The sequence below is a fragment of the Actomonas aquatica genome (genome assembly GCF_019679435.2).
GTDB lineage: Bacteria > Verrucomicrobiota > Verrucomicrobiia > Opitutales > Opitutaceae > Actomonas > Actomonas aquatica.
The window spans coordinates 5,376,570-5,491,912 of record NZ_CP139781.1; the positions used below are offsets into that span (position 1 = coordinate 5,376,570).

General features: G+C 62.9%; 78 protein-coding genes and 3 pseudogenes (1 of these 81 only partly in view). 41 read left to right on the forward strand and 40 right to left on the reverse strand.

The features are described 5' to 3' along the window. The 6 genes from K1X11_RS20580 to rph form a co-directional block, all read right to left on the reverse strand. Positions 1-1,620 carry the 5' portion of a PAS domain-containing sensor histidine kinase gene (locus K1X11_RS20580; protein ID WP_221029371.1) on the reverse strand. The gene continues 702 nt to the left of window position 1, outside the view, so only the first 1,620 of its 2,322 coding nucleotides appear in the window; its start codon is at positions 1,618-1,620; its stop codon lies off the left edge, out of view. Positions 1,621-1,818: 198 nt separating this feature from the next. Continuing rightward, the gene (locus tag K1X11_RS20585; protein ID WP_221029370.1) at positions 1,819-2,781 is read right to left on the reverse strand and encodes a hypothetical protein; all 963 of its coding nucleotides are present in this window, start codon (positions 2,779-2,781) and stop codon (positions 1,819-1,821) included. Beyond that, the gene (locus tag K1X11_RS20590; protein WP_221029369.1) at positions 2,778-4,622 is read right to left on the reverse strand and encodes a FecR family protein; all 1,845 of its coding nucleotides are present in this window, start codon (positions 4,620-4,622) and stop codon (positions 2,778-2,780) included. The genes K1X11_RS20585 and K1X11_RS20590 overlap by 4 nt, the downstream gene beginning before the upstream one ends. A gap of 8 nt (positions 4,623-4,630) precedes the next feature. Next, entirely contained in the window at positions 4,631-6,721 is a 2,091-nt protein-coding gene (locus tag K1X11_RS20595; protein ID WP_221029368.1) for a CHASE2 domain-containing protein, read from the reverse strand. Positions 6,722-6,836: 115 nt separating this feature from the next. Continuing rightward, positions 6,837-8,576, reverse strand: coding sequence for a DUF885 domain-containing protein (locus K1X11_RS20600; protein ID WP_221029367.1), 1,740 nt, complete (start codon positions 8,574-8,576; stop codon positions 6,837-6,839). Between the two features lie 52 nt (positions 8,577-8,628). After that, positions 8,629-9,381, reverse strand: a complete 753-nt coding sequence (gene rph, locus K1X11_RS20605; protein WP_221029366.1) for a ribonuclease PH — start codon at positions 9,379-9,381, stop codon at positions 8,629-8,631. Between the two features lie 299 nt (positions 9,382-9,680). Between rph and K1X11_RS20610 the strand changes: the two genes are divergently transcribed. Further along, the gene (locus K1X11_RS20610) at positions 9,681-13,085 is read left to right on the forward strand and encodes a response regulator (RefSeq protein WP_221029365.1); all 3,405 of its coding nucleotides are present in this window, start codon (positions 9,681-9,683) and stop codon (positions 13,083-13,085) included. Between the two features lie 85 nt (positions 13,086-13,170). On the opposite strand, the gene K1X11_RS20615 is transcribed toward K1X11_RS20610, so the two are convergent. Both K1X11_RS20615 and K1X11_RS20620 read right to left on the reverse strand, forming a co-directional pair. Continuing rightward, on the reverse strand, positions 13,171-14,076 hold the full coding sequence (locus K1X11_RS20615; RefSeq protein ID WP_221029364.1) for a thiamine pyrophosphate-dependent enzyme: 906 nt from the start codon (positions 14,074-14,076) through the stop codon (positions 13,171-13,173). 51 nt (positions 14,077-14,127) lie between these two features. Beyond that, positions 14,128-15,993 carry a 2-oxoacid:acceptor oxidoreductase subunit alpha gene (locus K1X11_RS20620; protein WP_221029363.1) on the reverse strand — a complete coding sequence of 622 codons (1,866 nt, stop codon included), beginning with the start codon at positions 15,991-15,993 and terminating at the stop codon, positions 14,128-14,130. A gap of 360 nt (positions 15,994-16,353) precedes the next feature. Here K1X11_RS20620 and K1X11_RS20625 point away from each other — a divergent pair, with 360 nt between their 5' ends. Continuing rightward, positions 16,354-17,847, forward strand: a complete 1,494-nt coding sequence (locus tag K1X11_RS20625; RefSeq protein WP_221029362.1) for a butyryl-CoA:acetate CoA transferase — start codon at positions 16,354-16,356, stop codon at positions 17,845-17,847. Between the two features lie 314 nt (positions 17,848-18,161). Here K1X11_RS20625 and K1X11_RS20630 read toward each other — a convergent pair whose 3' ends face one another. The 4 genes from K1X11_RS20630 to K1X11_RS20645 form a co-directional block, all read right to left on the reverse strand. Next, positions 18,162-18,746: a thymidine kinase gene (locus tag K1X11_RS20630; protein WP_221029361.1), complete on the reverse strand. Its 585-nt coding sequence runs from the start codon at positions 18,744-18,746 to the stop codon at positions 18,162-18,164. Between the two features lie 107 nt (positions 18,747-18,853). Further along, positions 18,854-20,542: a chloride channel protein gene (locus K1X11_RS20635; RefSeq protein ID WP_221029360.1), complete on the reverse strand. Its 1,689-nt coding sequence runs from the start codon at positions 20,540-20,542 to the stop codon at positions 18,854-18,856. 61 nt (positions 20,543-20,603) lie between these two features. Beyond that, positions 20,604-21,248, reverse strand: a complete 645-nt coding sequence (locus tag K1X11_RS20640) for a class I SAM-dependent methyltransferase (protein ID WP_221029359.1) — start codon at positions 21,246-21,248, stop codon at positions 20,604-20,606. A 26-nt stretch (positions 21,249-21,274) separates the two neighbouring features. Next, a complete protein-coding gene (locus tag K1X11_RS20645; RefSeq protein WP_221029358.1) occupies positions 21,275-21,685 on the reverse strand; it encodes a hypothetical protein in 411 nt (136 codons plus the stop codon). A gap of 297 nt (positions 21,686-21,982) precedes the next feature. Here K1X11_RS20645 and K1X11_RS20650 point away from each other — a divergent pair, with 297 nt between their 5' ends. Beyond that, positions 21,983-23,146, forward strand: coding sequence for a glycoside hydrolase family 26 protein (locus K1X11_RS20650; RefSeq protein WP_221029357.1), 1,164 nt, complete (start codon positions 21,983-21,985; stop codon positions 23,144-23,146). Between the two features lie 177 nt (positions 23,147-23,323). Then, positions 23,324-24,289, forward strand: coding sequence for a YheT family hydrolase (locus K1X11_RS20655; protein ID WP_221029356.1), 966 nt, complete (start codon positions 23,324-23,326; stop codon positions 24,287-24,289). A gap of 287 nt (positions 24,290-24,576) precedes the next feature. Here K1X11_RS20655 and K1X11_RS20660 read toward each other — a convergent pair whose 3' ends face one another. The 3 genes from K1X11_RS20660 to K1X11_RS20670 form a co-directional block, all read right to left on the reverse strand. Then, positions 24,577-26,823, reverse strand: coding sequence for a hybrid sensor histidine kinase/response regulator (locus K1X11_RS20660; RefSeq protein ID WP_221029355.1), 2,247 nt, complete (start codon positions 26,821-26,823; stop codon positions 24,577-24,579). 393 nt (positions 26,824-27,216) lie between these two features. Further along, positions 27,217-28,467 (reverse strand): fasciclin domain-containing protein, encoded by a 1,251-nt coding sequence (locus tag K1X11_RS20665; protein ID WP_221029354.1) that lies wholly within the window; start codon positions 28,465-28,467, stop codon positions 27,217-27,219. A 1,099-nt stretch (positions 28,468-29,566) separates the two neighbouring features. Next, a complete protein-coding gene (locus K1X11_RS20670) occupies positions 29,567-30,763 on the reverse strand; it encodes a hypothetical protein (protein ID WP_221029353.1) in 1,197 nt (398 codons plus the stop codon). 776 nt (positions 30,764-31,539) lie between these two features. Between K1X11_RS20670 and K1X11_RS20675 the strand changes: the two are divergent. From K1X11_RS20675 to K1X11_RS20690, 4 genes and pseudogenes are all read left to right on the forward strand, one after another. Next, positions 31,540-32,231: pseudogene (locus K1X11_RS20675) on the forward strand (AIM24 family protein). Between the two features lie 107 nt (positions 32,232-32,338). Beyond that, complete coding sequence (locus K1X11_RS20680; RefSeq protein ID WP_324726035.1) at positions 32,339-34,666, forward strand: NACHT domain-containing protein; 2,328 nt, start codon at positions 32,339-32,341, stop codon at positions 34,664-34,666. A 237-nt stretch (positions 34,667-34,903) separates the two neighbouring features. Then, a complete protein-coding gene (locus K1X11_RS20685) occupies positions 34,904-35,944 on the forward strand; it encodes a transposase (protein ID WP_221029349.1) in 1,041 nt (346 codons plus the stop codon). Between the two features lie 620 nt (positions 35,945-36,564). Then, positions 36,565-36,864 carry a hypothetical protein gene (locus K1X11_RS20690; RefSeq protein ID WP_221029348.1) on the forward strand — a complete coding sequence of 100 codons (300 nt, stop codon included), beginning with the start codon at positions 36,565-36,567 and terminating at the stop codon, positions 36,862-36,864. Between the two features lie 471 nt (positions 36,865-37,335). Here K1X11_RS20690 and K1X11_RS20695 read toward each other — a convergent pair whose 3' ends face one another. Beyond that, positions 37,336-38,397: a sensor histidine kinase gene (locus tag K1X11_RS20695; protein ID WP_221029347.1), complete on the reverse strand. Its 1,062-nt coding sequence runs from the start codon at positions 38,395-38,397 to the stop codon at positions 37,336-37,338. 767 nt (positions 38,398-39,164) lie between these two features. Beyond that, the gene (locus K1X11_RS20700; protein WP_221029346.1) at positions 39,165-39,563 is read right to left on the reverse strand and encodes a hypothetical protein; all 399 of its coding nucleotides are present in this window, start codon (positions 39,561-39,563) and stop codon (positions 39,165-39,167) included. Positions 39,564-39,826: 263 nt separating this feature from the next. Here K1X11_RS20700 and K1X11_RS20705 point away from each other — a divergent pair, with 263 nt between their 5' ends. Beyond that, the gene (locus tag K1X11_RS20705; protein ID WP_221029345.1) at positions 39,827-40,105 is read left to right on the forward strand and encodes a hypothetical protein; all 279 of its coding nucleotides are present in this window, start codon (positions 39,827-39,829) and stop codon (positions 40,103-40,105) included. A gap of 350 nt (positions 40,106-40,455) precedes the next feature. On the opposite strand, the gene K1X11_RS20710 is transcribed toward K1X11_RS20705, so the two are convergent. Then, positions 40,456-41,517 (reverse strand): sensor histidine kinase, encoded by a 1,062-nt coding sequence (locus tag K1X11_RS20710; protein WP_221029344.1) that lies wholly within the window; start codon positions 41,515-41,517, stop codon positions 40,456-40,458. A gap of 535 nt (positions 41,518-42,052) precedes the next feature. Between K1X11_RS20710 and K1X11_RS20715 the strand changes: the two genes are divergently transcribed. Next, entirely contained in the window at positions 42,053-43,582 is a 1,530-nt protein-coding gene (locus K1X11_RS20715; protein ID WP_221029343.1) for a hypothetical protein, read from the forward strand. 307 nt (positions 43,583-43,889) lie between these two features. Here the strand turns inward: K1X11_RS20715 and putP are convergent, their stop codons facing one another. Further along, the gene (putP, locus tag K1X11_RS20720; protein ID WP_221029342.1) at positions 43,890-45,377 is read right to left on the reverse strand and encodes a sodium/proline symporter PutP; all 1,488 of its coding nucleotides are present in this window, start codon (positions 45,375-45,377) and stop codon (positions 43,890-43,892) included. Positions 45,378-45,922: 545 nt separating this feature from the next. On the opposite strand from putP, the gene K1X11_RS20725 reads away from it, so the two are divergent. The 7 genes from K1X11_RS20725 to K1X11_RS20755 all read left to right on the forward strand — a co-directional run bounded on the left by K1X11_RS20725 (position 45,923) and on the right by K1X11_RS20755 (position 58,406). Next, positions 45,923-46,519, forward strand: a complete 597-nt coding sequence (locus K1X11_RS20725) for a TetR/AcrR family transcriptional regulator (protein ID WP_221029341.1) — start codon at positions 45,923-45,925, stop codon at positions 46,517-46,519. A gap of 134 nt (positions 46,520-46,653) precedes the next feature. Then, complete coding sequence (locus K1X11_RS20730; protein ID WP_221029340.1) at positions 46,654-47,520, forward strand: aldo/keto reductase; 867 nt, start codon at positions 46,654-46,656, stop codon at positions 47,518-47,520. A 130-nt stretch (positions 47,521-47,650) separates the two neighbouring features. Continuing rightward, positions 47,651-49,240, forward strand: a complete 1,590-nt coding sequence (locus tag K1X11_RS20735; protein WP_221029339.1) for a carboxylesterase/lipase family protein — start codon at positions 47,651-47,653, stop codon at positions 49,238-49,240. Positions 49,241-49,290: 50 nt separating this feature from the next. Continuing rightward, a complete protein-coding gene (locus K1X11_RS20740) occupies positions 49,291-50,457 on the forward strand; it encodes an MBL fold metallo-hydrolase (protein WP_221029338.1) in 1,167 nt (388 codons plus the stop codon). 762 nt (positions 50,458-51,219) lie between these two features. Next, positions 51,220-55,896 (forward strand): glutamate synthase large subunit, encoded by a 4,677-nt coding sequence (gene gltB, locus K1X11_RS20745; RefSeq protein WP_221029337.1) that lies wholly within the window; start codon positions 51,220-51,222, stop codon positions 55,894-55,896. Positions 55,897-56,115: 219 nt separating this feature from the next. Then, positions 56,116-57,615 carry a glutamate synthase subunit beta gene (locus tag K1X11_RS20750; RefSeq protein ID WP_221029336.1) on the forward strand — a complete coding sequence of 500 codons (1,500 nt, stop codon included), beginning with the start codon at positions 56,116-56,118 and terminating at the stop codon, positions 57,613-57,615. Positions 57,616-57,875: 260 nt separating this feature from the next. Next, complete coding sequence (locus K1X11_RS20755; RefSeq protein WP_221029335.1) at positions 57,876-58,406, forward strand: hypothetical protein; 531 nt, start codon at positions 57,876-57,878, stop codon at positions 58,404-58,406. 316 nt (positions 58,407-58,722) lie between these two features. Here K1X11_RS20755 and K1X11_RS20760 read toward each other — a convergent pair whose 3' ends face one another. Both K1X11_RS20760 and K1X11_RS20765 read right to left on the reverse strand, forming a co-directional pair. Beyond that, positions 58,723-59,592: a potassium channel family protein gene (locus tag K1X11_RS20760; protein ID WP_221029334.1), complete on the reverse strand. Its 870-nt coding sequence runs from the start codon at positions 59,590-59,592 to the stop codon at positions 58,723-58,725. A 205-nt stretch (positions 59,593-59,797) separates the two neighbouring features. Then, on the reverse strand, positions 59,798-60,736 hold the full coding sequence (locus K1X11_RS20765) for a calcium/sodium antiporter (RefSeq protein ID WP_221029333.1): 939 nt from the start codon (positions 60,734-60,736) through the stop codon (positions 59,798-59,800). Between the two features lie 124 nt (positions 60,737-60,860). On the opposite strand from K1X11_RS20765, the gene K1X11_RS20770 reads away from it, so the two are divergent. Both K1X11_RS20770 and K1X11_RS20775 read left to right on the forward strand, forming a co-directional pair. Continuing rightward, positions 60,861-61,280, forward strand: coding sequence for a DoxX family protein (locus K1X11_RS20770; protein WP_221029332.1), 420 nt, complete (start codon positions 60,861-60,863; stop codon positions 61,278-61,280). A gap of 363 nt (positions 61,281-61,643) precedes the next feature. Further along, on the forward strand, positions 61,644-61,853 hold the full coding sequence (locus K1X11_RS20775) for a hypothetical protein (RefSeq protein ID WP_221029331.1): 210 nt from the start codon (positions 61,644-61,646) through the stop codon (positions 61,851-61,853). A 288-nt stretch (positions 61,854-62,141) separates the two neighbouring features. Here the strand turns inward: K1X11_RS20775 and K1X11_RS20780 are convergent, their stop codons facing one another. Next, on the reverse strand, positions 62,142-63,242 hold the full coding sequence (locus K1X11_RS20780; protein ID WP_221029330.1) for a Gfo/Idh/MocA family protein: 1,101 nt from the start codon (positions 63,240-63,242) through the stop codon (positions 62,142-62,144). Positions 63,243-63,415: 173 nt separating this feature from the next. After that, on the reverse strand, positions 63,416-64,054 hold the full coding sequence (locus K1X11_RS20785) for a ThuA domain-containing protein (protein ID WP_221029329.1): 639 nt from the start codon (positions 64,052-64,054) through the stop codon (positions 63,416-63,418). Positions 64,055-64,672: 618 nt separating this feature from the next. Between K1X11_RS20785 and K1X11_RS20790 the strand changes: the two genes are divergently transcribed. Both K1X11_RS20790 and K1X11_RS20795 read left to right on the forward strand, forming a co-directional pair. Further along, entirely contained in the window at positions 64,673-67,021 is a 2,349-nt protein-coding gene (locus K1X11_RS20790) for a hypothetical protein (protein WP_221029328.1), read from the forward strand. Between the two features lie 310 nt (positions 67,022-67,331). Continuing rightward, on the forward strand, positions 67,332-69,170 hold the full coding sequence (locus K1X11_RS20795; protein WP_221029327.1) for an ATP-binding cassette domain-containing protein: 1,839 nt from the start codon (positions 67,332-67,334) through the stop codon (positions 69,168-69,170). A 177-nt stretch (positions 69,171-69,347) separates the two neighbouring features. Here K1X11_RS20795 and K1X11_RS20800 read toward each other — a convergent pair whose 3' ends face one another. Next, positions 69,348-70,289: a PEP-CTERM sorting domain-containing protein gene (locus K1X11_RS20800; RefSeq protein ID WP_221029326.1), complete on the reverse strand. Its 942-nt coding sequence runs from the start codon at positions 70,287-70,289 to the stop codon at positions 69,348-69,350. Positions 70,290-70,615: 326 nt separating this feature from the next. Here K1X11_RS20800 and K1X11_RS23540 point away from each other — a divergent pair. Both K1X11_RS23540 and K1X11_RS23545 read left to right on the forward strand, forming a co-directional pair. Beyond that, positions 70,616-71,443, forward strand: a pseudogene (locus K1X11_RS23540) (sulfurtransferase); the annotation flags it as partial. Positions 71,444-71,569: 126 nt separating this feature from the next. Continuing rightward, a pseudogene (locus K1X11_RS23545) lies at positions 71,570-72,412 on the forward strand (RluA family pseudouridine synthase); the annotation flags it as partial. Between the two features lie 137 nt (positions 72,413-72,549). Here the strand turns inward: K1X11_RS23545 and K1X11_RS23525 are convergent. Both K1X11_RS23525 and K1X11_RS20810 read right to left on the reverse strand, forming a co-directional pair. After that, positions 72,550-72,846: a type II toxin-antitoxin system RelE/ParE family toxin gene (locus tag K1X11_RS23525; RefSeq protein WP_425503839.1), complete on the reverse strand. Its 297-nt coding sequence runs from the start codon at positions 72,844-72,846 to the stop codon at positions 72,550-72,552. Between the two features lie 14 nt (positions 72,847-72,860). Continuing rightward, complete coding sequence (locus tag K1X11_RS20810) at positions 72,861-73,076, reverse strand: hypothetical protein (protein ID WP_221029323.1); 216 nt, start codon at positions 73,074-73,076, stop codon at positions 72,861-72,863. Positions 73,077-73,904: 828 nt separating this feature from the next. On the opposite strand from K1X11_RS20810, the gene K1X11_RS20815 reads away from it, so the two are divergent. The 4 genes from K1X11_RS20815 to K1X11_RS23465 all read left to right on the forward strand — a co-directional run bounded on the left by K1X11_RS20815 (position 73,905) and on the right by K1X11_RS23465 (position 78,663). Beyond that, a complete protein-coding gene (locus K1X11_RS20815) occupies positions 73,905-75,587 on the forward strand; it encodes an ATP-binding protein (RefSeq protein WP_221029322.1) in 1,683 nt (560 codons plus the stop codon). Positions 75,588-76,028: 441 nt separating this feature from the next. Beyond that, positions 76,029-76,412, forward strand: a complete 384-nt coding sequence (locus K1X11_RS23530) for an HNH endonuclease (protein WP_225919261.1) — start codon at positions 76,029-76,031, stop codon at positions 76,410-76,412. Positions 76,413-76,423: 11 nt separating this feature from the next. Then, a complete protein-coding gene (locus K1X11_RS20825) occupies positions 76,424-78,235 on the forward strand; it encodes a DEAD/DEAH box helicase (RefSeq protein ID WP_221029320.1) in 1,812 nt (603 codons plus the stop codon). Next, positions 78,232-78,663, forward strand: a complete 432-nt coding sequence (locus K1X11_RS23465) for an EcoRII N-terminal effector-binding domain-containing protein (protein ID WP_221029319.1) — start codon at positions 78,232-78,234, stop codon at positions 78,661-78,663. Before K1X11_RS20825 ends, K1X11_RS23465 begins: the two co-directional genes overlap by 4 nt. Here the strand turns inward: K1X11_RS23465 and K1X11_RS23535 are convergent. The 4 genes from K1X11_RS23535 to K1X11_RS20840 form a co-directional block, all read right to left on the reverse strand. Next, positions 78,632-78,982: a very short patch repair endonuclease gene (locus tag K1X11_RS23535; RefSeq protein ID WP_221029631.1), complete on the reverse strand. Its 351-nt coding sequence runs from the start codon at positions 78,980-78,982 to the stop codon at positions 78,632-78,634. The two genes, K1X11_RS23465 and K1X11_RS23535, sit on opposite strands and share 32 nt — an antisense overlap. A gap of 190 nt (positions 78,983-79,172) precedes the next feature. After that, positions 79,173-80,423 (reverse strand): DNA (cytosine-5-)-methyltransferase, encoded by a 1,251-nt coding sequence (dcm, locus tag K1X11_RS20830; RefSeq protein ID WP_221029318.1) that lies wholly within the window; start codon positions 80,421-80,423, stop codon positions 79,173-79,175. A 200-nt stretch (positions 80,424-80,623) separates the two neighbouring features. Continuing rightward, the gene (locus K1X11_RS20835; RefSeq protein WP_221029317.1) at positions 80,624-81,034 is read right to left on the reverse strand and encodes a PIN domain-containing protein; all 411 of its coding nucleotides are present in this window, start codon (positions 81,032-81,034) and stop codon (positions 80,624-80,626) included. Then, complete coding sequence (locus K1X11_RS20840) at positions 81,003-81,302, reverse strand: AbrB/MazE/SpoVT family DNA-binding domain-containing protein (protein WP_221029316.1); 300 nt, start codon at positions 81,300-81,302, stop codon at positions 81,003-81,005. The genes K1X11_RS20835 and K1X11_RS20840 overlap by 32 nt, the downstream gene beginning before the upstream one ends. Positions 81,303-81,728: 426 nt before the next feature. Here K1X11_RS20840 and K1X11_RS20845 point away from each other — a divergent pair, with 426 nt between their 5' ends. The 3 genes from K1X11_RS20845 (at position 81,729) to K1X11_RS20855 (ending at position 85,106) form a co-directional block, all read left to right on the forward strand. Next, complete coding sequence (locus K1X11_RS20845; protein WP_221029315.1) at positions 81,729-82,757, forward strand: aldo/keto reductase; 1,029 nt, start codon at positions 81,729-81,731, stop codon at positions 82,755-82,757. 661 nt (positions 82,758-83,418) lie between these two features. Next, positions 83,419-83,814 (forward strand): helix-turn-helix transcriptional regulator, encoded by a 396-nt coding sequence (locus tag K1X11_RS20850; RefSeq protein WP_221029314.1) that lies wholly within the window; start codon positions 83,419-83,421, stop codon positions 83,812-83,814. Next, on the forward strand, positions 83,811-85,106 hold the full coding sequence (locus tag K1X11_RS20855; protein ID WP_221029313.1) for a type II toxin-antitoxin system HipA family toxin: 1,296 nt from the start codon (positions 83,811-83,813) through the stop codon (positions 85,104-85,106). Before K1X11_RS20850 ends, K1X11_RS20855 begins: the two co-directional genes overlap by 4 nt. A 324-nt stretch (positions 85,107-85,430) precedes the next feature. Here K1X11_RS20855 and K1X11_RS20860 read toward each other — a convergent pair whose 3' ends face one another. Both K1X11_RS20860 and K1X11_RS20865 read right to left on the reverse strand, forming a co-directional pair. Continuing rightward, positions 85,431-88,544: an efflux RND transporter permease subunit gene (locus tag K1X11_RS20860; protein WP_221029312.1), complete on the reverse strand. Its 3,114-nt coding sequence runs from the start codon at positions 88,542-88,544 to the stop codon at positions 85,431-85,433. Between the two features lie 110 nt (positions 88,545-88,654). Further along, positions 88,655-89,923: an efflux RND transporter periplasmic adaptor subunit gene (locus K1X11_RS20865; RefSeq protein WP_221029311.1), complete on the reverse strand. Its 1,269-nt coding sequence runs from the start codon at positions 89,921-89,923 to the stop codon at positions 88,655-88,657. A 157-nt stretch (positions 89,924-90,080) separates the two neighbouring features. Between K1X11_RS20865 and K1X11_RS20870 the strand changes: the two genes are divergently transcribed. After that, a complete protein-coding gene (locus tag K1X11_RS20870) occupies positions 90,081-90,788 on the forward strand; it encodes a YceH family protein (protein WP_225919259.1) in 708 nt (235 codons plus the stop codon). A 481-nt stretch (positions 90,789-91,269) separates the two neighbouring features. Here the strand turns inward: K1X11_RS20870 and K1X11_RS20875 are convergent, their stop codons facing one another. Both K1X11_RS20875 and K1X11_RS20880 read right to left on the reverse strand, forming a co-directional pair. After that, positions 91,270-91,806: a chemotaxis protein CheX gene (locus K1X11_RS20875; RefSeq protein ID WP_221029309.1), complete on the reverse strand. Its 537-nt coding sequence runs from the start codon at positions 91,804-91,806 to the stop codon at positions 91,270-91,272. A gap of 119 nt (positions 91,807-91,925) precedes the next feature. Further along, positions 91,926-92,885, reverse strand: a complete 960-nt coding sequence (locus K1X11_RS20880) for a TlpA family protein disulfide reductase (protein WP_305082536.1) — start codon at positions 92,883-92,885, stop codon at positions 91,926-91,928. A 159-nt stretch (positions 92,886-93,044) separates the two neighbouring features. Here K1X11_RS20880 and K1X11_RS20885 point away from each other — a divergent pair, with 159 nt between their 5' ends. From K1X11_RS20885 to dcuC, 4 genes are all read left to right on the forward strand, one after another. Next, entirely contained in the window at positions 93,045-94,307 is a 1,263-nt protein-coding gene (locus K1X11_RS20885; RefSeq protein WP_221029308.1) for a diaminopimelate decarboxylase, read from the forward strand. A 559-nt stretch (positions 94,308-94,866) separates the two neighbouring features. Beyond that, entirely contained in the window at positions 94,867-96,792 is a 1,926-nt protein-coding gene (locus K1X11_RS20890; protein WP_221029307.1) for a tetratricopeptide repeat protein, read from the forward strand. Beyond that, the gene (locus K1X11_RS20895) at positions 96,789-97,427 is read left to right on the forward strand and encodes a hypothetical protein (RefSeq protein WP_221029306.1); all 639 of its coding nucleotides are present in this window, start codon (positions 96,789-96,791) and stop codon (positions 97,425-97,427) included. Before K1X11_RS20890 ends, K1X11_RS20895 begins: the two co-directional genes overlap by 4 nt. A gap of 72 nt (positions 97,428-97,499) precedes the next feature. Continuing rightward, positions 97,500-98,780: a C4-dicarboxylate transporter DcuC gene (gene dcuC / locus K1X11_RS20900; protein ID WP_221029305.1), complete on the forward strand. Its 1,281-nt coding sequence runs from the start codon at positions 97,500-97,502 to the stop codon at positions 98,778-98,780. 167 nt (positions 98,781-98,947) lie between these two features. On the opposite strand, the gene ppdK is transcribed toward dcuC, so the two are convergent. The 5 genes from ppdK to K1X11_RS20925 form a co-directional block, all read right to left on the reverse strand. Continuing rightward, positions 98,948-101,761 carry a pyruvate, phosphate dikinase gene (gene ppdK, locus K1X11_RS20905; protein WP_221029304.1) on the reverse strand — a complete coding sequence of 938 codons (2,814 nt, stop codon included), beginning with the start codon at positions 101,759-101,761 and terminating at the stop codon, positions 98,948-98,950. Positions 101,762-101,974: 213 nt separating this feature from the next. Then, positions 101,975-103,378 carry an efflux transporter outer membrane subunit gene (locus K1X11_RS20910; protein WP_221029303.1) on the reverse strand — a complete coding sequence of 468 codons (1,404 nt, stop codon included), beginning with the start codon at positions 103,376-103,378 and terminating at the stop codon, positions 101,975-101,977. Continuing rightward, the gene (locus tag K1X11_RS20915; RefSeq protein ID WP_221029302.1) at positions 103,371-106,511 is read right to left on the reverse strand and encodes an efflux RND transporter permease subunit; all 3,141 of its coding nucleotides are present in this window, start codon (positions 106,509-106,511) and stop codon (positions 103,371-103,373) included. The genes K1X11_RS20910 and K1X11_RS20915 overlap by 8 nt, the downstream gene beginning before the upstream one ends. Before the next feature lie 52 nt (positions 106,512-106,563). Further along, positions 106,564-107,721, reverse strand: coding sequence for an efflux RND transporter periplasmic adaptor subunit (locus tag K1X11_RS20920; protein WP_221029301.1), 1,158 nt, complete (start codon positions 107,719-107,721; stop codon positions 106,564-106,566). A gap of 11 nt (positions 107,722-107,732) precedes the next feature. Continuing rightward, the gene (locus K1X11_RS20925; RefSeq protein ID WP_221029300.1) at positions 107,733-108,236 is read right to left on the reverse strand and encodes a MarR family winged helix-turn-helix transcriptional regulator; all 504 of its coding nucleotides are present in this window, start codon (positions 108,234-108,236) and stop codon (positions 107,733-107,735) included. A gap of 83 nt (positions 108,237-108,319) precedes the next feature. Here K1X11_RS20925 and K1X11_RS20930 point away from each other — a divergent pair, with 83 nt between their 5' ends. The 3 genes from K1X11_RS20930 to K1X11_RS20940 all read left to right on the forward strand — a co-directional run bounded on the left by K1X11_RS20930 (position 108,320) and on the right by K1X11_RS20940 (position 111,555). Further along, positions 108,320-109,240 (forward strand): LysR substrate-binding domain-containing protein, encoded by a 921-nt coding sequence (locus tag K1X11_RS20930; protein WP_221029299.1) that lies wholly within the window; start codon positions 108,320-108,322, stop codon positions 109,238-109,240. 36 nt (positions 109,241-109,276) lie between these two features. Beyond that, complete coding sequence (locus K1X11_RS20935) at positions 109,277-110,284, forward strand: Gfo/Idh/MocA family protein (RefSeq protein ID WP_221029298.1); 1,008 nt, start codon at positions 109,277-109,279, stop codon at positions 110,282-110,284. 122 nt (positions 110,285-110,406) lie between these two features. Further along, positions 110,407-111,555 (forward strand): lipid-A-disaccharide synthase, encoded by a 1,149-nt coding sequence (locus tag K1X11_RS20940; protein ID WP_221029297.1) that lies wholly within the window; start codon positions 110,407-110,409, stop codon positions 111,553-111,555. On the opposite strand, the gene K1X11_RS20945 is transcribed toward K1X11_RS20940, so the two are convergent. Continuing rightward, positions 111,521-112,357, reverse strand: coding sequence for an alpha/beta hydrolase (locus K1X11_RS20945; protein WP_221029296.1), 837 nt, complete (start codon positions 112,355-112,357; stop codon positions 111,521-111,523). The two genes, K1X11_RS20940 and K1X11_RS20945, sit on opposite strands and share 35 nt — an antisense overlap. An 80-nt stretch (positions 112,358-112,437) precedes the next feature. Between K1X11_RS20945 and trpS the strand changes: the two genes are divergently transcribed. The 3 genes from trpS (at position 112,438) to K1X11_RS20960 (ending at position 115,303) form a co-directional block, all read left to right on the forward strand. Then, entirely contained in the window at positions 112,438-113,409 is a 972-nt protein-coding gene (gene trpS / locus K1X11_RS20950) for a tryptophan--tRNA ligase (protein ID WP_221029295.1), read from the forward strand. Positions 113,410-113,462: 53 nt separating this feature from the next. Next, on the forward strand, positions 113,463-114,362 hold the full coding sequence (locus K1X11_RS20955) for a hypothetical protein (protein WP_221029294.1): 900 nt from the start codon (positions 113,463-113,465) through the stop codon (positions 114,360-114,362). Positions 114,363-114,523: 161 nt separating this feature from the next. Next, complete coding sequence (locus K1X11_RS20960) at positions 114,524-115,303, forward strand: hypothetical protein (RefSeq protein WP_221029293.1); 780 nt, start codon at positions 114,524-114,526, stop codon at positions 115,301-115,303. Positions 115,304-115,343: the final 40 nt, after the last annotated feature.

The following is a 115,343-nucleotide window of genomic DNA, read 5'->3' on the forward strand; positions in this document are numbered from 1 at the left end:
GGTGAGGCGCAGGGTGAGCAGACCGCCGTGGGCGTTCATGGCGTGGCCGGCGTTGGTGCCCAGGTTCATGATGACCTGGTGCAGTTGGGTGCCATCGCAGAGAATGGGCGGCGCGGTCTCGTCGATCTCGATCTTAAAATCGATGGTGGCCGGCAGGGAGGCGCGCAGCAGGCGCACGGCATCATTGATGATGGGCGATACCTGGCCGAGCGCGCGTTGTTGTTCGCGGCGGCGGCTGAAGGTGAGGATCTGGCTGACGAGGTCGCGGGCGCGTTCGCTGGCCTCGAGGGCTCCGGCCAATTCTTCGCGGATGGGGGAGTCGTCGGGGGTCTCCAACTGCACCAACTGGAGGTAGCCGAAGATGGCGGTGAGGATGTTGTTAAAATCGTGAGCGATGCCGCCGGCGAGGGTGCCGATAGCTTCCATCTTCTGCGCTTGGCGGAGTTGTTGCTCGAGTTGGGCGCGATCAGCATCGGCCTTGAGGGAGGCGGTGATGTCACGGGAGATCACCACGGCGCGGCGGGAGCCGTCCGGCGCGCGGTGCACCTGCACGGCGGAGTCGAGGGTGAGCCAGTGCTCCTTGCGATGGCGGATGCGGAGGCGGAGCTGCGCGCGGTGATCGAGCTGCGAAAGCAGCGCATCAATGTCGTCGATGTCGTCGGGGTGGGCGAGGTCGTGGATACGTTTGCCCTCCATTTCGTCGGGCAGGTAGCCGGTGACCGCCTGGTGATTGGGGCTCACGTAGCACAATACGCCTTGGTCATCCAATTCGCAGATGAGGTCGTGGGAGTTCTCCACCAACAGGCGGTAGCGGGCCTCGCTCTCGCGCACACTTTCTTCGGCGGCTTTGCGATGTGAGATGTCCTGCATCATGACGAGCAGGCGGTTTTTACCTTCAAATTCGAAGGCGGAGAAGGAAACCAGCAGGGTGCAGTTGGGGGCGCCGGGTAAGTCGACCTCTCGCTCGATGGTGTGGCGCGAGCCGCTGAACAGCGCGTCACCGACGAGACGGCGGCGCTGGGGCAGGTCGGACCACGCACCGAAGTCGATGGTGCGTTGGCCGATGATCTCGTCGCGGGTTTTGTTGGCTAGACGCTCGGCGGCGGGGTTGGCGTCGACGATGGCACCGTCCTCGATCTCGGTCACGATGGTGGCGATCGGGCTGGCGTTGAAGAGGGTGGCGAAGCGGCGCTTGCTGGCGGCGACCTGGCGCAGGTCGGCATCGTGCTGTTGGCGATAGCACTCGTAACGAATCGCGCGAAGAATGGCGGAACCCACCTCTTCCGGATCCTCCCCCCGCACCATGACGGCAATGCCAGTGTCGAGAACCTGCTTGGTGGCGGTCGTGGTTACGCGTTCGGCGAGCACAATGATGGGCGGATTACCTTGGCAGGCGGTGCGCAATTGGTCGATGGCCGTGGCGTCCAGTTCGATCAGATCCTGCTCGATCAGGACGGCGCGCCAGATGCCGCGACGGGGCAGGGTTTCGAGCTGCTGCGGGTCTGTCAGATGGTCGAATTCGACCTCACAACCCGCCGCCGACAGCGTCTCCGCGTAGGCGGGAACGTGGGAGGCTTGCGGCGCAAAAATGAGAACACGAAATGGAGTCCAGGCAGACATAAACGAAGCTGATCCGACACCACTGACTAAGGGGTGCCAGAGAGCCTCCAAAGTCTTCCCCCTACGGCAACCGATTTTAACTAAGTAATATTTGTCAGTCCGATTTCTCGCGGTGCGTCGGAATGAACTCCTGTTCGACGGCGCGAGCCAGGTGCGGGTGAGCAGGGCCGTGACGCGGTGCAGGCTCGGGGCTCTGCGTCAGAAACGCCACTGGGCGGATGCGGCAAGTCCGAGATCCCACTTCTGGAAATCCGGCACCAAGGGGTCGCTGCTCTCCCGATGATCGAAGCCGACTATGAGGCGCATTTCGGCGTGTCGGCCGAGGGGGCAGGTGGCCGCGAGGCGCGCGCCGACCTGCTGATCGAAACGGTCGCGTTCGGCGGCAGTGTAGTGGCTCGCGAGGTAGCGGAGGGAAGGGCGCAGGTGCCAGCGGGTGCCGATCGTCTGATCGAGGAGAACGGAGATGCTTTGTTCGATACGGTTGTTCCAGTCGTGCGGTAACAAACCGAAGGAGTCAGTGGCGGAAAACCGCATGGCACCATCGCCGCCCAGCACGAGGGTGCGTCCGGCCCCGAGGGGTTTTTGCCAGAACAGCGCCCACTCGGTGGCGAGCTCCTCGTAGAAGGTGTGATCGGTGGCGTTGGCGCGCAGCGTGGAGGCGCGGGCCGTCACCGCTGCATACCAGGGGCCGCTTTGCCAATCGAGGCGGGCGTGCAGGCCGCCAAGGGCGAAGTTGTTGCGATCGATTTCGACCAGATTGACCTTTTCATTTTCGCCCGCGAGGAAGCCGTAGCGGTAGGCCTGCGCCTGCGCGCCGACCTGCCAGCCGAGCGTGCCGCCCCAATGGGCATGGCGGGCCGAGTCTCGGTTCAGGCCGACCTGGGCCACGGTGAGGGTCGATGTCGCGGGATCGGTCTCGACGAGGGTGACATTGGACGTGGCGGTGATTTCGAGATCAGCCCAGAGCTGCCACCGATGCGGTTTGGGTTGGGCGATCAAAAGGTATTGAGGGCCGACGTCGTCGAGCTCGCCGACGAAGAGCGACGGGACCGTTGCTTGGCCGGATGCGGTCGCGGATTGCGCCCGGGAGGCGGGGACGAGGAGGACCGGAAGAAAGATGGCGACAATGAGACGCCAATTGAGAGGGCTGCGGTGCTTCATCCGTTGCCGGGATTTGGAGTGGTGATCGTGATGGTCGGGGCGGCGCGGCCGGTGCCGCCGGCGGCGGTCGAAACGTGGTCCTGAGCGGGCGCGCCGTCATAGGTGACGTCGCGCACGAAGTTGACGAAGCCCGGCTGCACGGTGGCGTTGGTATTGGGATTGGGAGCGAGCTGGCCGGTCTCGCTGACGAGGCGCACCACGGAGTCGGCGGGGAACGCGACATTCGTCAGGGCGATGGTGCGGGCGCCGAGGTTGATGGTGGCAAAGCCGGCGAAATCGAGCAGGCGCGCCTCGATGAGGTTGACCGCGGTGGTTTGAAACACGGCTTCGGGGGCCACGACCTGCCAAGTCAGCCCGTCGAGCCGGGCGGTGTCGCCGGAGTCGGCCCAGAAATCGCCCTCCAGCAGGAAGTGGGTGTCGCGCAATGCCAGGTCGGCGGCGAGCGCGGCGAAGGTGCCACCCTGCGAGCGTATTTCGCTTCCGGATACATCGAGCAGCCCGTGCGGAGCATCGATGTTGACGGCGCTGGGCACCACGGAGTCGGCGCCGATGAGATCGCCGGCGTGCAGCAACTCGTCGGAGATGATGAGATCACCGCCGTGAGACTGGAGGAGCAGACCGCCGCGGGTGTTGCTCACGGAGCCACCGGCGAGGAGCAGCGTGAGGTCGGTGTCGACGTAGAAGGTAGTGGGGGTGGCTTCGACCGGAAAGTCGGCGATGATGGCGGCCCCGGCCGGCACGATGACCTGCGGCGAAAACAGCCGCAGGTAGTTCACGTCGGCGAGGTCGGTGAAGGTAGTGGATCCGGCGAAGGCGATATACTCCTTGCCGACAAAGTTGAAGGCCGACACTCCGGCGGCGGCGAGGCTGAGCTCCGGCGTGGTGATGTCGACCCGCAGACCGAGCAGGCCGGTAAGCAGGGTGTCGGACTCGAGGTTGAGGAACTCACTTTCGCTCGCGGGAATGAGAAACTCGGAGCGAAAGACGCGGTTGTTGGGCAATGTCGGCGAGTCGAGCACGACGGCGGAATTGAGCGCGAGTCGCTGGTGTTGATTGAAGTCGCCCACGAGGTTGTCGTCGGCGTCGGGTCCGGCGGCTTCGATGCCGTTGACCTGCGTGTCGCTGGTGGCGCTGTAAACGAGGAAGCCGGTGGCGAGGTAGTGGCCCTGACCGACGGCGCGTTGTTGGTCGGCGATGGCGCGATCGATCTTCGGTTGGGACGCGAGTGGACGTTTGAAGCCTTTGACCAACTTTGAGTCCTTTACTTGGCGTTCGAGGTCGAAGTGCAAGGTGGGGCCGGGGGTGCCGGTGCCGAGTCCGCCGGGGCGCACAAAGAGCATTTGGCCGGCGTCGAGTTCGCGCCGGGCGCCGGAGTTGAAATCCACTTGGGCGCGTCCTTCGAGCACCAGCAGTTTGAAACCGCCGTCGGTGGTGGCCGCGGCGATGATGGTGGTGCCGAGAACCGAGGCCGAAGCGGAGGGCGATTTGATGGTGCCTCCGCCGCGGCCGCTAGGGGAGTGGAACAGCACGCTGCCGCGATCGAGCTGCATGGCGCGGGTGGCGCGGTCGAAGGCGAACAAGGTGTTGGAGCCGAGGCGTGTGATGGTGCCGTCGGGGGCCTGCAACTCAGCGCGGGAGGCCCGGCCGGTGCGCAGGCGGTCGGGGGCGTGCAAGTGATCCTGCAAGCGGGCGGGCGCGGCGTGGCCGTCGGGCATCGTGATGAGGGTGACGTCGTTGACGACTTCGATGACTTCGGACTCCTCCAAGGCGCGGGGGGCGGCGATGGTTTGGGTGGCGGCCAGCACCAGGAGGCCGGTAAGGCGGGGCAGCACAGTTTTCATGAGGCGGATCATTTGGCGGTCAGATCGAGCGGGGCGGTCGGTGCGGCGTCGGCGCACAGCTGTTGGCGACGGGTGAAATAAGGGCGGAGGTCATGGGCTCCGGCGGCTGCGGTTGCGGCCTCGGCCCAAGCCACGCCAGCCTCCGCGGTGCGGCCCTCCTGCCAGGCTTGGTGAGCGCGCAGCGCGGCCGGCCACCAGGGCGGCGACGGAGCGGCCAGAGGACCGATTGGAATGAAGAGTTCCAGGGCGGCTCGCTTGCCTTTGAGCCGGGCGGGACCGACGGGCAGAAAGCGGTGGCGGTCGGCGAGGAGTTCAACGATGCGCGGACTCACCAACACATCTGTGTCGAGCGGGCGGTTGGCGGTCTCGAGGCGCGAGGCGGTGTTCACTGCGTCACCCATGACGGTGAACTCCATGCGGCGCGGGTGGCCCACGTTGCCAAGCATGACTGCGCCGTGGTGCAGGCCGATGGCCATGCGCAGTCGCGGGTGGTCGGGTATGGTGGCCCACTCCGCGTTGAGGCGAGCCAACGCCGCCTGCATGGCCAGCGCAGCGGCGACGGCACGGGCACTGTCCTCAACGGGACCTTCGCTGCGCGTGTCACCCCAAACCGCGAGCACGGCATCACCGATGTATTTCTGCAGTGTGCCGCCGTGAGTCAGCACGCAGTCGACGATGGCGGCGAAGTAGGCATTGAGCTGGGCGACGAAGGCTGCGGGTTCGGCGTCTTCGACCCAGGCGGTGAAACCGCGAAGGTCGGCGAAGAGCACAGTCACGTCACGCCGCTCGCCGCGCAAGGAAGCGGAAAAGGCGTCGGGTTGATCGGCGATGAGGGAGGCGATCTCTTCGGAGACGTAGCGTCCCAGCATGCGGCGCAGTCGGCGGCGTTCGCGTTGTTCGCTCACGAGCTGGGCACCGATGCCGAGCGCGGCGCCACCGGTCCAGGCTCCGGCGGGAGCGACGCAGGGCAGGACTAGATTGGTGGCGGCAAAAGCGACGAAGCAGAGCAGCACCCAAAGCAGCAGACCGGCGATTGCCCAGGTGACTTGCAGGCTGGCGCGGCGGGGTCGCAGCGTAACCAGCAGGGCGATGAGGGCGAGGCTGCTCACCAGCGCCACGGTGGTCCAGCGGGGCGGCTCGACGGGGTGGCGGCGATCGAGGAAGGTGGCAAACGCGGCGGCCTGAGCCTGCACGCCGGGCATGCGGCCAAGCGGAGTGAGGTGCACGTCTTTGAAGCGGACTTCGGAAAGCGGGCCGATCCACACGACGCGATCGCGAAATCGATTGTCGTGATCGAGCCACGCGCTGTTCCACCGATCCGGCAGGAAGAGGTCTTCGATGGGCACCACCGGAACGTCGGCTGCGGGATGACGGAAGTCGATTCGGCCGTGGGGCATGGCGGGGGTGCTCGGGTCGAGGGCGCGAGCGGCGGCGAGGGCGAGTGACGGTGCGATGCCGGCGGGATCGGACGGCAGACCGAGCAGGGCGGCGGCGTCCAGGGTGCTTTCGCTGTGGCGCAATACGCCGTCGGGATCGGGCCAGACGTTGGCGAAGCCGTTGAAGGCACCGGCGTCGAGGAGCGGCAATGAAGGTTCGAGGAGCACGGCGGTGCCTTCGCCAGCGAGGGAGTGATCAACCTGCCACAGCGAGGCCAGCACCACCGGGGCACCGGGTTCGGCAAGGGCTTCGGCGAAGTCGGCGTCACCGGGATTGGGGCCGGCGAAAACGATATCGAAAACGATCAGACGCGCACCGGCGGCCCGCAGGCGTCGCACCACGGCGGCGTAAACGCGGCGATTCCATGGCCAGTTTCCTGCCATTTCCCCGAGGATCGGATCCTCCGCCACCGACTCGGGCGCGCGCTCGGCGAGCGTGAAGCTACTGTCGGAGAGGCCGACGACCACCGGGGGTGGGGCCGGTTCGGGCAGCAGTTTTTGGCGCAGGCTGAAACGCTGGTCGATGGCGATGCCTTCGAGCGCTTCGATCCAACTCCAGGTCCCCAGCCAGACACTCGCAAGAATCAGCAGGCCCACGCCCAGTGCGAGGCGGCGCGGGGTGAAGGAACGAGAGCGTGGGGAGCTGGAAGAGACGCCGAACATGACGGCCGGGGAGAACCGGCCGACGATTCAACTCCGCTTACATGAACGTCGCATGAGCGTGGCATGAGAAGTTTTTCATAAAACCCCGCGGGAGAACGGAGTGGGGAGGCTGCCCCTAGGGCTCGCGGTGCGTCGGAATGAACTCCTGTTCGACGGCGCGAGCGAGCAGCGCGGGCGGGATGAGGCCCTGCTGAATGAGGAAGTCATTGAAGGCGAGCCGGTCAAAACGGTCGCCAAGGGCCAGCTCGGTGCGGGTGCGCAGGGCCATGACGCGCAGGTAGCCGTAGAAGTAGGCGGTGGCCTGGCCGGGGCTGCGGAAGGTGTAGCGGTCGAGCTCCTGTTCGGTCATGGCGTCGGACAGGACGACCTCTTCGCGCAGGATGCGGCCGGCCTCCTCGCGGGTGATTTGGCCGAGGTTGAGCATGGGATCGAGGAAAGCACGGCTGGCGCGCAGCAGGCGGAACTGCAGGGCGATCATCTGGCCCTCGAGCGGCTCGTAGGGTTTGAGTTCGGCTTCGGCGTAGAGGGCCCAGCCTTCGACGTTGACGCTGTTGAAGGCGAAGAAGCTGCGAGCGACGGAGACCCCGCGCTCGACCATGGCGGCAAACTGTAGCTCGTGGCCGGGACGGCCTTCGTGGGCGGTGAGCGTCCAGGTGGCGGCGTTGAAGGTGAAATCGTCGAAGGTCACCGCTTCCTCGCCGTCGAGGGGCGGGGTGCCGGTGGTGAGCACAAAGGTGCCGCGCTCTTCGCCGGTGCCGCCGGTGAGGGGCGGGGGCTGCATGTGGGGCGCGGGTTGGGCGGCGTTTTCGGCTTCGGTGGCGAGGCGAATAGCCATGGGACGATCGGGCAGGGTGACGATGCGCTCGCGGCGGATGATGTCCTCGATTTCGGCGATGACGGCTTCATAGGTCGGGATGACATTGTCGGCCGGAATCTGCTCGGCCTTCAGGCGGCGAATGACCTCGGTGTAGTCGGTGGTGTCCCAACCGCGTTCGGCGGCGATGAGGCCGGCGAGGGTGCGCATCTCGTTGCGGATCTCGGCGTAGGCGGTCTGGGCGCGCTCGATGAGTTCGGCGGGCGGGATGTCGAGACCGACGCCGCGGAGGTTTTGAGCGTAAACCGGGGCGGGCAGGCGGGAGTCGGTGCGGGCGGCGGGCAACACGGTTTCGCGCACCCACGCGTCGTGGGCGGTGAGCTCGGTCTCGAGTTGGTCGAGCAGCGGGTTGACGGCCTCGGCGTCGAAGTCGGGCGCGGCAAAGAGGGCGCGGATGCCAGCGATGAAGCGCGGCGTGTTGGCAAGACCCTGTTCCAACTGGGAGCGGAAGGGGTGGGTGAGCTCGGGGTCGCTGGCGGCCTCGGCGTAGCGCGCGCGGACCTGCGCGGGGAGGCTCAGGTAGCGTTCGAGGCGACTGAGGGCGGCGGGGCGATGCTCGGGGGCGGCGTCGGGTTTGAGCAGACCGAAGAGTCCTTGGTAGATCAGTTGGCTCGCGTTGACGTAGGGCACCATGTGCTGCTCTTGGATGAGGCTCGTCTCCACGTTTTCGTCGGCGGCGTCGATGAGGATGGCGAGGTCTTCGCGGACGAAGGGGTTTTCCTCGGCTTCGAGGCGGCGGCGGTAGTGTTCCCGCACGGTCATCACGGCGGAGCGCAGGCGGGCACCGCGGTCGGGGCCGAGATCGATGATCTGATCGTGGTAATCGCCGAGACCGAGAAAGGTGAGCATCTCGGGCTGGAACTGGCCCAGCACCTCGACGAGGGCTTGGGATTCTTCGTTGCTGCGTTCAACCCACGACGGGGTTTGGGCGGAGAGCCAACACGTGGTGGCGACGAGGAGGAGCGAGAGACGGCGGATCATGAGGCAGCGTGGCTCGGACGCCGGAGTCGGGTGGCGGCGACCGGAGGCGGGTTTAGGATTTGGCCAAGAGGTGTTGGGTCAAAAAGGCGTTTTGAGCGGCGGCGAGTTGCTTGAGACCGCTTTGGGCGAGGCCCAGCAGTTCGCTGAACTGGGCGGGGGAGAAGGTGGCTTCCTCGCCGCTGCCCTGGACTTCGACAAATTGGCCGGCGCCGGTCATGACGATGTTGGCGTCGACCTCGGCGTCCCGGTCTTCGATGTAGGGCAGGTCGAGCAGGGCGGTGCCTTTGACGATGCCGACGGAAACGGCGGCGATCGAGTCCTTGAGCGGGTTTTCCTTGAGGCGGCCGGAGTCGAGGAGCTTTTGCACGGCGAGGCGCGCGGCGACGTAGGCCCCGGTGATGGAGGCGGTGCGAGTGCCGCCGTCGGCCTGGAGCACGTCACAATCGATCCACAGCGTGTTGGGTCCAAGTTTCTCCAAATCGACGATGGCGCGCAGGGAGCGACCGATGAGGCGTTGGATCTCGATCGAGCGACCGTCGGCTTTGCCGCGGGAGATGTCGCGGGCTTTGCGATCGTGTGTGCTGTAGGGAAGCATTGAATACTCCGCGGTGATCCAGCCGCCGGAGACATTTTGGGCCCGCATCCAACCGGGCACTTTGGCTTCGATGGTGGCGCCGCAGATCACGCGGGTGTCGCCGAAGGAAACGAGGACGGAGCCGGTGGCGTGGGGGGCGATGTCGGGTTGGAAAGAAATGGAGCGCAACTGGTCGGCGGCGCGGCCGTCGGCGCGGGTGAAATTGGACATGCCGTCACCCCATGGTCCGCGCTGGGGAGTGGCAAGGCGCATTGAGCGGGATTGGCCAGTTGCGGTGCGCAGGGGCGAATAGGGGGCAACGATACGAAAATCAGATTTGGGGGCGATTTTTGCTGATAGGGTTTGGGGCCCATCCTTAGTTTGGTGAAAAATAGTGCGGCAGATCTGGTGGCAGGTTTACTCAAGTCCACCAACATCAAGCCGATAGGTAAACGTTGGCGATGATCCCCAGTCAGTCTGCTTTTTCCCTTTATCCCGGCCGCCGACGTCGGTCTCTGATGCGTTGGGGAGTGCTCCTCCTCTTGGCTTGGGCTGCGGCACGGGGCGTTGGGGCCGAGCCGATCACGCGATTGGACGATATTTGGGCGATGAGTCCGGCGGAGCGGGCGGAGGAGCATCCGCTGCGTATCGAGGGGCGGGTGGGCTACGTGGACCGGCTGTGGGGCAACCTGTGGTTTGAGCAAAATGGGGAGGCGCAATACGGGCGGTTGGCGGGAGATCCGCCGGCGTTTGAGAACGGCATGCTGTTTAGGTTGGAGGGCATGTATGTGCCGGATGAAGGCCTGAGCGCCGCGCGCACGACTTTGACGGTTTTGGGCAAAGCACCGCCGAAGGAAGTGCTGGACGTGAACGGGCGGGTGAACGAGATCGCGCGCTTTGATCGTCGCACGGTGCGTTTGCGAGGCGTGGCGGACACGCAGCAACTGATCGATGATGAACACCTGCGCATCGTGCTCATCGTGGATCAGCGGCCGGTGGTGTGTTGGGTGCCGCCGGATGATCCCACGGATTTGCCGGACTTCAGAGGTCGGGTGCTCGAGGTGACCGGGGTCTATTCGGGACGGGTTGATCCCTCGGGCAACCAGTCGACGATTGAGATTTGGGTGGCGGAGGAATCGCAGTTGGAGGATCGGGGGGCGGTGGCGGAGTCGGCGTGGTTTGACGGCGAGACCCTCACGGTGGGCGAGTTGGCGCAGCGCCCGATCGGCACGCGGGCCGTGGTCACCGGAGTCGCCACGCGACGCGCGGTGGGCGAGGGGCTGTTGTTGCGAGGGGCCGATGGCGACGTGTGGGTGCGCACGATCCAGGAACAGGTTTTTGGGCGGCAGGAACCGGTGGTGGTGGCGGGCACGATTGCCATGGATCAGACCCGGCGGATATTGGACCGGGCGTTGGTGCAGGCCTTGCCGGAGTCGGAGGCGAAGCAGGTGCGGCAGGCGCTGGCGACGGTGCCGGGGCGGGTTGAAAAGATTCGGGAAATGAGCCGGGCACAGGCGGAGGAGGAGCAGCAAGTCGAGTTGCTGGGGACGGTGACGTGGAGCGTGCCGGGTTTTGATTTTTTCTACCTCTCGGATCTGACTGGCGGCACGCGGGTGCGGTTTGATCCGCAGACCTCTCAACCGCCGGCCCTCTACAAATATCTGCGCCTGCGCGGCCATACCATCGCCGGGCCGGCGGGGCCCGAGGTGATGATGCATGCGATGGAGGATCTGGGCGCGCGCGGGCACCCGGTGCCGCTGCCGGTCACGGTGCGTGATGCGTTGGCGGGCGGGGTGGAAGCGCAATGGGTGGAGATGCGAGGCTTCATCCTGGGCACGGAGTCGGAAGGGGATTGGCGACGGCTGCGCATGACCTCGCCGGCCGGCGACTTCACGGTATTGCTCAATTCGCCGGTGGATTTTGTGGCCACGCCCGGATCGTTGCTGCGGGTGCGCGGCGTGCTCGAAACCACGCGGGATGAGCGTGGTTTGATCGAGCAGGTGAAACTGCGGACGCCCTTCTTACACGACATCCGTCTGGAGGAGGAGGCGCCGGCGGATCCGTTCTCACTGCCGCTGGTGCCGCTCACCCATCTCGAGCGTCGCTCTGTATTGGAAGAAATGATACGATTGCGGGTGGCCGGTCGGGTGGTGCACGCACGCCCGAACGGTTCGTTGGTGATCGAAGACCGTCTGGGTGGGGTGCAGGTGTTTTTGCGCGCGCCCGGTGAGCCGGTGGTCGCGCGGGGCGAGGTGGTGGAAGTGGTGGGCATTCTCGGGCGGGACGGCGCCCGTGCCGTATTGCGTGATGGTTTGGTGCGGGCGGCGGACGAGACGTTGGTGCCGGCACCGGTGTCCGCGCACGCGCTCGGGGTCTCTCACCTGTTGGATTCGCGGCATGATGCGCGTTTGGTGCAGCTGGAGGGACGGGTGGTGAGCCGGTCGGAAACCCCGCGGGAGGTGAGGTGGAGGATGGTGACCGATGGGGTCGACTGGGATGCGTGGTGGCCGCGGTCGGCCGGGAAAGCGCCGGAGGGCTTGCGGGTGGGCAGTGTGGTGCGGCTGACCGGCGTGGGGGGGCTCGTTTTTGGCAATACCCTGCGACCGGAGAGCTTCGAGCTGGAGTTGCGTGATGCGGGGGATGTGGAGGTGTTGCGGCGACCCAATTGGCTGACGGTTGAGGGCGCGCTGTATTTGATGGGCGGGTTGGCGGTGCTGGCGTTGCTGGCGGCCGGGGCGGTGCTGGTCCTGCGCCGTCAGGTGCAGCGCCAAACCACGTTGTTGCGCGAACAGTTGGAGCGGCAACGAGAGTTGGAAGGGCAGTTGGAGCGAGATCGTCGCTACCGCGCGGTGGGGGCTTTGGCGGGCGGGCTGGCCCACGATTTTAACAACCATCTCACGACCATCATCGGGAATCTCTCGCTGCTGCAGATGGATCCCGACTTGGGGGAAGAGCAGAATGAAACACTGCAGGATGCGGCGAAGAGCGCGCGCTTGGCCCGCGATCTGACCTCCCAATTAACGACCTTGGCCAAGGGCGGGGCGCCGGTGACCCGACCGATGGTGGTGGCTTACTGGGTGGAGCGGGCGGTGCGTAAAGCGTTGCCAGCGGAATGGCGTTTGGAGGTGTCGCCGAGCGAACCGGAATGGGTGGCGCAATTGGACGAAAATCAGATGGCGCGCACCCTGCAGATTCTGGTGAGTCATCAGGTGCGGCGAGTCGGCGGAGTCGGGACCCTGACGCTGAAAGTCGAACGTGTGCCGGATCGACGTCAGCTGCGCATATGCCTGAGCGATGGGGGGGCGGCGCCGTTGGCCGGGGTGCTGGAAAGTCTGTTCGATCCTTACGGCAAGTCGCTGTATGGCGATGAGCGATTTGACATGGCGTTGGCCTTCTCAGTGGTGCGACGCCACAACGGCGAACTGGTGGCGCGAGCGCATAACGGGTTGGAGTTTGAGATGCGGTTGCCTTTGTGGGAACCGGCTCCGGAAGAGCCCGCTCCGGCAATATTACCGACAGCAGAACCAGCGAAGGCTCCGGTGCAGGAGCCGAAAGCGGCGTTGAATGTGCTGGTGCTCGAAGATGAACCCACCGTGGCCACGGTGGTGGACCGGATGCTGCATCGGCTGGGGCATCAGGTGCGAGTGCTGCCGGAAGGCAGCGCCCTCGTGGAGCTTTATGCGGCAGAGCAGGCGGCCGGTCGTAAGGTGGATGTGGTGATTTTGGATCTCACCGTGCCGGAGGGCATGGGCGGGCTGGAAACCTTGGCGCGCTTGCGCCAATTGGACCCAGCCGTCTGGGCCGTGGCTTCGAGCGGATACTCCCACGACCCGGCGATGTCGCAGCCGCGGGAGCACGGGTTCAGCGATGTGTTGCGCAAACCGTATCAGTTTGCCGACCTGCTGGCGGTGTTGCAGCGGGTGCGTGACGCCTGACCGCGGTCACTGAACCGTCCCAAAAAAAAGACCGCCGGGGTGGCCGGCGGTCGAAGGGTGTAGGGAGATTTAGGATACTCGGACCTCAGCGCATGCGGGCGAAGGTCTGCTTCAGCAGGGTGGCGTCGTCGGAGTTGTCGTGCTTGGCGCGGGCCTTGGTGATGAGGCCGGCTTCGAGCGCGTTTTTGGTGGGACGCTGCACCTCGTAATACACGCCGAACTTGCCCGGCCAAGGTTCGCTGGCGAGGGCCATGGCGGCGGTGACGTCGGTCTTGTCGTGCGCCTCTTCGTCGATGATCTCGAAGCCGCCGCCTTTGCGCGGGTTGGCGGCATCGAAGGCGCCGGGGTGAAACTCGACGCATTCGGAGAGGATTTCGACGACGGCAAAGCCGGGGTGCTCGGCGGCGCGTTTGATCATCTCGACCATGTGCTTCACCTGGGTGGCGTGGGAGCGGGCGACGAAGGTGGCGCCGGAGTTGACCAGCTTGCGCATCGGGTTGATGGGCTGATCGATCGCGCCCCACGGGTCGGTCTTGGAGCGGAAACCCTCGGGGGAGGTGGGCGAGGTCTGCTTCTTGGTGAGACCGTAAACCTGGTTGTCCATGATGACGTAGGTGAGGTTCACGTTCTTGCGGGCCACGTGGTCGAGGTGGTTTCCGCCGATGGAGAAGCCGTCGCCGTCGCCGCCGAAGACGAAGACCTTGAGGTCATCGCGGGACAGGCTGATGCCGGCGGAGAAGGGCACCGAGCGGCCATGGATGAAGTGGCCGCCGTGGGAGTTGACGAAGTAGGGGAAGCGCGAGGAGCAACCGATGCCGGCCATCGTGACGATGGATTCGTGCGGGTAGTTGAGTTGCTCGAGGGCGCGGTAGAAGGAGGCCAGCACGGCGAAGTCGCCGCAGCCGGGGCACCACGTGGGGTGATCGGCGGTGAGGGCCTTCTTGGTCAGCTGGGGTTGCTCGGGGGTGGGAGCTTCAGCGGTAGCGGACATGGTGGTGAATGGAGAATAGTGAATGAAGAAGGGTGAAGGTGCGCCGTGTGCTCACACGTCCGGGTAACCGGAGACGCTGGCGTAGCGGGAGCCGGAGAGCTCGGCGACGCCGTTGAGAATTTCGCGCACCTTGAAGGCGAGGCCGTCGGTCTTGGTGATGGAGCGGATGGCGGGGTTGGCGTAGCGGGCGCGCAGGAGCGTCGCGAGCTGGCCGTAACCGTAGAGGCCCTGGTCGTTCATCTCGACGACGAAGACCTGGCGGAAGCGCGAGAAGATGCGCTCGAGCTCCGGCGGCAGCGGGTTGAGGTGGCGCAGGTGGATGTGGCCGACTTTCTGGCCGTCCTTGCGGGCGCGGTTTACGGCCTCGCGGAGCGGGCCGAAGGTGGAGCCCCAACCGACGAGGAGGACGTCGCCGTCCTGGTCGCCGTGGATTTCCGGGCGGGGCAGGGATTTGCCGAGCTGCTTGATCTTGTTGCGGCGCTTGGCGGTCATCTTCTGGTGCTGCGCCGGGTTGCCGGAGGGGTGGCCGTGCTCGTCGTGTTCGAGACCGGTGACGGTCGGGTAGGGCGCACCCTCGATCTTGGTGCCGGGAGGCGCGTGCCGGGTGAGGGCATCGATCGGGTAGGGTTTGAAGTCGGCGCCCTTGGCGGTGAGGTCGATGTCGGGCGTCACCATGAGGGCGTCCACATCGGGTTCGTCGAAGGCCTCGATGCGCGAGGAGAGCGCCTGGTCGGTGAGGATGATGACCGGGGTGGAATATTCGCCGGCGATGCGGCCGGCTTCGAGGGCGATGTAGAAACAGTCCTCGACGTTTTGCGGCGCGAGCACCACGCGGGGCGAATCACCGTGCGAGCCGTAGATGGCCTGCATGAGGTCGGACTGCTCGACGTTGGTCGGCAGACCGGTGGAGGGGCCGCCGCGTTGCACGTTGATGATGATGAGCGGGAGCTCGGCCATGGTGGCCCAGCCGAGGGCTTCCATCTTGAGGGAGAGGCCGGGGCCGGACGAGCCGGTGATGGAGAGGTGGCCGGCGTAGGCAAATCCGAGCGCGTAGGCGATGGCGCCGAGTTCGTCCTCGGCCTGCACGAAGAGGCCGCCGTATTTCTGCAGCTCGGTGCGCAGGGTCTCCATGATGGTGGACCACGGTGTGATCGGGTAACCGGCGCCGTAGCGCACACCCGCGGTGATGAGGCCGAGGGTCATGGCGGTGTTGCCATCGGTGGTGATCTGCGGGTGGCCGGAGTCGTTATCGTTGGTGGCGAGCTTGTGGTAGATCTCGCGGATGTTTTGGGCGGGCCACGCGTAGCCGGCGTCGAAGGCCAGCATGGTGTTGCGCACGACGTCTTCGCCGAACTTGGCGAAGCGCTCGCGGATGAGGCCGGTGAGCTTGGCGACATCGAGGTCGAAGAGGCGGCAGAGCAGGCCGAGCACGAAGATGTTTTTGCCCTTCTCCTTGGCGGAGCCGCCGACCGCTTCGATGGTGGCGGAGGTGAAGGGCACGCCGACGGCGAGGTAGTCGGGGCTCAGCTCGGGCTCCACGTGGTCGGTATCGTAGATGAGGATACCGCCTTTGCGCAGGTGATCGATGTGGTTCTTGTAGCTGTGGTCGTAGAACGCGACGAGGAAGTCGGCTTCGTCACCGGAGCTGAGGATATCGCCGGTGCCCATGCGCACCTGGAAAATGGAGGGGCCACCGGAGATGGTGGACGGGATGGTCATGTAGGTCATGACCTCCTGGGCGCTGCGGCCAGCGAGGCGGGCGAGGAAGCCGCCGATCGTCTGGATGCCGTCCTGGGAATTGCCAGCGAGGCGAACGACGACGTCGTTAATGGATTTGGGTGCGCCGGAGGCCGAGCCTTCGGGCGTCGCGGGGGAATTGGGACTGACCATGAACTGGTAGGGGTTAGGGTAGGGCATGAAGCGAGCTCGCCCCCCGGTAAGTCAACGCGCGGTTTGCCGAATTGTGACTGTCTGGTTGCCCAATTGTGACGCGAGAAACGGGCCGCCGCGGGCCTATTTGGGGCCAAACGCCCGACATTGGCAGCAGCCAAGATCTGCATGGTCGGGTGCGGACTGTTGATTTGTTGCGGAGGGGCGGGGCAGCTCGATGGGCAGAATATGCACACTGCCGTGGGGCCTGAGAAGGCGGGAAAGGGCAAAAAAAGGGTCAGCCGGTCAAGATGCGCATCGGGTGTGGCAAGGCGTGCGGAGTAGGCAGCGAGGTTATTTGCCAGACTGGCTTTGGCCTCCGGTTGAGCCGGGGCCGACTTTTTCATCATGAACTATCCGTTTCCCACGCTCTCTCCCGAAGAGGCCGCTGCGATGGTCCAGGACAAGCAGACGGTGGGCTTTGGTGGCTTCACGGCCGCCGGCGCCTGCAAAGTTGTCCCGCTCGCCATCGCGGCCAAAGCCAAGGCCGAACATGCCGCCGGCCGGCCGTTCAAGCTCGGTGTCATCACCGGTGCTTCGACCGGCAAATCGCTCGACGGCGCGCTCGCTGAAGCTGAAGCCATCGCCTGGCGCACCCCGTATCAATCGGATCCGACGCTGCGCAAGTCGATCAACGAGGGCCGGACGCAGTTCTTCGATCTGCACCTTTCCGCGGTGCAACCGACCGTGCGCAGCGGCGTGTTTGGCAAGATGGACTTCGCCATCATCGAAGCCAGCCACGTGACCGCGCAGGGTGAGATCGTGCTCACCACCGGTGTGGGCGGCGCCAACACCTTCGCCCGTCTCGCCGACAAGATCATCATCGAGCTCAACGCCCACCACCCGGGCGACCTGATGGGCTTCCACGACCTTTACGAGCCGGCCGATCCGCCCCTGCGCCGCGCCATCCCGATCTACTCGCCGACCGATCGCATCGGCACAACCTTCATCAAGGTCAACCCGAAGAAGATCGCCGGTGTGGTCATGACGAACCTGGCCGATGAGTCCGGTGGCTTCGACGCGCCGGACCCGATCACCACCCAAATCGGTCAAAACGTGGCGGGCTTCCTCGCCAATGAGATCAAGACCGGCCGCATTCCGCCGTCCTTCCTGCCGCTGCAGTCCGGCGTGGGCAACATCGCCAACGCCGTGATCGGCGCGCTCGGTTCCCACCCCGACATCCCGCCCTTCATGATGTATACGGAGGTGCTGCAGGACTCGGTCGTCGATCTGCTCGAGTCCGGCAAGTGCGCTTTCGCCAGCAGCTGCTCGCTCACCCTGAGCCCCGATCGCCTGAAGGCATTCTACGCCAACCTCGAATACTACCGCTCCCGCGTCGTCCTGCGCCCGCAGGAGATTTCCAACAGCCCGGAAATCGTGCGCCGTCTCGGCCTCATCACCATCAACACCGCCATCGAGGTCGACCTCTTCGGCAACGTGAACAGCACGCACGTGATGGGCCGCGATCTCATGAACGGTATCGGTGGTTCCGGTGACTTCACCCGCAACGCCCACGTTTCGATCTACACCTGCCCGTCGGTGGCCAAGAAGGGCGCGATCAGCACGATCGTGCCGTTCGTGACTCACCTTGATCACAGCGAGCACTCGGTGCAGGTGGTCGTGACCGAACACGGTGTGGCCGACCTGCGTGGCAAGTCCCCGCACGAGCGCGCCGAGGTCATGATCAACAACTGCGTGCACCCCGATTATCGCGAATCGCTGCGCGGCTACCTCGCCGCCTCCAACCGCGGTCACGTGCAGCAGACCCTGCACAACGCGTTCGGCATGCACCTCGCGTTCCTCGAAGGCGGCGACATGCGCAACGTGAAGTGGAAGGTCTGACGCCTACCCATTCTTGTTCCTGTTGGTTCGAGGCCGGTCCAAGTGGACCGGCCTCTCTTTTTGGGCCGGACGGCCGAGAGGCATGGCAGTTTTTTTAACCACAGATGAACACGGATGGCTCCGCCTACCGGCTACGCACTGAAGTTGTTATTCCGACTAGACGATGAACCGGTAGGTGAATCGCCATCCGTGTTTATCCGTGTTCATCCGTGGTTAAAAAACAGCCCCCCCAGTCCGCCTTAACTCGCAGAGCGACAGAGGATGTCGCCTTGGTTTCAATCGGCCCACCCACCGGTAGCTGCGTGCCGGCTGCCTCAGTTGGTCAACGCTTCGTGGTAGTGGCGGCGGCACATGGAGACGTAGCGTTCGTTGCCGCCGATCTCGATCTGGTCGCCGTCGCGCAGGCCTTTGCCGTCGGGACCGACGCGCAGGTTCATCGTCGCTTTGCGGCCGCAGTGACAGATGGTCTTCAGCTCGATCATGTCGTCGGCCAGCGCGAGCAGGGCCGCACTGCCTTCAAACAACTGCGCCTGGAAGTCGGTGCGCAGGCCGTAGCAGAGCACCGGGATGTCGAGTTCGTCGGCGACGCGGCAGAGTTGTTCGACCTGTTTGCGCGTGAGGAACTGCGCCTCATCCACCAGCACGCAGGCCAGACCCTTGTCCTCTTCGGCGTGTTTCGATTGCACGCGGCGCAGCAGGTCGTCGGTATTGGTGAACGCGTTGGCCTCGGCGCTCAATCCGATGCGTGAAGCGATCCGCCCGATCCCGGCCCGCTGGTCGATGACCGGGGCAAACAACATCGTGCGCATGCCGCGCTCCTGATAGTTGTAGCTGGACTGAAGAAGCACCGTGCTTTTGCCGGCGTTCATGGCGGAGTAATAAAAGTAGAGCTTGGCCACCGGATGCTATGTCTGAGGTAGGATGTATGAAGTCAGATGTAAAAGAGTGTGAGTGTGGGGGGCCTGCCAATCCACATCTTACTTCTCACATCTTACATCAAACATGGTCAGTCCTTCGTGAACAGGATCTCGGCGCGGAGGATGTCGTGCAGGGTCATGATGCCGATAACGACTTCGTCTTCGCCACCCACGATCACGATCATGTTGGCGGGCGATTCGATGACCTTGCTCTGCACATCACGGATGGTGGCATCGCGGCGGCAGGTCGCCACCGGATCGATGATGGGCGCTTCGTCAAAATCGACGATGCGCTGCAAATGCTCCCGCGTGATCGCGCCCTGGAGCTTGCGATCGATCACCACCGGGAAGCAGTCGTGGTGATGCTCCTCCAATAACTTGACCACCGCGTCGCGCGACAAATCCCGCACCATGACCGGCCTGAAATTGGCCGCCCGACTCACCGCGGTTTCCTGCCACGATCGCAGGTCGCGCGGCGGCATCACGCGCTCCACGCCCTGACCATCCTGCTCGAGGATGACGTCGTAGAAGTTGTGCTTCGTGAAACGTTTCGCGATGGCGAGACTCACCAGTCCGCCGACCATCAGCGCCGGCACCATGGCAAATTCGTGAGTCATCTCGAACACGATGAGCAGACCGGTGACCGGCGCGCGCACCACCGCACCGAGGCAGGCGCACATGCCCACCACCGCGAGCGTCACGTGACCGGCGGTGCTCAGCGGGAAGACGAGGCCGATGAGCCCGGCCAGCGCCGCGCCCGCCATGCCGCCGAAGAAGAGCGTCGGCGCGAAGATGCCACCGGCCGCCCCGAGACCGTAACAGACCGCGGTGGCGACGAGTTTGGCGACGAGCAGAAGGGCGGCGCTTTGCCAATCCATCTGGTCGTTCAGCGCCATGGAAAGATCTTCGTAACCGAGGCCGAACACGCCGGTGTGGTTGGTCCAGAGAAAGACAGTGCTGCCGATGAGCCACACGGCGAGGCCACCGAGCGTGCAACGCAGCCACGGCGGCACGCGGTGTTTCTTTTTGTTCCAGGCGCGCAGTCCCAGCGCGAACTTTTGGAACCACACGCCGGCCAGCGCGGCGATGGCGGCCACGATCGGCGTGGCGAGATACACCTGCCATTCCGGCGACCCGGCACCGCGCAGCGTGAAGGCCGGTTGCTCACCCAAGAGACCGTGAGCCACCAACGCGCCCACCACGGCCGCGAGCAGGATGGAACCGAGCATGCGGCTGTTCAGGTCACCGATGATTTCCTCCAGCACAAAGGTCACCGCGGCGATCGGCGTATTAAAGGCGGCGGCCAGACCGGCAGCGGCACCCGCGGCATTGGCGAGGCGACGTTTGTGTTTGGGGGTGCCCATCACGCCGCTCAGCTGGGAGGACAGGCCGGCGGCGAGCTGCACCGACGGACCTTCGCGACCGAGACTGTTGCCCGCGCCCACCGTGAGCGCACCGGCGATAAACTTCACCCAGACGACGCGAAAGGGGATGTGCCCCATGTCCTTCCAAAAGGCCAACTTGACCTGCGGAATGCCCGAGCCGGCGGCATCCGGACAGAAGGCCGAGAGCAACCAGCCCGAGATCGCGGAAAACACCGCGATGATGATGAAACTCCCCACCAGAAACACCTCCGTGCTCTCGTGGGTCAGGCGCTCGATGCCGTGCGTGTAGATCGAGTGGATGGCGATGTGGAAGGCCACCGCGGCGCCACCCGCGGCGAGACCAAAACAAATGGTCTGCACGATGCCGCGGGTTTTCACGGGCAATCGCGCCATGGCACGGGCGGGTAAATCGAGGATCACAACAAAACGTTCTGCGCGCGACGAGGCGGCGGGTTCAATGGATTTCTTCCGTCCGACGCCAGTGGTCGGCCTGGAGAAGCCCATGGTTGAAGGTGCGGCGCGCGGCGAGGGAGAAGCCGGCGCGCTGCAGGTTGGAGTCTGGAGGAGTGAGCTGGCGCGCCTCCAACCCGGTCACGAGTCGGAAGGTGCCATACATGAGCGCGTGGGCCCCGCGGGCGCGCAGGCGACGCCAGCCGCGCTGCGGCGGCACGGTGAAATCAGTCACCAGCCAATCGGCACGCGGCGCGGCGGCAGCGGCGAGGGTGTTGACCACCCGGTGCAGCGATTCGGGGGCAAAACAATCGAGCACGCAGTGTGTCACCACCGCATCCCAACGCGGCGCGTCGGCGCGGGGCGTCCAGGTGCGCAGGTCGGCCTGCACCAGCGTGGTGCGCGGCGACGGATCGGCGCGGCGCGCCTGCCGCAACATGGCGGCGCTGGCATCGAGCACGGTGAGCTGCGCGTCGGGTCGGCGAGCGCGCAGAGCGCGGAGAAAACGGCCCGGGCCTTCGCCGACCAGCAGGATGTGTTGGGCCTGGTCGAGGACGGCGAGATGGGCCAGTCGCGCGCGCTGCAGGATGGGGCCGGCGATGGCGGCCTCCAGCCAACGGTAGTGCGGCGCGAGCGTGTCGAAGGACATGGGGAACGGCAATCAGCGGTCAGCTATCAGCTATCAGCCTTCAGCTCCGACGGGACGCGGGCGCGGCGCGGTAACGAGCGTCTTTGCCACCAGAGGCCGGCGACGGCGGCGCCGACGGTGTAGGCGACCAGATCGCGCCAATCGCCGGTGGCGTGGGCGGCGATGGAGGGACCGGCGATCTCGCAAATCACCCCCCAGATGGCGAGGTGCAGACCGATCTCGCTCCAGCGCGGGGCCTGGTCATGATCGCGCCAACCCAGTTTGCGTTGCACCCAGAGGATGAGGGGGAGGGCGGCCGGGATGAGCAGCAGATCGTTGAAGTGATCGTGCATAAATCCACCGCCAGTGAGTTGCGGTTTAAGGGCCCAGCGGTTGAGCGCGTAGAGCGCCATCGTGAGCAGGCAGAGAGGGTCGCGGACGTAGCCGAACGACTTCACAACAACGCCAGAATCACGAGGCCCGAGAGGGTCGCGAGGCCGATTTTGCCAATAAGAACGAGCATGGCGCCAACAGCGCCACGTTTGGTCGCCCAGTGCAAGAACTCAGCGCACGGGGCAGGGAATCGCGTTCAACCTGCGAAAAGCCCAGCCCTGCCTCTCAGCTTTGCGTTCTTCGCGCCCTTTGCGTCTTTGCGTTAAAAAAGACCTGCCTCTCGGCTCCGTTCTCCGTGGTTCACCCAACGTTGAACGGGGTGGGGGTTGACTCGCGGGGATGGGCGATTCGCTTTCGGGGCTATGGTGAATCGTCTCTCTCTTCGACGTGGGTTGGGTCTGCTGAGCGCGCTTTGGGCGGTCGGCGCGTTGGCGTCGGCGTGGGCCGCGCCCGAGCCGGTCGACCGCGACGCTACGCCCGAGACGCGGGCGCTGTTGGCCAAGCTGCACTGGATCGGCTGGGAGAGCGGCCAGGTGATGTTTGGGCAGGAGTTCCCCCTCAGCTACGATCGCCGCGAGGTGGGTTACCTCGATGTGGAGCAGTCGGACATCAAGGACGTCGTGGGCGATCATCCGGCGGTGCACGGGTCGGACTTCCACTTCCTCATCGATAAGGATCGCCACGAACGTTTCGCCCACCTGCGGGCCGCGCGCCGCGCCTACGCCGATGGCGCCATGGTCACGCTCGATTACCATTGGCTCGGCCGTTACGGCGCTTCGCACAACTGGGACGAGCGCGACGCCCAGATCCTCCATCACGTCGTGACCGGCGATGACTCCACCGGCGACGTGACCTGGTTCTACGAGCAACTCGATGAGGTCGTGCGTGTCATCAACGAGGAGCTGGGGTTTCCCATCGTGTTTCGCCCGCTGCACGAGATGAACGGCAATTGGTTCTGGTGGGGCAGCCGATTGGAGGGCGGGCCGACCACCTACGCGCAGGCCTACCGAATCCTCGTCGACTACATCCGTGCGCGCACCGACCTCGTGCTCTTCGCCTGGTCGCCCGACAAGTCACTCGCGACCGAATATTATCCGGGCGACGACTACGTGGATGTCATCGGGATCGACGGCTACGGTCCGGGTCGCGAGGGCAATGACCACTTCACCGTCGAAGCCATGGTAGCGGTGCTCGAAGCTGCGACGGACTTCGCCGCCGAGCACGGCAAGGTCGCCGCCTTCACCGAGACGGGTTACCACACCCACGGCGAAATCGCCTACCACACCGAGCAACCCGACTGGTGGACGCGCAGCGTGCTTGAGCCGATTTATGCGTCCGAGAAAGCCCGGCGTATCGCGTGGATCCTTACCTGGATCAACGCCCACTGGTCCGGTCCCTACACCCCGCACGCCGAATCGCCCGCCGCTTCGCAGGACGCCTTCCGCGCCTTCCACGCCGACCCCCGCACCCTCTTCCAACGCGACGTCGCGAAGCTCAAGCTCTACGAACCGCCCGCCGAGCAGTGAGTTTTTTAACCACAGATCCTCCGTCGCTCTTCGAGCTATGGCGGACAAGTGAACACGGATCGGCTCCACTACCGTTCCGCCCAACAGAATTTTTATTTTCGTGATTCACGGTTCAGTGCGTAGCCGGTAGGCGAAGCTATCCGTGTCCATCCGTGGTTAAAAAAGAACCCGTCCTGCATGCCTTTGATTGAATCGAGTTATCGGCCGCCGTGGTGGTTGCGGAGTGGGCATGGGTTGTCGATCGTGCCGGCGGTGTGGCGTCGGGTGCCGGAGCTGAACGCGGTGCGGGAACGCATCGCGACGCCGGATGCGGATTTTCTCGATCTGGATATCGTCCGCCAAGGTGCGCCGCGGGTCGCGATCCTGTCGCATGGCCTGGAGGGCAGTTCGCAGTCGGTCTACATCCGGGGTATGGCGCGGGCGCTGGGACGCGCGGGCTGGGATGTGATCGCGTGGAACTGCCGCGGCTGCAGCGGTGAACTCAATCGCCAACTCCGTTTTTATCACAGCGGCGCGAGTGAGGATCTGGCGGTGGTGGTGGACCACGCGCTGGCTCAGTCGACCTGGCAGGAGGTGGCGCTGGTGGGGTTCAGTCTCGGCGGCAACATGACGCTCAAATACCTCGGCGAGCGCGGCGCGGCGGTCGACCCGCGTATCCGCACGGCGGTGACGTTTTCGGTGCCTTGTGATCTGACGGCGAGCTCGGAGCGATTGGCCCACTGGAGCAACCGGCTCTACATGGAGCGGTTCATGCGCACGCTGCGGGCCAAGGTGCGGGAAAAGGCGCCGCGCTTTCCGGGGCAGCTGGCGACGGCCGGCTTGGAGGCGATGCGCACCTTTGCCGACTTCGACGAGCACTACACCGCGCCGCTGCACGGTTTCGCCGGAGCCCGCGATTATTGGGCGCGGTGCGGCAGTATCCGTTTTCTGGATGCGATCCGCGTGCGCACGCTGCTGGTCAATGCGCGCGATGATCCGTTCCTGGCCGGCCGCTGCTGGCCGGAGGACGTAGCCCGCGACCACGCCTGGCTGCACCTGGAGACCCCAAAGCACGGCGGCCACGTCGGCTTCGTCGGCCGCGGCGGAGGAAGCGACGATGAATACTGGTCCGAAACCCGCGCCGTGACCTTCCTGAATCGGTGAGGCAGAGCGTTTTAACGCAAAGGCAGCAAAGGGCGCAGAGATCGCAAAGCCACTCCACCGCAGTTTTTTTTACCACAGATGGCTCCGTCCCGCAGGCGCGGGACTACGCACTGAAGAGGTTATTCATCCGAGACGATGAACCGGTAGGTGAATCGCCATCTGTGTTTATCCGTGTTCATCCGTGGTTAAAAAACAGCGCCCTACCGGCCTCTGGAGGGTCTGTGGTTAAGGATCTCGATGCCTCTCGGCATCTGCGCTGATCTGCGTGATCTGCGGTTGAGATCCGGTCAGCCCCACGGGGTGCGGGAGAATTCCATTTCCTGGCGGCCGGAGAGAACGTGGCGCAGGACGCGCACGAGGTCGCGTTGGGCGAAGGGTTTTTGCAGCACGGCGGCGACGCCGAGCTCCCGCAACTCCTCCACCTCCTCCTTGTTCATGTAACCACTGGCGATGATGAACTGCGCGCGCTGCGCGAGGTCGCGGGCGTGGCTGATCAACGTCGCGCCCCCCATTTCCGGCATGTCGCGATCGGTGATGATGAGGTCGATCGCATTGCCTTGGTCCTGCAGGATTTTGAGCGCTTCGTTACCGTTGGCGGCGGCGATGACCCGGAAGCCGAGACCGCTGATCACGTTGCGGCCGACTTCGCGGATCGAAGCCTGATCGTCGACCAGCAGGACGAGGCGGCCGTCGCCCTTCATCAACGGTTCGGCAAAGGGCGAGCGGGTTTCGTCGGTCGCGAGCGATTCGAGCGTGGGCACGAAGAGCGTGAAGGTGGTGCCTTCGCCGACGGTGGAATCGAGCAACAACTCGCCGTTGTGGTCGCGCACGATACTCATGGCGGTGGCGAGACCGAGGCCCGTGCCCTTGCCCGTCTCCTTGGTGCTGAAAAACGGTTCGAAAACGTAGGGCAGGATGTCCGGCGAAATGCCGGTGCCGGTGTCGCGCACCTCGACGCGCACGTAGTCGCCGGGATCGAGTCGGGCGCCGACCGGCACGGTCTCGGCGGTGAGGCTCACGTTGCGCATCTTCAGCACGAGTTCGCCGCCGTCGGGCATGGCGTCGCGCGCATTCACGCAGAGATTGAGCAGCACCTGATGCAACTGGGTGGGATCGCCGTGCACGGGCGCGAGGTCGGGCGGGTAGTCGAAGGTGACGGCGATGTTTTTGGGGAAGGTATTGCCGACCAGTTTGTGGATCTCGTTGGCAAGGTGGCGCAGCTTGACGGTGACGTGCTTGGCGCTGGCGCCCTTGGCGAAGCTGAGGAGCTGTTTGACCATGTCGGCGCCGCGGTTGCTGCTCACTTCCATGGCTTCGATGATGGAGCTCGATTCCGGGTAGCGGGACTTGAGCAACTCGATCGCCATGAGCACGGGCGCGAGGGCGTTGTTGAGGTCGTGGGCGATGCCGCCGGCGAGCATGCCGATGCTCTCCATACGTTGCGCGCGCAGGGAAGTGGCTTCGGCCTGTTTGCGCTCGGTGATATCGTGCAACACCACGACGGCGCCGAGCTTGTTGCCGTCGGCATCCAACAACGGATCACCCGCGGCGAGCAGGAAACGGGGGGCGCGGCCCGGCACGACGATGGTCATCTCGGCGGCGCGCACGCGCTCACCGCGTAGGGCGCGCAGCAAGGGCACACGGTCGGCGGGCAGGCGGGTGCTGCCGTCGCTCTCGTAGAGATCGTAGGTGGAGCCCCACTCCGTTGGTTCGGTCGGGGCGATATCCTGGCCGTGCCACTCGCGGGCCACCTTGTTGAAGAAGGTCAACCGTCCCTCGGCGTCGCAGGCGACCACGCCCTCGGCGAGGTTTTCGAGGATGGTTTCGAGCAGGCCCTGTTGATGGTCGAGCGCCTGCTTCGCCTCCTGCTCCTGACTCAGGTCGCGGATGACCATGACGAAGCCCTGCAACTGGCCCTGCTCGTCGTGCAGCGGGTTGAGGACGACGTGGGCAGGGTAAATGGTGCCGTCGCCGCGGCGGCGCGGGGAACGCGTCTCGAGGCGACCGGTGCGCACGGCCTCGCGCAGGTCGATCGCGGGGCAGCCGTTGGCGGCGTCGGCGGGCGGGTAAAAACAGTCGAGCGATTTGCCGACAACCTCCTGCGCGCTGAAGCGTTTGGCGCGGGCCGCGACGTCGTTCCAGCTCATCACGCGACCCTCGGGATCGAGCATGATGAGGCAGTAATCGCGCAGGCCGTCGACCAGCATGCGGAATTGGGATTCGCTCTCGTGCTGGGCGCGGGCGCCCTCGCCAAGGCGGCGTTCGAGGTCGGTGTTGAGTTGCTCCAGTTCGGCCACGCGGCGCGTGAGGGTGGCGGCGGCGGCGGACTGGGCGTCGAGGTCGGTCTGGAGGCGTTGCTCGTGCTGGCGTGAGCGGCGGGCGCGGGTCCACATCAGCGCACAGCCTGCGAGACCGGCCACCGCGACGCCGCCCAACAGCAGCGCGGGCATCGCGTCGGCGGACAGCAGGGCCAGCCCTGGTGTGGTCACACCAAGGTCGCCAAAGCTCGCGAGAGGATGGAAAGGGGAGGACATGCCGAAACGAACCGAAGGAACCCAGAGGGCAGGGAATACTCCCCGGTGATCACCCCATCGATCCTCAAATCATGCAAACGGTTCGTTTCGGTCCGGCTTTAGGAATTGGTCCTAGGATAAATGCGCTCGGCAGGAGCGCTGCCATGAAGGAAGACCTGCCTCACAGCTTTGGTATCTCCTCTGTCCGCCATAGCTCGTAGAGCGAAGGAGGATGCGGTCTCGGTGTAAAAAAAATTTCGCCCTGTCCGCCATAGCTCGCAGCGCGACGGCGGATGCCTCGCGGCATCTTCGACCCGCCCGCAAACAAAACGGCTCCCCGGTGGTGGACCGGGGAGCCGCGGCAAACGGAGGACGTCGTCGCGACGTCGCTCATGCTAAATCGCTTCGCCGTTATTACGGCATCAGCACGGAGTCGATGCTGTGGATGACGCCGTTGGAGGTCTGGATGTCGACCTCGGTGATCGCGGCGGCATTCACCATCGGACCGCTGGCCGGCAGCGTGATGGTCACGTCGCTGCCCTGCAGGGTCGAGACAGAGAGGTTGTCGCTCAGGTCACCCGCCATCACCGAGCCCGAGAGCACGTGGTAGAGCAGGAGGGACTGCAGGTCGGCCACGTTGGCCGGGAGGAGCAGGTTGTCGAGGGTGCCCGCCGGCAACGCGGCAAAGGCAGCGTCGGTCGGCGCGAAGACCGTGAACGGACCCGGGCCCATGAGCACGCCGTCGAGACCGGCGGCTTCGATCGCGGCGACCAGCGTGTCGTGTTGGCCGGTGGCGGAGAGCACGGCGACGAGGTCGTCCATGCCGAGCACATACACCTCGAGCACGGCGACACCGGCGCCCTTGGAGGAGTCCACCTGAGTGGTGTAGGAGCCGGCCGGGAGGGTGGCCACGATGGCGGCATCACTGTCGACGAGCGGCGCAAAGCCGGTGCTCTGCACGTTGGCCGACTGGGTCAGCTTCCAATCATCGTTGCTGGCGATCAAAACTTCGCCGCTGTTGTAGAGCTCGATGGCGGCGTCGGGCAGGGCATTGTTGATGCCGAAGTCCTGCAGGCTCTCGCCCATGGCGCGGATGAGGACCTTGGTTTCGGTGCCGAGCACAAAACCACCGATGATGGTGCCCACGCGGCCATTGCCGGGATTGATGAGGCCGCGGGCGGAGTAATTGAGCGCGGTGATGCGACCGTCGATCTGGCGGTTGAGCTGACCGCGAAGTTCACCACCGGGATTTATCGCGGTGTGGATGTTCACGTAGGCCTCACCGGCGAGCAGGGCCTCCAGGTCGCCATCGTAGTCACCGCTGAAGGTGCCGGCGTAGAAACCACCGGCGGCGGCGGTATAGGACGAGAAGTCACCGAGACCGATGGCCACGGCGCCGTTGGAGCCGGCGGCGGCCTCATGAATGTGGGAACCGGTGATGGCTCCGCTGAGGCCCGTCGTGGTGACGGACAAGGTGTAGGTGTTGGTCTCCGGGTAGAGCCACAGCTCGGCCGTGCCGGTAGCGTCGGTCGAGACGGCTGGCACCTCGTTGTCGCCGCTCAGTTCCGCGACGAAGCGGATGGGCGTATAGTGGGCGGCAAAGGCGGTGCTTGCGGCAAGTAGGCAGCCAAGTCCCAGGCCAAGGATCAGTTTGTTCAGTTTCATAAGGGTGTCTTTGCAGGGGTTGAGCAGCCTGTCGTGAAGGGCGCGGAACGTCCGCTCGTGCCTCGGCAGGCTGAGGGCGTCACCGTCGTCGCGGCGGCCCAAGGTTGGTGTTTACTCCCTGTTCCAACATGACCGCGGCGGGATGGTTCATGAATAAAACCACAATTTGTGCAATTGCCCCCATACGGGCCTAGTGCGAGGTAGGGTCAGGTGTCCGTGGTGGTGCAATCTGCACCAAATCAGCAGGTTAAATCAGAAAAATGCACGATGCGTGGAGCCGAGAAGCCGGCGCGGCGTGGGCCCACGAAACGGACCAAAGGCACGAAAGAGGAATACCCGTCCAACGTGGGTTTTGCACGGAGGCAACGGAGGAGGGGAGGGAAAGAACGGAGACCGAGAGGCAGGTGGGGGATGGGACCACGAAACACACGAAAGACACGAAAATGGAATACCCGTCCGAAGTGGTATTTTAACGCACGGATCCTCCTTCGCTCTTCGAGCTATGGCGGACAAGTGGACACAGATCCTCCGTCGCTCTACGAGCTATGGCGGACAGGTGGCGATTCACCTACCGGCTCATCGTTTTGTCGGATTGGCTGGTCTCTATGAGTAGACAGGAAACGACCTGTGCGCCGAGATCAGGCGAAGGAGTAATCCATCCGTAGTTTACAAGCAGCCCCTTCGTCCGCTCGCCATCGCCCGACGCGCTAGCGCGGACTGGAGGGGCCCCAAACCCAGGTAGCTACGAGCGTGAGCGAGTGGATGGGATGCAGTGTTGTTGAGTGGCAACCCCACGTGGGCGGAGCGGACTGGCTGAAATTCAAGAATATAAGATTGACCCCTTCGGATTGTAGGAACGGGCAGAATTTGGAACCGCAGCGGACGCAGATCATCGCGGAGCCTCGCCAGTGGGTCCGTTTTTACGCATGCCTCGTTGATCGAGGAGCCATGGTGCACTGCGAGGGGAGCAACGCCACGTGGCTACGAGCGTGAGTGAGTGGATGGGGCGGTGGCTCGGAAGCGGTGTGGCACGGTGGTCACCACAGGTCGAGCGGAGAGGTCTGGCCGATATTCAAGAATATAAGATTGACCCCTTAGGCTAGAGCTTGCGGATGACGATGCGGTCGCTGGTGTTCTGACCGTCTTTGTATTCGGACTTGAGCGTGAGGACTTTGCCGTCCTCCAGTAGGGCGAATTTTTCCATGGCGGGGAGGGTGTTTTTATCGTCCTTCGCGGCGGGCAGGGTGCAGCGACCTTCGGACTCCATCACGCCCAGGATCGTCTCGCCATAGTCGATTTGGACTGCGAGGCGTTGGTCGCCCTGACAAAACCGGAGCTTCTTGATGCTGCGGCAAGCAAAGGTTTCCCGCAGGTCGAGCTCCTGAATGATCGTCGGATCGGGCAGGGAGATCAGGTAGAGCATACCGATGGCTGTGCCGACCGCCGCGATGTCACCACTATCCGCGATGGCGACCGATTCGATCTGATTGGTGGGGGCCGGCCGATTGTAATTATCCTGGTGAACGCGGGGCAGTTGCAGGGCACCCACTTGCGTCATGGCCGCGATGTCGTAGACCAGCAAGCAGCCGTTGCGGGAGCCGCAGACGAAGCGGTTGCGCCGGGAATTCATGGCGCTGGCGTGCTCCAGATATTCGTCGAAACCATCGCGTCCGCCCCCCCGCTGCTGGGCCACGGCTTGATCCAGTTTGATGCCGACCGGACCGGAGATGATTTGGTTGTCGCAGAGCCAGCGGTCGAGCTGCGATCCGGTGTAGGCGCGGGCGTCCCACTGGTCGAACAGTGCGATGTTGTTGCCCCCTCCGGCCACATGAACCGTGCCCCCGTGGCAGTGTTCACCGTGCATGAAAAAGAGCCGCGACGGGGACCCGAAATCCAGCAGGTAGATTTTGCTGCCCCAAGCGAGCGAGATCAGGGTGCGGTGACCCACCCGGTGGGCGCGAAAGTAACTGGAGACCCCGTCGAACAGCTTGCCGTCACGCGGCGAGAGGTGGCGCAGCGGAGTCAGATTACTCTGCTCGTAGAACCGGATGGCCGCGCCGGTCATGGTGAAACTCCGGGACTCGGCATCGCGGGTCATCTTGTATTCCCGGGTGATGATCAGTCCGTCGGCGGTCTGCGCCAGAATGTCGATACTGTGGGCACCGGGGGCGCGCTCAAATTCGCGCTGAGCCCAGTCCGATTCATCAAAGTGCTCCTGCCACTGTTTGATCGGGTCGTGGGTGAGGGTGATGGTTTTATTACCACCACCGATCAGATTCAGGAGCGATTTGAGCATCGCCGCACCTCACGGTGATGCGACGGAGGCGGCAATTTCAAAAGCCTGGCAACTGCCGACGGCCGACGTGGTATTACCGAAGGATAACCTAGGCCGGAATCGAACAAACGAAACTACTCCTCCGCGGCCCTTCCGACTGGGCTTAAGCACCCGGAAAACAAAGAAGGCCCAGCCGGATGGTTTCGAGCGTGAGCAAGTGGATGGGGCAACGCGTCCGCCGTGATGTGGCGCGGTGGCAACCACACGTCCACCAAGCGGGCTGGCGGATTCAAGAATATAAGATTGACCCCTTTGGCTTGGGAATTCGGGCTGAAAGCATCTGCCCTTATTGGCCTGATCTGCGGACTGAAATCCCTTCGCCTGTTTCGTGTCGTTGGTGTGTTTAGTGGGCGTTCCAACGCTGCCCCATAGCATCTGTGTTTTTCTGTGTCCATCTGTGGTTAAATACGCCGTGCCTGTCGGCTTGGCGGCCTTTGCTGCCTTGGTGTTTAAACTCGCCGCGGTGGTTTTGGCTGGCATTGGACGGGGGGATATAGATGGTTTCCCCCATTCGCCGCGCTGGCCTGGCCTCTGGTGTCGTCGGATTTTACCCCCCTGTCTTCGCTACGCTTCCTCCCGGTATGATTACCCTTTCGGCCAGATCCGTCTATCAGCCTGCCTGCGCGCGGGCAGGGCACGGGCAGTGGCGTGATTTCATGAGGACGCACCAGACCCGACTTGGCGCGGTGTGCTTCTAGCCCCACGAAACGATTACCCCCGATCCCCCCCCCATCCCTATGAGCCAAACGACCCTCGCCGAATTTGTAGACCGCACCAAGAACCGCGACCGGGGCCAGGGGCTCTTCGAATTGGAGAGCGATCGATTCCTCGAGGTGAACCTGAACGGGGAGATCTGGATGAAGATGGGGGCGATGGTCGCCTATAATGGTCAGGTGAAGTTTACCCGGGAGAACCTGCTGTCGCAGGGGTTCGGGAACCTCCTCAAAAAGGCGGTGAGTGGGGAAGGGGCGAAGCTGACGAAGGCGGAAGGGCAGGGGGCCGTGTATCTGGCCGATGCGGGCAAGAAGATCACGGTGCTGAAGCTGGAGAACGAAGCCATCGTGGTGAACGGCAACGACGTGCTGGCCTTTGAGCCGCAGATCAAATGCGACATCAAGATGATGAAAAAGGTGGCGGCGATGTTGTCGGGCGGCCTCTTCAACGTGCGTTTGGAAGGCACGGGTTTGGTGGCGATCACCACGACTACGACCCGATCACCTTGCCGGTGGATCCGGGATTCCCGGTGACGACGGACCCCAATGCCACGGTGGCGTGGTCAGGTAACCTGGAGCCCGCCTTTAAGAAGGACGTCTCCTTCAAAACCTTCCTCGGTCGCGGCAGCGGCGAAAGCATCCAAATGGAGTTCAGCGGCACCGGCTTCGTCGTCGTCCAACCTTATGAGGAAGTCTATATGCAATCGGGGGGATGACTTTACCTAGAATTGAGGTGTTTGGCGCGTGTGTATAGAGATGTTGAGGGAATCGGTTGATGAAAGGATGAAGTTTTATGATTGGAGATGAGCAAAAAGATCAACGGATGAGTAAGATTCGCGATGAGGTTCGGGAACTGCATCCGCTCTTGAATAAGTTATTCTCTAAAATGCAGACTCTTTTGCGTTTTGAGTATACGCATGGGGCAGATGAAAAGGGGGCGGATTTTATCATTGAGAAGGAAGATGTTACGCTAAGGCAGAGCACGTATGTTGGAGTTATTGCTAAAGTCGGCAATATTGGGATTCCTGAGCTTGCTAAAATCTACATGCAGCTTGATCAGTGTATGGTTGAAAGGCCATTTAGGAATGGAAAGGTTAATATTGTTATCAATGAGCATTGGGTGGTTACGAATGGTAAGATTAGCGAAAAGGCAAAGGAGTCGATCGAGGCGAAATACCGGGGGAAAAGTGTATTCTTTTTATCGCGTCAGAACTTGGTTCGCTTGATTGATGATAACCTTCCTTCCTATTGGACCGATTTGGATTTAGACGTAGGGGATTATCTTGAATCGGAGTTGCGATATGTTGAGGAGTTGGATAGGTCCCTGGCGATTGTTCCGGATATAGATTGTAGGTTCTATGTAGAGCAGAACGTTCATAGGTTGAAGGAGATATCAGATTTTCAAGCGGGTATCCGGAAAAGGTATCCTGATCGAGTTGATTGCCGAGATGAAATTCTTGAAAACAGGTTAGTCTATTTGGAAGGGGATGCAGGTTCAGGTAAATCTAAACTGGTGAGGCAAATTGTTAGGGATTGTTCCGATCCCAAACGCTACCAAGATTCTCCGTGTGTTCCTGTCGTGGTTTCTGCCAAGGATTTACTTAAGCGATGGAGCGTAGACCTGGAGACGTTGCTTCACGAGCGCCTAAAGAAGCAAGGTGCGATTCTGTTGGATAGTAATATCAACTTTATTTTTTTGGTAGATGGGCTTGATGAGGTTCGTTTAAGTCAAGAGGCGGTTAAGGATTTCATGGAGGGCTTGCGAAAGCAGGTTATAGGAAATGAGCGCTACAGGATTCTCGTTACATCGCGATCAAACCGTTCGAATATGACGGAAAACTATGGTTTGCATAGTTGGCGGCAGCTTGAGTTGTATCCTCTTACGACTGCGCAAATTTTTAAGTTCATTCAGCATTTGTGTAAAAATGTTACAAAGGATGGTCGGCTTTTTGAAGACATTAAAGATTCAAAAATCTTTCGTGAGATGCCGAAGAATCCTATCGCGGCTATTCTCTTGGCGGAGGTTTTGCGGCAGAAGGTTGATGAGCTACCTTCTTCATTGCCCGAGCTCTATTCCAAATATTTCGAAGTCGTGCTCGGCCGTTGGGAGGTCTCGAAAGGGCTGCAGTCGGTAAAGGAGTATGAGGCATTGGATTCAATTCTGATGCGAATTGCGACCTATATGCTCAATAATCAGCTAGATGAAATGAGCCTAGATGAAGCTGAGGGATATTTTAAAGAATATCTGGAGGAGAGGAATCTCGGTGTTAGTGCCCAGAGATTGTTGGATAATTTGTCGGAAAGGTTTGAAATTGCTCATGTTGATCGGGACTCTAACCGATTTCTTTTTAAGCATAAAACATTTACGGAGTTTTTGCACGCAAAGGGGTTGGTTGTTAATGGTGGTTTTGCGGTGGATGTGAGGGCATTTGATATATACTGGGTGAACTCCTATTATTTTTACATTGGTCTGCGTAGGGATTGCCCGAGGGTTTTGGAGGAAATAAGTGCCTTGGCTCCTGAAAGTGAGATGGCCAGGTGGGTAAAGATTGATGCATTGGCAACCTATATGCTCGCTGGTTATGCTACGCCATATAGCACGATAAAGAAGGCATTGCGATCAGCGCTCTCTGAGGCTGCTGACGTTTTGTATGATGCGATAGTTTTGCGTAAGGGACGGATGCTCATGTCTTGGTCGGAAATGCATTTGCTTTGGCTTTTTCAATATATCTTTAAAAATAATTATGGTTATCATTTTTTTAAGGATGCGATTGAGGACATCGCATTGGATATATCCAGTGAAATAATGGAGGATGAAAAGAAGGCCTTTTCGCTTTTTCTTCTGAATGTGACATATTTTAGAATAACGGGTGTTGAAAATTTAGATTACATTATGAATTCAGAGCTTGATAGTATTCCGCTCTGTATCCAGTTCGGAATTCGTCATGAGAGTGGAGTGTTTAAAACTAAAAATGTTCAAATTAAGAAGCTGGATAAGCGCATAAAGAAAATGCTCGTTAGTGGGGATAGACTAATACGCAAGGACGGTGGGAGACTAAAAGGGCCGTCCAAAATGCAGCGATTATTGAATTTGATGTATGAAACCCCGTTGTCGGAGAGAAAAGATCAATTCAAGAAGGGGGCCGACTGAAGGCGTTAGGTCTTGCGGGCCAAACGGAGCCAAACGGGCAGGCGTAAGGGCAGGCGTAAGGGGTGGCAGGCGTAAGGGGTCAGGCTTTGTAGTTTGTAGTCGACCCGTAGGACGTGAGGTCGCTGCTCTCGAGTGGGGCACGCTGAAGACGTCAGGTCTTGAGGGGCTGTTGCCCAAATCCAACTAATTGGTGCTCAATGCGATAGAGGCATCGAACCTGCTGCGTAGAGCGCCCATATGATGGGCCATCACGAAGGACAGAAGGAGTTGTTCGCGTATCAGGTCGACATGGACAAGCGGGTGCATTGCGACCATCCACTCCGGCGGGTGCTCGCGCACGTGGATTTTGGTTTTGTGCGCACGGCGGTTGCACACACCTACGGTTCGAACGGGCACGTCTCGGCCGATCCGGTGGTGCTGGTAAAGCTGATGTTTTTGCTCTTCTGCGAGAACGTGCGCAGTGAGCGTGAACTGATGCGGCGGGTGCCCGAGCGGCTCGATTGGTTGTGGTTCCTGGGGTTTGGTTTGGAGGACTCGGTGCCCAATCATAGCGTGTTGTCCAAGGCGCGTGCACGCTGGGGCGCAGAGTTGTTCGAGATGCTTTTCGTGCAGACCGTGCGTCAGTGCGTGGAAGCCGGGTTGGTGGACGGAGCCAAGGTGCACATGGACGGCAGTCTGATCGACGCCGACGCTTCGCGCGACAGTGTCATCAAAGCGGATACCCAGACCATCGCTCGTATCCGCGAAGCCTACGGCGCGCAGGAACGAAAGCTCGACGAAGGCAAACCACCCTCGGCGCGCTGCACCACCAACCTGACTATGCTGAGCCGCACTGACCCGGATGCGCCCTGCGTCTCAAAAGGACCACGTAGCGGCACCGCGCGCCCGCGATACAAGCATCACCGAGTGGTGGACGATCGTCACGGCGTGATCACCGCAGTGGAAACCACCGCTGGTGACGTAGCCGAGAACGAACAGGTGCTACCGTTGGTCGAGCAACACGAGCGCAACACCGGGAAGCAAACCACCGCCGTAGTCGCAGACCGGGGCTACGGCACCGTAGGAACCTACTGCGCTTTGGTAGAACAAGGCGTGCGTCCGCACATCAGTGCGATGCACGACACCGCCAAGAAAGACACCGGCAAGTTTACCAAGGAACAGTTCCGCTACGATAGCTCCGAAGACGCCTACGTTTGCCCGGTCGGACACCGCCTTAAACCGAAACGAAAACACGCTCGACGACAGATGACCGACTATGTCGCGGACAAAAGGGTCTGAGTCGGTCGGGGTCATGTCGTCACATTGTCAGCATTTGGGGTCCAGTCGGGCGGGGTCATGTCGTTACATTGTCAGCATTTGGGGGTAAGTGGGCTGATGGGGGCGTGTCGTCATATTGTTGGGCAGGCGATGGAGTGGCTTCCTTGCCGTCGGGGGAGAGCCTGTCGGATGGGTCTTCGCGGTCGCGGCGCGGTTCGGTCATCGCGGAACGATCCCGTGGCCGCGGGATCGAGTCCTACAAAATGGGTTGGTTGGCCGGGAGGGGATCGAGGATGCAGGTTGCGGTCGGACTGACGCGGCTGCGATTACGCCGTCCGGGGGCAGTCGGAAGGGGTCGTGTCGTTACGTGTCTACAATTTCACCGGGCATTGAGATTGAGAGCGCGGAGTTGGGTTGGTTGGGGGGGGGGCTGGATTGGGTCTTTGCGTTGGAAGAGGCCCGGGAGTCGGCAGGTCCGGTCTTAGGCTGGCTAGGGCGGAAAATCGAAAATTGGCAGAAAGTTGTCACCTGGGTCCGGCGGAGTGGCACCTATAGGTGTAACGCAGGCCGAACCGGTGATCTTGCCGGGTCGGATCTGCTCCAGACCCAAACCCACCGCAGACCACCAACCCATTTCCAGAATGACTTCCTCCTCCGATCTTCCCGTTTCCGCTTCCATCGCCGCCTCTGACAAGCCCCGCGACGCTGAGGCGAGTGCCAATGCCGGTGCTGCGGCTGCGTCCCATCGGGGCGTGCAGAATCCTTTTCAGGCGCTGGTGGCGATCACCGCGCTGTGTGCGGTGGCCTCGGTGAGCATCGTGGCGCTGGCCTTTTGCCTGACCCAAACGATCTCTGCGACCGGCCTCTGGGCGGTCGCCGCCATGTCCGCCGCTCCCGCCGCGATGGGCTTTGGCATCGCCTACCTGCTGATGAAGCGATGAGCGGAATCCGCCGTCGCTCTTCGAGCTATGGCGAGACCGGGGGAATTTAACGCAAAGACGCGAAGGGCGCAGAGCGGTGAGGCAGTGCTTTTTTTTGCACCAAGGCAGCGTCCTCCGTCGCTCTACGAGCTTTGGCGGACAAGAAGAGAGCAAAGCCGAGAGGCATCGCGTGTTGGCCAGCGGAATACGCGGAAGCGGGGAGGCACCCGCGCTATGGCGAGATCGGGGAGTTTTACCCGCAGCCCCTCCAGCGGCGTGCAGGTGACACATCGCGCGGCTGCGGAACAGGGATAGGCACAGATGTCTTCAGTCTGGAGGGCGGTTGGAAGGCTTTGCGTTCTCTGCGTGCTTTGCGTTCTTTACGTTAAAATTTCGCGGGGAAGGGGGCGTTCCCTGTCCGCCATAGCTCGTCAGCGACGGCGGATGCGGTCTTGGTGTTGAATCTGCCTCGCACGCGCGGCGGTGGGCGGGTCAGGGGGAGCTGGGGAGTTCGAACCAGAACTCGGCGCCTTCGCCGGGGGCGCTTTCGACGCCGACCTGGCCGTGATGCTTGGCGATGATGCGGCGCACGATGCTCAGGCCGAGGCCGTGGCCTTTGGCGTGACGCATGGCGACATCGGTGAAGGCCGAGAACGCGGTGGCCTGCGCGACGGCGTCCATGCCCGGGCCGTGGTCGCGGACGGCGAAGCGGGTGTGGGTGCCGTTGGGCAGGGCGGCGGCTTTGATTTCGATGCGCGGGTCGGGTCCGCCGTATTTGGCGGCGTTGCTCAGGAGGTTGGTCCAGACGTGCACCAGCCAGGGGGCGAAACCGACGACCGCGGGCCAGCGGTCGGGCAGGGAGACGGTGGCATTGGCTGGGCGCAGGACGTGTTCGACGCGCAGGAGGGCTTCGTTGACGAGCTCGGCGGAATCGATGGCTTCCGTGGTGATGCTTTCGCGGCGCAGGCCGGCGAGGAGCAGCATCTCATCGACGATGTTGACGAGGCGTTTGGCGGAGTCCTGCAGGGAGTTGAGGTTGTGGGCGACCTTCTCGTAATCCTGCTTCTGCATCATCATCTGCGCGAGTTCGATGCGGCCGGTGATCATGCCGAGGGGCGAGCGCAGGTCGTGCGCGACGGTGTGGGCAAAGGCGTCGAGTTCATCCAGCAGCGCCTTTCGTTCGAGGCGGGCGTGGATGGAGTGCAGCAGCTCTTCGTTGGTGAAGGGTTTGGTGATGAAGTCATCGGCGCCGAGGTCCATGCCGTGGCGCATGTTTTCACGTTCGGCGCGGGCGGTGACGACGATGACCGGGACGAGCTTCAATTCGTCGTGGGCGCGCAACCGCTCGATGACGTCGAACCCGCTCATGCCGGGCATGGCGAGGTCGGTGATGATGAGGTCGGGCCTGAGGGTTTCCAGTCGCGCAAACGCATCTTCACCGGACGTGGCGGTGATCACGACGTAGCCGTGTCTCTCGAGGATGGTGGCGGTGGAGCGTAGCACCGTGGTCTCGTCGTCGATGAGCAGAATTTGGGGGCGCTCGATTACATTCATAGGGCGTGGGTCTGCCGGGTCGGCAGGCGATGGGCTGCATGCGGCCAGCTGCAGGCAAGGCGAAGGGCAAGGCGAAGGGCAAGGCGGCGAGTCGAGGTCCGGGGACCTTACAGCAGGTGGCCGTGCAATACAACCGGGGGATATTGCTAGACCCGGTGTAGGGGGATGGCCGGGGTGGGGGAGGAAGATCGGTTCCGAAATGCCTACGCCGTCGCTCGATGAGCTATGGGGAGACCGGGGGAATTTAACGCAAAGACGCGAAGGACGCAGAGCGGTGGGGCAGTGCTTTTTTAACACCAAGGCAGCGTCCTCCGTCGCTCTACGAGCTTTGGCGGACAAGAAGACAGGAAAGCCGAGAGGCATCGTGTGTTGGCCCGCGGAACACGCGGAATGACACGGAAGTGGAGTGGCACCCGCCGTCGCTCTACGAGCTTTGGCGAGACCGGGGAGTTTTACCCGCAGACCCTCCAGCGGCGTGCAGGTGACACATCGCGCGGTTCCGGGACAGGGATGGGCGCTGATGCGGAGAGGCAGGTCTTTTTTTTACCACAGAATCCACAGGGATCCCCAGAAGACGTCAGGTCTTGACTCTTGACGGGCGGTGCGGAGGCACCCTGAAGACGTCAGGTCTTGACTCTTGACAGAGGGGGAGACGAGGCGGGTTCGGAAAGTGCTTTCCTGAGGTCCGGGCCCGCAGCTACTGAGTAGGTAACAGGTCCGCTGGGTGAGTGAACGAACTTGGGGTTCTTCGTGGTTGAAGCGTCTGTTCAAAAACCTGCTCGGTAATTCACCACCACCAACTGGTCTATGCCGAGGTCGGTGTCCCAACGCCATGTCACTTTGAGGATAAGGGGATACGGTTGGTCCTTCAGTGACACCTCATAAACGAAATCCCCATTCCGCTGCCCTTGGAATTCCCCTGAAAGATACCGGCCACGTTCGCTTCTTTCCGGGATCAGCCGAGTTGCAACTACGGTCCAAGATTCGGTAGGGGCGATGTGGGCGGTGATGATTTCGGTGATCGCGCGATTCTCGTCAGACTCCTCCATGCGATCGCGGAAGAACACGCCTCCCACAAGAGCCGACAAAATCCCGATGCCTAGCCCGAGGGAGATCACCTTAACGAGCAGGGGAGATGCTTTCTTTTTCGATTTTAGTTCGAACACAGCGATTAAATCTAGGCCCGGTCGGAGGCTTCATTGATTCTCATCGTAAGCTGAAGAGAGAGGCAAGGGCTCCGGCCGACGTTGGGTCGTGATCCCGAAGTCGGGTGGTGGGCTCGCGCGGTCGATTAAGAAAAGCGGCAGAAAGTTGTCACCTGGGTCCTGCGGAGTGGCACCTATAGGTGTAACGCAGGCCGCACCGGTGATCTTGCCGGGGTGGATCTGCCTCAACCGAACCCACCGCTGACAACCCACCCATTCCCAAAATGACTTCCTCTTCCGATCTTTCCGCTTCCGCCTCTCATGCTGCCACCGACACGGACACGCGTGCCGATACGGGCGCAGTTGCCCGCCAAGGCGTGCAGAATCCTTTCCAGGCAATGGTGGCGATCACCGCGCTGTGCGCCGTGGCTTCCGTGAGCATCGTGGCCCTGGCCTTTTGCCTGACCCAAACGATCTCCGCCTCCGGCCTCTGGGCCGTCGCCGCCATGGCCGCCGCCCCCATCGCCATGGGACTCGGCATGGCCTTTCTGCTGCAGCGATGAGCGGAATCCGCCGTCGCTCTACGAGCTATGGCGAGACCGGGGGAATTTAACGCAAAGACGCGAAGGGCGCAGAGCAGTGAGGCAGTGCTTTTTTAAACACCAAGGCAGCGTCCTCCGTCGCTCTACGAGCTTTGGCGGACAAGAAGACAGCAAAGCCGGGAGGCATCCGCCGTCGCTCTTTGAGCTATGGCGAGACAATGAGCCGGTAGGCGAATCGCTATCCGTGTTTATCTGTGTGCATCCGTGGTTAAAAACTACGGTGGAGTGGCTTCCCTGTCCGCCATAGCTCGTAGAGCGACGGAGGATGTGGCCTTGGTGTTTAACCTACGTCGGACCGCTGTGGGATAGGGTCAGGGGGAGCAGGGGAGTTCGAACCAGAACTCGGCGCCTTTGCCGGGGGCACTTTCGACGCCGACCTGTCCGTGGTGCTTGGCGATGATGCGGCGCACGATGCTCAGGCCGAGGCCGTGGCCTTTGGCGTGACGCATGGCGACATCGGTGAAGGCCGAGAACGCGGTGGCCTGCGCGGCGGCATCCATGCCCGGGCCGTGGTCGTGGACGGCGAAGCGGGCGTGGGTGCCGTTGGGCAGGGCGGCGGCTTTGATTTCGATGCGCGGGTCGGGCCCGCCGTATTTGGCGGCGTTGCTCAGGAGGTTGGTCCAGACGTGCACCAGCCAGGGAGCGAAACCGACGACCGCGGGCCAGCGGTCGGGCAGGGAGACGGTGGCGTTGGCCGGGCGCAGGACGTGTTCGACGCGCAGGAGGGCTTCGTTGACGAGTTCGGCGGAATCGATGGCTTCCGTGGTGATGCTTTCGCGGCGCAGGCCGGCGAGGAGCAGCATCTCATCGACGATGTTGACGAGGCGTTTGGCGGAGTCCTGCAGGGAGGTGAGGTTGTGGGCGACCTTCTCGTAATCCTGCTTCTGCATCATCATCTGCGCGAGTTCGATGCGGCCGGTGATCATGCCGAGAGGCGAACGCAGGTCGTGAGCGACGGTGTGGGCAAAGGCGTCGAGTTCATCCAGCAGCGCTTTTCTTTCGAGGCGGGCGTGGATGGAGTGCAGCAGTTCTTCGTTGGTGAAGGGTTTGGTGATGAAGTCGTCGGCGCCGAGGTCCATGCCGTGGCGCATGTTTTCACGCTCGGCGCGGGCGGTGACGACGATGACCGGGACGAGCTTCAACTCGTCGTGGGCGCGCAACCGCTCGATGACGTCGAACCCGCTCATGCCGGGCATGGCGAGGTCGGTGATGATGAGGTCCGGCTTGAGGGTTTCCAGACGTGCAAAGCCGTCTTCACCGGACGTGGCGGTGATCACGACGTAGCCGTGTCTTTCGAGGATGGCGGCGGTGGAGCGTAGCACCGTGGTCTCGTCGTCGATGAGCAGAATTTGGGGGCGCTCGATTACATTCATAGGGCGTGGGTCTGCCGGGTCGGCAGGCGATGGGCTGCATGCGGCCAGCTGCAGGCAAGGCGGAGGGCAAGGCGGCGAGTCGAGGTCCGGAGACCTTACGGCAGATGGCCGTTCAATACAACCGGGGGATATTGCTAGACCCGGTATAGGGAGATGGCCGGGGTGGATGGAGATTGGTTCCGAGATGCCTACTCCGTCGCTCGATGAGCTATGGCGGACAGGGAAGCCACTCCACCGCAGTTTTTAACCACGGATGGACACGGATGGCTCCGCCTACCGGCTACGCACTGAAGTATTTATTCACCCAAGACGATGAGCCGGTAGGCGATTCGCCATCCGTGTTTATCCGTGTCCATCCGTGGTTAAAAACAGTTCTGCCACTCGCTCACGCTCGTAGCTACGGGTGGGGTTGCGGAGTGGGGGGCGGTGCGCTAGGGCTGTGAGCTCACCCCGCTTTGTCGCCTCCTCAACCCCGTCTGCTGCCATGTCGTTTGCTTTCCTGTCTCCCGTTTTTTGTCGGCCCGTTGTGCTGGGCTTGTCTCTGCTGAACCTGGCCGGCGGCTCGCGGGCGGCGGAGGTCGACGTCGTGACTTACGAGCAGTTTGGGGCGGTGGGGGATGGGCTGACGGATGACCTGCCGGCGATCGTGGCGGCGCATGCCGAAGCCAACGCGACCGGGTTGCCGGTGCGGTCGGATCCGGAGGCGACTTACCATCTGGGGCGGCAGGCTCTGACGGCGGTCATCGAAACCGATACCGACTGGAGCACGTCGCGGTTCATCATCGACGACAGCCAGGGCGTCGAGGACCACAAGCGGCCGCTCTTCGAAGTGCGGTCGTCGCTCGCGCCGGTGCCGTTGGCGATCGAGCGGTTGCGCGCGGGGCAGGAACGATTGGAGACGCCGGTGCCGCCGGAGTTCGATCTGTTGGTGTTTGTGGAGAATGCGGAGCAACGCCGCTATCTGCGCAAAGGCCTCAACGTCAATGCCGGCACCCCGCAGAACGAGGTCTTCATTCTGCGACGGGACGGCTCCATCGAGGGCGCGATCGAATGGGACTACGATGTCATCACCCAAGTGGAGGCGCGGCCGATGGATCCGGAAACCCTGACGCTAAAGGGCGGCTATTTTGTCCATGTGGCCAATCGGATGAAGCAACCCGAAGGCTACAATTATTGGGCGCGTGGCATTCGTATTCAGCGTTCCAATACGGTGGTGGAGGGCGTTTCCTATGAGGTCGTGGGGGAGACGGACTTCGGGCATCCCTACATGGGTTTTCTGGAAGCCCAGAAGGTGGCGAACATCACCTTGCGCGACTGCCGCATCGAACCGCACAAGTTTTACTGGACCATCGGTTCGGCCGGGAAGCCGGTGCCGATGGGCACCTACGGTTACCGGGCGGACCGGGTGGTGAACTACGCCCTGAGTGGCTGCCGCATGGGCGACATCCATGACCGTTCACGCTGGGGCGTGGCGGCGACGAACTTCATGAAGAATGTGTTGGTGGAGGACTGCGTGCTCTCGCGCATGGATGTGCACATGGGCGTCTCGGGGTATTACATCATCCGCAACTCCACGCTGGGTCACATGGGCATCAACGCGATCGGCCGTGGTCGCTTGGTGGTGGAGGGATCCACGGTGCACAGTGAGCGGCTGCTCAACTTTCGCCCGGATTACGGTGCGACGTGGGATGGTGATGTGGTGGTGCGCAACTCCCGCTGGGTGCCGCCGGCGTCGGAGCAGGGCGGTGGGGCGGTGGCCGTCTTCGGCGTGCGCAACGACGGCACGCACGATTTCGGTTATCAGAGCAGTATGCCGAGTGAGATCGTGATCGATGGGCTGACCATCGAGGACGCCGCGCTGCGGGAGCAGGGCACGGCGGTCTATCTCTTCGACGACCCGAGTGGTGCGCTCGACCCGTCGCTGCCGCATCCGTATCGGCCGACGGAGCGGGTGGAGATCCACAAACTGGATACGACGAGCGGCCAGCCGGTGGAGGTGAGTGCTGACCCGCGAGTGGAAACAGCGGTTGGAATTGAGAATGGTGAATCCGCCGTCGCTCAATGAGCTATGGCGGACAGGGGAGTTTTTTAACCACAGATGAACACGGATAGACACAGATGGCGATTCACCTACCGGTTCTTCGTCTTGGCCAAATAACCCCTTCAGTGCGTAGCCGGTAGGCGAAGCTATCCGTGTTCATCCGTGGTTAAAAACAGTCCTGCCTCTCGGTCTCGGTTACCTTCGTGGCCTCTGTGTGAACCTACGTCGGAGGGAGAGGTCGGCCCGGCGGTCCGACCCTACCTTGTTACCTGGCTTTGCGCTCTTTGCTGACTTGGTGTTTGAACTCCGTTGGCCGGGGATCTGGCGCGGGTTAGGGCAGGGGGCGGAATTCGTTTTCGCTGGGGACGAGGCGGCTCACGATCATGATCGCGGCCCAGGCGAGGATGAAGCCGGGGACGATTTCGTAGATGCCCGGTCCGCCGAGGAAGGAGCTGTTCCAGTCCATCGCGATCCACACAATCACAGTCGCCGCACCGGTGAGCATACCCGCGACGGCACCGGAGCCGGACATCTTATCCCACGTGAGCGAGAGGATGATGAGCGGACCAAAGGCGGCACCGAAGCCGGCCCAGGCGTTGGAGACGAGGCCGAGCACTTTGGCGTTGGGGTCACCGGCCATGAGGGCGGCGGTGATACCGACGGCGAGCACGGCTACGCGACCCACAGTGACGAGCTGTTTCTCGCTGGCGTTTTTGTTCAGGAAGAGCCGGTAAAAATCTTCGGTGAGCGAGGAGGACGACACCAACAATTGACTGGAGATGGTCGACATGATCGCGGCCAGCAGCGCCGCGTAGAGGAAGCCAGTGACGAGCGGATGGAAGAGCAGGTCGGCCAGGATGATGAAGATGGTTTCGGCGTCCTCGACGACGAGGCCGTTGCGGGCGGCGTAGGCGCGGCCGAAGATGCCGAGGCCGACGGCGCCGAGCAGCGAGACGACCATCCAGCTCATGCCGACGTTGCGGGCTTTGCTGACCTCGCCGACGGTGCGAATGGCCATGAAGCGCACGATGATGTGCGGTTGACCGAAGTAGCCGAGGCCCCAGGTGACGGCGGAGAGGAAACCGAAAAAGGTGAGGCCGTGGAAGAGACTGAGGAAGGTGGGATCGAGGTTGGTGAGACGCTCGTTGGCGGCGCCGACGCCGTCGCCTTGGCCAGTGGTGAGCACCACGATGGGCATGATGATGAGGGCGAGCATCATGATGCAGCCCTGCACGAAGTCGGTGAGGCTCACCGCGAGGAAGCCACCCACAACGGTGTAGGTGAGCACGATGATGAGGGTGAACCAGACGCCGAAAGCGTAGTCGCTCATGCTGTCGAGGTTGATGAGGTCACCGAAGGCGCTGGCGAAGAGTTTGCCGCCGGCGACGAGGCCGGACGCGGTGTAAACCACGAAGAAGATGACCACGATGAGCGCGGAGACCATGCGCAGCGACAGGGCGCGCGAAGGGAAACGTTTGGCCAGAAAGTCAGGCACGGTGAGCGCGTTGTCGTAGCGCTCGGTTTGCTCGCGCAGGCGCGGCGCGACCACCACCCAATTGACCCAGGCACCGACCAGCAGGCCGATGCCGATCCAGGCTTCCACGAGGCCGGATAGGAAGAGCGCGCCCGGCAAACCGAGCAGCAGCCAACCCGACATGTCGGAGGCGCCGGCGGAGAGCGCGGCGACGGCGGGCGACAGCTTGCGGCCGCCCAACATATATTCCTCGGAGGTCGCGGTGGACTTCTTCGCGGCGTAGAAGCCGATCGCGATCATGAGGCCAAAATAGAGAAAGAGACTGATCCAAATACCAATGGGCATGCTTAAATAATACGGGTCGGGAATTGCGTGAAAGGGGCCACCCTACACGAAGCGCACGCCGAGGGCAAAGGTTCAGGGGAAGCGGCGCCGAGAGGCATCCGCCGTCGCTCTTCGAGCTATGGCGAGACTGGGGGGGTAAACACCAAGGCAGCGAAGATCGCAAAGCTGTGAGGCAGGGCTGTTTTTTAACCACAGATGAACACGGATGGCTCCGCCTACCGGCTACGCACCGAAGTGGTTCCCTGGCCGGGACGATGAGCCGGAAGGTGAATCGCCATCTGTGTCTATCTATGTTCATCTGTGGTTAATAAAACTGCCGCGGGCGGGTCGTCTCATTCACCCGCTCGCGCTCGTGGTTGCGGGGCTTGGGGGAACTCCTGGGCGGGGGCTAAGTAACTTTACGAAATTGACAAAAACGTAAAGTGTGTAAAGGTATGAGGCATGAAACCAAACCCGCCAACTACTCCGCTGATCGTCCGCGGTTCCTGCTTTGAGGGAGTGGCGACGCGTGCGGCAGTTGAGGTCCTGTCCGAGGAGGTGGGCGCATGAAATCCGAGTCGTCCGCTCCTGTGAATGCCCGCCGCCTCGAGATCATCGATGGCTGCATCCAGACCTTCATGCGCTATGGCTACAAAAAGACGTCGATGGATGATCTGGCCCGTTCCATCGGACTGTCGCGTCAGGCGCTGTATTTAAATTTCTCCGACAAGGCCACGCTGTTCAAAGCCACCGTCGGCCGCGTGATCGAACGGTTGCGCGAGGCCGGTCAGGAGGCATTGGGCAACGAAGCCGAGCCGATCGAAGCACGGCTGGGCCGGGCCTTCGACGAAGTGCATGGCCACTCGGTTGGATACGATACACTCGACGAAATCCTCGAAACCTCGGTGCAGATGGTAGGCCCGGTTTTCGATGAGTTCGAAGTGACGTTCCAAGCCGACCTGGCCAAAGCACTGCAGGTGGCGGGCGTAGCCCGACGTTGGAAATCTCCCCGCGTCACCGCGGAGCTGTTGGCCGCGCAACTCTACGCCGCGTCCAAGGGCCACAAGCACCTCTCGTCCTCGGCGGAGGTTTATCGCGAGCGCATGCGCGGTGCCATCCACCTCGTTTGCCGCAGTCCCGAGCAATTACCGTCGACGGCCTGAACCGTTCACGGTGCCAGCCGGTCGTTCTCTTTTCTCACCCGAACCCAATCACCCATCGGCGCCGCCCAACCAGTGGCCTGATCGCTCAATCAGCCTCGGGCCGCCCGATGGAAAATTTACGAAAGCACACCACCATGATTCGCAACGAAACCTACACGCTCCCCAACGGAGTTGAAATTCCCAAACTCGGCCTCGGCACCTGGTTCATCAAGGACGAGGACGCCGCCCAATCCGTGCGCGACGCGGTGGGTCTCGGCTACCGCCACATCGACACCGCTCAGGCCTACGGCAACGAGCGGGGCGTCGGCGAAGGCATCCGCACCAGCGGCGTGCGTCGCGATGAGCTCTTCGTCACCACCAAGCTCGCCGCCGAGATCAAGTCCTACGAGGAAGCCAAGCAGTCCATCGAGCAGTCGCTGCAGACGCTCGGCCTCGACCACATCGATCTCATGATCATCCACAGCCCGCAGCCGTGGATGGAGTTTGGCGAAGCCGACCGCTACGCCGAGGGCAACCTCGCCGCCTGGAAGGCGCTCGAGGAGGCCTACACCGCGGGCAAACTCCGCGCGATCGGCGTGTCCAACTTCGAGATCGGTGACCTGCAGAACCTCATCGATAACGGTTCCATCCGCCCGATGGTGAATCAGATCCTCACCCACATCGGCAAAACGCCGATGGAGCTCATCACGTTTGCGCAGGAGCAAAACATCCTCGTCGAGGCCTATTCGCCCGTCGCCCACGGTGAGTTGTTGAAACATGAAACCGTGAAGGAAATGGCGGTGAAATATGGGGTGAGTGTGCCCCAGCTTTCCATCCGCTACGTCCTCCAGCTCGGCCTGCTGCCGCTGCCCAAGACGGCCAACCCGGACCACATGGCCAACAACGCCGACGTGGACTTCGAGATCTCGGCCGAAGACATGGCCGCGCTGCAAAACATCGAGCCGCTCAAGGACTACGGCCAGGCCAGCGTCTTCCCGGTCTACGGCGGCAAGATGCGCTGAGCGCGTCGCCACGCCAATCGCAGGGCCGGATCATCCTCCGGCCCTGCCGTTTCCCGACCCTCGTTTCCCATGTAGGGAGACACCGGATACAGTCCGGTCGTCTCCCGCCCACCCGTAGTGGCCAGTTCCCATGAAAACCCATCTCTGTTCCCGGATTGCATCCAAACTCGCGCCCCTGACGCTCGCCCTGACGACGACGCTCGCTTCGGCCGCCATTCCCGTCACCGGCGGGTTGGTCGAGGGCGTGTCACAGGACCACCTCACCGTCTACAAAGGCATCCCTTACGCCGCGCCGCCCGTGGGTGAGCTGCGCTGGAAAGCCCCGCAACCCGTCGTGCCCTGGGAGGGCGTGCTGGAGGCCGACGACTTCGGCCCGTCCGCTCCGCAGATCCCGTTTCCCAGCACCTCCAGCATGAACAACGACGTCGGTCGCATGGCCGAGGACTGCCTCTACCTCAACGTCTGGACGCCGGCTGAAACCGCCGACGCCAAGCTGCCGGTGATGGTCTGGATTCACGGCGGCGGTTTCGCCATCGGCGCGCCCAACCTGCCGAGCTATGATGGCACCCGCCTCGCCAACAAAGGTGTCGTCGTGGTGAGCATGGCTTACCGCATCGGTCCCCTCGGTTTCCTGGCGCTGCCGGAACTGAGCGCGGAAAACCCCGACGGCGTGTCGGGCAACTACGGTCTGCTCGATCAGATTGCGGCCCTGCGATGGGTGCAGGACAACATCGCGGCCTTTGGCGGTGACCCCGACAACGTCACCATCTTCGGCGAGTCCGCCGGCGGCATCTCCGTGAGCATGCTGTGCGCTTCACCACTGACGAAGGGCCTCTTCCAGCGCGCCATCAGCGAGAGCGGCGGTTCCTTTTCGCCGGTGACTGACCAGCACGCCATGGGTGGTGTGCAGACCCTGCGCGGAGCCGAAGCTTTCGGTGTCGCCTACGGCGAGCGCCTCGGCGCGACCTCCTTGGCCGAGCTGCGGGCGCTCTCGCCGGAAGCGTTGCTCAAGGACAACCAAACCATGGCGATGGGCGGCTTCTGGCCCATCTGCGACGGCCAGGTCATCGTGGGCGATCAGTATGAGTTGTATCAGAATGGTGACTACAATGACGTCGACGTGCTCATCGGCACCAACTCCGACGAAGGCGCGCTCTTCGTGCGCGGCGTCGGCGTGAAGGAACACGTGGGCATGGTCCGCGCCCGCTGGGGCGACCTCGCCGACGAGGCCCTCGAGGTGTATCCGGCGACGGATGACGCCACCGCGCTGCAGTCCGTCCGCAACGTGTTTCGCGACACCGCCTTTGCCTGGCCGACCTGGGCCTGGGCCCGCCTCCAGCAGCAGACCGGCCTGTCCAACGTCTACGTCTACTTCTTCGACCAACCGCAACCCGCACGCAAAGTGGGTAAGTCCCTGCCGGGCGCGGCGCACGCCGACGAGATCAACTACGTCTTCGGCTGGGTCGATGAGAACTTCAACTTCGACTACACCGACTCCGATCGGGCGCTGTCCGACCTCATGATGGACTACTGGGTGAACTTCGCCCGCACCGGCAATCCCAACGCCGAGGGCCTGCCGCAGTGGGACACCTTCACGCCCGACAGCGCGACGTCCGTCATGCACCTGCGCGGCACCGAATCGGCCCGCGGCCCGGTCATGAACCTGCCGCAGCTGCAATTCGTTGAGCGCGCCAACGCCGTGCTGCGCGACGCGCAGTAACGCCACCGCATTCGCCACCACCACCGTCTCTGTCTCCTCATCTGATTCCCATGGCCCGCTCACGTTCTCCTCGCCGCCGTTTCTTCTATCGTCTGTTGCGCGTGAGCGGAGCCGTGGGGCTCCTCGGCATCGTTGTCCTCCTTGTGCTTATGTTCTTCAGTGGATTTCCCCGCAATCTGGGCAAGGGGGCCCAAGGTGAACGGCTGGCCCGCATCCAGCAGTCACCGCAGTATCAGGACGGCGTGTTTCGGAACGAGGAGCCCACGAGTCTGTTCACCGGCGACAAAGGTCGGATGGCCGTGATGTGGGAGTTCATGTTTGGCCCCAAGACGCAGCGCAAACCCGGCACGCCGCTGCCGGTGGTGGCGACCGACCTGCAGGGCTTGCCCGCCGATCGCGACACCTTGGTGTGGCTGGGCCACTCGTCCTTTTATTTTCAATTCCAGGGGCACCGCATCCTGATCGATCCGGTGCTGGGCGACTACGCCGCGCCGCTGTCGCCATTTAACCGCGCGTTTAAAGGGCCGTATCCGTTTCCGCCCGAATCGATTCCGGCGGTGGATTTCCTGCTCATCACGCACGACCACTACGATCACCTCGATTACCAGACCCTGCGCGCGATTCGCGAGCGGGTGGGGCGGGTGATTGTGCCGCTGGGCGTAGGCGCGCACCTGGAGCATTGGGGCTTCGACCCCGCGCAGATTCGGGAGGTGGACTGGCACGACACGGTATCGCTCGCGGCCGATCTCACGCTGCACGCGTTGCCGGCGCGCCACTTCTCGGGACGCGGACTGGGCAGCAACAAAACGCTCTGGGTGTCCTACCTCTTCGAAGGCGCGGCGCGGAAGGTCTACTTCAGCGGCGACAGCGGTTACGACGGACACTTCAAGAAGATCGGCGAACGTTTTGGAGGGGTCGATCTGGCCATCATGGAAGACGGCCAATACGACCCGAGTTGGGCGCAGATTCACATGCTGCCGCGCGAAGTCGCGCAGGCGTCTGTCGATCTGCAGGCGGCGGCGGTGATCCCGTGCCATGCCGGCCGCTTCACGCTGTCCAACCACAGTTGGGACGCGCCGTATCGCGACCTCGCGAAAGCGAGCGAAGCACTCGGCGTGAACCTGCTCACTCCGCGTATGGGTGAGGTCTATCACCTCGACGATCCCACGCCCGGCTTCGAGCCCTGGTGGGAATACGTTGGCGAAGGCGCGCGGTAAGGTTTTTTTACACCAAGGCAGCATCCGCCGTCGCTCGGTGAGCTCTGGCGGACCGGGGAGCTTTTTTTAACACCAAGGCAGCGAAGAGAGCAAAGCCCGTAGGTTACCGACACTTCGTCGGGCTGTAGCCGGGCTCGTTGAGCCCGGTCGATTGCCTCTCCGCCGCCCTCCCGGGGTCACCGACCCCGGCTACAGCAACTGCTCTGTGTAGAAGCATATTGGACGGGCTATCCCTCCACTCGCTCACGCTCGTAGCTACAGGCTTCGTGCTCTTTGCGTCTCTGCGTTTAGATCTCGTCGGACCGGGGGGGGGCGGTCGGCGTGGACGCTTGCGATCCTTGGGCTGGGTCCGCCCCTGTCTGGTTTCCAACTTTGCTACCTTTGTTGCCTTGGTGTTTAAAGACGGCTGGACGGAGCGGTGGAGAGGCTTCGTTTCCTTCGGGTAAAACCACGTCGGGCGGGGGGCTCGTGGTTTATCGGCTTGGTGGTCAGGATCCTGCTCGGACACTCCCTAGCTCGATATTGCCAAATTCTCATCACTTTTCATCGCTGCCTTGAGCTGCTTGAACGGGTTCGCTGTTTTGAGGCAATTCGTCGTTTTACGGCCTGGTGACTCGACCCTCCTTGGCCTCCTAAACGGTGTCTGCTCTTTCCCTCGAACTCGCGCCTTCGGGCCGGGTTTTTCCTTCCGTTTCTTTCGGTCGCGCGGCCCGACGCCGCGCTCCCGGAATCCCTGAGTTCCACCCTCAAACTCATTCCCTGATGCCCGAGAACCCCCCCTCCCGCCAGCCGGTCCAACCCCCCAAGCAAGGTCTTTACGATCCGGCTCTTGAGCACGATTCGTGCGGTGTCGGATTTTTGGTGAATATGAAGGGCATCCCGTCACGCGAGATCGTGCAGGGCGCCCTTGAGATCTGCACCAAGCTCGATCACCGCGGTGGCTGCGGCTGCGACCTCAACACCGGTGACGGCGCCGGTATGCTCATGCAGATCCCGCATAAGTTCTTCGGCACGGTCGCCCAGGAACTCGGTTTTGAGCTGCCCCAACCCGGACACTACGCGGTGGGTGTCGTGTTCCTCTCGCCCGATGCCGAATCGGCCGCCGAAGAGCAACGCGTGCTCAATGAGGCGATTGTTGAAAACGGCCAGACCCTCCTCGGGTGGCGCGACCTGCCGGTCGACAACCACGATCTGGGGCAGGCCTCAGCCGACAGCGAACCGGCCATGAAGCAGGTCTTTATTGGTCGCTCCGCCGACCTCGAGGACGACGCCGCCTTTGAGCGCAAACTCTACCTCATCCGCCGCGTGTCGACCTACCGGCTCGGTTACCTGCAGGGCGAGGCGCCGCACTACTTCTACATCCTCACGCTCTCCAGCCGCGTGATCGGCTACAAGGGTATGCTGACCACCGACCAGCTGCTGCACTATTTCCCCGATTTCCATCACCCGGATTTCGAGACCTCGATGGCGCTGGTGCACTCGCGCTTCAGCACCAACACCTTCCCCAGCTGGCCGCGCGCGCAGCCGTTCCGCTTCATGTGCCACAACGGTGAAATCAACACCGTGCTCGGCAACGAGAACTGGATGCGGTCCCGCCAGGAGCAGTTTGAGAGCGCGCTCTTCGGCAAGGACCTGAAAAAGCTCAAACCCGTCATCGCCGGCGGTGGCTCCGACTCTCAGCACTTCGACAACTGCCTCGAGTTTCTGATGATGGCCGGCCGCTCGCTGCCGCACGCCGTCATGATGATGATCCCCGAGCCGTGGGAGAAACATCAGTCGATGTCGGAGGCCAAACGCGCCTTCTACGAATACCACGCCTGCATGATGGAGCCGTGGGACGGTCCGGCTTCGATCGCGTTCATGGACGGCACCCAGATCGGCGCCATCCTCGACCGCAACGGCCTGCGCCCGTCGCGCTTCTACGTGACCAGCGACGACCTCGTGATCATGGCCTCGGAGGTGGGCGTTTTGCCCGACATCGATCCGGCCACCGTGGTCAAGAAGGGCCGCCTCGAACCCGGTCGTATGTTCCTGGTGGATACACGCGAGGGGCGCATCGTCGACGACAGCGAGCTGAAGGAAAAGATCGCGGCCGAGAATCCCTACGCGGAGTGGCTGGCGCAGAACCTCATCAACGAGGATTCCCTGCCGGCGCCGACCAACCCGGTGAAGATGCTCAATGTCGAGCGCCTCAAGTTGCGCCAGAAGGCCTTTGGTTACACCCACGAGGACCTGCGTTTCCTCATCAAGCCGAGCGTCGAAACCGGCAACCAACCCCTCGGCGCGATGGGCAACGACGCGCCGCTGGCGGTGCTGTCGGATCGCCCGCAGCCGCTCTACAACTACTTCAAGCAGCTCTTCGCCCAGGTGACCAATCCGGCCATCGATCCGATCCGCGAGGAGTTGATCACCTCCAGCGTCACCTTCCTCGGTTCCGAGGGCAACATGCTGCATCCGGGTCCGGAAAACTGCCGCATGATCAAGCTCGAGTGCCCGATCATCGACAACGAGAAGCTGGCTCGCATCCGCGACTTCCGCGCGCCCGGCTTCAAGTCCGCCACGCTGCCCATCCTCTTCGATCCGACGACCGACCGCGAGGGGCTCAGCACGAGTCACCAACCGATCGACGAACCGCGCGCGGTGCGTCGCGGTAAGGGGCTCGACGAGGCGATGGAGCAACTCTTCGAGATGGCCGACAACGCCATCCGCGATGACGTGAACCTCATCATCCTTTCCGACCGCGGCATCGCGCCGCACCGGGCCGGCATCCCGGCGCTGCTGGCGGTGTCGGGGCTACATCACCACCTCATTCGTGAGGGCGTGCGCGGCAAGGTCTCGCTCATCCTCGAGTCGGGCGAGCCGCGTGAGGTGCAGCACTTCGCGCTGTTGCTCGGTTACGGTTGCGACGCGATCAACCCCTTCCTCGCGCTCGAGACGGTGGAGCAGCTCGTGCTCGCCGGGGAGATCGACATCGATCCGGCCAAGGCTCGGGCCAACTTCATCAAGGCCAACATCAAGGGCGTGATCAAAACCATGGCCAAGATGGGCATCTCGACCGTGGCGAGTTATCGCGGCGCGCAGATCTTTGAGTCGATCGGTCTCAACGAGTCGGTCATCGACCACTACTTCACCAACACGCCGTCACGCGTCGACGGCATCGGCATCGATGCGATTTCGGCCGAGGTTTACCAGCGGCACGTGAGCGCGTTCGGCCAGTGGGCCGACAAGCAGGACGATGCGCTCGATTCCGGCGGCGTGTATCAATGGCGCGCCGACGGCGAGAAGCACCTGTTCAGCCCGCTCGCCATCCACCAGTTGCAGCGCGCGACGTGGAATTCGAACTACGACTTCTTCAAAGAGTATTCGCAGACGATCAACGACCAGAGCCGCGACATGTTCACGTTGCGCGGGTTGATGAAGTTTAAGATCGATCCGGCGCGCTCGATCCCGCTCGACGAAGTGGAGCCGGTTGAGGCCATCGTGAAGCGTTTCAAAACCGGCGCGATGTCGTATGGCTCGATCAGCAAGGAGGCGCACGAAGCGCTCGCCATCGCCATGAACCGCCTGGGCGGCAAGTCCAACACCGGTGAAGGCGGCGAAGATCCGGATCGCTTCACGCGCGATGCCAACGGCGACCTGCGTCGCTCCGCCATCAAGCAGGTGGCGTCGGGCCGCTTCGGCGTCACCAGCCATTACCTGGTCAACGCCGACGAGCTGCAGATCAAGATCGTGCAGGGCGCCAAGCCGGGCGAGGGTGGTGAGTTGCCCGGCCACAAGGTGTTGCCCGCCATCGCCAAGACGCGCGGCACGACCCCTGGCGTGGGCCTCATCTCTCCGCCGCCGCACCACGACATCTACTCCATCGAGGATCTGCAGCAACTGATCCACGACTTGAAGAACGCCAACGTGCACGCGCGCATCAACGTGAAGTTGGTGTCCGAAGTGGGCGTGGGCACGATCGCGGCCGGCGTGGCCAAAGCCAAAGCCGATGTGATTCTGATCTCCGGTTATGACGGCGGCACCGGCGCCTCACCGCGCTCGAGTATTCAGCACGCGGGCGCGCCGTGGGAACTCGGTATCGCCGAGACCAATCAGACGCTCCTGCTCAATGATCTGCGCAGTCGCGTGGTGCTCGAAGTCGACGGTCAGTTGAAGACCGGCCGCGACGTCGCCATCGCCTGTCTGCTCGGTGGTGAGGAGTTTGGTTTTGCGACCGCGCCGCTGGTCACGCTCGGCTGTCTCATGATGCGGGTGTGCCACAAAAACACCTGTCCGGTCGGCATCGCCACGCAGGACCCGCGCCTGCGCGAGAAGTTTGCCGGTGGCGCGCAGGCGGTGGTCAACTTCATGACCTACGTCGCCCAGGAGCTGCGCGAGATCATGGCCCAGCTAGGTTATCGCACCATCAACGACATGGTGGGCAAAGCGCACCGTCTGGAGATGCGCGAAGCAATCGATCACTGGAAGGCGCGCGGACTCAACTACGCCAAGATTCTGCACCGTCCGGCGGTCGGTCCCGAGGTCGGCACCTATTGCTCGCAAAAGCAGGATCACCGCCTCGAGCGCGCGCTCGACAACACCCACCTGCTCGAAGCCTGCCGCCCGGCGATCGAACGCGGCGAGCCGGTCAAGGCGGAGTTCCCCATTATCAACACCGATCGCGTGGCTGGCACCATCGTGGGCTCGGAGATCTCGCGCCGTTACGGTGGCGAAGGTCTGCCGCCCGGGACCGTGCAACTGAAGTTCACCGGCTCGGCCGGGCAGAGCCTCGGCGCGTTCTGCCCGCGCGGCATGATGCTCACGGTCGAAGGTGACACCAACGACTACTGCGGCAAGGGCCTCTCCGGCGGCACCATTGTGGTGTATCCGCCGAAAACGGCGCCGTTCGTCGCTCACGAAAACATCATCACCGGCAACACCGCGTTTTATGGCGCGACCGCCGGTGAAGCCTTCCTCGCCGGCATGGCGGGGGAACGCTTCTGTGTGCGCAACAGCGGCGTGAAGGCCGTCATCGAAGGCGTGGGTGACCACGGCTGCGAATACATGACGGGCGGCGAGGTGATCTGCATCGGCAAGACCGGCCGCAACTTCGCCGCCGGTATGTCGGGCGGCACCGCCTACGTGTTGGATGAAATCGGCGACTTCGTGAGCAAGCGGCTCAATACTGCGATGGTCCGCGTCTACCAACTCATCGAGTGTGGCGACGAAGAGATCGCCGCGGTGAAGGCCCGCCTCGAGCGCCACGCCGAACTCACCGGCAGCGTGCGCGCGAAGACGATCCTCGACGCGTGGGACGACTGGTTGCCGCGCTTCGTGAAGGTGTTGCCCGCCGACTACGAACGCGTGTTGCACGCCATCGCCCGCGCCGAAAGCAAGGGCTTGGAAGGCGACGCCGCCATTCAAGCCGCCTTCGAAGAAAACGTGAAAGCCGGCCACTGAGCCGACCGCCGCCGACACGAGTTTTTTGGAAACCACGAAACACACGAAATACACGAAAATGACTTTAACCTCGAATGCCTCCCGATCCTCGCGCGGTGCCTTGGGTTTCAGTGCCTCGGCGTCAGTCCCGGCTTTCGTGTCGTTCGTGTGTTTCGTGGTTAACTCCCTCTGAACCCTCTCTCCTGCGCCCTTCCAACCCACCCCTAACTTCTTCTTATCATGGGCAAGCCCACCGGATTTCTTGAATACCAACGCCAACCGATCCCGAACCGTCCGCCGCTCGAACGGCTGCAGGACTGGCTGGAGGTGCACGCCGATCGCGTCGATGCCGATGTATCCACGCAGGCAGCACGCTGCATGGATTGCGGCACGCCGTATTGCCACACCGGCATGATGCTGGCGGGCGTGGCGAGTGGTTGTCCGATCAACAACCTCATCCCCGAGTTCAACGACCTGGTTTACAAGGGCCGTTGGCAGGAGGCGCTGGCGCGCCTGCGCAAGACGAACAACTTCCCGGAGTTCACCGGCCGCGTGTGCCCGGCGCCCTGCGAGGGCTCGTGTGTGCTCGGCGTGATCGAGCCGCAGGTGACGATCAAAAACATCGAGTGCTCCATCATCGATCGTGGCTGGGAGGAGGGCTGGATGCGTCCGTCGCCGCCCGCGATGCGCACCGGCAAAACCGTCGCGGTGATCGGCTCCGGTCCGGCGGGTTTGTCCTGTGCGGATCAGCTCAATCAGGCCGGCCACAACGTGACCGTGTTTGAGCGCGATGACCGCATCGGCGGCCTGCTCATGTATGGCATTCCCAACATGAAGTTGGACAAGCGCGAGGTGGTGGAGCGGCGCGTGAACCTCATGCGCATGGAAGGGGTGAGTTTTGAGACCAACGCCCACATCGGCGTGACCCACGACATCGCGGAGATTCGCAAAAAGTTTGATGCGGTGGTCTTGTGCTGCGGTGCGACCAAACCGCGCGACCTGCCCATCGAGGGCCGCGACCTGAGCGGGGTGCACTTCGCCATGGAGTATCTCACCGCGAATACGCGCGCCTTGCTCGATCACGATTACGACGCCGGGCAATCGACGATTCACGCCAAGGACAAACACGTCGTGGTGATCGGCGGCGGCGACACCGGCACCGACTGTGTGGGCACGGCGCTGCGCCAGGGCTGCGCCAATGTGGTGCAGCTCGAGATCATGCCGCAGCCGCCGATGGAGCGCACCGCCAGCAACCCGTGGCCGGAATGGCCGCGCACCTTCAAGGTCGATTATGGCCAGGAAGAAGCGGCGGCGCGTCAGGGTGAAGATCCGCGCGAGTATTTGGTCTCGGCCAAGAAGTTGATCGGCAACAGCAACGGCGACGTGTGTGAGCTGGAGTTGGTGCGCATCGAATGGGTGCAGGACGAAGCCACGCAGCGCATGATGCCGCGGGAGGTGGAAGGATCGCGCCGCACGATCAAAGCCGACCTCGTGTTGCTCGCCATGGGCTTCCTCGGACCGGAGCAGACGCTGGTGGAAAAGCTCGGTTTGAAGACGGACGCGCGTTCCAACGTGGCCGCCGCGCACGGTGAGTATACGACGAATGTCGACGGCGTCTTCGCCGCCGGCGACATGCGACGTGGTCAGAGTCTCGTGGTGTGGGCGATCAACGAAGGCCGCGGCGCCGCCAAAGCCTGCGACCGCTACCTCCGCTTACTCGGCCGCGGCCAGGATTGGTAAGCCGTGCAGAGAGGCATCCGCCGTCGCTCTACGAGCTATGGCGGACAGGTGGCGATTCACCTACCGGTTCATCGTCTAGTCTGAATTTCCGTTTCAGTGCGTAGCCGGTAGGCGTAGCCATCCGTGTCCATCCGTGGTTAAAAAACAGCGGTGGAGTGGGGCGGCGGGTTTGCTGGTCTAACCTTTGTCGACGCGAAACACGTTGACGGTGCTGGGGTCTCAAGGGGGCGCTGGCCGCTCACGTTTAATACCCCTGTCTTATGAAAACGGTTGTTGTTGGTGTGTTGTTCGCCGCCGCGCTCGCGGCGGGTAGCGGGTGTGCCCATTCGGTCGCCCCGGCGTTCTCTCCGGCCACGCGCGATCAGGCGCTGCAGCCGATTCCGGAGGTCTCCATCGATATCGCCTTTGCCGGATTGACAGTCGAGGCCCAGCAGGAAGGCCCTCCGCAACGGCCGTATCGGCTGCGCGCGGGCGAAGAGTTTGCGGCGGTGTTCGTCGGGCGTCCCGGCACCGACTATGCGCTGGAGTTGGTCGAGTGTGAGGTGTTCCGGCGACCGGGCCACGCGGATGCGCCGAGCAGTCCTTCGCGTTACGAATGTCGCGTCACCACGCGGTTAAAAACGATCGAAGGGCTGGAGCGGGTCTTGTCGGCGCGGGGCATCTCGCGGTCCGATCCTCAACTGTCTCCGGAAGCCAGCATGCGCGACGCCGTGCGCACCGCGGTCGCCGAACTGGCGGAAAAGGTGCGCTACCACATCGCCCCCGTGGACGTCGCGGCGAAGGCGACGTGACGCAGTATTGTAACCACGGATACTCCGTCGTTCTGCGAGCTTAGGCGGGCAAGGAATCTTTTTACCGCAGAGAACGCAGAGGCCAAGAGGCACGGAGTTTTTTAACCACAGACCCTCCAGAGGCGGGCAAGTGGACACAGATAAACACGGATGGCGATTCACCTTCCGGTTCATCGTCTCGGAAAAATAACTACTTCAGTGCGTAGGCGGTAGCAGGCCTGTGCGCCGAAGCCTTGGCGAAGGTGTAAGCTATCCGTGTCCACTTGTCCGCCATAGCTCGAAGAGCGACGGAGGATCCGTGGTTAAAAAAAAAACGTTAGCTCGGCGGTGGAGGGGCGTCGTTGCCTGCCGGGGAGGTGCCTTTGGATATCGGGCCGTCGCGGTCGCGGCGGAGGGCGTTGAGCTCGGTTTGCATCGCTTCGAGGCGGGCGAGGATTTGTTGCTGGGCTTCGCCGGAGGCGGGTTCGTTTTTGTCGCCGCCGAGGAAGATGCCGGCCGCCACACCGCTGAGCGTGCCGAACATGCCGATGCCCGCGACCATGAGGAAGGTGGCGATGATGCGACCGGCGGCAGTGACCGGATACTTGTCGCCGTAACCGACGGTGGTGGTCGTGGTGACGCTCCACCACAGGGCGTCGTTGGCGGTGAGGATGTTGGCGTTGGGCGCGTCGTGCTCCGCAAACAAGACGCCGATGGAGCCGAAGGAAATGACGAGGAAGGTGAGCACGAGCACACCGGTCAGACCGGCGCTGGTTTTGCTTTCGAGGAGGATGCGGTAGAGGCGGCGGAAGGAGCGGATGACGATGAGCAGGCGCACCACCCGCACGACGCGGAGAATACGAAAGGCTTCGATCGCCGGCACGGCCGCGAGCAGGTCGAACCAACCCCATTTCATGAAGCGCAGCTTCGACTCGGCGTGGGCAAAGCGGATGGCAAAATCGATGAACAGCAGGCCGCAGATGATGGTATCGATGTAGAAGATCAGGCGCTGGATCTCTTCGGGAACCGGCAGCACGAGTTCGGCGCCGAGTCCGGCCAGCAGGACGAGCGACAAGACCAGCACGCCAAATTGGAAGGGACCCAGATCCTCGGGATTTTCAGTGGGCGGAAGCACCTGCATGGCGTCCGTTATGAGCAAATCCGATGCCGCTAGGCGAGCGTCGGCGGACAAGGTTTTTTTAACCACGGATGGACACGGATAAACACGGATCCTCCGTCGCTCTACGAGCTATGGCGGACAGGTGGCGATTCACCTACCGGTTCATCGTCTCGGATGAATAACGCACTTCAGTGCGTAGCCGGTAGGCGAAGCCATCCGTGTCCATCCGTGGTTAAAAAACAGCGGTGGAGCGACGGAGGATGCGCCTAAACCATGCCGGGACTCGGGAGGCCTAGGCGACTTTGTGGACGACGAGCCAGGCAGAGTAGGCGGCGTAGGACAGGAGGAGGAAGGCGCCTTCGGCGCGGTTGATGCGGCCGCCGGTTTTGACGAGCGGGAAGATGGCGGCGGTGATGAGCACGAGGGCGCCTAAGTCAACGTAGTCGAGGTGGGCCATGGTGCCGCCGGAGGCGAGTCCGGTCGCACCGAGAATGCCGAGCAGGTTGAAGAGCGAGGAGCCCACGAGGTTGCCGATGGCGACGTCGTTTTCGCCTTTCAGCACCGCAACGAGCGAGATGGCGAGTTCGGGCAAGCTGGTGCCGATGGCGACGATGGTGAGGCCGATGAGCGTCTCACTCCAACCCCACTGGCGGGCGAGCGTGACAGCGCCGTCGACGAAGAGATCGGAGCCCCAGAGCAGGAGGCCGAGTCCGCCGAGGGAGAGCACGGTGGCGAGCGGGAGGTTCACCGGCGCCGGCACCTCTTCGCCCAGCGATTGATCGGGATCCTGTTTGGCCTGGCGCAAGGTGAGCCACGTGTAGGCGATGAGGCAGAGGAAGAGGATGCCGGATTCCCACGCGGCGAGGTGGTCATTGAGCAGCAGCAGCGCGCTGACCACGGTGGCGATGATGAGCAGCGGGACCTCACGGCGGATGACGGCGTGGTTGGCCGTGAGCGGGCGGCAGAGGGCGCACAGGCCCATGATCAGGGCGAGGTTGCAGAGATTGGACCCGATCACGTTGCCCACGGCGATGGCGGCGGCGTCGCGCTGGGCGGCTTGCAGGGAAACGACCAACTCGGGGGCGCTGGTGCCAAAGGCGACGACGGTGAGACCCACCACCAAGGGAGTGAGACCGAGCCGCAAGGCGAGGGCGGACGCCCCGCGGACGAGGAGTTCGGCGCCGAAGGTCAGGATGGCGAGGCCGATGATGAGGAGCAGAAAAGGCGGCATGGGGTCAGTTGATTGCCACACGGGTGCCAAGAAGAGGTCGAGCGTCAACCGGTTCCAAAGGTGAACCCGTTTTCTTGTCGCTCACGGAGTTGCGCGGTCGGAAAGCTGCTGCAGCGTGTGCGCGATGATGAAGAAATTCCTCTTTCTCGATTTTGCGCCGACCTCGCGGGACGCGGCGCTGTTGCTGTGGCGGGTGGCGATCGGCGGGATGATGTTCGCTCTGCATGGGCTGCCCAAGCTGCTCAAGGTGGGCTCCATGCCCGGCGGTTTTCCGGATCCGCTGGGGATCGGAAATGCGCTGAGTTATTGGGCGACGATCGGCAACGAAGTGGTGGCGGCGCTGTTTCTGGTGGCGGGCCTGTGCACGCGTTGGGCGGCACTGTGGCTGACCTTCACGATGGCGATCGCGTTCTTCGTCGTGCACGAGGCCAAGGTCGACGAAGCCGAGATGGCGCTGCTCTACATGGTGATCACGCTGCCGCTCATCGTCGCGGGTGGCGGCCGCTACTCGCTGGACGCCAAGTGGGGCGCGAATCGGGTCTGAGGATTTTCGATTTTTGATTCTCGATTTTGGATCGGCCCCGGCGGAATGCGGGGGCCGAGGGACATCCGCCGTCGCTCGGTGTGCTATGGCGGACAGTTTTTTTAACCACGGATCCGCTGGATACCGAGAGGCAGAATTTTTTTAACCACGGATGGACACAGATAAACACAGATGGCGATTCACCTACCGGTTCATCGTCTGGTCGAAATAACGACTTCAGTGCGTAGCCGGTAGGCGGAGCCATCCGTGTCCATCCGTGGTTAAAAAAACCGGCGGTGGAGGGGGCGTGGGTAATTTTACTGCGGATGAGTGGCTTTAATGGATGGGCGGGTGAGCCGATAGAGTAGGCGTCCCCTGTTCCCCATGTGTGCTGAGCAAATCATCGTTCTCCATGAACTCCCCGCGATTGAGAAAATCGTGCGCGATGAGACGTGGTTGGAGGGCGAGCGCCGCGGCTGCTGGGTGGATCCACACGATCCCGTGGTCAGCGAAAACGTCTGCGCCATCATCATGCGCCTGGGCGCGATGATGCGCGAACAGGTGCAACGCGAACACCCGGAACTGGCGGCGTAGGCTAACCCGTCGACCGGGCTGAGAGGCACCGAGTTTTGAACCACGGATGGACACGGATAAACACGGATGGCGATTCACCTACCGGTTCATCGTCGTATTTCTAAAATAAACCGTTCCAGTGCGTAGACCCGCGCCTGCGGGACGAAGCCATCCGTGTCTCCCGCGGCCGCGGGATGGTTAAAAAACCGACCTGCCTCCCAGCTTTGCGATCTCTGCGTCCTTTGCGTTCTTTGCGTTAAAACCACGCTTGGACGGGCGCGGTCAGCCCGGCGGTCTGACCCTACCTTTCTACGCTTCGAATTCGCTGCTGGGCAGCTCGGTGGGGAGCGCAGCGGGGCGGGGGCAGGTGGATTCGATGACGATGTGTTTGCCTTCGGTGCCGGAGCGGGTGGCGGCTTCCATGAGCTCCACAACATGGTGGGCGAGTTGGCCGTTGGCGCGGTGAGGGCGGCCACTGCGGAGCGCGGTGGCGAGGTCGGCGACACCGCTGCCGCGGGCGCGGCCGGTGGCGTGGGTCATGGTGACCGGGGCAAAGTCGGTGCTGCCAGCCGGTGCGAGGAAACAGGGATCGTCGAAGCGGTTGGGGTCGCAGACGCGCAGGGTGCCGGCGGTGCCATGAATGATGATGTGGGGCAGGTCGGTTTTGGGCACGTCGAAGCTCATCACCAGCGTGCCGATAGGACCGTTGGCGAACTCAAGCGTGGAGGAGAAGTGGGTGGGCACCTCAACGGCCACCTTCTCGCCGGCGCGGGGCTGGCTGGTGATGGTGCGCTCGGCGAAGGTTTGGCGGGCGGTGCCGCTCACGCGGGCGACGGGACCGAGGAGGTGTACGAGGGCGGTCAGGTAGTAGGGACCCATGTCAAACATGGGGCCGCCGCCAAACTTGTAGTAGAAATCTGGTGACGGATGCCAGGACTCGTGGCCGGGGCACAGCATGAACCCGGTGGCAGCGACGGGCGTGCCGATGGCGCCGGCGTCGATTAGTTGGCGGGCGGTCTGCAGGCCGGCGCCGAGAAAGGTGTCGGGGGCACTGCCGACGCGCAGGCCGGCGGCGGCGGCTTCGGCGACGACGGCGGCGGTATCGGCGGCGGTGAGGGCGAAGGGCTTCTCGCAATAGACGTGTTTGCCGGCGGCGAGGGCGCGGCGGTTCACCTCGGCGTGGGCGGCGGGGATGGTGAGGTTGACGACGATCTCGATGTCGTCGCGGGCGAGCAGCTCGTCGACGGAGCCGCCGAAGGTGAGTCCGCGTTCGGCGGCGACCTTTTGCGCGTGGGCGACGTTGAGGTCGGCGACGGCACAGAGGTCGAGAATGGGGTAGTGGGCGCAGCCCTCGAAGTAGGCCTTGGAGATGTTACCGCAGCCGATGAGCGCAATCTTGGTGGGGGGCATTTTTTTAGTAGCGGGTAGCGAGTAGTGAGTAGCGAGTAGGGGGAGCGAGTAGCGGAGGTAAGTAGCGAGTGAGTCGGAGATGCGAGTAGTGGGGCAGTGCGGTGGAACTGTGTAGTTGAATGCGTTGGATCGGATGCTCGCTACCCGCTACTCACTACTCGCTACTTCCGGGATCAAAGATCCCGCGCGGCCCAGCGGAGGCCGCGGACGTTGAGGTCGAAGGCGTGGGGGGAGGTTTCAAACTCTTTGGGTTCGTGGCCGAGGGCGCCGTAGAAGACGCGGCCCTGGCCCCAGTGTTTGATCCAGGCGATGGGCATGGGGACAGACTGGCCTTCCCAGACGTAGGTGGTCTCGGCCAGCACGTGCACGCCCGGGTCGATGAGCATGTAGTATTGCTCGGATGAATACGTGAAGTCAGGAGGGATGCCCTGGGTGATGACGTGTTCGGGGTCGGTGACATGCACGTCGTAGTCGCCGATGTGCGGGTGGGCGACGAACGTGCCGCCGACCATCCACTTGAATTCCACATCGGCGCGGAAGGCGTCACCGAGGCCGCCATGGAAACCGCCGAGGTTGACGCCGCCGTGGATGGCATCGCGCAGGGCCTTGGATTCGTCGGCGGTCCATTCGCCCATCGTCCAGTTGGGCACGATGAGGTCGAAGGTGGTGAGATCGAGGCGAGTGAGGCAGGCGGTCTCGTTCTCGAGTTGGCATTCGAAGCCGTGCGCAGTGAGCGCGTCGGCGTAGAGTTGGGTAAAGGTCTCGGGGACGTGGCCGGGCCAGCCACCGCTGAAAAAGAGGGCGCGTTTCATGGGGGATTTTTGTGGGGAGTAGGACAGCACGGTGGGGGGGGAGCGGGCAAGGGCGCGGCGGCGGTGCCGTGGTGTTCGTTCAGTGACCGGTGGAGAGGCCGCAACGGGGAGGGGAACCGCTAAGGGCGCGAAGAGACGCGAAGCGGAGAGGCATCCGCCGTCGCTCTGTGAGCTATGGCGGACAGGGCGGGTTTTTAACGCAAAGGCGCAAAGGTCGCAAAGGTCGCGAAGCCGAGAGGCATCCTCCGTTGCTCTGCGATACATGGAGGACTGGGAAGGTATTTCACCACAGATTGGCGAAGAAGGCTTCAGGCTGATTTCTGATGTGGCGGTTGGATGGCTTCCTCGTCCGCCATAGCCCGTAGAGCGACGGAGGATGCGATCTCTGCGACCTTTGCGGTCTTTGCGTTGAAACTCGTTGGGACGGGGGGCGGTCGGCCCGGCGGTCCGACCCTACCTTTCAAGGAGAGTCAGGGACTCACTACGTGGAATAGACCGTTTCATTCACTCGCTCACGCTCGTCTCTACAGGGCTTTGCGACCTTTGCTGTCTTCGTGTTTAATCTGGTCGGATGGGGCTGGCGTTGACGGGGGCGGTGGGGGTGGCAACGTCGCGGCGATGGTGTTGCCTGATTCCTGGCTGCGTGGTTTGGCACGGGGGCTGCCGCTGCTGGCGGTGGCGGTGTTGGCGTGGGCGGGGTGGTTGGCGCGCTTGGATCGGATCGATGCCCGCAGTCCCAATTTTCTGATGGTGCCGTTGCAGGTGGAACAGGTGTCGCTGGCGGAGGTGTATTTTGACGTGGGTCAGGGGCTGTGGGCGGGGGACGTTTCCCAACAAAACGTGGTGCCGCGGCAGGAGCCGATGGTGCGGTTTGCGCTGCCGCGGGAGCCGATCGCGGCGCTGCGACTGGATCCGATGATGGGGCCGGGAGGGTTTGCGGTCGGGGCGCCGTGGTTGGAGTCGGCGACCGGGCGGGTGATTGCGCGGTTTCCGTCGTCGGCCGTGACGCCGCGGCTGGAGTTGGCGACGTGGGAAGCACGTGGCGACTGGTATGAAGCAACGGCGGTGGTTGGCGCGACGGATCCGCAGGTGTGGTTTGGGCTGGGCACGCCGTTGCGGCATGCGCGAGGGCGACCTTGGGGTTGGTGGTTGTTGGGCGCGCTGGCGCTGATCGGGCTGCGGACAGCGCTGGGCCGGACGGAGGCCGTGCGCACGCGGGTGCGTTGGCATCGGGTGGTGCCGCGTTGGCTGGGCGGGACCGTGCGGACGGGGGCGCGTTGGGTGTGGCGAGCGCTGGTGGGCTTCTCGGTGGGCGCGACGCGCGTGACCACGGGGCGGGTGCTGGTGGGCGCGGTGGTTGTGGTGGCGGCGCAGGCTTGGCAGTTGCGGGGGATCGGTGAGGGCATCGATTGGCCGATGTGGGACGAGGCGAATTTTGCGGGGCGGGGGGCGGATTGGGCGGCGGGACGCGGGGTGTTGGGCGAGTTACACACCGGGCCGGGTTTTGCGCTGCAATACGGCGTGTTGTCGTGGTGGGGCGAGGCCGGTCAAACGGTGATCTGGCAACACGGGGTGGTGAAGCTGGCGGTGGCGCTGATGCTGTATCTGGCGCTGGTGCGGCTGTGGCGGAATCCCGGGGCGGCGGCGGCGGCGACGGTGGCGTGGGCGGCGACGTGGTTTCAGCTGCAGTATCCGACCTTGTTGTATCAGGCGGCGTGGGTGTGGTTTTTGGCGGCGGTAGCGGTGATCGATCGTTGGCCGCTGGTGGGCACGCTGCTGCTGGCGTGGGCGGTGGCGTATCGGCAGGATTACCAGTTCGCGCTGGTGGCGGTGGTCGGCTGGCTGGGCTGGATGTGGTGGCGCGATCGGAAGGCGGGCGGACGTGGTGTGGCGGATTTCTGGATACGGGGTCAGGCGCGACGGGGAGAGTCGGTGGTGGTGGCGCTGGCGGTGCTCACGCTGTTGCTCGGGTTGGGCGCGCTGCTAAAAGGCGGCGTCACGTGGGGTGGGGTGGGGCATCGCGGGTGGTTTGCCTTTCAACAACACTACGCGGTGCAGACGGCGATGGTGCGGGGGCTGAGCGACTTTAACCCCTACGCGCAGTATCCGGAATTGATCGCCCAAGATTTTCCGGGCGCGACCTCGTTGCGCGAGGCATGGGCGGTGAATCCGGGCGCGATGCTGCGGCATGTGCAGTGGAATCTGGCGAATGCGGCGGGCGAGGTGGTGGAGTATTGGCGGCCCGCCTGGGGCTTGGCGTGGGTGGTCGGTTTGGGTGGAGCGTTGGCGGTGTTGTGGTTGGTGGCGGGCGGAGCGCAGACGCGGAGGGGCGCGGGCGGCTCGACCAAGGTCGAGCCCTACATCAAGGCATCGAGCGGGGCCGTGGTGCTCTTGCTGGGCGGGTTGCTGGTGGTGGGGCCGGGGTTGGTGGTGTTGGCCAAGGAATCGTATCTGTTGCCGGCGCTGGCGCTCACGTTGGGCGGAGCGGGATTGGCCCTGACCGCGTTGGCGCGGTGGTGGCCGGAGCGGGGGCGGCTGGTGCTGGCCGGCTTGGGTGGGGTGGTGGCGTTGAGCGTGGTTGGCGTGGTGGTGGCGACGCCGGCGGTCTTTGTGGCGCATGCGCAGTCGCAGCCGGTGGCGACGACGGCCAAAGCCTTGGCGGCGGTATGGCCGGCGGAGGGACGTTATGTGTTGGTGGGCTACGGCGCATCGACCTACGAAACGTATTTGGGGCGGGATCGGGCGCGCGGGGTGGAGCCAGTCAACGCGGTGTCGGGCAACTCCGGACCCAATCGGACGATGGCCCAGTTGTTGGAAGAGGAGCGCCCGTGGGCCGTGTTGGTCACCGACGCGTGGCGGCAGGCCGCGGATGTCGATGACAACCTGCTGCGCGAGCGCGTGGCGACGGGCCGCTGGGCCGTGCGCCCCGTGCCGGGAGGCGAGCTGTATTACCGGCTGGCGAGGTAGGCCTGCGGCCGAGAGGCAGACCAGTTTTTAACCACGGATGGACACGGATGGCTTCGCCTACCGGCTACGCACTGAAGTGGTTATTCATCCGAGACGATGAGCCGGTAGGTGAATCGCTATCCGTGTTTATCCGTGTCCATCAGTGGTTAAAAAACTGCGGCAGGAGGGGCTTTCTGGTCCGCCATAGCTTGTAGAGAGACGGAGGATCCGTGGTTAAAAAATCTGCGATGAAGGATGTTTTCTTTGGGATAAATCGGTCTGGCGTCGGGGTGGGGGGCGCTGGCAACGTGGGCGGCCTGTTTTTCCATTTATGCCACTGCTGACGATCAATGACCTGACCCATGCCTTTGGTGGACCGCCTGTGCTCGAGGAGGTGAACCTCCAAGTGGATGCCGGCGAGCGGGTGTGTCTGGTGGGGCGCAACGGCAGCGGTAAGTCGACCTTCATGAAGCTGCTGGCGGGCGACATGGCGCCGGACCGGGGCACGATCGTAAAAGCCCCCGGCGTGCGGGTGGCGCGACTGCCGCAGGACATTCCGGCGGGGCTGACCGGCACGGTGCACGATGTGGTCGCCGCCGGGCTGGTGCCGCTCAACGACCACGAGGAGGATTGGGAGCAGGAGGTGCGGCTGGAGAACCTGCTCGAGCGCATGTCGCTGACCCCCACGGCGGACTTCCCGTCGCTGTCCGGCGGATTGAAGCGCCGGGTGTTGCTGGCGCAGGCTCTGGCCAGTGGGCCGGACCTGCTGCTGTTGGACGAGCCGACCAACCATCTCGATATCGAGAGTATCCAGTGGATGGAGACGTTTTTGCTGGAGAGCGGTTTGTCGCTCTTCTTCGTGAGCCACGACCGGGCGTTTTTGAAGAAGCTGGCGACGCGCATCGTAGAACTCGATCGCGGCGTGCTGACCAACTGGGACTGCCCGTATGAAACCTTCCTCGTGCGTCGGGCGGAGCGCCTGGAAGTGCAGGAGCGGGAGTGGGCGCAGAAGGACAAGTTTCTGGCGCAGGAGGAGGCGTGGATCCGCCGTGGTATCAAGGCGCGGCGCACGCGTGACCAGGGTCGGGTGACGCGGCTGAAACAGTTGCGCGCCGAGCGACGTTCGCGGCGGGAGTTGCAGGGCAACGCCACCATGCGCGTGAGTGAGGCCGACCGCAGTGGTCAGCGCGTGGTCGAGGCCATCGGAGTGGACTTCGCGTATCCGGGAGCTGGTGACACGCCGCTGGTCAAAGGTCTCGAACTCATGGTGGGGCGCGGCGACAAGATCGGTCTGCTGGGGCCGAATGGCGCGGGCAAGACGACTTTGGTGAAGCTGTTGTTGGGGGAGCTGCAACCCACGGCCGGTGAGCTGAAGTTCGGCACGCGGTTGGAGGTGGTGTATCTCGACCAGTTGCGCGCCCAAATCGATGGCGACAAGACCATGATGGAGAATGTCGCCGAGGGGAACGACCACGTGACGGTCGACGGCAAGCGCAAGCACGTCATCAGCTACCTGGAGGATTTCCTGTTCGAGCCCGACCGCGCGCGCACGCCGGCCCGGGTGTTGAGTGGTGGGGAGCGCAACCGGCTGCTGTTGGCGCGACTCTTTACGAAGCCGGCCAATGTGCTGGTGCTCGACGAGCCGACGAACGACTTGGATTCCGAGACCCTCGAGTTGTTGGAAAGCCTGCTGGTGGACTTCGGCGGCACGCTGCTGGTGGTGAGCCATGACCGTGACTTTTTGGACAATGTGGTGACGTCGACGCTGGTGGCGGAGGGCGACGGAGTCTGGCGCGAGTATGTCGGCGGCTACAGTGACTACGCGGCGGAGCGAGCGCGGAACCAGCCGGCAAAGGCACCGGGGTCAACGACCCCGGCTACAGGGGAGCCGGAGAAGGCGAAGCCGGTATGGAAGAAGCAGCCGAAGCCGCGGAAGTTGAACGGCAAGGAGAAGGCCGAGTTGGAGGCTTTGCCGGCGAAGATCGAAGCCTTGGAAGCCGAGCAGGCAGAGCTCACCGGCAAGCTGGCCGATCCGGCCTTTTACGCCGAGAAAGCGGCCGAAGTGCCGGCAATCAAAGCGCGGCTCGATGCGATCGAAGAGGAGACGCTGGAGGTCTTCGCCCGCTGGGAAGAACTCGAGGCGATCAAAACCGCCAGCGAGCAGGCGTAGGTTTTTTCAACCACGGATGCGTCGGCCGAGAGGCATCCTCCGTCGCTCTGCGAGCTATGGCGGACAGGGGGATGTTTTTTAACCACGGATGGACACCGATGGCTTCGCCTACCGGCTACGCACCGCAGGCTTTTAGAGAGGCGAAACGTTAGTGGAGCCATCCGTGTTAATCCGTGGTTAAGAACCTGCGGTGGAGTGGCGTTTGCGGCGGCGGCGGAGGGTGGCGTAGCCCAGGGTGACGAGGGCGAGGAGGGCGGTGGTGGTGGCGGGTTCGGGGACGGCGCTGAGGGTGTAGCCGATGTCGGCGAGGGCGGCGACGTCGAGGTCGGTGAGGTATTTGCGTTCGCCTTCGTAGATGGTGGGATCCATGGCAGTTTCGTGACTCACGGTGGTGCCCGCGACGTAGTCCATGGTGCCTTCGGCCCAGTGCTGTTGCAGGTCGTCAAGCGGCACGGCGCCGCCGAATTCGGCCATCGCGTTGGCACCGAGGAAGAGACCGTTGGCGCTGTCGACCAGACCGGTCCAAGTCTCGGTGGTGCCGAAGCCGATCAAGTGGCTGAGCTCGTGGATGGCTTCGGAGAAGAAGTCGAGCGAGGTGCCCATGTCTTCCACGGTGCTGATATCGTCATCGAAATACCACGCCCAGTCGGTGGTGAAGGTGATCGATCCGATGGGGGGCATGCGGTAGCCGACGTGGCCGCGATAGAGCAGGGTGGAGATCCATTCCATGCTGGATCCGTCGGGCACGCTGCCGGCGCCGGGACCGCCGTAAGCGACGGTGGTGGGAGACTCAAAACTCGTCCCGCCCGCGTAGACCACGATGGTGTCGGCGGCGACCGAGATGTTGCCCAGCGCAATGGTCTGCGTGTAGTCGGCCGGGTCGAAGATGACGGGGGCCCAGGAGTTGGTGGCGTCGGGCGTGATCGCCGTCACGGACGTGGCGTCGACGAAGCTGGTCAGGTAGGCGCCGGCGGCTTCGAGGTAGGCGCGGCGGTAGCTGTTTTCGCCGGAGAAAAAGCCGGCGCTGTCGTAGCTGTAGTCGAAGGCGAAACTGAGTTGAGCGCGGGCGGGCAGGGCGGCGCAGCCCAGCGCGAAAAGGAGGCGAAGGAGGTAACGCATGACGTGGGACGCAGACTGTGCCGTAAGGCCGAGTTGCGGGCTGAGCGTCACTTGCGAAGGAGTGGGCGAAAACTGGTTTAGGGCCGAGCCGCGTGATGGCACGTAACGGCCGAGAGGCAGGTTTTTCTTTAACCACGGATGAACACGGATAGCTCCGGCTACCGCCTACGCACTGCAGGCTCTTAGAAAGGCGAAACGTTAGTGGAGCCATCCGTGTTCATCTGTGGTTAAAAAACTGCGGTGGAGTGGGGAGCACTGTCTCAGTTCATCCGTGGTTGAAAATTGGGTTGGAGTGGAGCGGGGCGATGCGGTGAGAGTTCGTCCCGATGTTCGCCAATATTTCCTGTTACAAGTTTGCCCGGCTCGACGGCCTCAAGGCGCTGCGTGAGCGCTTGCTGGCTTTTGCCAAGGCGCGGGGGCTCAAGGGCACGATCCTATTGGCGACGGAGGGCATCAACCTGTTCATCGCCGGGCCGCGCGCCGACGTGGATGCCTTGGTGGCGGAGATCCGGGCGGTGCCGGGTCTGGAAGACCTCGCGCCGAAATACAGCGATAGTGAACACCAGCCTTTCAACCGCATGCTGGTGCGCATCAAAAAGGAGATCATCGCGTTTGGCGTGGAGGGCATCGACCCGGCGGCGCGCACGTCCCCGAAACTCAAGGCGGCCGAACTCAAACGCTGGCTCGATGAAGGGCGGCCGGTGACGCTGCTCGACACGCGCAACGACTACGAGGTGAAGCAGGGCACCTTTAAAGGCGCGGTGCCGGCGGGCATCGATCACTTTCGCGATTTTCCGGACGCGGTGGCGAAGCTGCCGGAGGACCTGAAGGCGCAGCCGGTGGTGATGTTCTGCACCGGCGGCATTCGCTGCGAAAAGGCGGGGCCGTTCATGGAGCGCGAGGGGTTTCGCGAGATCTACCAACTCGATGGCGGCATCCTGAAGTATTTTGAGGAAGTCGGCGGCGATCATTACGACGGCGAGTGCTTTGTTTTCGATCAACGCGTGGGCGTGGACCCGGCGCTGGCGGAGACCGACTCGAGTCAGTGTTTCCATTGTCAGAGTCCGCTCACCGCGGCGGAGCAGGCGCATCCGCATTACCAGCCGCCGTATAGTTGTCCGCATTGTTACGTGCCGCCGGCGGCGCGGGCGGCGGAGCGTCTGGCCGAGCGGCAGGCGGCGCTCGCGGCGGTGGCCGATCCGCTGCCGGGCAGCGTGCCGTATGACAATCAGCGGCCCTTCAACGTGCCGGGGGATTTTGATCGCGCGACCTTGGGTGAAGCGCTGGCGGCGGCGTTTCCGCATCTGCCATCCGAGCATTGGGCGACGATCGTGGCGGAAGGTCGGCTGGTGGATGGCAACGGGGCGCCGGTGGGCTTGGATCGCGCGGTGCGCGCCGGGGAGTTTTTTGCTCAACTGCAGCCCGCGACGGTGGAGCCGCCGGTGAATGCGAACATCCGGCTGTTGTTTGAGGATGAGGCTATCGTGGTGCTGCACAAACCGGCACCGTTGCCGATGCATCCGGCGGGGCGTTTTAACCGCAACACGCTCGACTACATCTTGGCGCAGGCCTTCCGGCCATATCGCTTGCGCGCGGCGCATCGCCTGGATGCGAACACCAGCGGCTTGGTGGTGCTGGCGCGCACGCGGAAACACGCGGGCCAGTTGCAGCCGCAGTTCGCGCGGGGCGAGGTCGAGAAAGTCTACCTGGCGCGAGTGCACGGCAAACCGGAGTGGGAGACGCAGCTGTGCAAACTGCCGATTGGCGACGCGGTCGGTCCGGCGGGCAATCGCAGCGTAAGCGAGGGCGACGGTGCCAGCCGCGACGCGCGCACGCTCTTCTCAGTCGTGGCGTATCGAGAAAGTGATGACACGACCTTGATCGAAGCGCGGCCGATCTCGGGGCGCACGAATCAGATTCGTCTGCATCTGCAAAGTCTGGGGCACCCGATTGTCGGTGACCCGACCTATGGCCGGGAGGCGATCACGACCGAGACCGCCCAGACCCTCGCGCCGGATGCGGCGCCGATGTGTCTGCACTGCCAGTGGCTGGAGTTCACGCATCCGACGACGGGCGAACGCGTGAGCTTTGAAGACCACGCGCCGGCGTGGGCGGCGGAGTAGGGCCGTCAGCATGCCGTGTTTTAACCACGAAACACACGAAACACACGAAAAGGCCGGTCAGCATGCAGTAATAACGTAAGCCTCCGCGGGTCGGTGAGCTTTGGCGGACAGGGAGGGCGCGAAGGTGGAGGCCGACGTCAGTCGCTGATTCGTTTAGTCCACGGGGAGTCGGCGCGAGCGGCGTGCATTACGGCCAGAATGACCACTTCCATCCGGCGCTCATCGATCTCGTAGGCGACGCGAAAGGGAAAGTGAGTAGGGAACAGCCAGCGAATATTCCGCAGAGGATGTCGACGCGCGCTGACGTGGGGATTTTCGGCCAAGCGATCCCAGACCTGAAACACCTCTTCACAGAAGCGGAGCCCCAAACCGGGTTGCCGCTCATTATACCAATCGGCCGCCTTTCCCATGTCGTGTTCGACCTCGGGTCGAATGACGACCTGTCAGTTCATTGCTCCAGTCGCTGACGGAGGCGGTTCTTCATTTCCGCTGCCGGGATGGCGGACTCGGGGGCGGCGGCGTGCACGTTGCGGCGCCGTTCGATTTCCTGCTCCTGAACAGGGGAAAAAGGAAGCTCATCGAGTTCGATCGCGTGGCGAATCAAGGTCTGGCGTTCCTCGAATGAAAGCGAAGGAAGTTCGGCCATGACCTCGTTGAAACTCATGGGGGGAACCCTAAGCGGGAATCGATTCCGATCAAGAGTCCAATCTGGGATGCGCGACAGAGCTGTCCGGCGGAGGCATTAACGCAATTCATCGCGGCTCGGTGAGCTTTGGCGGACAGGGAAGGCGTGAAGAGGTTGACGGGCTGAGAGGCCGGCGCGGGTTTCGTCACAGAGGTCTCTGAGGGGGCACGGAGAGCATGGAGGGGGTGGGAGTTTGTGACGGAGATGGGGTAGCGGGGTGGACCGTGGCCTCCGGACGCGGTCGGCGGTGGACGGGTGGCTATTGTTCAGGACGCTGCAGGAGGACCCCATTCCGAAACCAAACCGATTGGCCCACGAAACACACGAACGACACGAAAAGCTTCGCGTTCGGAGCCGAGGATTTAGTCTGCGCCCGGCAGCTGTCCGATGCGGCGGAAGCGGTAGAGCAGGCGCTTCCGGTTTTTGAGCTTCAGCTCGTGTGGTGATCGCGGTCGCCCGTTGGGCACCCGTGCCCGAAATGCCGATGGCAAATAATCAAATGGCTTTGGCTTCTTCGAATAGAGCGGCGGGCATGGGGTGTTCGAGTTCCCACACCATTGAAATGGGACGGTCACCTTCGGCGGAGACAAGGGACTTGGCTGGTCCGAGGAAGACAAAGGGCGCAGTCTCGGTTTCGATCCGCTTCTCGAGGCGAGCGAAAAAGAGAATGGTGTAGTCGCGCTCCTGAGAGTGTCGGGCGAAAGCGAAATAGGTTTCCGAAATAAGATGTTGGGTCTGAATAATATGGGATTGGCATTCTGTTGAATGCTATTCAGCTCAGAGAGCTATCCTTTTCTCATTACACGCATGCACGAATCGAATCCTCCAAGCCTCCAACATGAAACGTCGGGTGATTCCAAGGTGGATCTCTTGAACATGCCGGATCCCTCAAGGTTGATCCATGGTCTTCGAGACACCGGTTATGATCTATACACTGCGTGTGCGGACGTTATCGACAATTCGATCGCTGCAAACGCGAAAGAGGTGAACATCCGAATCGAGTTGGCCCCTGACGGCCGCAAGTTCGTCTTTTTTGGGGATAATGGGGATGGGATGGATAAGGATGGATTGCAGAACGCTCTTCGATATGGGGCCGATCAAAGACAAATACTCAAGTCCCTCGGAAAGTTCGGCTTGGGGCTGAAGACCGCTTCGAGTTCCGTCTGTCTCAAGTTTGGCATTATCTCACGGATGACGCCCGATGCTCCGCTTGCCAAATTGGCGTGGGACTTGGAGCACGTTGAGGCGGTCAATCGTTGGGAGATGGTCAAGGAGCCCATTACCGCAGACGAAGAAGAGCTGTTTGAGGAGCTGTGTGGAGAGAAGGGGACGTTGGTGGTTTGGGAAAAATGCGATCGCCTCCTCAGCAAGGGTTACGAAGTTCCCGGGGGGACCAAAGAACAGCAGGCGGTCAACTATCGCATCAAGAAGTTGAAGGAGCATTGCGCTTTAATCTTTCACAAATACCTCAATCCTTCCGAAACAGCATTCTCTGACGTGCGGATCACGGTAAACGGAGAGGAGGTCGAGTATTGGAATCCATTTTATCCCGAGAAGTCAGAGCAGGTTTTGCCCGAAGCTCAGACGAATGTGCCGATACAGCTCGAGGACGGAACGGTTCAGACTGCAAAAGTGAAGGCTTGGATTCTGCCTCACTCCAAGGACATGACGGAGGAGGAGAACCGGAAGTATGCCAAGATCTCAAACCGAGGGCAGGGGTTCTATATCCATCGTGAAGGGCGTGTAATCCACTATGGAGGGTATTTGGGGTTGTGGCGGTCTGACGATCCGCACTGGTCGCTTTTTCGCATTGAGTTCGATTTTGGAGCCGAACTTGACGAGGCGTTTGCTGTCGACGTTAAGAAGTCGAGGATCCTGCTCGATCCAGGCCTTGAGGATGGGCTCAAGAAACTCCTCGCCGGAGCCTACCGAGAGGCGGATCTTCGATACAGGCGAAAACAGAAGGTAGCTGTGACCGGAGGTGTCAGCCACAAGGATGCGAATAAGACGATTGGCGAAACTGGGAACAAAAAGACCAGCAGTGTTGAGGGTGTCGATTCGGACGCCGGCGAGGCCACTGTCACCAACAATCGAGGTCATTCTGTCAAAATCGTTACGCCGGTTCAGAGCAACGTGGATCCAGCCCAACTCTACGTCCAGGCTGTCGAAGATATTACGACAGGATACCTTTGGGAGCCTCACCTGACGAGTGCTACAAGTGTCAATCACGCGACTGGTGTCCGCCTGAACAAGAACCATGATTTCTACACTAAGATCTATTCGCAGGCTCGGTCTGGGGTCTCTGTTGAGGGAATGGATCTCTTGCTGTGGGCGCTCGCTGCGGCGGAGCAGAACAATACTGATTCTGAGCTTCAACCGATCTGGGAAGATATTCGCGAGGAGGTTTCCAGTAACCTGAGAAAGCTGCTTCGCCTGACTCCTCTCCCGCAGTCTGGAGCAGATGCCGATGACTCAGAAGACTCAGAGTAGTCTTACTTGGCCATGCTAGGGAGCAAATCCGAGCTTCTCAAATTTGTAATCCGGCAGGAGACTGGAGCAGATGTGAATGTCGAGTTGGATGAGTCCGGCCTCCGCAGCGGTTTGAGGGTTCATTTTTCGGGGTGGACGCGTCAGGAAGGGCCCGTTTTTGGACTTCGGCCGAGCGGCCTGAACCGCCACATTGTTGACTTCCATTTCGGAAACTACGCGAAACCCTGCGTCCGACACATCACAGAGTCGCTAACTGAGGAGCGATGTGCCGTAGCATGGGCTTTGATTCAGCAGCTCGCTCAAAGGTTTGATGTTGAGGTATCCCCGCTTGACGAAAATGGGAGGTGGCAGATTTCCTCCGATCTGCGGATACGAGTAACAATAAAGGGCGTTGAATCGCTGCACAGTGACGGGGCGGTTGAGCGGAGTGCGTCGATTGCGATGGTCCCGCTTGTTGGGGCTGTTGCGGAACTCCTCGGGGTGGATGACGCCATTCCAGAATCCACTGCCGAGTGGGAAGGCGGAATCAAGGAATCAGTTGTTCGGAAAAGGGAGCGCAGTCGTCGAAATCGGCTCCTCTGCATTTCCATTCATGGCCGCATCTGCAAAGTCTGTGGGTTCGATCCCGTCACAGTTTACGGTCCAGATGGCTCGCAGATTATCGAAGTTCATCACATCGAGCCGCTTTCCGAATCATCGGCTCCGAGGCCCTATGATCCTGCCTCAGATCTGATTCCACTTTGCCCGAATTGTCACCGCGCGATCCACTGCCGGGTCCCTGCGTTCTCTCCCGATGAATTGCGGTCTCTGATGGGGATCTCCTGACTTCAAGCGATATGGATTTGGATCCGGACTTTCGAAAAATCAGGGATGTGCCGGAGGGCTTGCGATTGTCGGCGCGCATTCAAGATCCGTTGCTCGTGATTGATCGAGTCTCTTCCCGAATCACGTTGAGGCTTTGTGCCAAACTGATGTCTGGTGGGCAGTCTCGAATTGTCGAGGCTCCTTCGCTTGGCCACAACTGGGTATTGGACCGGTCTATAATAAGGCCCCTTCCCGTTGATATTTCGGAGGTCATTGAACCTGTTGTATGTGGCTTGGACGTGGACGGACTTACGCTTCCCCAGGTTTTGCGGGTTCAGAGAGCGAGCATGGGCATCATCTCGATTGAAATCCGTGATCCGGTGTTTCAAACCGCGAACGAAGGCGCGAAGCAGTCTGGAGAAATCGCCGAGATCCCAAATCTCAAAGCAACGCTTTATTCGTATCAGAAAGAAGGCGTCTCGTGGATGAGGAAGACCCTCCTCCACACTTCCGGAGTGATCTTGGCGGACGAGATGGGATTGGGGAAGACGATACAGGTTATTTCGCTGTTCCTCTTGGATCCGCCCCGGAACGATTTTCCGGCTCTCATTGTTTGTCCTACGACTTTGATCGCGAACTGGCATCGCGAACTCGGAAAATTCGCGCCATCGCTTTCAATATTGATCCACCGCGGTTCGGATAGAACCGGAGTCTATCGAGGGTTGATGAGAGCCCAAGTTGTTATCGCAACATACGATACCGTCGTTAACGACATCGCGATTTTCTCTGCTTTTCAATGGTCGTTCGTTGTTTGTGATGAGGCTCAGGCGATCAAGAACCCGTCATCGAAGAGGCGTCAGGCACTGGCAGCTATTCCTCGTGCGAGATCCATTCCTGTCACCGGGACTCCGGTGGAAAATAGCCTTACGGATCTTTGGTCACTTTGTGATTTTGCGATCCCCGGATTGTTGGGAACTCAGGTCGAGTTTGAGTCGGCCTATTCTGATCAGATCAGCGATGCGCAGGCAGTCTCTCGCATTACCAATCCCATTGTATTGAAGCGGCGCGTTGCTGACGTTGCAGGTGACCTCCCCAGTCGAATCGATGTCGATATGCCTTTGGAGCTTTCCCCGCATCTTGCTCAGCAATACGAGAAGATTCGGACCGAAACCATCGCAAAATACCCCACCGCGGGTGCGTTGGTAGCGACGGGGCAGCTGGCTCTCTTTTGTGCCCACCCGTTGTTGCAATCTGAGGATTTCGAGAGTCCTGATTGGGAGGAACGGGTGTCGCTCATCGGTGGGTGTAGCGACGATCTTGTTACGCCGAAGATTGAACAGGCGGTAAGCCTGGTTCGCGAAGCCTTCTCTCTGGGGCGAAAGGTCTTGGTGTTTTCCAACTACAACGCCTGCGGTCCAATTCTCCGTGAGGCAATTGACTATCCTGCGCAGTTTTATTGGGATGCGATCAACGGTTCTACGCCGCAGCGCGACAGGCAGGCTATTGTCGACGAGTTTTCGAACTATGAGGGGCCGGGGGCTCTTGTTCTCAATCCGAAGGCGGCTGGTGCTGGACTGAATATCACCGCCGCGACCGTCGTGATTCATTTCACGCAATGCTGGAATCCCGCGTTGGAGATGCAGGCCAGTGCCCGTGCGCATCGGCGAGGGCAAACGGAACCTGTGACAATCTACCGGCTCTTCTACGAAAACACCGTTGAAGAAGTTATGGTAGCGCGGTCCCAATGGAAGAGAGCGCTGTCTGACAACTCCGTTCCCATTAGCTCGAGGGATGGCGAGGACTTCGCACATGCTCTTTCCTTTTCTCCAATAGGTAAATTATGACAACGAGTTACAGAAAACGGCTCACTGCGAATGACACGGGCGAGACTGGTGGCCACCAAGCAGGAATTTGTGTTCCTCGAGACGACGATGCTCTGCTGTCATTCTTTCCGACGCTGGATCCTGCAGTTTTCAATCCAGATGCTTGGCTTCTTTGTGAGGATGATTCCGGGGTGGAATGGAGGATGAGATACATTTATTATAATGGGAGGTTGCACGGCAGGAATACTCGAAATGAGTATAGGATTACCCATATGACTAAGTATTTAAGAAGGTGGGGTGCTAAAGTTGGCGACTCGATCGTATTTACAAATAAGTCAACCCCATTTCACTATGGCATTCGGTTGGAGCGTGAAGCCGACAGCATGAGTGCCGAAGAGGATCCACTTCCGGGATTGATTATTTTACGAGGCTGGAAGCGGGTGTTTTAGAGGCTTCAATTTGAGCGCGAAGTTCGCGCAGCTTCCTATTTACTCTTTTAACCTCAGAAAGTGGATAATCTCTTAATTTACATTCCCAGATGCGTATGACAGCCCATCCGTCGGCGCGCAGCGTTCGAGAGACTATTCTGTCTCTTTGAATATTCCGACCGATTTTTGTTTCCCAAAATTCTGCCCGAGTCGTGGGTTTCTTGTGGTGACTTGGGCATCCGTGCCAGAAGCATCCATCTACGAATATGGCTAGTTTCTCTTTTTTAAAGATGAAATCAGGTTTGCCATAGATCTTTGGGTCGCGTCGCCAGCCTGTTATTCTGTGTTATTCGGAATAAACCCAAAAGCGCGATTTCTGTGCTCAGATTTCCTTGGCTTCGTATCTTTGACATGACCTCTGAGCGCTTCTTTGGCGTGAAAACGTCAGGCATGGCTAGAAAAGTTGATTCGTATCATGTAGCCGGTTGAGCGAGTTTGTTTGAGGTGTCCAAAATCTGGGCTAGGTCGCTTTAGTCCCGAGGACTTGAATAAGAGGGAGATATCTTTCCATTAAGGCACTTCGCCATCGCGTTTGCGATTCGCTCGATGACTGGGACCACTACACTATTACCGAACTGGCGATACGCCTGTGTGTCACTAACAGGAATTGAAAATGAATCGGGAAAGCCCATGAGCCTTGCGCATTCTCTAGGTGTCAGTCTCCGTGGATTGCGATCGTGGTTTTTGATCAGAATTTCACTTCCGTCCTTATGATAGCGTGCCGATAGGGTTCGTGAGACGTCAGTGGATCCTACTACGCTGCAGCCAAAACCGTTGCCTGCTTTTCGATGCTTCTCTGCGTATTTTTGTAGGTAGTCCCAAAGGTGGTCGGACAAAGTGTATTTTTCGGCGACTCGAGTTATGCCACAGCAGTCTTCGGTGTAGGGCGGTTCTGCGGGCTCATTGGACTTGTGTAGAATTTCTTCAAGGAGCGGGCCGTTGCTTTCTGGAGGGAATTCGACATTGTCCCAATTGAATCCGAGGTCCTCGCGAAACCCGACTAGATAAATCCTCTCGCGGTGTTGAGGCACGAGGCATCTCGCATCTATTATTTTTTCATGAACAGTATATCCAAGTTCGTCCCGCAGGACTTTCATTATGACTTTGAAGGTGTTTCCACGATCGTGGCTTCGAAGGTTTTTTACGTTCTCAAGGAGAAATGCTCGGGGTCTGTGTTTTTCGAGTATTTTCTGGATCTCGAAGAATAGTGTTCCTTGGGTTTCGCATTTAAATCCGTGACTCCGTCCTAGGCTATTCTTTTTACTTACGCCAGCCAAACTGAACGGCTGACATGGGAATCCGCCCACAAGAATATCATGACTTGGTATTTGGTCCTGCACCTCGGCAAAGGTTATGTCGCCTTCAATCTTGTGAAGATCCGTATGATTTGCCCGATACGTTTGAGCGGCGTATTTATCCCACTCAGAAGTGAAGACACAGAGCCCTCCTGCGGCTTCGAATCCAAGTCGTGTTCCGCCTATACCAGCGAAAAGATCAATAAACGTGAAATCGCGTTTTGTCCCAAAGATATCCTTGTTTTCGTTTGGTTCGATCGGTCCCGTGAGCATTTTTTTAAGAGATTCGCCCGCCATCGCCGGAATTGGCTGATCTCCGTTTTCCCAACGACTTATTGTGCGAACGGTTCTTTGCAGCTTACTAGCGATTTGTTCTTGGGAGTATACCTCTCGCGCTCGCGTAAATAGTGATTGGGGGGAGTCCATGACGCCAAAATGTCGGGTTTGATTCCCCAGTAAAGGATGGTTTTTCATTTGTATCCTTAACGTCCAAGGCAAATCAGTCTAAGTAGAAGAATCTTAGAGGGATAAGAAAATGGAAGGCAATATGACGGACCATTACTAGATTACCACGCACTCCCAAAATAGGACCGCGGGGAAATTGGACAGATTTGATGGCAGCCTTGCTACTTCAGCCAGTCGATGGAGAGGGTGTCGCTCAGTGCTTTGAACTCGGGGTCGGCGGTGATGAGGGTGGCGGGGAGTTCTTGGGCCAAGGCAGCGGCGAAGGCGTCGGCGAGGCTGAGTTTGTTGTAGGCTTTGATCGCGGCTGCCGCATCGGCGAGGGACCGGTCGGCAGATACGAAGCGGATCGGTAGGGTGGCGATGGCGGCAGCACTGGCCTGCCACGTGGCGAGACCCTCCTTGCGCTCGAGGATGTAGCGCACTTCGGCGTAATTGACTTCGGTCATCCACAATCGGCACCGGTCGGCCGCGGCATCCTGCAGAATTTGCTCGATGGTGTCTGCTCCGGTCTCGTCCCGCAGAAACGCGATGAGTGCGAAACTATCGAGAACGACGTTGGGTGAGGCGGGCATACTTGGCGTCTTCTAGGGCTCGTTCTGCCGCCTTCAACTTGGCGCGTTCCGCCGGGGTGATGGGCTTGGAGGTCGCTCCACGACCGATGCCTCGCGCCTGCCGGATCGACTTGGCGGTGATCGGCCGCAGCAGAATACCGTCGGCCGTTTCCTCCACGATGGCTTCGGTGCCGCTCTCGATTTGGAAATACTCACGCAGTCGGGCCGGAATCACGACCTGACCTTTGGTCGTGAAGCGGACGGTGTGTTGGCGGGGCGGCTCGGACATGACGGGAGTGCGTCACGATTTCAGGAGTAAGACAAACGGGAAAAGTAAGACGGTGGGCGCGCGGATCGCGCGTCGAAATGCTGAAAGCTGAAAAGCGGGAATGCTGAAATTGGGGGCGAGGTCCCGGGGTGGGGGGCGGAGAGGCATCCTCCGTCGCTCTTCGAGCTATGGCGGACCGGGTGGGCGGCGCGTCGCAAGCGACGGCCCGACATTTGAGGCGGACGAGACGCGGACCGGAGGTCCGCGTTCACCTGGGTGAGCAAGGTGATTCAACGCTTAGTGTTTCGGCGGAGTGGCTCTGTTTTGTTTCTCGACGGCCCGATGGGCTCCCCGTCGTGAAATCGCCCGTTAACGGGCGACGCCTCCATTCAGTCGGCGCCATCTCCGCGCTGGCGCGCTGCGTCCTCGTTGCCTTGAGTTGGCGTCATGGAATATCGTGAGTTGGGTCGGTCGGGGTTGAAGGTGCCGGTGCTTTGTTTGGGGACCGGGACGTTTGGGTCGGAGGAGACGACCGGCGGGTGGGGCGCGGTCGATGTCGCGGGGGCGTCGCGCTTCGTGGATGTCTGCCTGGAGCACGGGATGAACTTCTTCGACTCGGCCAATGTGTATGGCGGGGGCGTGGCGGAGGAGGTGCTCGGTCAGGCGATCAAGGGACGACGCGATGAGGTGATCATTTCAACCAAGGGCACGTTTCGGTGGACCGAGGGACCCGACGGGATCGGCTCGTCGCGCGCGGCCATCACGGCGGCGGTGGAGGGGAGTTTGCGGCGGCTGGGGATCGACTGCATCGATCTGTATCAGCTGCATGCCTTCGACGCGTTGACGCCGGTCGAGGAGACGTTGCAGGCGCTCGATGACTTGGTGCAGGCGGGCAAGCTGCGGCACATTGGCTGTTCCAATTTCTCGGGCTGGCACTTGATGAAGTCGCTGGCGACGAGCGACCGCTTGGGGCTGGCGCGGTATGTGGCGCATCAGGCGTATTATTCGCTGCTGGGGCGCGAGTTTGAATGGGAACTCATGCCGCTCGCGCTCGATCAGGGCGTGGGGACCGTGGTGTGGAGTCCGCTGGGCATGGGACGGCTGGGGGGCGCGGTGCGGCGGGGTCAGGCGCGACCCAAGGTGAGTCGGCTCAACGACGAACGGGGGCGGGCTTATCTGCCGCCGGCGGAGGAGGCGTTTGTGTATGATGTGGTCGACGCGCTCGATGCCGTGGCTGCCGAGGTGAACAAGTCGGTCGCGCAGGTGGCGCTGCGGTGGGTGCTGCAGCGGCCGAGCGTGGCGAGTGTCATCATGGGTGCGCGCTCGGAGCAGCAGTTGCGCGACAACCTGTCGGTGGTCGACTGGTCGCTGAGCGACGCGCAGATGGAGACGCTCAATGCGGCGAGCTCGAAACAGAAGACGTATCCGTATTGGCACCAGGAGTTCTTCGCGGAGCGGAATCCGCCGCCGGTGTGATCCGCCGTCGCTCTTCGAGCTATGGCGGACAAGGGGGCCACTCCTCCGCAGTTTTTTAACCACGGATGGACACGGATGGCTTCGCCTACCGGCTACGCACCGCTGTCGGTCTAGGCTCTGGACGTGAGGTTGGAATCTGAGACTCAGGGAAATGGGGGCCACTCCTCCGCAGTTTTTTAACCACGGATGGACACGGATAAACACGGATGGCGATTCACCTACCGGTTCATCGTCTCTTCGGGAGAGTTGATTCTGCATCTGGAACCGTGAAAGGCGCGGAGATAGGTGGTCCGGAGGGGCAGTAGTCCGACAGGGGCCGACGCCGCCCGGAGGTCGGCGTCCACCTCGGAGGTTCAGGTGGTCGCGGGCGTCCTCGACCGCGTGGCGGTGGACTGGCTCTGTTGTCTCCGTCTTCTCCTCCGTTGACTATGTGTAAAACGTCGGCGGGCGGGTTGATCCATCCACTCGCTCACGCTCGTAGCCACGGAGCTTTTCGGTTTTAGCGTAAGAACTCGGTGACGTAGGATTCTTGTAAGACGCCAAAAACGGCAAGTAAGCTCGTTTTGAGGGTAAATGATGCCAGAAGTGGCAGGTTTGAGGGCTTGCCAGAAGTGGCTTATTATGACCGTATTGCAGGGAAATAAGCCAGAAAGGGCGTTTTATGAAGATTGAAGCACGGTTGACGGATGAGGTGATTTTGCGCGAGTTGGGGGCGCGGGTGGCGGCGTTGCGGTTGGAGCGGAACCTGACTCAGGCGGAGCTGGCGCGGGAGGCGGGGGTGTCGGCGCGGACGGTCGCGCGGCTCGAGTCGGGGGAGGTGGCGGTGCAGTTGTCGGCGTTGCTGCGGGTGAGCCGGGTGTTGGGTTTGCTGGAGCGGCTCGATGTCTGGTTGCCCGAGGTGAAGCCGGGGCCGATGCAGCAGTTGTTGGCGCAGGCCAAGGACGGGCGGCGTCGGCGGGCGAGCGGCAAGCGGGCGCGAGCCAAATCGAGCGAGCGGGGAACCGGGCGCGTGGAAGAGGAGGCGCCGGGCGCTTGGTCGTGGGGGGATGAGGCGTGAACGCGGAGGTGCGGTTGTGGGGCACCACGATCGGCGCCGTGGCGCTGGAGCCGGGCGACGAGGTGGCGGCGTTTCAGTATGCGCCGGCGTTTTTGCGCAGCGGGATTGAGGTGGCGCCGTTGATGATGCCGCTGCGGGAGCGGCCGTATGTTTTTCCGGAGTTGTCGAGGCAGAGTTTCCACGGCCTGCCGGGGCTGCTGGCCGATGCGCTGCCGGACAAGTTTGGCAACGCGTTGATCGATGCCTGGCTGGCGACGCAGGGGCGGAGTCCGGCGAGTTTCAACGCGGTGGAGCGGCTGTGTTACACGGGGGCGCGGGGCATGGGGGCGCTGGAATTTTATCCGCGCATCGGGCCGCGTCCGCGCAAGGCGGTGCAGATCGAGCTCGATGCCTTGGTGGCGTTGGCGAGTGAGGTGTTGCGCGCGCGGGGCGGACTGCAGGGCAGTTTGGCGGGCAAGGGGCGCAGCAAGGCGCTCAACGACATTTTGCGGGTGGGCACGTCGGCCGGCGGAGCGCGGGCCAAGGCGGTGATCGCGTGGAATCCGACGACGCAGGAGGTGCGGTCGGGTCAGGTGGATGCCGGGGCGGGCTTTGAGTATTGGCTGCTGAAGTTCGATGGCGTGAGTGCCAACCGCGACAAGGAGTTGGACGATCCGCAGGGGTATGGAGCGATTGAATACGCCTACCACCTGATGGCGCGGGCGGCGGGCATCACGATGAGTGACTGTCGGTTGCTGGAGGAGAACGGGCGGCGGCATTTTATGACGCGGCGTTTTGATCGCACGGCGAGCGGCGACAAGCTGCACATGCAGTCGCTGGGCGGGTTGGCGCATCTGGATTTTAATGCGGCCGGGGCGAGCAGTTACGAGCAGGCGCTGCAGGTGATCCGTCAGCTCGGATTGCCGATGGCGGCGGTGGAGGAGCAGTTCCGGCGCATGGTGTTTAATGTGGTGGCGCGCAATCAGGACGATCACGTGAAGAACATCGCGTTCCTGATGGACCGGCGTGGGCGCTGGTCACTGGCTCCGGCCTACGACGTGATGTATGCCTACAATCCGGGCGGGCCGTGGACGGCGACGCACCAGATGACCGTAAATGGGAAGCGGGATGGGTTCACGGTCGCGGATTTTGAGGCGTGCGCGAAGGTGGGCCTGATGCAGCGCGGTCGCACGCGGGCGATCCTGCAAGAGGTGGTGACGGCGGTGCGGCGCTGGCCGGAGTTTGGCGAACAGGCCGGCGTAAGTGAAACGTGGATACGCCAGGTGGCCGCGGCGCATCGGTTGCGGTGGTGAGGAGCGGGAGGCCGGGGGGGCTGAGAGGCAGGGCTGTTTTTTAACCACGGATGGACACGGATGGCTTCGCCTACCGGCTACGCACTGCTGTTGGTCTAGGCTCCGGATGTGAGGTTGGAATCTGGAACTCACGGAGTCGGGGAGGGCCGAGGGGCAGCGATTTTTAACCGCAGATTTCGCAGAAAACGCAGATATTGAGAGCCGAGAGGCGGGGCATTTTTGACCACAGAATTCACAGAGAGCACAGACGAGTGATGCAAGGAGCTCAGGTTTGGATCAGCGTTTTCTGCGAAATCTGCGGTTAAGAAAAATATTCGGATGCTGTCAGCTGCGTTGGGGGGCGGGGACGGGGGCGTTCGACGGCTCGCTGAAGCGGGCCTGGACTTTGTCCTTCAATTGGTGCGACCAGGAGTAGAGGACCGGGATGAAGACCAGCGTGACCAGGGTCGAGGCGACGAGGCCGCCGAGCACAGTGCGGGCGAGGGCCGCTTGGATTTCGGCGCCGGGGCCGATGCCGAGGGCGAGCGGGAGCAGGCCGAGCACCGTCGTGAGTGTCGTCATGAGGATGGGACGCAGGCGGCGGGAGCCGGCTTTGCGCACGGCTTCGGCCATGGAGAGGCCTTCTTCGCGGATGAGCAGGTTGATGTAGTCGACGAGCACGATGGCGTTGTTGACCACGATGCCGATGAGCATGACCAGGCCCATGAGGCTCTGCATGTTGATGGTGGTGCCGGTGAGCAGGAGCGTGGGCACGACGCCGATGACGGCCAAGGGGATGGCGCAGAGCACGACGAGCGGATCGAGGAAGCGCTCGAACTGCGCGGCCATCACCATGTAGGTGAGTAGAATGGCAATGATGAGCGAGAGGCGGAAGTCGGCGGCGGACTTGGCCTGTTCTTCGTAAGCGCCGCCAAAGTAGAGGGAGAGGCCGGGCGGGATATCCACATCCTGGAGACGCGTGCGGATGGCGTCGACGGCGTCACCGAGGGCTACACCCTTGGCGAGGTTGGCGGTGATGGTGGTGATGCGTTGGCCGTCGATGCGCTGGATCTCGGGCGGGCCGCGGCTGGCTTCCTTGTCGATGACGGCGGAGAGCGGGATGGTTTCGCCGCTGGGCAGGCGCACGGGGATGTTGTCGAGCGATTGGGTGCTCTGGCGGTCCTGGGCGCGGAGGCGCACCATGATGTCGAATTCGTCGCCGCCGATGCGATAACCGCCAGCGCGGCTGCCGCCGACGTTGGTCTGCAGGGTGGAGGCGACGTCGCGGATGTTGAGGCCGAGTTCGGCGATCTTCTCGCGGTTAAACACGAGGTTCTGTTCGGGGCGGCCCTCGCTGCGGCCGATGCGCACGCCTTCGATGCCGGGCAGGTCCTCGACGGCTTGTTGAATCTGGCGGCCGACGCGCTGGGCGAGTTCGAGGTCGTGACCGCGCAGTTGGAGGGAAACGTCTTCGCTGCCGCCGTTGCCGAAGACCATGCGGAGAATCCAGAGACCGTTTTGCGCGCTCACGCGGATGTCGGCGCCGGGGATGCGTCCATCGGTGACGGCGCGGAGGCGGTCGGCGAGTTCGAGGGTCGACACGGAAGCGTCGGGCGACATGGCGATCTCCACTTCGGCGCGGCCATCGCGGATCTCGGTGGTGAGGTGATCGATGTCGGTTTCGTTGACCTGGCTGGCGACGATGCGTTCGAGGTCGCCGAGGTAGCGGTCGAGCACGGCGATGTTGGTGCCGTCGGCCATGCGGATATCCACGTCGATCTGGTCGGCTTCGGTCTGCGGCGCGAGTTCGACCGGGATGAGCGGGAAGGCGGCCATGGTCACGCCCACCAGGGCGGCGGCGCCGATGAGCACGCGGGCTTTGTGGTGGAGGGCCCAGCCGAGGAGGTTGCCGTAGTGGTTTTCGATGGCGGCGAAGCGGCCGGCTTTGGCGGGCTTGGCCGGTTTGGCGGTCTTGGAGCGGGCAGGCCAGCGGTCGAGCAGTTTGCTGGCGAGCATGGGCACGAGGGTGAGGGCGACCAGCAGGGAGCAGATGAGGGCGAAGACGACGACGAGGGCGAGCTGTTGGAAGATGACGCCGGAGACGGTCTTCATGAAGACCACGGGGAGGAAGATGACCGTGGTGGTGAGGGTGGAGGCGACGACGGCGCCGGCGACTTCCTTGGTGCCGACGAGAGCGGCGCGGCGGCGGTCGTGACCCTCTTCGCGCAATCGGGTGATGTTTTCCAAGACGACGACGGCGTTATCGACGACCATGCCGATGCCGAGGGCGAGTCCGCCGAAGCTCATTTGGTTGAGCGTGAGGCCGTTGAAGTAGAGCAGGCCGAAGGTGGCGATGATGGAGATGGGGATGGCGGCCGCGATGATGAAGGTGGAGGAGCCCTTGCGCAGGAAGGCGTAGAGCACGGCGACGGCGAATAGGGCGCCCCAACCGGCGGAGTTGGCGACGTTGGAGATGGAGCCCTTGATGAAGGTGGACTGGTCGGAGGCGATCAGCATGCGCAGGTCGGCGCGCTCGGCGTTGATGCGATCGACCTCGGCGCGGACGGCATCGGCGACGGCGACGGTATTGGCGCCGGTCTGCTTGCGGATGGCGAAGCGGAGCATGGGGCGACCATCGATGCGCACGAGGCGATCGAGGTCTTCGTAGCCGAAGGAGACGTCGGCCACGTCACCGACGCGGATGGGTTTGCCGTCGACGCGGGTGATGACGGTGTTGCGGATCTGATCGATGGAATTGTATTCGCCGAGGGTGCGCACGTAGAGCTGTTGCACGCCCGAAACGACGTTGCCGCCGGGGAGGTTGATGTTGCCGGAGGCGAGGGCGTTGCGGACGTCGGCCGAGGAAAGTTGCGAGGCGTTGAGGCGGTCGCGTTTCAGGTCGACGCGGACCTGGCGATGGACGCCGCCCCAGACATCGACGCGACCGACGCCGGGGATCTGTTCGAAGCGTTTGGAGATCTCGCGTTCGAGGATGAGGGTAAGCTCCTGCAGGTCGCGGGTGGGGGAAGAAACGCCGACCATGACGATGGGGGCGTTGTTGGGATCGAACTTCCAGATGCGGGGCGGATCGACCTCATCGGGGAAACTGTTGCGCATGGGCTCGATGGCGGCGCGCAGGTCGTTGGCGGCTTCGTCGAGGTTGGTGCCGCGGGCGAAGTCGAGGGTGACGCGGGACTGGCCTTCGGAGGAGCTGGAGCGCACGCGCTCGATGCCCGGCACGCCGGCGACGGCGTTTTCGACCGGGCGGGTGATGATCTCCTCGATTTCCTGCGGGCCGACGTTGGGATACTCCACGGCGACGGTGAGCGAAGGAAACTCGATCGGCGGGAGCAGGTCGATCGGGAGGTGGCGCAGGCCCGAGATCCCGAGAGTGATGATGATGAGGAACACCATCGCGGTCGCGACGGGGCGTTTAACGGAGGTCTCGGTCAACGGCATGGCGGGAAGGGTCGGAAGGTCTGAAAGTCTAAAGGTCGGAAGGTCTGAAGGTCAGACAGCGGCAGGCGGGCCTGCGCTCGACTTGAGATCGGGGGCGTGACGAGTCCGGCTCAGGAGTCGGTGGCGGTGGTTTCGTCGAGGACCTCGTTGAGGAGGTCTTCGCGGTTGAGGCTTTGCAGCTCGAGGACGTGGTCCCAGGTGACGGGGCGCACGCGGGCGGCGGAGCGGCCGTTGGAGGAGAGCAGGTCCTGGCCGAGGGTCACGATCCAGTCGGCGGAATCGAGGTTGGCGACGGCGACCTCGTTGGCGCCGCGGGCGACGATGTTGAGATTGCGGAAGGTGACGGCGACGGGCGAGGAGAGGGAGTCGGTTTGCTCGCGGGCGGCGGCGGGATCGAACGGCGTTTCGGGGGTGAGCACGAAGACCCCCTCGCGGCCGGTGTTGGGATCGGTGAAGAGGCTGCTGGTGGGCACGAGGGTGGCCTGGCGGCTCTCGCCGTAGTGGATGTCGACCGCGAGGAACATGCCGGGCAGCAGGCGTGTATCCGTTTGGTTGATATGGATCTCGGCCTCGGTGCTGCGGGTGATCTCGTTGAGGAAGGGCGAAATGCGGGTGACGCTGCCGTTGAGCGGCTCAGTGCCCTGGAGCAAATCGGATACGACGAGTTTGGCGGGCTGGCCGATCTTGATGTAGCCGATCATGGCGTCGGTGAGGTTCACGCGCACGTGCAGCGAGGAGAGGTCACCGATGGTGAAGAGGGCGGTGGAGGTGGAGACCTGCATGCCGATCTCGGCGCGGCGGGCACCGACGAGGCCGGAGACGGGGGCGCGCACGAGGGTGCGGGCGAGCAGGTCGCGGCGTTCGGCGAGGTTGGCGGAGGCCTGCTCCAGCTCGGCCTCGGCGAGTTCGACGTCGGCGGCGGCGGAGTCGCGTTGGGCGGCGAGGGTTTCGTATTCGAGGTCGGAGACGAGGTTGCGCTCGTTGAGGGCCTGGGAGCGGTTGGCCTGGGCGGCGGCTTCGGCGAGGCGGGCGCGGGCTTGGCGGAGGCGGGCGGCGGAGATGCGGTGACCGGCCTCGGCCTGGCGGACCTGTTCGCGCACCTGGTCGTCGTTGATGCGCACGAGGATGTCGCCGACGTTCACGTGGTCACCGTCGTCGACGAGGACCTCGTCGATACGGCCGGAGACCTCGGGATAGAGCACGACCTGGTTGTCGGCACGGATGGTGCCGGAGAGGCGCTCCACCAGCGGGAGGGAACCGCGGCGGGCCTGGGTGGCTTCGACGGGCGGAGCGGAGGCCATGCCCCGCGCCGCTTTGGGCTGGTCGGAGCAGGCACTGAGCAGCAAGAGGGCGGAGGCGCAGATCGCGAATTGGGTCAAACGACGGGCGCGGGAAAGGCGTGAAAGCGGGTGGAGCACGGGCGCAACGTGGCACAGTGCTTCGGATGCGCAACCGGTGGCGGTTATAGCGAAGTCTATATTCGGTGAGTGTTTACCGGCGTTGCGTGCCGGGTATGAATGAGTTCGATTGGCAGCCATGGAGTCCACCGAAACGACGTCTGCGCCGTCCGAACCGTTACTAAGTTTTTTGGAAGCCCGAGTGTTAGGGTGCCTAATGGAGAAGGAGGCGACGACGCCGGATATTTACCCACTGTCGCTCAACGCCTTGGTGAATGCCTGCAATCAGAAGAGCAATCGGTCGCCAGTGATCGCGGTGGGCGAGGAGGAGGTGGAGGCGGCGTTGGCGCTGTTGCGGGAGAAGCATCTGGTGACGCTCTTTTCGGGCGCCGGAGCGCGAGCGGTGAAATACCGGCATAAATTTTCCGAAGCCTGGCCGGTGGAGCCGACGGCGTGTGCCTTGATGTGTGAATTGCTGCTGCGCGGACCGCAGACGGCGGCGGGGTTGCGCAGCAACTGCGAGCGGCTGGCGGCGATCCCGCCGTTGAACGAAGTGGAGGCCGTGCTGAGCGATCTCGCGGTGCGCGGCATGGTTGGGCGACAGGAGCGGCGGGCGGGTCAGAAAGAGGCGCGCTGGACAGCGTTGATCGTGGAGGGCGCGGAGGTGACGACGGCCGGTGACGAGTCGGGCGACGCAGGGGCGGATGTCGGCGGTCGGCCGACGATGGCGGTCGCGATGACGATGAAACTACCGGCAGAGGCCGAGGCGCGGATCGCGGCGCTGGAGGAACAGGTGTCGGCGCTGCGGGCGGAACTGGCCGAACTTAAGGCGCAGCTGGGGGAGTAGCGGTGAGGGAATGGGGAATGGTGAAGAGTGAATGGTGAAAAGGGGGCGCGTGGATCGACACCGAGGCAGAGGAGGGGGCATAGCGGTGAGGCAGGGCCTCTTAACGCAAAGACGGCAAAGGACGCATCCTCCGTCGCTCTACGAGCTATGGCGGACAAGGAAGATCGCAAAGCTGGGTGGCAGGGGTGATTTTTAACCATACCGCGGCCGCGGGAGACATGGATAAACACAGGTGGCGATTCACCTACCGGTTCATCGTCTCTTCGGGAGAGTTGGTTCTGAGTCTGGAACCGTGAAGGGCGCGGAGATAGGTGGTCTGGAGGGGCAGTAGTCCGACAGGGGCCGACGCCGCCCGGAGGTCGGCGTCCACCTCGGAGGTTGAGGTGGTCGCGGGCGTCCTCGACCGCGTGGCGTTGGAGTGGCTTCGTTGCCTCTGTGTAATAACGTCGGCGGTCGGCCCGGGGGGCCGACCCTACCTGGCTTAGCCGGCGTCGGCGCGGATTTGGAGGTCGGCGGCGAGGAAGTGACCGGCGCATTCGTAACGATAGACGACGCGGTCGATTTTGGAGGAGGAGCCGGTGGAAAGTTTTTGCGCCCGGATGATGGTGGGCAGGGTGAGCATGCAGGGGTGACCGGCGTCGCAGAGCACGTTCTTGAAGTTGCCCACCGTCATGTTGGTGAGTTCGCCGACGGTGTCTTTGATGAGCTCAAACCCTTCGAGAAGGATTTCGGCGCGGTCCATGCCGAGCGCCTTTTGGGTGGCGAAGAGGGCGAAGTCTTCGTCGAAGCACAGGTAGACGATGCCGTTGATGTCGCCGACAAAACCCACCGAACCGATCACGTAGGCGCCGTTACCGTCGGCGGCCGGGATCGGTTGGTTGGAGGCACCCTTCATCTCGACCGTCTCCCGCAGCATGATGTTGCACACCGTATCGACCGCACGGTTGATCGCGTTCTTCACGATATCGGGGGCGATGGCGTTGGGGGCGGTGGTGGTGGCAGGGTCGACTTGAGACATAAGAACACTTCACCATCGACCATGCGGTCCTGATATTTAGGCAAAAAAAGACCCCGTTGCGCAGCAAATGGATGCTGCCCAACGGGGATAGGTAAAAACGGGTGGGTTGCGGTAAGGAATTACTCGGAGGTCGGGACCGGGAGCCCAAACTCCTCGAGGATGGCGTCGATCATGGCGGTCTTTTCGTCGTGGGGCATGGCCGGGTGCAGGCCGCTGTGACGCACGGTGCCGTCGGGGGCGATGATGGCCATGTGGGGGATACCGGTGACGCCGTAGTCGTCGTTGAAGACTTCCTGTTCGCTGAAGACGATGGTCCAGGTGATGTCCTTGGCGGCAATGAAGTCGTTCATGAGCTCGTGTTCGCGCTCGGGATCGCCGGCCGTGTCGATCGGGGTCGGTTGCAGGCCGTGCACTTTGCCTTGGAGGCTGGTGACGCCGACGACTTCCACCGGGCTGCCGGCGTAGTGGGCGGTGAGCTCGGCGACCTGCGGGAAGGAGCGGATGCAGGGGCCGCACCAGGTGGCCCAGAAGTCGAGCACGACGACCTTGCCCTTGAGGTCGGAAAGTTTCGTGAGGCCGTCGTGGGTGGACCACGTGAAGTCGATCTCAGGGGCCGGGCTGCCGACGAGCTTCGCGGCGGCGGCTTCCTTGGCTTGAGCGGCGGCGGCGCGTTGCAGCATCTGGCCGGCCATGGCGGCGGCCTGGGTGCCCGGGTAGGTGGTGGTGACCGATTCGAGCTGCGCCACGACGGTGTCGAGGTCGGCACCGAGCTGGGCTTTGACCATGGCAACGGTCATGGCGATGCGGGCGATATCCTCGTCCACCTGGCCTTCGTAGGAAGCGAGCAACTCTTCCAAAGCGGCGACTTCGGGGGCGAAATCTTCGGCGGAGGTGGCTTCACCGGAGGAGGCTTTGGCCTGCAGCTGCTCCATGATCGCATTCAGTTTTTGAATGGGTTCGGAGGCTTCCGGGGCGAGCATCGGCGAGGGGGCCGCGGCGCTTTGGGCGAAGGCGGACCCGGCAAAAGCCGGGATGAGGGCCAGAGAAAGGGTCAACAAGACGCGTCGAAAACGATACATAAGCGCAAGTTCTTCGCAGAGGCGGAGGGGCGCAAATGGCAAATCGGGTTTTGTGGGCAGTGGTGGCGCGCGGGCGGGGCGCGGGTGGGGCGAAATGCGTTCCGGCGTTGACAGGGCTTGCGGGCTGGCTGCGCTGGGACGTTCCACTTACCGCTGACTATGACCGACAAGAGCCTGCCCTTTGACCGAGACCAACTGGAAGCGATCGCCGCTCAGGTGCCGACGCCGTTCCATATCTACGACGAAGGTGCGATGCGCGCCAACGCGCGGGCCTTTTACGAGGCCTTTTCGTGGGTGCCGGGTGGCTTCAAGAATTTCTTCGCGGTCAAGGCGCTGCCGAATCCGTTCGTGATGGAAGCGCTCAAGGAAGAGGGACTCGGCGGTGACTGCTCCTCGATGGGTGAACTCGTGCTCTGCGAGGCGGTGGGCATCAAGGGTGAGGACATCGTCTTCACGTCCAACGACACACCGGCCTACGAATACCGCAAGGCGGCCGAGCTGGGGGCGATCATCAACCTCGATGACATCCGTCACATCACCTACCTCGAGGAGGCGCTCGGCGGCACCTTGCCGGAGTTGCTCAGCTTCCGCTACAACCCGGGGCCGCTGAAGGCGGGCAACGCCATCATCGGCAAGCCGGAGGAGGCCAAGTATGGTTTCACCCGCGAGCAGCTCTTCGAAGGCTATCGCATGGCGCAGGCGAAGGGCGTGAAGCGTTTTGGGCTGCACACCATGGTGGCGTCCAACGAGCTCAACCCCGACTACTTCGTCGAGACGGCGCAGATGCTCTTCGACCTCGTGGTCGAGTTGAACCGCGAGCTCGGCATCACCTTTGAGATGCTCAACCTCGGTGGCGGCATCGGCATCCCGTATCGCCCGGAGGACACGGCGGTGGACCTGAAGTTGGTCGGTGAAAAAATCCGCGAAGCCTACGAGGCGACGATCGTCGCGAACGGGCTCGGTCCGATCAAGATCACCATGGAATGTGGCCGCATGATCACGGGGCCGTATGGCTACCTCGTGGGCCGCGTGTTGCACCGCAAGTCGACCTACAAGGAATACATCGGTCTGGACGCGTGCATGGCCAATCTGATGCGTCCGGGCATGTATGGCTCCTACCACCACGTGAGTGTGCCGGGCCGCGAGGACGCGCCGAAGCTGGTGTGCGACGTGACCGGCTCGCTGTGTGAAAACAACGACAAGTTTGCCATCGACCGTGAAATCCCGACGCCCGAGGTCGGCGACCTGGTGGTGATCCACGACAGTGGCGCACACGGCCACTCGATGGGCTTCAACTACAACGCCAAGCTGCGTTCGGCTGAAGTGCTGTGGCAGGGCGGCGACCAGTGGAAGGTGATCCGCCGCGCCGAAACGCTGGCCGATCATTTCGCGACCTTGGATTATCCGGGACTCAGCGGCTGAGGCACCCGCCGTCGCGGGACAAGGCGCGGTGAGGCACGGTCTGTTTTTAACCACGAATGGACACGAATAGCTTCGGCTACCGCCTACGCACTGAAACGGGGTTTCGGGGATAGACGATGAACCGGAAGGTGAATCGCTATTCGTGTAGATTCGTGTCCATGTCACAGCGATTCGCTATCGCTCGTAGACGTGTTTAAGAAACGGCGTCGGATGGGGCCATCGCCTGCGCAAGTGTGCGTATGGGCGGGGACTCGGGAGCGGTCTATGATGGGGCATCTTGAGTGATGCCGATGACATTCTTGCCCCGTGTGGAACTGCCGCAGTGCCGGCGTGTGCCCGTGGTGGGCCCCGCGCTGGCTGCGCCGCAATCTGGAGCAGCGGTTCGAGCTGGAAGAACCGCTGACCGGCGTGCTGCCAGCGATCTAATTTACCTATGAAATCGTATTTGAAAATGTGGTGGGTCGGGCTGGCGTTGCTGGCATTCGGAAGTGGAAGCGCCGTGGCGCAAACGGACGCGGGGAGCGCGGCCCAGCCGTTCCGTTACGTGAACTTTAAGGGCGTGGCCCAACCGATAAGTCCCGTGGTCTATGCCGACGGACGCTATGCCTTGGTCGACGGAGCGGGGACGTTGTATTTTTCGAGCGACCTGAAGGCGTGGGAGAAGCTCACCTTCGAGCCCGGCACCAAGCTGCGCTGGGTGAGGCATGACGGTGAGCAATGGGTGCTGGCCTCCAGCGAGCGCAAGCTGGCGCTTTCCGCCGATCTCAAGACGTGGACGCCGTGGTTTACCAGCGATGCGGCCAACGAAACCGCGGTGTTGTGGCGCGGTCGCTACTGGCGGTCCGCTTACACGGTCCTTGGTATCACGCAGTTCATGCACGAGCTGGGGCGTTATGACCAGGAGCGTGACGAGAAGCTGAAGGAATGGGATGCGCAGGTCAGAGACCCCAACATGCCCGCCGTCTACTGGCGTCAGGGTGATCGCCTGCGGGTGATCCGCCGCGACGGGTTGCACTACGTGACGGAAAACGGGGAGTATTGGAGCATCACGGGCGGCCACAGCGTGAACGATGCGCGCGAGGTCTTGGCGGCGGAGGGCAATGGTCGGGCGGTGGTCTCGGTGGTGGGCAAAGACAACCAAGGTGCGGGGCCGCTGATCACCGTGCAGGAAGGCACGGCGTTTCCTGACAGAGTGGAGACGCCGTTCACTCAGGTGCTGGGTCTGGCCTACGGCGCCGGGCGTTTTGTGATGCTCGCCACGACGGCGGATGACCCGCGTTCAGGTCTTTTCGAATCGGCCGACGGTCGCACGTGGACTCCGGTGGGGGAGCGTCAGCCGTATGCGAAGGGACTCGTGCATGGTCCGGCCGGATTTGCCACGCAGACGAAGGAAGCGTTGGTGGTGTATGCGCCCGAGCCGTGGCCGGAACAGTCCGCGATGGCATGGGAGCCGGTCGAGATGCCCGTCTTCCGGCTGACCGATTACGGCACGAACTTTGTCGGTGTGGGCAAGAAGCGTCGGGAGATCCCGAAGACGCCGGAGCAAATCCGAAGCGATGAGCTGCGCCCGACCTTGGTTGCGGCGCAGAAGGGCGACGTCGCCGCGGGGGTCCAGATGGGGCTCCTGATGTTGGAGGGAAAATACGTCGACTCGAATCCGTGGCGGGCGGAGGTCGCCTTTCAGGCGGGTATCGCCGCGGGGATCGCGGAAGCCCCCCGCGGTTACGCGGAGTTGCTGTCGCGGTGGAAGCCCGGCACGCCGCGACTCGAATTGTTGCGGCTTTACCGGCAGAGTGCGGAGCTGGGTGATGTGCCGGCGATGGTCTGGCTGGCGCTGAATCTCGAACCCGACTCCGACAGCGCCCGGTCTGAGATCGCGCGGTGGCGCGATGGAGCGCTGGCGGCCGATCCGTTGTTTGCGGCGCGCTGGGCCAAGCGGGAGACATTCGCGGCCAACATCGCCGCGGCCCAATCGGGGGATGTTGACGCGATGGCGAAAGTGCTGCCGATCGCGCTCGACGGGGATATCATGCCTGCCGACTGGAGCCTGGCCATTGCGCTGGCCGACCGCGCCGCCGAGGGCGGCAACCACGATGTCGCGGGGTATCTGCTGCAGCGTTACCAGGCGAATCGACAGGGTTACAGTCATGTGTCTCCGTATCCGGAAGCCGAATACAAGCGGCTGCTGGAGCGCGGTGTTGCGGCGAACCACAAACTGAGTCTGGCGCTGTATCTGGAAAGTCTCATGACGGGACGTTTTGGTTATGAGCGCGACGAGGAACAGGCGCTGGCCCGGGCGCGACAACTCGCCGACCAAGGCGATGCGGACGGGATGTTCTTTGTGGCGATGATTCTGCAGAATCGGCAGGACGCGCCCAAGGACCCGGTGGCGGCGGCCGAATGGATGCAGAAGGCGGCCGACGCCGGGCATGTGCAGGCCGCGGCTTGGTTGAAGACGCAGCAACTCAAGGCCTCGCCGCAATGAGTGATGGTGATGGGGCCACGCCTGCCGGCGCACTGCCGCCGCCGTTGCCGGCGGCGGCGGCAGGAGTAGACCGCGCCCAGTATGCGACGCGCAACGACGGGCTCTCGCCGGCGTGCGTGTGGGTGATCGCCGCCGGGGCGCTGCAGCAGATCGTCGATGGGCAGGTGAAGCGGGTGGTGGCGCTCAGCGAGGTGACGGAGGTGCGGCTGGACTACGCGCCGACCCGTGTGGAGGCGAATCGCTACCGTTGCCAACTGCGGCTGCGTAGTGGCGTGGGCATTACGTTCTTCAACCGACGCTTCGAGAGCTTCGGCCGGTTCGCGGACACGAGCCCGGCGTATCGGGATTTTTTGGACACCTTGCTGGCGGCGTTGCGGGACGTCGCACCGCAGTGCCGGTTTGTGACCGGAGTGGGCTCCGCGCTTTATTTCGTCAATGTGTTGGCGTTTGCGGTGGGGGTGCTGGCGGTGGTGGGGGTGCTGATCTTTTCGCTGGTGGTGGGGCTGTGGGCTCTGGTGATCCTGAAGGCCTTGCTCATCGCGTTCTACGTGCCGCGGGCTTGGCGGTGGTTGCGGCGCAATCGGGAGCGCGACTTCGACCCGCGCGACGTGCCGACGGCGGTCGTGCCGGTGTGAACATAGCTTGGGCGTAGCATGCAAGTTGCTGGGGCCGGCGCGTCGACGAGCGGAATGCGCCGTCGATGAGTTATGACGATCGCCGCGCTCCTCATCATCGCCACCACCCTTTACTTCATCTTCAAGCAGGCCGACGTCCGCATGGTGCTCTTCGCCGGCGGTCTCGCGCTGGCGACGCTGGCGTTGCAACCGCTGGTGGTCTTCGAGGCCTTCATGCGCGAGATCGGCAACGGCAAGACGATCGGTCCGATATGTTCGGCGATGGGGTATTCCTTCGTGTTGCGGGCAACGGGGTGTGACCGCGCCATGATCAGTCGGCTGCTGCATCCGTTGCGGCGGGCGGGCTGGCTGTTGTTGCCGGGGGGATGCGCAGTGGCGTTTTTGACCAACATCGCGATCAACAGTCAGACCGCGGCCGCGGCGGCGGTGGGGCCCATTCTGCTGCCCTTGCTGCGGGCGGCCGGGTTTCCGGCCATCGTGGCGGCGAGTTGTCTGCTGCTCGGGACCTCCTGTGGCAACCTGTGCAATCCGGGCGAGGCCGATCTGGTGGCGTTGCATGATGCCAGCGGGGCGGGCATGGCGCAGATTCTCGGCGTGATGTTGCCGGCGGTGCTGGCGGGTTTTGCGGTGATGGTGGCGACCTTCACCTGGCAGGAGCGCAACTCGCTGCAGCGCGCGGTGACTGCGACGGAGACAGACGAGTTCGCGGCCATCGATACGCCGCGGTGGAAGGCCTTCATGCCGCCGCTGCCGGTGGTGATGATCTTCGTCCTGCTGCCGGGTTTTCTCTTCGACCATCTGCCGCCGCCGTTTGAGAAGGGCTTGCCGGTGCCCTACGCCATGTTGATCGCGCTCATCGTGCTGCTGGTGCTGAGTCGCAGGGATCTTTCGGCGGTGGTGAAGACCTTTTTTGAAGGCATGGGCAGCGGCTTTGCGCAGGTGATTTCGCTGATCGTGACGGCGAGCTGTTTCATCGCGGGCATCACGGCGGCGGGGCTGACGGACAAGCTGGTGGCCTTTGCGGCCGAGAGCGGCGCGTGGGGGCGGGTGGCCGCGGCGGTCTTTCCGGGCGCGCTGGCGGTCGTGACCGGGTCGGGCACCGGACCGAGTGTGGCCTTTACCAAAGCGATCGTGCCGGCGCTGAGCGCGACGGATCTCCACCTGAGCCTTGATCTTGGCGCGCTGGGCGCGATCGCGGCCAATTACGGACGCACGGTTTCGCCGGTGGCCGCAGTGGTGTTGTTTGTGACTTCGCTGGCAGGCGTGGAGATCGCGCCGACATTTCGGCGGCTGGCGCTGCCGTTGCTGGCGGGCTTCGTGGTGGCGTTTGGCGTGGTGTGGATGGTCGAGTGACCGCGTGAGGCAGGCACAAAAAAGCCCCGCCGGAAGTGGCGGGACTTTGGAAGAGGGAAGGAAGCGAAGTGGCTTACTTGGCGTCCGCGACGGCGGCCTGGGCGGCGGCGAGGCGGGCGACCGGCACCCGCCTTCGCATGAAGCTCCGGCGGGCAGGCGCGGTTTGTTTATTTGCTGTCGGCAACCGCCGCTTGCGCGGCAGCCAAACGCGCCACGGGGACGCGATACGGGCTGCAGGACACGTAGGCGAGGCCGAGCTTGTGGCAGAACTTCACGGAGTCCGGATCACCACCGTGCTCACCGCAGATGCCGAGCTTGATGCCCGGGCGGGTCGCACGGCCCTTCTCGATCGCGACCTGCATGAGCTGGCCGACACCGTTCTGGTCGATCGAAGCGAAGGGGTTGCGCGGGAGGATTTCCGCCTCGGCGTAAGGCGCGAGGAAGGAACCGGAGTCGTCACGCGACATACCGAGGGTGGTCTGGGTGAGGTCGTTGGTGCCGAAGGAGAAGAACTCCGCGGTCTTGGCGACTTCGTCGGCGGTGAGGGCGCCGCGGGGAACTTCGATCATGGTGCCGACGGAGTAGGCGACCTTGGTCTTCTGTTCCTTCATGACGGCCTTGGCCTCGGCGTGCACCGTGGCGACCTGGATCTCGAGCTCTTTGCCGAAGCCGATGAGCGGGATCATGATCTCGGGCTTGGTCTTGATGCCCTTCTTCTTGGCCTGGATGGCGGCCTCGATGACAGCGCGGGTCTGCATGCGGGTGATCTCCGGGTAGCAGATACCGAGACGGCAGCCACGGAATCCGAGCATCGGGTTGAACTCATGGAGCTCAGCCACGCGGGACATGATGTCCTCGACGGGGATGTTCAGCTTGTGGGCGAGATCGAGCTGCTGCTCCTTGGTGTGGGGCAGGAATTCGTGCAGAGGCGGATCGAGGAAGCGGATGGTCGCCGGGAAGCCCTTGAGGGCCTTGAAGATGCCGAAGAAGTCCTTGCGCTGGAAGGGCAGGAGCTTCGCGAGGGCGGCTTCGCGGGCCTCGGTGTTGCGGGCGAGGATCATCTCGCGCATGGCGTCGATGCGGTCACCCTCGAAGAACATGTGTTCGGTGCGGGTGAGGCCGATGCCGACGGCGCCGAAGGCGATGGCCTGCTCGGTCTGCTCGGGAGTGTCGGCATTGGTGCGAACCTGGAGCTTGGTGACCTTTTTGCACCAGTCCATGAGCTGCACGAAGTTCTTATAGGTGCCGCTCTTCTGGGCCTTCTTGTTGCCCTTGATGAGGCCTTGGATGACCTCGGACGGAGCGGTCGGAACCTCGCCGGAGAACACGGCGCCGGAGGTGCCGTCGATGGAGAGGAAGTCGCCTTCCTTCCACTGGGCCTTGCCGACGGAGAGGGTGCGGGCGTCGTAGTCGACCTGCAGGGCGGCGGCGCCGCAGACGCAGACCTTACCCATCTGACGGGCGACGAGCGCGGCGTGGGAGGACACACCACCGCGGGCGGTGAGGATACCCTCGGCAGCGATCATACCGCGAAGGTCTTCCGGAGAGGTCTCGACGCGGACGAGGAGCACCTTCTGGCCCTTGGCGGCGGCTTCGGCGGCGCGGTCGGCGTTGAAGTAGATCTTGCCGGAGGCGGCACCCGGGCCGGCGGGCAGACCGACGGCGATCTGCTTGGCGGCCTTGGCGGCCTTGGCGTCGAAGATCGGGGCGAGGACCTGCTCGAGCTGGTCGGCCGGCACGCGGTTCACGGCGGTCTTCCAGTCGATGAGCTTCTCTTTCACCATTTCGCAAGCGATGCGGACGGCGGCGACGCCGGTGCGCTTACCGTTGCGGGTCTGGAGCATGTAGACCTTGCCTTCCTGGATGGTGAACTCGAAGTCCTGCATGTCCTTGAAGTGGGACTCGAGGACCTTGCGGATGCGCTCCAGCTCCTTGAGGGAGGAGGGCTGCTTCTTGGCGAGGAGGGCGACGGGGTCCGGGGTGCGGACACCGGCGACGACGTCTTCGCCCTGGGCGTTCATGAGGAACTCGCCGTAGAACACCTTCTCACCGGTGGCGGGGTCGCGGGTGAAGGCGACGCCGGAGCCGGACTCTTCGCCGGTGTTGCCGAAGACCATGGCCTGCACGTTGACGGCCGTGCCCCACTCGGCGGGGATGTTGTATTTGCGGCGGTAGACGATGGCGCGGTCGTTCATCCAGGAGCCGAACACGGCACCGATGGCGCCTTGGAGCTGCTCCCACGGGCTGGTCGGGAAATCCTTACCGGTGCGCTCCTTCACCAGCTTCTTGAAGCGGGCGATAACTTCCTGGAGCTGCTCGGCGCTGAAGGCGGTGTCTTCGGCATCGGCGTCGCCGAGGAGCTCGGCCTTGGCGTGCTCGATGACCATCTCGAACGGCTCGTGGTCTTCATTCGGGCGCTTCTGCACGCCGAGCACCACGTCGCCATACATCTGAATGAAGCGGCGGTAGCAGTCCCACGCGAAGCGCGGGTTGTTGGTGGCCTTCTCGAGGGCGACGACGGTCTCGTCGTTGAGGCCGAGGTTGAGAATGGTGTCCATCATGCCCGGCATGGAATCGCGGGCGCCGGAGCGCACGGCGACGAGCAGCGGGAAGCCGGAGGCGTCACCGAACTTGGTGCCCATGCTCTTCTCCATCTTGGCGATGCCCTCTTCGATCTGGGCCTGGAGCTCCTTCGGGTATTTACGACCGTTGTCGTAGAAGTAGGTGCAGACCTCGGTGGTGACCGTGAAGCCAGCCGGGACCGGGAGGCCGATGCGGCTCATCTCGGCGAGGTTAGCGCCCTTGCCGCCGAGGAGGTTCTTCATCGTGGAATTACCGTCGGCTTTGCCATCGCCCCACGAGTAAACGTATTTGGGGGCCTTGGCGGCGGACTTCTTCGTAGCCGGGGCCTTCTTCACGGCCTTGGCGGTTTTCTTAACCGCTTTTTTGGCGGTCTTTTTGGCTTGGGTTTTAGCTGCCATGTTTGGATCAGGTATTGAGAGAAAACGGAGACGTCCTCCAGAGACACAAAGGTTCAGCGAATAGGGGAGGAAGGCGGACTGTCAACGCCTGCTTGGTGCCAGAAGCAGGCGTAATGCGGCCGAAGAGCTCAGGGTGTAGCGGGGCACGGGCCGAAAACAAACGCGCCGACCACAGGGTGATCGGCGCGGTTAACGGGATGAACAATCGGGGCCTCAGGCGCCGCCACCGAGGGCGGCGTAGAGGGCGGCGAGGTTGCTGGCCGAGGTGAGGCGCGCTTGGATGAGCGCCTGCTGGGCGGCGAAGTGTTCCTGTTGCGCGAGGAGCACGTTGAGGTAGGGATCCACGCCGGCGTCGAAGCGAGATTGTGACAATTCGAGACGTTTGGCGGCGGCTTTCACGCGGGCGCTTTGGGCATCGATCTGCACGCCGATGGAGCGGCGCACGGCGAGCGCATCGGCGACTTCCCGGAAGGCGGTTTGGATGGCGCTCTGGTAGTTCACGATCTCGATGCGCTTTTCGACGTTGGCGATGTTCAGGCGGGCGCGGTTGGCGCCGGCGGCGAAGATCGGCACGGTGATCGAGGGCGTGAAGGCCCAGGTCTTGGAGCCGGAGGAGAACAGGCCGTCGAGATCCGCGCTGGCGGTGCCGGCGTTGGCGGTGAGGCGGATCGACGGGAAGAAGGCCGCGCGGGCGATGCCGATGTTGGCATTGGCGGCGATCAGGGTCTGTTCGGCGGCGAGGATGTCGGGCCGGCGGGTGAGCAGCTCGGCGGGCAGGCCGGCGGGCGGATCGCCGACGGGCGTGGCGGACGCGAGGGAGGTCGCGGCCGGTAGGTCGTCGGGGAGCGGGGTGCCCACGAGCAGGGTGAGGGCGTTGTGGGCCTGGTCACGCTGTTGCTCGAGTTCGGCGAGGGTGGCCCGAACGGATTCGCGTTGGGCTTCGGCGGTGCGCAGGTCGAGCTCGGAGGCGACGCCGGCATCGAAGGACTGTTGATTGAGCTCAAAGGTCTCGTTGGCGGCGGTGAGCGTCTGCTGGGCGAGCTCCACCTGTTCGTCGAGCGCGAGGACGGTGTAGGCCTGGCGGGCGACGGACGAGATGAGGATGAGGCGCGCGCTGCGAGCGGCTTCTTCGGTGGCGAAGAACTGGGCGCGGGCCTGATCGCGCAGGCTCGCGACGCGGCCGAAGAAATCGACCTCGTAGGAGGGGATCTCGGCGACGACGGCGTAGGTCGACGACGTGCGCGGAGCGCCGGTGCCGTTGACGTCACCGGGCGTGCGCTGGCGGGAGCCGCTGCCATCGACGTTGAGCGTCGGAATGAGGGCGGTGCGCTGGATGTTGTAGAGGGCGCGGACGCGCTCGACGTTGAGAGTCGCGACCTGGAGGTCGGTGTTGTGCTCGAGGGCGAGGTCGATGATCGCGTTGATCCGGGCGTCGCCGAAAAACTCGGTCCGATTGCCCCATGCGGCGGCTGGGTCGGTTTGAGTCTCTACAGCGGTGGCGACGCCCGGGTAAGTCGCGGCGATGTCGGCGACGGGTCGCTCGTATTTGGGGGCGAGCGAGCAGCCGGCGAGCAGTCCCAGGGAAGTGGCGAGAGGAAGGAAAAGGCGTTTAGTCATTGTTGGTGTCCTCCTGAGCCTGAAGGTTGTTGGGCTTCACGCGGAAGGTGCGCAGGACGAGGTCGAAGAAGAGCGGCACGAGCAGGATGCCGAGCGCGGTGGCGGTGAGGGTGCCGCCGACGACGCCGGTGCCGATGGCGTTGCGGCCGCCGGAGCCAGCGCCGGTGGACAGCGCGAGCGGCAGGGTGCCGAAGCCGAAGGCGAGCGACGTCATGAGGATGGGTCGCAGGCGCAGGCGGGCGGCCTGCATGGCGGCGTCGTAGAGGTTCATGCCGCGGTCGAAGGCGTCCTTGGCGAACTCCACGATGAGAATGGCGTTCTTGGCCGAGAGACCGACGATCGTGAGCAAACCGACTTGGAAATACACGTCGTTGGGCAGGCCGCGGAAGAGGGCGGCGAGCATGGTGCCGATGACGCCCAGCGGGACGACAAGCAGCACGGCGGCGGGCACGGCCCAACTTTCGTAGAGAGCGGCCAGACAGAGGAAGACGACGAGGATGGAGATGGCGTAGAGGGCGGGGCCCTGCGCGCCGGCGGCGCGTTCCTCGTAGGAGAGACCGACCCACTCGAGGCCGATGCCCGGGGGCAACTGGTCCATGAGCGAGGTGATCACGTCCATCGCTTCACCGGTGCTGATGCCGGGGGCGGGCGTGGCGGCGACAGCCATGGAAGGCACGCCGTCGAAACGTTCGAGTTTGGGCGAGCCGAGTTTCCAGTGGCCGGTGGCGAAGCTGGAGAACGGCACCATCTCGCCCTGGTTGTTGCGCACGTGCCACTGGTCGATGTCGTCAGGCATCATGCGGGACTCGGGAATACCCTGCACGTAGACGCGTTTGACGCGGCCGCGGTCGACGAAGTCGTTGACGTAGGCACTGCCCCAGGCGGTCTGCAGCGTGGCGTTGATGTCGGGCAGGGCGATACCGAGCGCGGCGGCCTTTTCCTGGTCGATTTCGATCTGGAATTGCGGCGAGTCATCGAGGCCGTTGGGGCGCACGTTGGCAAAGTGCGGATCCTGGGCGGCGAGGCCGATGAGCTGGTTGCGGGCGTTCATGAGCGCCTCGTGGCCGAGGGAGGCGTTGTCGGTGATACGCAAGTCGAGACCGTTGGCGGTGCCGAGCTCCATGACGGCCGGCGGGGCGAAGGCCACGATGATGGCTTCGGGGCTGGGCAGGAACTTGCCGAGGAAGCGGCCTTGGATGGCGGTGACGCTTTGGTCGGGCCGGGTGCGCTCGTCCCAGTCCTTGAGGCGGACGAAGGCGAAGGCCTGATTCTGACCGAAGCCCGAGAAGCTGAAGCCGGCGACGCCGAACATGCCCTGCACGTTCTCGGCCTCTTCGACGAGGAAGTGGTGCTCGATCTTGGCGAGGACTTCCTCGGTCTGGGCCTGGGTGGCGCCGGGCGGCAGCTGGGCCTGGGCGAAGAGCACGCCCTGGTCTTCCTCCGGCAGGAAGCCGGTCGGGATGCGGTTGAAGAGGTAGCCGAGGGAGAGGACGATCAGCAGGTAGATGACAACGAACAGGCCCTTGCGGCGGAGGATGCCACCGACGGTGCGGCTGTAGTTGTTGGTGCCGCGATCAAAGACGCGGTTGAACCAGCCGAAGAAGCCGCGGTGCTCGTGCTGGGCGCCTTTCTTCATCGGCTTGAGAATGGTGGCGCACAAGGCGGGCGTGAGCACGATAGCGACGACCACGGAGAGCGCCATGGCCGACACGATGGTGATGGAGAACTGGCGATAGATCACGCCGGTCGAGCCGCCGAAGAAGGCCATCGGCACAAACACGGCCGAGATGACGAGACCGATGCCGACGAGGGCGCCGGTGATCTGGTCCATCGACTTGCGGGTGGCTTCGAGCGGGGAGAGGCCCTCCTCGCTCATGATGCGTTCCACGTTCTCGACGACCACGATGGCGTCGTCGACGAGCAGACCGATGGCCAGAACCACACCAAACATCGTGAGGGTGTTGATGGAGAAGCCAAACGCGGCCATGACGCCGAAGGTGCCCAGCAACACGACCGGCACAGCGATCGACGGGATGAGGGTCGCGCGGAAGTTCTGCAGGAACAGATACATCACGAGGAAGACCAGGATGAAGGCCTCCACGAGGGTGTGCATGACCTCCTCGATCGACAGGCGCACGAAGGGCGTCGTGTCCATCGGGAACACGACCTCAAGGCCGGGCGGGAAGAAGGGCTTCAACTCATCGAGCTTGGCGCGAATGGCATCGACCGTGGCGAGCGCGTTGGCGCCGGTGGCGGGACGGATGGCCATACCGGAGGAGGGCAGGCCGTTGAAGTGACCGAGGCGGTCGTAGGACTCGGCGCCGAGTTCGACCTTGGCGACATCCTTCAGGCGCACCTGAGACCCATCGGCGTTCACGCGGAGGAGGATGTTGCCAAACTCCTCGGGCGTCTCGAGACGGGACTGGGCGCTCACGGTGGCGTTGAGCATCTGGCCCTCGAGGGCGGGCGTGCCGCCGAGCTGACCGGCCGAGACCTGCACGTTTTGCGCGCGGATGGCGGCGGTGATGTCGCCGGGCATGAGGCTGAAGTCGTGCAGCTTGGCCGGGTCGAGCCAGATGCGCATGGCGTAAGGCGAACCGAAGCTCTGGATGTCACCCACGCCGGGCACGCGACTAATCTGGTCCTGCACGCGGCTGACAATGAAGTCGCCGATGTCGGTGGAGTTCATGCTGCCGTCGGTCGAGATGAAGCCGACGACCATGAGGAAGTTGCGCACCGATTTGGTGACGCGCACGCCGGTCTGCTGGACCTCCTGGGGGAGGAGCGGGGTGGCGAGCGCGAGTTTGTTCTGCACCTGCACCTGCGCGATGTCGGGATCGGCTTCGGCGTTGAAGGTGAGGGTGATGCTGACGTTGCCGGCCGAGTCACTGGTGGACTCGATGTAGCGCAGGTGGTCGAGACCGTTCATGCGCTGCTCGATCACCTGGGTGACGGAGTCTTCGAGCGTCTCGGCGGAGGCACCCGGGTAGCTGGCGGCAATGGCAATCTGAGGCGGCGCGATCGACGGATACTGCGCGATAGGCAGCTCGACGATCGAAGTGGCGCCAGCGATCATGATGACGATGGCGATGACCCACGCGAAGACGGGTCGGTCGATGAAAAAACGGGCCATGAGTTAAGGCTTTCGAAAAGGCGGCGGGCGCAGGGCGGACGCGGGCCGAAAATCAGGATTGAGCGGCGGCGGGGGTGGCCGAGACGGGCGCGCCGGGACGGATTTTCTGCAGGTTGTTCAGGATGACCTGGTCGCCGGGTTGGAGTCCGGAGGTGACCAGCCATTGATCGCCGATGGCTTGGCGCGTCTCGATGATGCGCAGCTCGACGGTGCTTTCGGGCGAGACCACGTAGAGGGTGGCTTGGCCACGATCGTTGCGGCTCACGGCCGACTGCGGCACGAGGATGGCGTCGGGTTGGGTGCCTTCCTCGAGGGTGGCGCGCACAAACATGCCGGGCAGCAGATCGAGTCCGGGATTGGGCAGGAGACCGCGGAGGATGACCGTGCCGGTGCCGGGGTTGACGGAGACGTCGGAGAATTGGAGCGAGCCGGTCTGCGGGTGCGTGTTGCCCGCGTAGGACTTCACGCTGAAGGAGGCGGCGCCGTCGGCGTTGCGTTTGAGTTCACCGGAGGCCAGCGCATCGCGCAGTTGCAGGACCTGCTCGGCGGACTGGTTGAGGTCGACGTAGAGCGGGTCGAGCTGCTGCACGGTGGCGAGCAGGGTGGCGGTGGCCTGTTGCACGTAGGCGCCCTCGGTCACATCGGCGCGGCCGATGCGGCCGTTGATGGGCGAGGTCACGCGGGTGTAGTCGAGGTTGATCTCGGCGGAGCGCACGGCGGCTTTGGCGGCAGCGACTTCGGCCTGGGCGGCGAGGAAGGCAGCTTCGGCGTCGTCGAAGGCTTGTTGCGAAACGGCGTGGGTTTCGACGAGGCCGGTGTAGCGCTCGTTTTGCAGGCGGGAGGATTCGAGGGCGGCCTCGGCACGGGCGAGCGTGGCGCGGGCGCTGTCGAGGGTGGCCTGATAGGGGGCCGGATCGATCTCGAAGAGGAGTTGGCCGGCGGAGACGTCGGCGCCCTCGGTGAAGTGGCGCTTGAGCACGATGCCGTTGATGCGGGCGCGGACCTCGGCGACGCGGGAGGCGGAGGTGCGACCGGGCAGCTCGCGGGTGAGCGTGACGGGTTGTTGCTGGACGACGAGGACCTCGACCGGTGCGGGAGGACGAGCGCCGGCTTGGGCGGCGGCGGGACCGCCGGATTTATCGGCGCAGCCGGTGGCGGCGAGAGCGACGCCGAGCCCCAGGAGGAGGAAACGGAAGGAAGGTTGATTCATGTGAATGACGTTTAGAGGTCAGCGACCGAGGGGCGGAGGCGGGCGCAGGAATCGCGCAACGAGCTGAGTTCGTCGCGGGAGAGGGCGAGGGTCAGGCGGTGGACGCGCTGTTCGAGGTGTTCGAGGGTGGATTGCACCGCCTGCCGTCCGGCAGCGGTGAGTTCGACGATGTTGTGGCGACGGTTGTCGGGACGGCGGACGCGAGTCAGCAGGCCGGCGAGCTCGAGGCGGGCGAGGGTTTCGGACACGGCGGCGGCGGAGACGCCCAGCGATTGGGCGAGGTCGCTGGTGCCGAGCGAGGTTTCCCGCTGGCGATCGAGCAAGGCCAGCACCCCAAAGCCGGTGAGACTGATCTCCTGCTTGCAGAGTTCGGCGCGCAGGACCTCGTCGACGGCTTCGCCGGTGGCGAGGAGCTCGAGGAGGGTGGCGCAGCTTTCGGCGTGGTTCATACCGGAGCGGGCGGCCAACTCGAGGAGTCGGTCACTGGCGGCTTGGAGGCTGAGGGAGGCGGACATGCGCCCACAATAATCCCAAGCCGGCGATCGCGGAATGACTTTGTCGTTTGCAGCGTGATAACTCCTGGTTATCAGTCTCGGCGATGGAGCTGAGGCACCTGCGATACTTTGTGGCCGTGGCCGAGGAACTTAACTTCCGGCGGGCGGCGGAGCGTGTGCGGGTGGCCCAACCTGCCCTGAGCAAACAGATCAAGGATCTCGAGCATGAGATCGGGGTGGTGTTGCTGGAGCGCAGCACGACGCGGGTGGAGCTTACCGATGGCGGGCGGGTGATGCTCGACGAAGCCCGCGAGCTATTGGCGGCGGCCGAGCGGGCGGTGGAGGCCACGCGACAGGCGGCCGAGGGCCGGGCGGGTCGGCTGGCAGTGGGCAACGTGAATGCGATTTGCGCGAGCTTCATGCCCGCGACCCTGTCGACCTTTCACAACCGTTTTCCGGAGGTGGATGTGGACCTGCTCGAAGTGACCTTGGCCGACCATCTGGGGGCGGTGGAGCAGGGGGAGGTGAGTGTGGGGTTTGTGGTCGATGACGGGGAGTTTGCCCACGAGCAGTTCGACACCATGAAGGTGCTCACGGGCGACATTCAGGTGGCGATGGGGCGGGGGCATCGGCTGGCCACGCAGCGGCGGGTGTCGATCGCAGAGCTGGCCGAAGAACGTATCCTCTGTATCGAGACGGGCGGGCGGGAGCTGCACCGGCGACGGATTCGGGACATCTTTGCCAAACGCCGGGCTCGGCCCGGGCGGTTCAAAGCGGTGAACAGCTACGAGTCGTTGCAGGCCATGATCGAGGGGGAGCAAGGCGTGTCGTTTCTCGCAGCGATGCCGTCGAGCGGCGGACATCGCAACGTGATTTACCGTCCGTTAAAGGAGGAGGGAGATGACTTGCACTTCGACCTGTTGGCGGTGTGGCGGCGGCACAACGTCTCGAAGCTGGCGGCCAATTTTGTGGCGGTGTTGCAGGAAGTCTGCGCGCCGCGGGTGCGCACGCGGAAGTCCGTCTGATTTCGCGGATTGCCTTGGGCGGGGCGCGACGGTGGCATGAGCGCCATGACTGAAGCGTCGACTGATACGAAGATCCGTTGCGGAGTCGCGGGCGTGGGCTCGCTGGGACAGCACCACGCGCGCATTTATGCGGCGCTGCCGAATGTGGAGTTCGTGGGCATCTTCGAGACCAACGATGAGCGCGCGGCGGAGATCTGCGGCCGTCATGGCTGTGCGCGTTTTGCGACGCTGGAAGAGCTCGGCGCGGCTTGTGATGCGGTGTCGGTCGTGGTGCCGACGGACCTGCACGAGAAGGTGGCGCTGCCGCTGCTCGAGGCCGGTTGTCACCTCATGATTGAGAAGCCGATCTGCGCCTCGCTGGAGGAGGCGGAACGCGTGCTGGCGGCGGCGCAGGCCAAGGACCGCATCGTGCAGGTGGGGCACATCGAACACTTCAACCCGGTGATGGGTTTTCTGGAAAAGGAAGTGGTCGCGCCGAAGTTCATCACGGCGGAGCGGCTGGCGCCGTTCACGCCGCGGGGCACCGAAGTGGGCGTCGTGCTCGACCTCATGATCCACGACATCGGCATCATTTTGCAGCTGGTGCAGTCGCCGGTGAAGAAGATCGAAAGTGTGGGCGTGAGTCTGGTCTCAAAGACCGAGGACATCGCCAATGCGCGCATCGAATTTGAGAACGGTTGTGTGGCCAATCTGAGCACCAGCCGGATGAGCCTGAAGAAGGTGCGCGAGATCCGCGTGTTTCAGGAAAGTGGATACTTCTCCTTCGATTTTATGCGCCAGAGCGGTCACCTCGTGCGCACCACGGGCCTGCTCAACTACGCCGGCCAACTGCGGGCGGGCGCGGTCGATCCGACTGACCTGAGCGCGCTGCCGCTCGAGGAAGTGCCGATCGAAAAAGGCGAACCGCTGGCGCTCGAGCTGGCGCACTTCACGCAGAGTGTCGCACATGCGCAGCAGCCGAAAGTCGGCGGCGCGTTGGGGCGTCAGGCGCTGGAGGTCGCCATCGCGATCACCGAGCAAATCCGCGCGGCCAAGCAGGACTAGTTTTTCAACCACGGATGGACACGGATGGGCTCCACTACCGTTTCGCCTTTCAATCAGGATTATTGCAGAAGCGAAGGCGGTAGCCGAAGCCATCCGTGTCCATCCGTGGTTAACTTTCTCCGATGAATAATACGTTGCCTTATCGTTTGGCGGCTCCGGGGGAGGGGCGGGTGGACCTGTTGGTGGTCGCGGCGGAGCACTCGGGCGATCAGCATGCGGCGCGCATGGTGCGCGGGGTGTTGGCGGCAGAGCCGGACTATCGCGTGTGTGCGCTGGGCGGGCCTGCCTTGGCGGCGGCGGGAGCGCAATTGCTGGAGGACCTCACGGCGCAATCGACCATGGGTTTCGCGGTGTTTGGCAAACTGTCCTTCTACCGCACCTTGATCGCCGAGGTGGTGCGTTGGGTGGGGGAGCATCGGCCGCGGGCGGTGTGTTTTGTCGATTCATCCGGACTCAACCTGCGCATCGCGAAAGGGCTCTTTGAAGCGGGCTTTTCGGCCAAGGCCGGTGGTCCCACCAAGGCGCTGTATTTCATCTCGCCGCAGATCTGGGCTTCGCGGGCGAAGCGGCGTTTTGCGATGGCGCAACACCTCGACGGACTGGCCTCGATCTTTCCGTTTGAGCGGGAGGTGTATGCGGATACAGCGCTGCCGGTGGAGTTTGTGGGACATCCGTTTCTCGCGGAGGATTATGCGGCGCCGGTGCGCTACGATCCGGCCGGGCCGGTGCTGTTGCTGCCGGGCAGCCGCAAGGGATTGGTGAAGCGCTTGTTCCCGGTGATGCTGGAGGCGTTCGCGCGGCTGGACGGGCGGCACGAAGCGATGGTGCTTTATCCCAGTGATGGAATTTTGGATACGCTGCGCGCCTGCAACCCTCCCGACGCGGTGAAGCTGGTCAAAACCGGCGGCGCGGCGGTGGGGGCGTCGGCCGTGCTGACGACCAGCGGCACGATGTCGTTGCAGTGTGCGTTGGCGGGCATTCCCGGCGTGGTGACTTACAAGACCGATCCGCTCACCTACTGGCTGGGCCGGATGATTGTGAAGGTGGAGTATATCGGCATCGCGAACCTGCTGCTCAAAGAGGAGATGTATCCGGAATACATCCAAGGGGCGGCGACGGCCGAGACTTTGGGGCGGGAGCTGCAGTCGGCGCTGACGGACCAAGCGCGACAGCAGCGCACGTGGGCCGCGGCCAAACGCTTGCAGGACTTGTTGAGCGCGGACGCCCAGCGCGACGTCACGGCGTGGATGCTGGCGCAGCTGGCGGAATAAAGGTTTCAAACCACGCCAGCGCCTCGTCGAGGTGGGGCAGGTAGTAGGCGTGCGGGCCGTCGAAGCCCTCGAAGCGGAGGTGCCGGGCGCCGTGGTTGCGGAGGGAACGGTAAACGGCGCGCATTTGGGAGCGGGTCGAGACACGGTCCCATTTGCCGGAGCTGAGGAAGTAGGCGATGTCCCACAACGCCTCTTCCGGCGGTGCGTAGTCGTCGCGGATGGTGGGCGTGCTGTCTGCGTTGCAGCCGGACATCCAAGCTCCGATCACGTGGCGACCGCGAGCGAGGGCGTCGCCGGCGAGCAGTTGGGTCATCTTGGAACCGCCGGAGAAGCCGGCGAAAGCGGTCGGCCAGTCGCGGCTGCCGGGGAACATTTCCTCCAGCGTGCGAAAGGCGGCCCAGGCGGAGGCGCGGCGACCGAGCACGGTGTCCTGCGCGCGGTCGGGCCAGGGGTGGGGCTGCGCGGTGAGCACGATCCAGCCGCGGGCGATCGCGCGTTCGCGGTAGACCTCCAGCTCTTTGATGTTGGAACGGTAAGGATCGCCGGTGACCGACGTGTAGAGGATCGGAGTGGGGACGGCTGGGTCGAATTGGGCCGGCAAGGCAAGTCCCACCAGCACGACCTCGGGTTGGCCGGCGCCGCCGGCAGCGAGCGTGGCGGCCTCTTCCGGCGTGCTGGCGATTTGCAGGATGTTGGTCTCGAGCGGGGTGAGTGTGAGCGATTCCGCGATGGCGGGGCCAGTGAGGCCGAGCCACGCGCTGAGGCACAGGGACGCGAAATTCTTTCTCGTTCTCGGTCTCATTCTGGTTCTGGTTCGGGGGCTCGTTTTTCCTCCTGAGGGGATAACGAGAAAGAGAACGAGAACGAGAAAGATTGGAATCCATGCCCTCCCGCACCCTCACTGGTATCACTCCCTCCGGCACCCTGCATGTCGGCAACTATCTTGGCGCCATGCGTCCGGCGATCGCCGCTCAGGAGCTGGGCGAATGCTACTACTTCATCGCCGACTACCACTCCATGACGACGGTCGATGACGCCGCGGTGCGTCGTCAGCACACCCGCGGTATTGCCCTCGATTGGCTGGCCTGTGGCTTGGATCCGGCCAAGAGCGTGTTCTGGAAGCAAAGTGATGTGCCCGAGGTGTGTGAACTCACCTGGTTGCTCGGTTCGCTCACGCCGATGGGGCTGCTGGAGCGCGCCCACAGCTTCAAGGACAAGACCGCCAAAGGCATCGCGCCCAACTTCGGTCTCTTCGCCTACCCGGTGCTGATGGCGGCGGATATTTTGCTCTACGACACGACGGTGGTGCCGGTCGGCAAGGACCAGAAGCAGCACCTCGAGATGACCCGCGACATGGCCATCAAGTTCAACCAGACCTACGGCGAAACCTTCGTGGTGCCGGAGCCCTCCATTGCCGAGGACGTGGCCGTCATCCCGGGGCTCGACGGGCAGAAGATGAGCAAGAGCTACAACAACACGCTGCCGATTTTTGGGGAGGAGAAGGTCCTCAAGAAGAAGATCATGTCCATCGTGATGGACAGCCGCACCCGCGAGGAACCGAAGCCCGATGGCGAGCAGTTGCCGGCCTCGCAGTTGCTCAAGTTCTTCGCCCCGCCCGAGACCTATGCGTCGATCATGGATCAGCTCAAGGCCGGCGGTTTTGGTTACGGCGATCTCAAGAAGGCGCTCTTCGAGCACTACTGGGAATTCTTCCGCGAAGCCCGCGTGAAACGCGCCGAACTCGAGGCCAACCTCGATCACGTCGACGCCGTCTTGCGCGATGGGGCCGAGCGTGCCCGCGCGGTGGCCCGCGAGGTCATGGGCCGCGCCCGCAAGGCCTGCGGGTTGGTCTGACGGAACGAATGCTAACGACTCGCTTTGCGGCGCGAATGCGCGCAGGGCGAGACATGCTTTCTTCCTTTTTGCGTCGGCGTTTGCTTTGGCCCAAGGCCCTCGGTCTGTGGTGTGCCGCGGTGACCGTGGCGGCAGCGGCGGGCAGTTACGTGGTGGTTTCCGCCACGGCCACTGACGGTTATGAACGCCAGGATGAGAGCGGCGCGCTGCGGCCGGAGAGTTACATCATCTCCAAGGGCACGCACTTTGGCCACACGCGTGACGCGCAGGATGCGGACGAGCAGTTTAACCTCGTGTTGCAGGCCCTCGCGCCGGCGTTGGCCGAGCAGGAATATTGGCCGGCCAACGGCATCGAGAACGCCGATCTGCTGATCGTGGTGCACTGGGGCGAGACGGAGGTCTACGAAGACCCGGTGGGCGATTACCTGGCCGAGTCCTACAACGATGCCTTGGCCGAATACATGGCCAACGCCGATGAAGCCGGCAATGCCGACCCGGGACGCCTCAACGAGCTGAAGCGTATGGAGGGCATGAGCCAGCAGCTCGCGGCGCAGTCCCGGCGCGAGAACGCCGAGCTGTTGGGCTTTCAGCGCAGCTTGGAGAAGGAGGAGCAGCGTTATTTCGCCAGCGTGGACGAGCAGACGATGAAGGCGGAGTTGGCCGAGAACCGCTATTTTGTCGTGCTGATGGCGTGGGACTACGCGGCGCTGCGGCAGAAGCAGCCGGCGAAGCTCATGTGGGTGACGCGCATGAGTGTGCGGGCACCGGGCAATCGGTTTGTCGAAACCGTGCCGGCGCTCATGCGCCAAGGCGGGCCTTTGTTTGGACGCCAGAGCGACGACTTGGTGCGGCGACGCGAGTCGATCGATTCGCGCAATGCCGAGGTGGAGATCGGCGATACCGAAGTGGTGGAAGAAGCGGCCGACGAGACACGGTCCGCCCCGGCGCCCTGAAGGGGGCGGGGAGCCTGCTGGCGCCGCGGAACAAAGCTTGAGCGGGGAGGCCTCATTTAACATCGATGAAAGCTTCCATGCGCGTCCTACCCCGTATCTTGGCGCTGGTGTCCCTGATCCTTTCTGGCCGGAGTGAACTGTGGGCCCGCAAAGATTATATCGTGGTCTCGTCCCGTGCTTCGGTCGGATACGAGCACACCCTGCCCGATGGGTCGCTGCGACCGGAGTCGTATGTGTTCATGGAGGGCGATCGGCTGGGAGCGACCAGAGACAAGTCACTCGCGCCGACGGAGTTTCAGGGCCTGCTCGAATCGCTCGCGCCCGCCCTCGCCAAACGGGAGTATTGGCCGGCGACCGTCGCCACGGAAGCCGACTTGCTGATCGTGGTGCACTGGGGGGAAACCGAAGTGTATGAGGACCCGGTGCGGGACATTGAGATGGAGGCGTTGAATGGCGCGTTGAACACTTTCAACACCACGATCTCCGACTTTGGCATCGCGGATCCGGGACGCATCAACGAGCTGATGGCTTCACAGGGGCTGTCCCAGCGATTTGTCGCCGATAGCGCCCGGCGCAATGCCGAGCTGCTGGGTTACAAGGAAGCCATCATGCGCGCGGAGCAGGAATTCATCCCCAGTGTGGATGAGATCACCATGAAGTCGGAGTTGGGCGAGCCGCGTTATTTTGTGGTGCTGTCCGCGTGGGACTACACCGCGATACGGCGGGGAGAGCGTCCGCGACTGTTGTGGGTTTCGCGCATGAATACGCGATCGGCCGGACTCAATTTCCGACTCGCCCGCGAATTGTTGATCGCGCAGGCCGCGCCGAAGTTCGGTGAGCAAGTGGACGGTCTGGTGCGGGTGCGCGTGAAGACGGGCTTCGGTCACGGCGAGGTGGAGATCGGCGAAACCAAGGTGGTGGAAGAAGTGGCGCCGCAGTGAGGCGCAGGGGAGCGCGAGAGGATCTACGACTGCTGAATCA

Bases quoted from the DNA above. Each gene is read 5' to 3' on its own strand.
- K1X11_RS20600 (WP_221029367.1), bottom strand. From the start codon at position 8,576: ATGATCCGCCGTCTCTCGCTCCTCCTCGTCGCCACCACGTGTTGGCTC.
- K1X11_RS20695 (WP_221029347.1), bottom strand. From the start codon at position 38,397: ATGAATGTAATCGAGCGCCCCCAAATTCTGCTCATCGACGACGAGACC.
- K1X11_RS20780 (WP_221029330.1), bottom strand. From the start codon at position 63,242: ATGCCCCCCACCAAGATTGCGCTCATCGGCTGCGGTAACATCTCCAAG.
- K1X11_RS20915 (WP_221029302.1), bottom strand. From the start codon at position 106,511: ATGGCCCGTTTTTTCATCGACCGACCCGTCTTCGCGTGGGTCATCGCC.
- K1X11_RS20635 (WP_221029360.1), bottom strand. From the start codon at position 20,542: ATGGCGCGATTGCCCGTGAAAACCCGCGGCATCGTGCAGACCATTTGT.
- K1X11_RS20925 (WP_221029300.1), bottom strand. From the start codon at position 108,236: ATGTCCGCCTCCCTCAGCCTCCAAGCCGCCAGTGACCGACTCCTCGAG.
- K1X11_RS20590 (WP_221029369.1), bottom strand. From the start codon at position 4,622: ATGAAAACTGTGCTGCCCCGCCTTACCGGCCTCCTGGTGCTGGCCGCC.
- K1X11_RS20740 (WP_221029338.1), top strand. From the start codon at position 49,291: ATGGCCCGCTCACGTTCTCCTCGCCGCCGTTTCTTCTATCGTCTGTTG.
- K1X11_RS20655 (WP_221029356.1), top strand. From the start codon at position 23,324: ATGCCTTTGATTGAATCGAGTTATCGGCCGCCGTGGTGGTTGCGGAGT.
- ppdK (WP_221029304.1), bottom strand. From the start codon at position 101,761: ATGGCAGCTAAAACCCAAGCCAAAAAGACCGCCAAAAAAGCGGTTAAG.
- rph (WP_221029366.1), bottom strand. From the start codon at position 9,381: ATGTCCAATTTCACCCGCGCCGACGGCCGCGCCGCCGACCAGTTGCGC.
- K1X11_RS20755 (WP_221029335.1), top strand. From the start codon at position 57,876: ATGAAAACGGTTGTTGTTGGTGTGTTGTTCGCCGCCGCGCTCGCGGCG.
- K1X11_RS20955 (WP_221029294.1), top strand. From the start codon at position 113,463: ATGCTTTCTTCCTTTTTGCGTCGGCGTTTGCTTTGGCCCAAGGCCCTC.
- K1X11_RS20775 (WP_221029331.1), top strand. From the start codon at position 61,644: ATGTGTGCTGAGCAAATCATCGTTCTCCATGAACTCCCCGCGATTGAG.
- K1X11_RS20930 (WP_221029299.1), top strand. From the start codon at position 108,320: ATGGAGCTGAGGCACCTGCGATACTTTGTGGCCGTGGCCGAGGAACTT.
- K1X11_RS20860 (WP_221029312.1), bottom strand. From the start codon at position 88,544: ATGCCGTTGACCGAGACCTCCGTTAAACGCCCCGTCGCGACCGCGATG.
- K1X11_RS20945 (WP_221029296.1), bottom strand. From the start codon at position 112,357: ATGAGACCGAGAACGAGAAAGAATTTCGCGTCCCTGTGCCTCAGCGCG.
- K1X11_RS20845 (WP_221029315.1), top strand. From the start codon at position 81,729: ATGGAATATCGTGAGTTGGGTCGGTCGGGGTTGAAGGTGCCGGTGCTT.
- K1X11_RS20790 (WP_221029328.1), top strand. From the start codon at position 64,673: ATGGTGTTGCCTGATTCCTGGCTGCGTGGTTTGGCACGGGGGCTGCCG.
- K1X11_RS20710 (WP_221029344.1), bottom strand. From the start codon at position 41,517: ATGAATGTAATCGAGCGCCCCCAAATTCTGCTCATCGACGACGAGACC.
- K1X11_RS20785 (WP_221029329.1), bottom strand. From the start codon at position 64,054: ATGAAACGCGCCCTCTTTTTCAGCGGTGGCTGGCCCGGCCACGTCCCC.
- K1X11_RS20835 (WP_221029317.1), bottom strand. From the start codon at position 81,034: ATGCCCGCCTCACCCAACGTCGTTCTCGATAGTTTCGCACTCATCGCG.
- K1X11_RS20615 (WP_221029364.1), bottom strand. From the start codon at position 14,076: ATGTCCGCTACCGCTGAAGCTCCCACCCCCGAGCAACCCCAGCTGACC.
- K1X11_RS20650 (WP_221029357.1), top strand. From the start codon at position 21,983: ATGGTGAATCGTCTCTCTCTTCGACGTGGGTTGGGTCTGCTGAGCGCG.
- K1X11_RS20735 (WP_221029339.1), top strand. From the start codon at position 47,651: ATGAAAACCCATCTCTGTTCCCGGATTGCATCCAAACTCGCGCCCCTG.
- K1X11_RS20585 (WP_221029370.1), bottom strand. From the start codon at position 2,781: ATGAAGCACCGCAGCCCTCTCAATTGGCGTCTCATTGTCGCCATCTTT.
- K1X11_RS20870 (WP_225919259.1), top strand. From the start codon at position 90,081: ATGGAGTCCACCGAAACGACGTCTGCGCCGTCCGAACCGTTACTAAGT.
- dcm (WP_221029318.1), bottom strand. From the start codon at position 80,423: ATGGACTCCCCCCAATCACTATTTACGCGAGCGCGAGAGGTATACTCC.
- K1X11_RS20910 (WP_221029303.1), bottom strand. From the start codon at position 103,378: ATGACTAAACGCCTTTTCCTTCCTCTCGCCACTTCCCTGGGACTGCTC.
- K1X11_RS20750 (WP_221029336.1), top strand. From the start codon at position 56,116: ATGGGCAAGCCCACCGGATTTCTTGAATACCAACGCCAACCGATCCCG.
- K1X11_RS23530 (WP_225919261.1), top strand. From the start codon at position 76,029: ATGGTCCCGCTTGTTGGGGCTGTTGCGGAACTCCTCGGGGTGGATGAC.
- K1X11_RS20660 (WP_221029355.1), bottom strand. From the start codon at position 26,823: ATGTCCTCCCCTTTCCATCCTCTCGCGAGCTTTGGCGACCTTGGTGTG.
- K1X11_RS20800 (WP_221029326.1), bottom strand. From the start codon at position 70,289: ATGCGTTACCTCCTTCGCCTCCTTTTCGCGCTGGGCTGCGCCGCCCTG.
- K1X11_RS20770 (WP_221029332.1), top strand. From the start codon at position 60,861: ATGATGAAGAAATTCCTCTTTCTCGATTTTGCGCCGACCTCGCGGGAC.
- K1X11_RS20725 (WP_221029341.1), top strand. From the start codon at position 45,923: ATGAAATCCGAGTCGTCCGCTCCTGTGAATGCCCGCCGCCTCGAGATC.
- K1X11_RS20640 (WP_221029359.1), bottom strand. From the start codon at position 21,248: ATGTCCTTCGACACGCTCGCGCCGCACTACCGTTGGCTGGAGGCCGCC.
- K1X11_RS20885 (WP_221029308.1), top strand. From the start codon at position 93,045: ATGACCGACAAGAGCCTGCCCTTTGACCGAGACCAACTGGAAGCGATC.
- K1X11_RS23465 (WP_221029319.1), top strand. From the start codon at position 78,232: ATGACAACGAGTTACAGAAAACGGCTCACTGCGAATGACACGGGCGAG.
- K1X11_RS20880 (WP_305082536.1), bottom strand. From the start codon at position 92,885: ATGTATCGTTTTCGACGCGTCTTGTTGACCCTTTCTCTGGCCCTCATC.
- K1X11_RS20840 (WP_221029316.1), bottom strand. From the start codon at position 81,302: ATGTCCGAGCCGCCCCGCCAACACACCGTCCGCTTCACGACCAAAGGT.
- K1X11_RS20850 (WP_221029314.1), top strand. From the start codon at position 83,419: ATGAAGATTGAAGCACGGTTGACGGATGAGGTGATTTTGCGCGAGTTG.
- dcuC (WP_221029305.1), top strand. From the start codon at position 97,500: ATGACGATCGCCGCGCTCCTCATCATCGCCACCACCCTTTACTTCATC.
- K1X11_RS20625 (WP_221029362.1), top strand. From the start codon at position 16,354: ATGAACTATCCGTTTCCCACGCTCTCTCCCGAAGAGGCCGCTGCGATG.
- K1X11_RS20670 (WP_221029353.1), bottom strand. From the start codon at position 30,763: ATGCTCAAATCGCTCCTGAATCTGATCGGTGGTGGTAATAAAACCATC.
- K1X11_RS20620 (WP_221029363.1), bottom strand. From the start codon at position 15,993: ATGCCCTACCCTAACCCCTACCAGTTCATGGTCAGTCCCAATTCCCCC.
- putP (WP_221029342.1), bottom strand. From the start codon at position 45,377: ATGCCCATTGGTATTTGGATCAGTCTCTTTCTCTATTTTGGCCTCATG.
- K1X11_RS20690 (WP_221029348.1), top strand. From the start codon at position 36,565: ATGACTTCCTCCTCCGATCTTCCCGTTTCCGCTTCCATCGCCGCCTCT.
- K1X11_RS20825 (WP_221029320.1), top strand. From the start codon at position 76,424: ATGGATTTGGATCCGGACTTTCGAAAAATCAGGGATGTGCCGGAGGGC.
- K1X11_RS20815 (WP_221029322.1), top strand. From the start codon at position 73,905: ATGCACGAATCGAATCCTCCAAGCCTCCAACATGAAACGTCGGGTGAT.
- K1X11_RS20705 (WP_221029345.1), top strand. From the start codon at position 39,827: ATGACTTCCTCTTCCGATCTTTCCGCTTCCGCCTCTCATGCTGCCACC.
- K1X11_RS20795 (WP_221029327.1), top strand. From the start codon at position 67,332: ATGCCACTGCTGACGATCAATGACCTGACCCATGCCTTTGGTGGACCG.
- K1X11_RS20920 (WP_221029301.1), bottom strand. From the start codon at position 107,721: ATGAATCAACCTTCCTTCCGTTTCCTCCTCCTGGGGCTCGGCGTCGCT.
- K1X11_RS20665 (WP_221029354.1), bottom strand. From the start codon at position 28,467: ATGAAACTGAACAAACTGATCCTTGGCCTGGGACTTGGCTGCCTACTT.
- K1X11_RS20730 (WP_221029340.1), top strand. From the start codon at position 46,654: ATGATTCGCAACGAAACCTACACGCTCCCCAACGGAGTTGAAATTCCC.
- K1X11_RS20765 (WP_221029333.1), bottom strand. From the start codon at position 60,736: ATGCCGCCTTTTCTGCTCCTCATCATCGGCCTCGCCATCCTGACCTTC.
- K1X11_RS20895 (WP_221029306.1), top strand. From the start codon at position 96,789: ATGAGTGATGGTGATGGGGCCACGCCTGCCGGCGCACTGCCGCCGCCG.
- K1X11_RS20935 (WP_221029298.1), top strand. From the start codon at position 109,277: ATGAGCGCCATGACTGAAGCGTCGACTGATACGAAGATCCGTTGCGGA.
- trpS (WP_221029295.1), top strand. From the start codon at position 112,438: ATGCCCTCCCGCACCCTCACTGGTATCACTCCCTCCGGCACCCTGCAT.
- K1X11_RS20685 (WP_221029349.1), top strand. From the start codon at position 34,904: ATGATGGGCCATCACGAAGGACAGAAGGAGTTGTTCGCGTATCAGGTC.
- K1X11_RS20595 (WP_221029368.1), bottom strand. From the start codon at position 6,721: ATGTTCGGCGTCTCTTCCAGCTCCCCACGCTCTCGTTCCTTCACCCCG.
- K1X11_RS20875 (WP_221029309.1), bottom strand. From the start codon at position 91,806: ATGTCTCAAGTCGACCCTGCCACCACCACCGCCCCCAACGCCATCGCC.
- gltB (WP_221029337.1), top strand. From the start codon at position 51,220: ATGCCCGAGAACCCCCCCTCCCGCCAGCCGGTCCAACCCCCCAAGCAA.
- K1X11_RS20940 (WP_221029297.1), top strand. From the start codon at position 110,407: ATGAATAATACGTTGCCTTATCGTTTGGCGGCTCCGGGGGAGGGGCGG.
- K1X11_RS20680 (WP_324726035.1), top strand. From the start codon at position 32,339: ATGAGTAAGATTCGCGATGAGGTTCGGGAACTGCATCCGCTCTTGAAT.
- K1X11_RS20810 (WP_221029323.1), bottom strand. From the start codon at position 73,076: ATGAGTTTCAACGAGGTCATGGCCGAACTTCCTTCGCTTTCATTCGAG.